The sequence below is a fragment of the Sphingobium salicis subsp. salicis genome, assembly GCF_049472635.1.
GTDB lineage: Bacteria > Pseudomonadota > Alphaproteobacteria > Sphingomonadales > Sphingomonadaceae > Sphingobium > Sphingobium yanoikuyae_A.
Map to the genome: position 1 here is coordinate 4,396,944 of NZ_JAYRCS010000001.1, position 114,423 is coordinate 4,511,366.

Genomic DNA, 114,423 nt, shown 5'->3' on the forward strand with positions numbered 1-114,423 from the left:
AGCGTTCCGCCGCGCGCGCCTGGCGCCGCAAATTGCCGGCACGGCTGTCCATGTCGGCCAATATCTCGTCCAGCCGGGCCAGATTGCCCTCGGCCGCGCGCAATTTCTGCTCGGCATCCTTGCGCCGGACATGCAGGCCGGCGATCCCCGCCGCCTCTTCCAGCATGGCGCGCCGTTCCTGTGGCCGGGCGGCGATGACGGCGGCGATCCGTCCCTGGCTGACTAGCGCCGGGCTGTGCGCGCCGGTGGCGGCATCGGCGAAGATCAGCGCCACATCCTTGGCGCGCACATCCTTGCCATTGGCGCGATAGGCGCTGCCCGCGCCGCGCTCGATCCGGCGCGTGACCTCCAGCTCGCCATCGGCGCCGACATCGACCGCGCTGAACAGCTCGCCCTGTTCCTGGACGGTCAGCAGCGACACTTCGGCAAAGTCGCGCTGCGGCCGGCTGGTGGTGCCGGCGAAGATCACATCCTCCATGCCGCCGCCGCGCATCGACTTGGCGCTGGATTCGCCCATCACCCAGCGGATCGCTTCCAGCAGGTTGGACTTGCCGCAGCCATTGGGGCCGACGATGCCGGTCAGGCCCGGCTCGATGCGCAATTCGGTCGCATCGACGAAGCTCTTGAAGCCCGAAAGCTTGAGCCGCTTTATCTGCATGGGGAAACGCCGGGGCAGGGTGCCGCCCCGGTCTCCTTGGGCCTCAGGCCTTCAGATGTCGCCCCCCCTTGCGCCAATCAGATACCCGCTTCCTTGAGCTTGTTCTTCAGCACCGGCCAGGACGAGGCATTCTCGACCACCACGCCGTTCATCAGGAAGGTCGGCGTGCCGGAGATATTATATTGGGCATTGGCCGCTTCGACGCCCTTGGCCAGCTTCTCGGCAGTTGCCGTGTCGGCCAGGCACTGCTTGGCCTGATCCTCGGCAATGCCGCGCTGCTTGGCATAGTCGATGAGGCCCAGCGCGTTGGCCAGCTGGCCGAAACGCTGCGCCGGCGGCGCCGACACCATCGCCTGATAGGGGGCGTCGCCCAGGCCCTGCGCCTTTTCGAACATCGCGCTCTGGTTGGCGAAGAACTGTTCCGACAGCGGATAATAGATGTCCTTGCCGCCGCAACGGGCCAGCAGCGCCGTCGTGATGTCGATCGGGTCGCGGACATAGACGCGGAATTCGTAGCTGATCTTGCCGCTATCGACCATCGCCTTCAGTTCTTCCGACGATTCATGGGCGAAGTCGCGGCAGTGGCTGCAGGTGAAGGAGCCATATTCGACCAGCTTCAGCTTGGCATTGGGATTGCCCATCACGAAATTGCCCTCGGGCGTTTCGGCGACGGTTTCCGACCAGCTGGTGCCGGCGGGCGCGGCAACGGCGGCGATCGGTGCGGCGGAGGTTGCATTGCCCTCATCCTTCTTGCCGCAACCGGCAAGCGTCAGGGACAGGGCGATAAGGGCAAGGCCGGACAGGACTTTCACGACGGGCGACGCTCCGAATTATGGATAGTTGGGGACGGTTTAGATCAGCGGGCGGCTGCGGGCAATGCGGCCTTGAGCAACTCCCAGGTCGATCCCTGGACCAGTGTGCCGTTGACGACGAAGCCGGGCGTGCCGGTGATCTTGACCTTGTTCCACGCCTCGTCGGTCATCGCCAGGATCGCCTTTTCCGAAGCCGGGTCGGCGATGCAGGCGTCGAGCTGCGCATTGGTGAAGCCGCGCTTGTTCATCAGCGCATACAGGCCGGTCTTCTGGCCGATGTCGCGCAGCGCCGCCTTCTGCTCGGTCGGCTTGGCCGCGCCCTTGTCGTACGCCATGATCTGCTCCATCCAGGCATCCTGGTTGGCGAACAGCGCCTCATGATTGCCCATGAAGCGCTTGGCGCCGCCGCAACGGGCCAGCAGCGCGGCGGTAAGGTCATATTTGTCGCGCACCGCGTTGCGCACCTCGGCGCTGACCTTGCCACCCTTCACATAATCGGCCTTCAGCGATGCACTCGCATCATTCACGAAATGGGCGCAGTGGCTGCAGGTATAGCTCACATATTCGACCAGCTTGGTCGGCGCGGCCGGGTTGCCCATGACATGGCCGCCGATCGGCGAACGCACCACCTGCGCGACCCAGTTGGGCGCGGCGGCGACGGCGATGGCGGGAACGGCGATCAGGGCAAGCAGGGAAAGGCGGAACTTGGTCATGGGGCAGTCCTAAGGCATCGCCCCGGACGGGGCGGGTTGCATCAACCGATCTTGGGCAGGCCATTCGAATTCGCAAGCCCCTGTGCCAGCGATTCGAGGACTTTGCGCAATTCCGGATCACCGATGTCGCGCAGGGAATCCCCCAGCTCGACCGGAATGGGTTTGAGGTTGCGGGGCGGCGGGCGCCGCTCGACCGGCGCGGGGCCGACCATGCCCTGCTTCATCGCCACCTTGGCGACGGCGGCATAGCCGAAGAAACGGTTCACCCGCTCGATGATGTCGGGCAGCGCATGCTGGATCATCGGCGCATGGCCGCTCATCACGGTGAGTTGCAGCGTGCCGCCCGATTTCTGGCCGACCGGGAAGCGGATCGACTCGGGCGCGGTGATCGCGGCATAGTCGGCACCGACGATATCGTTCCAGCGGGTGACGATGCTCGACTGGACGAAACCGAACTTGCGAAAGGCGGTACGGCCAATCTCCGGCATCAGGTCGGCGATCGCGCGCGGCGCACCCACGCGGGGGCGCTCGGCCGGCGGCGCGGCGCGGCTCGTCTTTTTCGCGGTCGGGGGGCGTTCCGTCATGGCGCGCTACATGGCATAGGGCCGCCATGCGCGTCGAGATGTCGGGTTCAAAAATCGCACGGGATCTGTTGGCCCATTATGACGTCCATGCCCGGCGCCTGCCCTGGCGCGCGCCGCCGGGCGCCAATGCGGCCGATCCCTATCATGTCTGGCTGTCCGAAGTGATGCTGCAACAGACCACGGTCGCGGCGGTCGGGCCTTATTTCGAGAAATTCACGGTCCGCTGGCCGACGGTGGAGGATCTGGCCGCCAGCGCCGACGCCGACCTGATGGCCGCCTGGGCGGGGCTGGGCTATTATGCCCGCGCCCGCAACCTGCTGGCCTGCGCCCGCGCCGTGGTGGCCGATCATGGCGGCCGCTTCCCCGACACCGAAGAGGCATTGCGCGCCCTGCCGGGCCTGGGCGCCTATACAGCCGCCGCCGTCGCCGCGATCGCCTTCGGGCGGCGCGCCGTCGTGGTCGATGCCAATGTCGAGCGGGTGGTCGCCCGTTTGTTCGCGATTGCGACGCCGCTGCCCGCGGCCCGGCCGGACATCCGCGCCGCGGCCGACAGCATCACGCCGGACCTGCGCGCCGGCGATTTTGCCCAGGCGATGATGGACCTGGGCGCCACCATCTGCACGGCGCGCAACCCCGCCTGCGGCATTTGCCCGCTGCGTCAGGATTGCGCGGCGGTGCGCACTGCCGATCCCGCCGCCTTCCCGGTCAAGGCGCCGAAAAAGGCCAAGCCCCATCGCCTGGGCCATGCCTGGTGGATCGAACGCAGCGACGGTCATGTCTGGCTGGTGCGACGCCCGGACAAGGGATTGCTGGGCGGCATGCGCGCGCTGCCCAGTTCCGACTGGAATGCGGCGCCCGACGCCACGCCGCCCTTCGCCGCGCCGTGGCAGACCATCGATCCGCCGGTCGCCCATGTCTTCACCCATTTCTCGCTGGCGCTCAGCGTCCACACTACCCATGTGGGGCTGGACCATGTGCCGGCGGGCGCGGGCGAATGGTGGCCGCGCGCCGGGATCGGCGAGGCGGGGCTGCCCACCCTGTTTGCGCGGGCGGCCGATGCGGCGATGAAGGAGATGACGGACGATGCACGGAACTGACCCCCAAGCGCACGGCCTGCCCGGTTTCGTCGGCGGCACGCTCGACCGGGTCGATCATATCCGCAGCAACCCCGCACTCCATGCGCAGGTCTTTGCCTCGCCCAATGCCCGGTTGCTGATCCTCGAAGGTCTCGAACCGGTGACGGACGATCATGGCCTGGCCCTGGCGCCGCTTGGCCCCGACGCCCGGATCGAGGAACATGTATTGCTGGGTGTCGATCTGCAGGACCGGCCGATCTTCGCCCATCTGGTCGAGACGCTGGAGCAAGGCCCCAATGCGACGCCGCGGTCGCGCGGCCTCGCCGATCTCGTCTCCGCGTCCGATGTCGCGCTCTACGGCACTGCGCGCAGCCTCGTCTTCTGGCATGCCCGGCATCGCTTCTGTTCGGTCTGCGGTGCGCCGACCCATGCGCACAAGGCCGGCTGGGCACGCCGCTGCGAAGCCTGCGGCTCCGAACATTTTCCGCGCGTCGATCCGGTTTCGATCATGCTCGCCGAACATCAGGGCCGTGTTCTGCTCGGCCGCCAGCATAGCTGGCCGCCCGGCCGCTATTCCGCGCTCGCCGGCTTCATCGAGCCGGGCGAGACGGTCGAGGAAGCGGTCGCGCGCGAACTGAAGGAGGAAGCGGGCATTACCGTTCACTCCGTCCGCTATGTGATGAGCCAGCCCTGGCCCTTTCCGTCCTCGCTGATGATCGCCTGCGTCGCCCAGTGCGACGATCCCGCGCTGATCCTGGACGAGACCGAGATCGAACATGCCTTCTGGTGCGATGCCGATGGCGTCGCCGCCGCGCTGGCGGGCGATCCCGACGCGCCCTTCCTCGCGCCGCCGCGCATGGCGGTTGCCTGGCACCTGCTCGACCATTGGCTGCGCGGCGCGGTTGCCCCGTCCGACGCAAGGGCGTAAGGCGCGGGCTTCCTCTTCACTACAGGATCGACCTCCCCTTATGCTCAGCCTCGAAGAAGCCCAGTCGCGCGCGCAGGATCTGGTGACGGCGGCGCGCAAGGCGGGGGCAGACGCGGCCGACGCCATCTATGCCTGCAATGCCTCGACCACGGTGGCGGTGCGGCTTGGGGCGCTGGAGGATGTCGAACGGTCCGAGGGTGAGGAGATCGGCCTGCGCGTCTTCATCGGCCAGCGCTCGGCCAGCATTTCCGCGTCGGACATGAACCCGGCGACGCTCGCCACCCTGATCGATCGCAGCATCGCCATGGCGCGCGAGGCTCCGGAAGATCCCTATGCCGGCCTGGCGCCGGAGGATCGCCTGCTCAGGAAGCGCGCGCCGTCGCTCGACCTGGTCGACGAGGAAGAGCCCGAACCCGCCGCGCTGCGCGAACGCGCGCTGATCGCGGAAGAAGCGGCGCGCAGCATCCCCGGCATCACCAACAGCGAAGGCGGCGGCGCCGCCAGCGGCCGCAGCCAGGTCGCGCTCGCCACCAGCCATGGCTTTGCCGGCGCCTATGCCGCGACCAATCATTCGACCTGGGTCAGCGTGCTCGCGGGCAGCGGCGCCGACATGCAGCGCGACCATGCCAGCCATGCCAGCCGCCATCTCAAGGATCTGGACGATGCCGAAGCGGTCGGCCTGCGCGCCGGCCAGCGCGCGGTCGCCCGGCTCAATCCCGGCAAGGTTGACAGCGGCGTCATGCCGGTCATCTTCGATCCGCGCATCGGCTCCAGCCTGGTCGGTCATCTGATCGGCGGCATGGTCGGCCCGGCGATCGCTCGCCGCTCCAGCTTCCTGCTGGACTCGCTGGGCGAAACATTGTTCGACAGCAAGATCACGATCATCGACGATCCGCTGCTGCTGCGCGGCCTGCGCTCGCGCCCGTTCGACGGCGAAGGGCTGCCGGTCGAGCGCCGCGCGCTGATCGAGGATGGCGTGCTGACCGGCTGGCTGATGGACAGCGCCTCGGCCCGCCAGCTTGGCCTGGAACCCACCGGCCATGCCAGCCGGGGCGGCGCCGGTGCGCCGGGCGCGGGTATCACCAATGTCCATATGGAAGCGGGCAGCCTGTCGGTCGGCGAACTGATGGCCGATGTGAAGCGCGGCATCTATGTCACCGAACTGATCGGCATGGGCGTCAATGGCGTCACCGGTGACTATAGCCGCGGCGCCGCCGGCTTCCTGATCGAAAATGGCGCGGTCGGCCCGGCCGTGTCGGAAATCACCATCGCCGGCAATCTGAAGGACATGTTCCGCACCTTGGTGCCGGCCAATGACCTGATGTTCCGCTATGCCATGAACGTGCCGACCCTGCGCGTCGACGGGATGACCGTTGCCGGCGGCTGAGCCTCTGTTGCCGGCCGTCGTCGCGGCGGTCACCGATGCGGCCGATCGCGCGCTGGCGCTATGGGCAGATGGCGAAACGCGCGTGCGCCAGTGGGAAAAGGTGCCCGGCCATCCCGTCTGCGAGGCGGACCTGGAAATCGACGTCATGCTGCGCGAACGGCTGGCGGCGATCGATCCGCAGGCCGGCTGGCTGTCGGAAGAAACGGCCGATACCGTGCATCGGCTCGGCGTATCGCGCGTCTGGGTGGTCGATCCGATCGACGGCACCCGCGACTATCTGCGCGGCAGGCCCGGCTGGGCCGTCTCGGTCGCCCTGGTCGAGGATGGGGCGGTCAGGCTCGGCATTTTGGCGGCACCCGCGCGCAAGGAATTGTGGATTGCGCAGGCAGGGCAGGGGGCGACCCGCAATGGCGTGCCGCTCCATGCCGGCAATCGCACCATGCTGCCCGGCGCCCGCGTGCCCGCCGATCAGTTGCCGCGCGCGGACCGCGATCTCGTCACCGTGGACAAGCCCAACAGCATCGCGCTGCGCATGGCGATGGTCGCTGCCGACGAGGCCGATCTGGTCGCCACCGTGCGCTGGGGCAATGAATGGGACGTCGCTGCCTCCGCCCTGATCGCGCAGGAGGCCGGCGCCATCGTCACCGATGCGCTGGGCGATCCGCTCGCCTTCAACCGGCCCCAGCCGGTCGCCTTCGGCCTGCTCTGCGCGGCGCCGGGCATCCATGCCGCCGCCGCTGCCCGCCTCGCGCCGCGCGCGAAGGAGATATTGGGCAAGGCCTGATCAGCCGGCGCAGGCCTTCACCGTCTTCTCCGGCAGAACGTCGTGCAGCTTGGCCCGCACCACATCGGCCCAGATGCGGTAACCGGCCGGATTCATATGCACCTTGTCGGGCTGATAATTGTCGCCCAGCTTGCCGTCCTTCAGCAGCGGCGTGGTGATGTCGGCATAATGGACGTCCTGCATGTGCGGGATCAGCCGCCGGGTCGCATCATTATAGATTTGCTGCTGCGGAAAGATCGCCCAGCGCCCCGGACTGGGCTTCATCGACAATATGATGACCGGCACGTCGCCCAGCATGTCGCTGCGCAACTCCAGGAAGCGCGCCAGATCGTGGAAGATCGGCCGCAACTGTCGCCCGCCTGCCAGGTCATTCTCGCCGGCATAGAGGATGATCGCCGCCGGTTTGGGCGTTCCCGGCTCGATATTGGCGAAGCGCGGCACTATCTCGTTGAAGGTGGCGCTGTTGATGCCGCGATTATGCGCGATCCAGGGCGCCATGTCCTGTTCCAGGCTGGTCCACCGCTTGATCAACGAACTGCCAACGAACCACAGGGCGCACGGCCCCTCGCGACCCTGCCCATCCGGCAGGGTCTGGCTGGCGTCGCGATAATGGGTGAAGGCGAACCAGCCTCCGACGATCACGCAAAAAATCGACAGGGCCAGCAACCGCTTGCCCAATGGGGAATCCAGTCTCTGCAAGATGATGGCGACCCTCCTGCTAATGGCCGAAGTCTAAACGATATTTTCCTTAAGAAAAGATGGCTGCGACAGAATGATGCCATTGCGGATTTTAAGAGCTTGGCAATATTGTGACGCTATCGTTTCGATGGCAAATTTTGCGAGCATATCGTGACCAAGAACCCGTCGATCGACCTGCTGAAAGGCTTGCTGATCCTGCTCGTCATGGGCGGGCATGCGATGGAAGTAACGCATCAGCAGCATGTCCTGCTGAGGATCGGCTCGGGTTTCCGCATGCCGTTGATGATCGGCATTTCCGGCTATCTGCTCAACGTCACTCGTACCCGCTCCATGCCGACGGGCGAGATGTTCAGCCGCTATGGCCGACGCATGCTGCTGCCCTGGGCCGTGGCGATGATCGTCTACTGGCTCGCCAGCGGCGGCCTGCTTTCCTGGCAGACGCCGCTCGACCTGTTGCTGCGTCCGCCTTTCCATCTCTGGTATGTGCCGGCGCTGTTCCTTTTGATCCTGGTGACCCGGCTGCTGCCGCTTTCGCCGCTCTTGCTGCTGGCGATCGGCGCGCCCGTCAGCCTGGCCACCATGTATAGTTTCGGCCTCGACCATGGCGCGGTCGGTGGCAGCCTGTTGTCGCCCGACAGCCGCTTCCTGCGCTATCCGGTCTATTTCTTCTTCGGCATGCTGATGGCCGAACGGGGCATGCCCAAACGCTATCTATGGCCCGTGCTGCTGGTCGGGGCGCTGGGGCTGTTCTGGTGGTCGGATCTTTATGGCACCGGCAATGCGCTCGCCTTCGTGCCCGCCCGCTTGCTGATGTGCCTGGCGCTGATCGCGCTGCTGCCCAGCATCTCGGCGGTGCGCCTGCATTTCGGCCCGATCAACCGGATCGGGCGCGAAAGCCTGTTCTTCTATCTCTGGCATCCGCTGGTGATGGGGCTGGTGGCGATGCTCGACCCGCATGGCGCCGTCATTCTCGCTGGAGCAGTGCTGCTGCTCTACATCGCCAGCGCGCTTGCGGGGCAGGGGCGATTGCCGCCCCTGTTGCTGGGCGCGGTGCCGCATCGCAGGCCGGCCCCGGTCGCCATGCCACCGGAACCGGCAACGGTCACGGTTTAGATCTTGCCATATTTCGCTTCGAAGCCGGCAATGTCGCCAGCAGCGAGATATTTGGCCTGGTCGATCCACTGGTCGCGCACCGGCCGCCCCTTGAAATTGCCCAGCTTCGCGTCGATCGCGGTGATGTCGCTGTCGCTCCAGCCGGCGATCTGGGCATAACGGGTCACGCCCAGCTCGGTCAGCAGCGCGCCCAGCTTGGGGCCAACGCCCTTCAGCTTCAGCAGGTCGTCGGCGCCATCGTTTGGTGCCGCGACGGCAGGCGATGCCGGGATCGGTGCAGGGGCCGGTTCGACCACAGGGGCGGGCGCCGGCGCTTTCTCGACCACCGGCTCGACCACTACCGGCTCGACCGCGACGGGCGCGGCAACCGGCACCGGGTCGGGCGCGGCCACCAGCGGCGCGATCACGGGCTCGGCAATCGGTTCGGCGGCCACGGGCGGCGCCACCGGGGCGGGGTCTTCCACCGCAGCCGACTTGCCCTTGCCCGACAGCAGGAACACCAGGCCGATCACGACCAGCAGCGCGATCAGCAGCCACAGGCCATAGTCCATGAAGAATTCCTGCATCGCCCTTTGCCTCCCGGAATGGATATGTCGCCCTATTTAAGGACGCTTGGCGGCGCGGGACAAGAGGGACATGTCCCGATCCCGCGCCGGTTTGGCCCTTATTGCGCCTCGCGGGCAACCTCGCGCCAGCCAATGTCGCGGCGGCAGAATCCGGTCGGGAAGTCGATCGCGTCGACCGCGGCATAGGCGGCGGCCTGCGCCGCGCCCACCGTATCGCCGGTCGCGGTGACGTTCAGCACGCGCCCGCCATTGGCGACGATCGCACCATCCTTTTCTGCCGTGCCGGCATGGAAGACGCGGGCGCCCTGTGCTTCGGCTGCTTCGATGCCGTTGATCGCGCCGCCCTTCTCCGGCGTGCCGGGATAGCCATTGGCCGCCATCACGATGGTCAGCGCGGTGCGATCCGCCAGCGCGACCGGCCCTTGCTCGGCCAGCCGGCCTTCGGCCACCGCCAGCAGCAGCTCGACCAAGTCGCCGTCGAAGCGCATCATCAGCACCTGGCATTCGGGGTCGCCGAACCGGGCATTATATTCGATCAGCTTGGGGCCTTCCTCGGTCAGCATCAGCCCGGCATAGAGCACGCCCGAATAGGGCATGCCTTCTGCGGCCAGCGTCTCGACCGTCGGCTTGATGATCCGCTCGATCACCTGCGCTTCCAGTTCGGGGGTCAGCACGCGGGCCGGGCTGTAGGCGCCCATGCCGCCGGTATTGGGGCCGGTGTCGCCATCGCCGACGCGCTTGTGGTCCTGCGCCGAACCGAAGGGCAGGATCGCGCTGCCGTCGGTCAGGGCGAAGAAGCTGGCTTCCTCGCCCGTCATGAACTCTTCCAGCACCACTTCCTCGCCGGCCTTGCCGAATGCGCCGGAGAACATGGTGTCGAGCGCGTCCAGCGCTTCCTGCCGCGTTTCGGCGATGATCACGCCCTTGCCCGCGGCCAGGCCATCGGCCTTGATCACCACCGGCAGGGTGAAATCGTCGAGCGCGGCGATCGCGCCATCCTTGCTGGTGACGCGCTGATAGCCGGCGGTCGGGATGTTGGCGCGCTGGCACAGATCCTTGGTGAAGCCCTTGGAGCCTTCCAGCTGCGCCGGCTTCTTGTCGGGGCCGAACACGGCGACGCCCATGGTGCGCAGATTATCGGCCAGGCCGTCGACCAGCGGGGCTTCCGGCCCGATCACCACCAGCGCGATCGAATGGCGGGTGCAGAAATCCAGCACCGCGCGATGATCCGTCGCGTCGAGGTCGACCAGCGTGGCATGCTGGGCTATGCCGGGGTTGCCAGGCGCCGCATAGAGCGTCGAGAGGCGTGGCGATTGTGCCAGCTTCCACGCCAGCGCATGTTCGCGGCCGCCGCCGCCAAGCAGAAGGATGTTCATCTCGGCCATGTCCCCGGAATTTGATGCCTATGACAGTTCGGGCCGCCTGTTAGCCGAGGAAAGGGCGGGGGACAACGCGCCGCCGCTCAGTGTCAGCGAATTGTCGGGCCTGTTGAAGCGCACGGTGGAGGATCGCTTCGGCCATGTCCGCCTGCGCGGCGAGATTTCCGGCTTCAAGCGCGCGGCCTCGGGCCATCTCTATCTGGCGCTCAAGGACGACAATGCCGTGCTCGACGGGGTGATGTGGAAGGGCGGGGCGCAGCGGCTCGCCTTCCAGCCGCAGGACGGGGTCGAGGTGATCGCCACCGGCAAGCTCACCACCTATCCCGGCCGGTCCAAATATCAGATCGTGATCGACCGGATGGAGCTGGCGGGCGAGGGCGCGCTGATGGCGCTGCTCGAAAAGCTCAAGGCGAAGCTCGCGGCCGAAGGGCTGTTCAATCGCGATCGCAAGCGCCGCCTGCCCTTCCTGCCGCGCACCATCGGCGTCGTCACCTCGCCTACCGGCGCGGTGATCCGCGACATTCTCCATCGCCTGGCGGATCGCTGCCCGACCCAGGTGCTGCTCTGGCCGGTGCTGGTCCAGGGGCAGGGCGCAGCCGAACAGATCGCCCGCGCCGTGCGCGGCTTTTCCGCCATGGACGGCAGCGGCCCGCTGCCCCGGCCCGATCTCGTCATCGTCGCGCGCGGCGGCGGCTCGATCGAGGATCTGTGGAGCTTCAACGAGGAAATCGTCGTCCGGGCTGTCGCCGAATGCTCGATCCCGACCATTTCGGCGGTCGGGCATGAAACCGACACGACCTTGTGCGACTATGCCGCAGACATGCGTGCGCCCACACCGACCGCTGCCGCCGAAATGGCCGTGCCGGTCCGCGCCGAACTGCTGGCGATGCTGGGCGAAATGGGCCTGCGCTCCAGCCGGGCGGTGCGGCGCGGGGCGATGCAGGCGCGCGAACGGCTGGAGATGCAGGCGCGGCTGATGCCGACGCCCGACACTCTGCTCGCGCCGCAGCGGCAGCGGCTAGACCTTCTGTCCGACGGTCTCAACAGCGGCCTGCGCCACCGGCTGGCCGACGCCCGCGCCCATCTGGGTCAGGTCAGTGGCGCGCTGCGCCCGGCCTTGCTGCGCCAATATGTCAGCCGCGCGGCCGAGCGGGTCGACCGGTTGCGGCTGCGTCCCGATTATCTGACCCGCGTCTATCGCGACCGCGCCATCGCCTTCGATCGCCTCTCGCGCCTCTTCACCTCGGTCAATCCCGACCTGCCGTTGCAGCGCGGCTTTGCGCGGGTGATGGCGGGCGACCGGCTGGTCCGTTCGGTGGTCGATGCGCAGGCCGCAGGCCAGGTCAGCCTGCACTTCGCAGATGGCGCCGTGGCCGCCGCGATCGACGCCGCGCCCCTTGAGGCCGCGCCCGCGCCCGCTATATCCGCCCCATCCCGTCCCGCGCGCAAGCCGCGCGACACCGTCGAAGGTGGCCAGCAGGACCTCTTCTCCTGATGCGCCGCAGAAAGGCCTGATTCATGCTGATGTCCAACCGCGACCGCCCGGCCCGGCTGCATTATATGCCCTACAGCTTTCGCGTGCTGCAGGCCGGCGACCATGTGCTGTGCGCCGTGTCCGGCCAGCGCATCCCGCTGGAGGATCTGCGCTACTGGTCGATCGCCCGGCAGGAGCCCTATGCCAGCGCCGCCTTGTCGGTCGAGGCGGAACTGAAGGCGCGCCCGGCCGGATGATACGTCGGTTCGCCGCTTTGCTGGCCCTCACCGCGCTGCCGCTTGCCCCGTCGATGCTGCGCGCGGCGCCGGCCAGTGTTGCCACGGCCGATTTCATCCTGTCCGGCCCGGCAATCCAGGGCGGCACTTTGCTCGGCACTGCGCCGGCCGGCACGGTCGCGCTCCATTTCGGCGACCAGCTGGTGCCCGTCGATGCCGATGGCCGCTTCCTGATCGCCTTCGATCGCGACGCGCCGCCACCGGCGAAGCTCAGCGCACGCCTGTCGGACGGCCGGGTCATCGATCGCGCGCTGACCGTCGCGCCGCGCGAATGGCGGCTGGAACGGATCAACGCGCCGCTGCGTCCGACAAAGAGCAGCGAGGCCTTCCTCGCCCTGCGCAAGCCCGAACTGGAGCAGATTGCCGCCGCACGCGACACGGTGACGGACGCGCAGGGCTGGCGTCAGCGCTTCATCTGGCCGCGCCTCGGCCGGATTTCCGGCCTGTTCGGGTCGCAGCGCATCTATCAGGGGCAGCCCGGCGCCTATCATGGCGGCGTCGATGTCGCCGGCGCGACCGGCGAACCGGTGGTGGCGCCGGCCGACGGGGTGGTGATCCTGGCCGCCGATCATCCCTTCACGCTGGAGGGCAATCTGCTGATGATCGACCATGGCCATGGCCTCAACAGCGCCTTCCTGCATCTGTCGCGGATCGATGTGAAGCCCGGCGACCATGTGGCACAGGGGCAACGCATCGGCGCGATCGGCGCCACAGGCCGTGCGACCGGCCCCCACCTCCACTGGGGCATGAAATGGAACGACGCGCGCATCGACCCGCTGTTGCTCGCCGGGCCGATGCCGCAGGCGCGATAGGGATCAGCCGACCCGTTTCGCCCGCACCGCCCGGCCGGCAATCTTGATCATGAAGCTGCCCATGCTGGCGCGCTTGATCTCGATCGTCATGCCGGGCTTGGGATCGCGATAGGTAACCGCCTCGGTAGTCATCCATTCCGCGCCGTCTTCCAGCGTGATCAGCCATTTGCCGTTGCCGACATTCTTGGCCGTCGCGATCGTCGCTTCGATCTGCGTCATGGCATCGGCCTCGGCACCCTCCTTCTTCTCGTCTTCGTTGCCGCCGCCCAGGAACGGCAATTTGGGGAAGGAAAAGCCGAACAGCGTGCGCCGGGTCTTGTTGAGTTCGGTCTTGTCCAGCACCACCACCTCATCGCGCTGGGCGGCGCTGTCCATGGCACCGACCTGCCGATCATAACAGGCCAGGCGGGCCTGATCTTCGGTGATTGCACGACATTTCAGAAGGTCGGTAAATATTTCAGCGCGCGGCTGCTGACGCTCTGCCGCAACCGTGCCAGTTGCGGCCAGACACAGCGGTAGTGCCACAATCATCGCATGATGGGCCTTCATATGCTTGATTCTCCGTCGATCTGCAGCCAATGGGCGCCACCATGCACCCCGCGAGTCTGTCGTCAATAGAGGGTGGCAGCCTCCGCAATATCCCGCCATTGGTCACAAACTGACAGAGCATCGCTCGCAATTGCAGCATTGCGTCGCCTTCTGTTGCGACCTTGAAATTATCTTGCTTTGCGACCGTAAAATTCCACATGTTTCGTCTTGTTGCATTTTTGATACAGGCCCGTTCAAAAGCAGCAAGGCGCGATTTCCCGCGCTTTACAGCGGCTTTCCCACCGCGCAGGTTCCCGCAATCCATACGGGGGGATCGCTGTCGGGCACCATATCCCCTTGTAGGTGCATATGAAGGCAGGTGACTGCCCAACTCCAGAGCAAGGGACTGGAAACGTGAAGACATTTTCGAAGAGGGCACTGCTGCGTGCCAGCGCCGCTCCGGCGATTCTCGGTGCGTCGCTGATCGCGACTGCCGCGTTCGCGCAGGAAGCGCCGCAGGGCGCCGAAGCTGAAGCCACCGACACCATCGTCGTTACCGGCTCGCTCATCAAGAACCCGAACCTGGAACGCTCGACTCCGGTCACCGCGACCACGTCGGACCAGATCGAACTGAAGCAGAACAACACCGCCGAAGAAATTCTGCGCGAAATTCCGGGCGTCGTCCCCAGCATCGGTTCGGCCGTCAACAACGGCAACGGCGGTGCGTCGCTGGTCGACCTTCGCGGCCTCGGCTCGTTCCGTAACATCGTTCTGATCGACGGTTCGCGTCTGGCTCCCTCGGGCCTCGCTGGCCAGTTCGACCTTAACAACATTCCGCTCGCTCTCGTCGAGCGCGTCGAAGTGCTGACCGGTGGTGCATCGACCACCTACGGCGCCGACGCCATCTCGGGCGTGGTGAACTTCATCACCAAGTCGGACTTCTCGGGTCTCGAAGCCAATGTTTCGAACCAGCTGACCGAACAGGGCGACGGCAACTATTTCCGTGCCGACGTGACCCTGGGCGCCAACTTCGACGACGGCCGCGGCAACGTGGTCTTCTCGGTCGGCTATCAGCAGGCTGACCCGGTCTATCAGGGCGACCGTTCCTTCTCGCAGGTTTCGATCGATTCCTTCACCGGTGCAAATGGCGGTTCGGGCACCTCGACCCCGTCACGCTTCACCAACGTGAACGTGACCGGCGCCGACTCGATCACCACGGGTTGCGGCGCCGCCGATCAGGTCGCCTGTAACGCTGTTCAGGGCAACCGTCAGGTGACGGCGGCCGGCGGTGCGTTCCGCCCGACCTCGGCGTTCGACGCCTATAACTTCAACCCCTACAACATCTTCCAGACGCCCTTTAAGCGCTTCAACATGTACGGCGCTGGCCGTTATGAAGTCAGCGATGCGGTCGAAGTCTACGCCCGTGGCGTCTTCTCGAAGAACACCGTCAGCACGATCATCGCGCCGTCGGGTGCCTTCGGCATTTCGGTCGCTGTTCCGCTCAGCAACCCCTATCTGACGGCTGCTCAGCGTAACGCTTTCTGCGCTTTCGACACCAACCCCGGCGTCGGCTACACGGCCCGTTTCACTCAGGCTCAGTGTGACGCAGCCGCTGTTGCGACCGATCCGAACGATCCCAACTATCGTACCGTCACGACGACCCTGTCGCGTCGTGCGACCGAACTGGGGCCGCGTGTCTCCGACTTCACCACCACCTTCTTCGACTACAAGGTCGGCGCGCGTGGCGGCATCACCGACTCGATCAGCTGGGATCTGTCGGGCTCCTATGGTGAGAGCGAGCAGATCCAGACCCAGCAGGGCTACTGGCTGACCTCGCGCGTGCGTCAGGCGCTGCTGGCGACCAACACCGCCACCTGCCTGACCGACACCAATGGTTGCGTCCCGCTCAACGTGTTCGGCGCCGACGGCTCGATCACCGATGCGATGAACAACTATCTGACTGCCAACAGCCAGGTCGCGACCAAGACCTCGCTGGCGCAGGTCAAGGGCGTGGTCAGCGGCGACTTCGGCGTCGCTGTGCCGTTCGCGGCCGACGCCGTGGCCTTCGCGGTCGGTGGCGAATATCGCAAGTACACCGCCTCGCGCGAATCCGATCTGCTGTCGCAGTCGGGTGACCTGGGCGGCGCCGGTGGTGCGGCTCCCAACGTGGACGGCGGCTATGACGTCTACGAAGCCTATGGCGAACTCATCCTGCCGCTGGTTCAGGACAAGCCCTTCTTTGAAGACCTGACCGCCGAAGCGGGCATCCGCTATTCGGACTACAGCGTTCAGGGCGGTGCTGGCTACAACACCACCACCTGGAAGGCCGGTCTGAACTGGACCCCGATCAACGGTCTGAAGCTGCGCGGTAACTATTCGCATGCCGTTCGTGCCCCGAACATTTCGGAGCTCTTCTCGCCGCTGAACACCGTCCTGACCAACCTTGCTTCCGATCCCTGCGCCGGCGCTGCGCCGACCCAGAATGCCAATCTGGCCGCGATCTGCGTCGCTCAGGGTGCTCTGGCCTCGCAGCTTGGTTCGATCATCAACGATCCGGCTGGCCAGGTGAACACCACCACCGGTGGCAACCTCGCCCTGGGTCCGGAAAAGTCGAACAGCTATACCCTGGGTCTGGTGCTGCAGCCTTCGGCCCTCCCGGGTCTGGCGATCACCGTCGACTATTATAACATCAAGATCACGGGTGCGATCACCACGCCGACCCCGGACGATGTTATCAATGCTTGCTTCGACAACATCACTGCCGCCAGCGCTTCGAGCTCGGCTTGCACGGTCATCCGTCGCGATCCGTCGACCGGTGGTCTTTATGGTGAAGCTGCCGTCGTTGGCGGTCTGTACCAGCCGCTGTCGAACCTGGGTAAGCTCAAGACCGACGGTATCGATGTCTCGATCAACTATTCGAAGGACATCGGTTTCGCCAAGTGGTCGATGAATGCCAACGGCAACTGGACCAACAGCTCGAAGTTCCAGGCGACGCCGACTTCGGTCAACCGCGACTGCGTCGGCCTCTACTCGGTCAACTGCGGTTACAGCGGTTCGATCCAGCCGGAATTCCAGTGGTCGGTTCGTAACACCCTGTCCTTCGGCATGGCCGATGTTTCGCTGCTGTGGCGCTACATCGACGGTGTGAAGTATGAGGATGGCGATGCGTTCGTTGGCGAACTCAACGGTAAGCAGGTCGATTTCAACCGTATCCCGGCTGAACATTATTTCGATCTGACCGGCCGTTTCCACGCCTCGGACGAAATCACCTTCACGCTGACCGTGCAGAACCTGTTCGACAACAAGCCGACCGTGGTTGGCAACTCGATCGGTTCGACCAGCTTCAACAGCGGCAACGTCTATCCGTCGACCTACGACCCGCTGGGCCGTCGCTACGCTGTTTCGGCCAAGTTCCGCTTCTAATCGAAGCGCAACGCCGAATGAAAAAAGGAGGGCCGGCTGCAAAGCCGGCCCTTTTTTCATGCCGTCCTCAGCGCCTGCGCCGGACATGCGATGCCGCGCCACTGCGTGCAGCGCTCGGTCTTCCGTCGATTGGCTATTGTCCTGCCCGCGGGCGGGATAGGCGCCTCAGCCCAAAAGCGAGCGGGGCAGGTCCATGGCGATGCCATTGTTGCGGGCGATCAGGCCGGCCCATTCGCCGACCTTCTCTACCTCCTCGGCATGCAGCGTTTTGCCATCCTGGGCGGCGCGTTCGCGCTGGCCCTGGCCGAAATTGGCGCCGGTCTTGGAATCCCGGCCGAATATCGGCCCGGCAACGATGGCGGCAATGTCCGCGTCGCTCAGCGCGATATCGAAATGGCGGGCCAGAACGGTCAGGCTCTCGGCCGGATGCGCGATCAATGTTTCACTGTTCAGGGTCAGGACGCGTTCGCCCAATTGCCCGGTCAGCGCCTGGAACTGGGCCTGCTGTGCCAGCCAGCCCAGCGCCGCAATCTGGATATCGGTCAGCCCCAGATAATCGGACGGGGCGATACCCAGATTGACCATGCCCTCGCGCAGCAGCTTGCCGAACAGGTCGCGCACCCACAACCGGCCCCACATGCCCTTGCGGGCGATCGACGCCAGATAGGCATCCAGCGGCGCATGGAGCAGCAGTGCGCGGGCCGTGGGGCGCAGCGCCATGATGCCTGGAATCAACGGATTGATCAGGTTGGACGGCTTCACCACCACCGCTTCGCCGGCTGTGAAGGGGCGGGCGAGCAGTCGCAGGCCATGATCCAGCGCGCGGGCAGCCTCCGGTCCCTTCGCGCCGCGATGGCGCCAGCCGACAATGTCGTTCAGCAGCACGGGTTCCTTGAGGCCCATGGCGACGCCGGGACGGTCGAAGGCGGCGGCCAGCAGGGTCGAACAGCAATAGGCCGAATGGAAGATGAAATGCACCGGCGCGGGCGGCGGTGCGGCGCTCACGGCTTCCTCGCGTCGGACCACGATCGGCTCGACGCCCTGAGCGATATATTCGTCTGTCAGGAACGGCACATCGGCGTGGCGCGCGCGCGATACCTGTAGAAACTGAAAGGCATCATGGCCCGGATCATAGCGGTGGGCCAGCCAGCGGGCATCCGCCATTAACATGGTCAGGGGCTGGGTCGAGGAAGCGCTCATTGACCCAGCCTTCGCACGGCATGGGGGCGGGGAGCAAGGCCGCAGGCAGCCGTCTTGTTTGGGCCGTCGCATATGATAGCAGGATGGGATGAACCAGCAGATCGGACGATTTTTGCAACAGGCGGCCGAAGCCCGCCGCACCGGCCACCATGACGAGGTGCGGGCTGTGCTTGCGCATGTTCTTGCGCTCCAGCCCGGCGAGCCTCAGGCGCTCAACATGCTGGGCATGATGGCACTGGAAGTCGGCGATTTTGGTGCTGCCCGCAGCCATTTTCTGGGCGCCACCCAGAGTGATGGCAGTGAACCCGCCCTGTGGATGAATGTGGCAGCCGCACAGCGAGGACTGGGCGATGTCGAGGGTGAGAGGGCCGCTCTGCAACGCGCGATCGACATCGATCAGCGTAATTTCATGGCGCAGATGCGCCTGGCCCAATTGCAGCAGCGTCTGGGCGAAGTCCAGGCTGCCGCCGATAGCTGGAGCAAGGTGCTGGCGATGTCGTCCGGCATGGGCGATTTGCCGCCGCAACTGGTCGACACGTTGGCCGAAGCGCGTGGCTTCGTCACCAATCATCAGGCGCGGTTGGCAAGCTTCGTGGAAGATGGTGTCGCGCCGCTGCTGGCGGATGCGGATGTGCGGAGCCAGCGCCGCTTCCAGGCGTGTCTCGATCATGAATTCGGGCGGCGTCCGCTCTACCAGAACCAGTGTTCCGGGCTCCATTACCCCTTCCTGCCGGCCGATGAATATTTCGAGCCCGACCATTTCCCCTGGATGGCGGAACTGGAAGCGAAGACCGACGTCATCCGGGCCGAATTTCTGGGCCTGATCGAACAGCAGGGCGGCAATGTGCGTCCCTATGTTCGTCAGGATCCGGGCACGCCCGAAAATAAATGGACGGCGCTCGATGGCTCGCTCGATTGGGGTGCGGCTTTCCTATGGGAATATGGCGTGCGCAACGAAGCCGTCTGCGATGCCTGTCCCCAGACCGTCGCGGCGCTGGAAGCATTGCCGCGGGCCGACATCCCCGGCCGAGCGCCATCCGCCTTTTTCTCGCTGCTCAAGCCTCGCAGCCGTATTCCGGCCCACACTGGGGTTACCAATACGCGGGCGATCATCCATTTGCCGCTCATTGTTCCGCCGGGTTGTTTCTTCCGCGTCGGCGGTGAAACCCGTGCCTGGCAGGAAGGACAGGCCTTTGCCTTTGACGACACGATCGAACATGAAGCCTGGAATGACAGCGATCATCTTCGCGTCGTCCTGATCTTCGACGTGTGGAATCCGCATTTGTCACTTGCCGAGCAGCAGCTCTTGAAGCAATTCTATGCCACAGCTGATGCCAGCAGGGCGCAGGATGCTCTGGAGGCCGGGGTTTAAGATATTGGACGCGACGGCCATTGCGCCGGATCGCCTGTCATCTGGGAGATTTAAGATGCGTATCGTCAAAGCCTTGGTCGTGACCGGCCTGTTCGCGATGGCCTATCCCGCCCTCGCTGAAGACAAGCCCAAGCTCGACCGCAATGATCCTAATGCAACGCGCTGCCGCAGCTTCCCGATAACGGGTTCGCTGGTGAAGAAGGAGCGCGTCTGCAAGACGAACGCAGAATGGCGCGCCATCAGTGAACAGCAGAATCGCGATGCCGATGATCTGATTACGCGCAGCCGCGCCGGCATGAATCCGAACGGTTGAATCTGCGCGTCGCCCATATGGGCGATAGGAACAATATGTACCGAATTGACGGGGGCGGGCGCTATGGGCGCGCGCCCCCGTTTTCATGTGCGCAGTCATTTTATCTGGTCACGCATGCGCGTGATTTGATCTTTTTCGACCCAGTCCATGTGCGAAATTTTAACGATCGATTCCTGTAATATAATTACGCAAGCGTGCGAAGGGCGTGTCTTCTCTCGCCAGTCCTGTTGCGCAAAAATACCGATAATTGCGCGCTTTTCGACCGTCGGTGACGGACAGATTCAGAGGAATATGATTTAGTTTCAACACCGTAATGGTGTTGCTGTAATGTTGCACATTTGTAAAAATCGTAACGTTTCGTAACGCAACCGGGTTTACAGCCGGTTCCATGAGGCGCACCCATGCCCCGCCTTGTGGTTCCGCAGGGTCGCACTGGTCACAGCAGGCAGACCAATCTGCCGCTCCAGATAAGGGACTGGAAATTTGAAGAACGCATCGATTGCCGCATTCTTGCGGGCCGGAGTCGCGCCCGTCATTCTCGCTACCGCGCTGTTCCAGGCGCCCCTCCATGCTCAGGATGCCGCCCCCCAGGCCGATGACGGCGCGAACGATACGATCGTCGTGACCGGCTCGCTGCTGCGCCGCATCGACAAGGAAACCATTTCGCCGATCACCACCGTTTCGTCGGAAGATCTGGCGATCCGCGGCATCACCACGGTGCAGCAGGGCATCCAGAATCTGTCGGCCAATAACGGCCCGGCACTGACCAACGGCTTCTCGGCCAATGGCGCCTTTGCCGGTGGTGCGTCGGCGGTCTCGCTGCGCGGCCTGTCGACCTCTTCGACGCTGGTGCTGTTCGACGGCCTGCGTGCTGCTTATTATCCGCTGGCCGATGACGGCACGCGCAACTTCGTCGACCTCAACACCATCCCCGACGCCATCGTCGATCGGGTCGAAGTGGTGAAGGACGGCGCGTCCGCCACCTATGGCGCCGACGCGGTGGCCGGCGTGGTCAACATCATCACCAAGCGCGAAGTGAAGGGGCTGCACCTTCAGGCCGAAGCCGGCGTCGCTGAAAAGGGCTATGGCGCCAACCAGCGCCTGTCGGCGACCTATGGCTATGGCGACCTCGCCGAACAGGGCTTCAACGCCTATGTCAGCGCCCATTATCTCAAGAGCGCTGCGGTCTATAACAAGGATCTGGGCTATCCCTACAACAGCGACGACCTGTCCGGCATCTGCCATGACGGCGTCTGCGGTCCCAACAACATGGCCAATGGCGTCGATCCCAGCATCGGCTTCACCGGCCTGTCGACCGCGACCAATGTCTTCATGGCCCGTCCGTATGATGCTGCCACTGGCGCGGGCACTGGCCGCTACGAGCTGCTCAATGCCGCAGCCGGCTGCGGCAGCCTCAATCCCTACACGCTGACCGACGACGAATATGCGGCCAACAAGACCGCACCGCATACCGTCTGCCAGCAGGACATCACCCACGATTACAGCCAGGTTCTGCCGGAACAGCAGCGCTGGGGCATTTCGGGTCGCTTCACCAAGATCGTCGGCGACAGCGGTGAAGCCTATCTCGAACTCAACTATGAGAACAGCAAGTCCTCCTATACCGGCCTTGCCTCGATCATCCGCGCCAATGCGCCGGCCGGCATCGACTATTCGGCCTATTCGACCTCGACCGGCGCCGGCCTGCTGCGTCTGCCCGTCTATGTCTGCGCCCGCAGCACCGCCAGCTGTGATGCCAGCAACGGCACGCTGAACCCGAACAACCCCTATGCCGCCCAAGGCCAGGAAGCCGCCATCATCGGCCGCCTGCCGACCAGCACCGAATATAATGAATCGGTCAGCCAGGTCTTCCGCGCTGCCGCCGGCATCAAGGGCGATTTCGGCGACGACTGGCATTATCAGGTCGACGGCACCGCCATGGTCTCGAAGCTCAAGACCACGGCCAAGGGCTATGTCTATATCCAGCATCTGCTCGATGTGATCGCGGACGGTTCGTATAATTTCATGAACCCGTCGGCGACCTCGCAGGAGACGCTCGACTATCTGACCCCGACCCAGATCAACCACAGCAAGACCCAGCTTTATCAGGGCCAGGCCAGCATTTCGAAGGAAGTGTTCGACCTGCCGGGTGGTCCGCTGCAGGTCGCGGTTGGCGTCGCCGCCCGCTATGAATCGCTCAACAATCCCAGCGGCAACCCCGACTATGACGGTCAGACCGAGCGCTATTTCCGCCTGAACGCCTTCGGCGCCAAGGGCCATCGCGACGTCGAATCCGCCTATTTCGAACTGAGCGCACCGATCGTCGAGCAGCTTGAACTGACGGCGGCGGGACGCTATGATCGCTATTCGACCGGGCAGGAGAATTTCTCGCCCAAGTTCGGCGCGAAGTTCAAGCCGATCCGCGAACTGATGTTCCGTGGCACCTTCTCGAAGGGCTTCCGTATCCCCAGCTTCGCGGAAATGGGCGCTCTGCCGACCACCGGCTATGTCACCCAGTCGATCGGTTCGATGCCGCAGGAATTCATCGACCAGCATCTGAACTCGGCCGGCACCGGTCCCAACACCTATCTGACCAACTATTCGATCGGTCAGACGACGGTGGGCAACCCGAACCTGAAGGCGGAAAAGTCGCGCAACATCACCCTTGGTGCGACCTTCCAGCCGCTCAACAATGTGTCGTTCAGCGTCGACTATTATAATATCAAGAAGACCGGCGCGATCACCTCGGTGAACTTCTCGAACGCGATCGCCAACTATTACGCCACCGGGGAAACCTCCTATGATGGCGTGACGGTGATCCCGGACGAAGTCGATCAGGAACATACCGGTTCGCAGCGCCGCATCGCCTTCGTGCAGGGCAGCTTCATCAATGCCAACACGATCAAGACGTCGGGTATCGATTTCAACGCGATGGGCAAGTTCCGCCTGAGCGACAACATCACCTTCTCGACCTCGATCGATGCGACCTATGTCATCAAGCTGAACACCGAATATCCCGACGGGACGGTTGAACATTATGTCGACACGCTCGGCAACTTCAACCTGACGGCCGGTTCGGGCACGCAGCAGTGGCGTGGCAGCTGGCAGAATACGCTGGACTTCGGTAAGGCTTCGCTCAGCGCGACCGCCTATTACACCGATGGCTATAATTATTCGGCCGAGGATCAGGGCGGCGTTGCCGGCGACTGCAGCCTGGTGCCGACCAACTATGATGGTGAAGCCTATCAGGGCTGCCGCGTGAAGTCGTTCATCAGCGTCGACATGACGGGCACGATCAAGGTCAATGACCAGTTCGAGCTTTATGCCAACGTCATGAACGTCTTCAACAACAAGCCGCCGATCGATGCGACCACCTATGGCGCCTATCTCTACAACCCGGTGGTTGGAGAGTCTGCGATCCTGGGCCGCTCCTTCCGCATCGGCGCGAAGGCCAGCTTCTGACGATATAATATAAAAGGGCGGCCCTCCCTTGCGGGGCCGCCCTCCTTTCAGGACCAACTGGCGCGCGGCGCGCCCGACTTAGCCGACACTGGGTCTCAGTGCGCCGTCGCCGTCTTCACCCCATCGCCGACCGGAACCAGCCGGTCACCGACGTCCGGGCTACGCCAGCGGAAGGCGCGACATAGCTGACGCTGTGCAATTGCGGCACGCGGAACAGGTCGAGCCTGTTGAAGGCCGGAACCCGGCCGGAAAAGCCGCCATCGGCACCATGGAACATCAGCAAGCCGCCCCATTCGGTCCGCCATCCTTCGGTCAGGCCAAAGACATAGGCGGCATGCCGATTCTTCCCCGCGACCCCATCATCATGGCCGGTCAGGAAATCGCCGCTGACATAGCGGGTCGCCTGCCCGTCGGCGAAGCCGATCGCCTCGCTGCCGGTGATCGCCCGGACCAGCGCCAGCACCTCCGGCCCAGCCATGAAGTGGACGAAGGCGTCGAGCAGATGCGGCGACTGCCGGCGCGCCTGCTCTTCGTCGGGCACGCGGATACTGCCATAGCGGAACTGGAAGCCATGGCGTGCCGCCTCATGCACCGCCTGGTTCAGGGCGCCCCATTGCTGCGGCGTCATGGATTGCGCCGTCGGGCGATCGATCTCGAACAGTTTCTCGTCCGAATTGAGGACGATCCGCCAATCCTCGCGCGCATCCAGATGCGTTGCCAGCGCGCGGGCCGCCGCATCGGTCAGGAAGGGACCGATGCGGACATGCCCGTCGCGCTGATAGTCGGATCGCAGCTGGTCGATGTCGATGCCATCGGCCAACCGGAAATCCGCAACCATTGTCGTCATGCGACACTGAGCTTCAGTGCGCCGTCGCCATCTTCCACCGTCACCGTCGATCCGTCCGGCACTTCGCCGCGCAGGATCAGGTCGGCCAGCGGATCCTGCAGATAACGCTGCACCGCCCGCTTCAATGGCCGCGCGCCATAGACCGGATCATAGCCGACCCGGCCCAGCCAGGCGCGCGCGCCGTCGGTCAGGTTGAGCGTCACCTTGCGGTCCTTCAGCAGCTTCTGCACCCGCGCCACCTGGATATCGACGATCGGCGCCATATGGCCGGCCCCCAAACGGTGGAACAGGATGATCTCGTCCAGACGGTTGAGGAATTCGGGGCGGAAATGGCTGCGCACCATCTCCATCACCTGGTCCTCGACCTTCTCGACCGGCTCGTCGTCGGGCTGGGCGGCGATATATTGGCTGCCCAGGTTCGACGTCAGCACGATGATCGTGTTGGTGAAGTCGACGGTGCGGCCCTGGCCATCGGTCAGGCGGCCATCGTCCAGCACCTGCAGCAGTATGTTGAACACGTCGCCATGCGCCTTCTCGACCTCGTCGAACAGCACGACCTGATAGGGCCGGCGCCGCACCGCTTCGGTCAGCACGCCGCCTTCCTCATAGCCGACATAGCCCGGAGGCGCGCCGATCAGCCGGGCGACCGAGTGCTTCTCCATGAACTCGCTCATGTCGATGCGCACCATCGCGCTCTCGTCGTCGAACAGGAAACCGGCCAGCGCCTTGGTCAGCTCGGTCTTGCCGACGCCCGTGGGGCCAAGGAACAGGAAGCTGCCCAGCGGCCGGTTCGGATCCTGCAAACCCGCCCGGCTGCGGCGCACGGCGGTCGCCACCGCGCGCACGGCATCGGCCTGGCCGATCACCCGCTTGCCCAGTTCCGCTTCCATCGCCAGCAGCTTCTCGCGCTCGCCTTCCATCATCCGGTCGATCGGAATGCCGGTCCAGCGCGACACGACGCTGGCAATATCCTCGGCCGTCACTTCCTCGCGCAGCATCGCGCCCTTGGATGCGCCCTGGGCTTCGGCCAGCTGCTTTTCCAGTTGCGGGATGGTGCCATATTGCAGCTCGCCGGCCTTGCCATAGTCGCCGCCGCGCTGCGCCTGCTCCAGCTGGAGGCGCGCCGCGTCGAGCTGCTCCTTGAGCTTGGCTTCGCTGGCGATCTTGTCCTTCTCCGCCTGCCAGCGCGCCGTCAGCTCGGCCGACTGCTGCTCCAGATTGGCAAGGTCGGTCTCCAGATTGGCCAGCCGGTCCTTCGACGCTTGGTCGCTTTCCTTCTTCAGCGCCTCGCGCTCGATCTGCAGCTGCATGATCCGCCGGTCGAGATTCTCGATCTCCTCGGGCTTGCTCTCCACCTCCATGCGGATGCGGCTCGCCGCCTCGTCCATCAGGTCGATCGCCTTGTCGGGCAGGAAACGGTCGGTGATATAGCGGTTGGACAGGGTCGCCGCCGCCACGATCGCGCCGTCGGCGATGCGCACGCCATGATGCGCCTCATATTTGTCCTTGATGCCGCGCAGGATCGAGATCGTGTCCTCGACCGTCGGCTCGCCGACGAACACCGGCTGGAACCGCCGCTGCAACGCCGGGTCCTTCTCGACATATTTGCGATATTCGTCGAGCGTGGTCGCGCCGATGCAATGCAGCTCGCCGCGGGCCAGCGCCGGCTTCAGCAGATTGCCGGCATCCATCGCCCCTTCGGATTTGCCCGCGCCGATCAGCGTGTGCATCTCGTCGATGAACAGGATGATCTGCCCGTCCGCGCCCTTCACCTCGTCGAGCACGCCCTTGAGGCGCTCCTCGAACTCGCCGCGATATTTGGCGCCGGCGATCAGGCTGCCCATGTCGAGCGCCATCAGCGTGCGGTCCTTCAGCGTATCGGGCACGTCGCCATGGGCGATGCGCAGCGCCAGCCCTTCGGCGATCGCGGTCTTGCCGACGCCCGGCTCGCCGATCAGCACCGGGTTGTTCTTGGTCCGGCGCGCCAGGATCTGGATGGTGCGGCGGATTTCCTCGTCGCGGCCGATCACCGGATCGAGCTTGCCGGCCTTGGCCGCCTCGGTGAGGTCGCGGGCGAATTTCTTGAGCGCATCATAACGGTCTTCCGCGCCCGCCGTGTCGGCGGTGCGGCCGCCGCGCAGCTGGTTGATCGCGCCGTTCAGCGCCTCGGCACGCACGCCGGCGGTCGCCAACGCCTTGCCCGCCGTCGTGGTCGTCGCCAGCGTCAGCGCCAGCAGCAGCCGTTCGACGGTGACGAAGCTGTCGCCCGCCTTCTGCGCCACCTGCTCGGCGGAATCGAGCACGCGCACGGCATCATTGTCGAGGCCCGGCGTCTGCTGCGCGCCGCTGCCCGATACGGCCGGCACCTTGGCCAGCGCGGCATCGGTCTCGCGCAGCGCGGTCGCGGCATCGCCGCCCGCCGCCTTGATGAGGCCCGATGCCATGCCCTGCTCATCTTCCAGCAGCGCCTTCAACAGATGTTCGGGGCTGATCCGCTGGTGGTTCATGCGGATCGCAACGGTCTGCGCCGACTGGAGGAAACCCTTGGCGCGGTCGGTAAATTTTTCGAGGTTCATTAGCATCCCCTTCAAGGCATTGCTGGCGATGTAATGTTGCAAAAATGACACACAAGGGGCGCGGGCAAAAAATCCGCGCCCCTTGCATATTTTACTTACTGCTTGGGCGCCTTGGCCGCCTCCGGTGCGAACAGGTCGCCGAAGAAGTCCGCCTTGTACCATTGCGGCGGGGTGTCGCTATCGGTCATAACCCGTGCAATGCGATAATTCGCCTCGGCAAAGCGGGCGCCCGCGTCCCAGTCGATCTTCTGGCTCATGTCGTCGCCGGGATGGTGATAATTGCCGCTCAGAAATTCGCCCCAGGCCTTCTCGCCGCCATTGGCATAGCCGGTCGCCAGGAAGACCGCGGGCACGCCCTGCTTCACGAACATATAATGGTCCGACCGCACGAAGATGGTTTCCTGCGGCATCGGGTCGGCGGCCAGCTTGATCCCCATCGGCGCAACCGCCTTGGCGACGATCGGCCCCAGCGTCGAATGGTCGGCGCCGAACGCGATCACATCGGTGAAGGGATAGAGCAGCAGTGGCATGTCGAGATCGACATTGCCGACGATCTGCTTGCCCGGCACGGTGGGATGGCGGGCATAATAGTCCGCGCCCAGCAGGCCCTTCTCCTCGCCGGTGGAGGCCAGGAAGACGATCGACCGGCGCGGCTTGTTGGGCGACTGGGCCATGGCACGCGCCACTTCCAGCATGGTCGCGATGCCGGCGCCATTGTCCAGCGCGCCATTGTTGATGCGGTCGGTGTCGGGCTTGTCGCCGGGCTTTGCCGGGCTGATGCCGATATGGTCGAGATGCGCCGACAGGACGACATATTCTTGCCTAAGCTTGGGGTCGCTGCCGGGCAGGATGGCGACGACATTGGGGCTGGTCACCCGCTCGCTGACGCTTTCGACTTGGATCTGGGCAGTCGACTTGAGCGCAAAGCCCTTGGGCTTGCCGCCGGCCTTGTCGGCTTGCTTGCGGATCGCCGCGATGCTGGTCGGTGCGCCGGCGAACACGGCCTGCGCCGCGGCATCGTCCAGGCTGGCGCCGACCCGGATGCCGGGGGCGGCGTCGAACGGCACGCCCTCGGGCGAGACCCAGGTGAAGTCGGGCTCGTCGGCGAACTGGACCATGCGGTTCCAGGGGCGGGCCTTCATCGACTGGAGGGTGCCGATCGAGAGCATGCCGATCGCGCCATGCGCCTCGGCGATCTTGCCCTTGGTGGCGGACAGGTGCGCGCCTTCCTCGCTCGGCAGCCCCTTGGGATAGCCGCGCAGGGTGACGACGATCTTCCCCTTCACGTCCAGCCCGGCATAGTCGTTCAGGCCGAGCCGCGCATTCTCCAGGCCATAGCCCACGAACACCAGCGGCGCCGACACGTCCAGCTTGGGCTCGGCCGCGTTCATGCCGATCAGCACGTCGCCGGCATGGGTGAAGCTTTTGGCGCCGGCCGGACCGGTGACGGTCAGCGTGCCCGGCGTCTTGGCGCGCTCGGTCTTCTGGAAGCCGATGCGCTGCAGCCAGCTTCCATTGTCGCCGGCGGGCTTGAGGCCGAGGCCATCGAACTGGCTGGCGACATAGCGGGCAGCGATTTCATGCCCTTCGCTACCGGTGTCGCGCCCCTTCAGCAGGTCGTCGGCCAGGAATTCGACATGGGCGCGCACCGCTGCGGCCGAGAAGGTCGGCGCATCGGCTGCGGCCGGCGTTGCTGTTTGAGCGGGCAGGGTGGCGGGCAGCACAAGGGCGGCGGTGGCGGCCAGCAGGGCCAGGCGTTTCATGGGATCGGGGACTTTCCGTCTCTATGGATGATGGCGTGCAGACTTGCCGCTGCGCCCCGTCGCTGTCCAGCCTCCGCTTGTCGATATCATGCGTATTGCGCCGCTATCACGCCCCGCTATGCTGCGCGCCATCGCGGCGGGGTCCGTCCCGGCCGTATCGACTGCCCTCCTGTCCTAGAGGTCTTCATGATCCTTACCCGCATGTCCCGCCGGCTTCCCCTGATGCTCGGCCTGTCCGCGCTTGCGTTCGCGCCGCTTGGCTCCGCCGCGCAGGCCGCCCCGGCCACCGCCGCCGCCGCGCCCGCGCCGCTCTCCAGCCTCGTTTCGGCGGTGGACATCCCCTATCAGGAATTTCGCCTGCCCAACGGTCTGCGGGTCATCGTCCATACCGATCGCAAGGCGCCGATCGTCGCCGTGTCGGTCTGGTATCATGTCGGCTCGCGCTTCGAGCCCGCCGGCAAGACCGGCTTTGCCCATCTGTTCGAACATCTGATGTTCTACGGGTCTGAAAATGCCGACGGTCCCTTCTTCGGCCGTCTGGAAGATATCGGCGCCACCGACTGGAACGGCACGACCTGGTTCGACCGCACCAATTATTTCGAAACGGTGCCGACCGGCGCGCTCGATCGCGCACTGTTCCTGGAATCCGACCGCATGGGCCATCTGCTCGGCGCCGTGACCCAGACCAAGCTCGATGCCCAGCGCGGGGTCGTCCAGAATGAAAAGCGCATGGGCGAGAATGAGCCCTATGGCCTGGTCGAATATGCCCAGCTCGCCGGCATGCTGCCCGAAGGCCATCCCTATCGCCACTCCACCATCGGCTCGATGGCGGATCTGAACGCGGCCAGCCTTGCCGACGTCCAGAGCTGGTTCAAGACTCATTATGGCCCCAACAATGCCACGCTGGTGCTGGCCGGCGACATCGACGTGCCGACCGCCAGGGCGAAGGTCGAAAAATGGTTCGGCAACATCGCGTCGGGCCCGGCCCCGCAGGATGTCGACGCGACCGTGCCGACGCTCGACAAGGATGTGGAAAAGGTGATGCACGACAATGTCGCTGCCACCCGCCTTTACCGCAACTGGATCGTCCCCGGCGTCAATTCCCCCGACCTGCAGCAGCTTGACCTTGCCCTCTCGGTGTTCGGTGGCCTCGGCTCCTCGCGCCTCGACAATATTCTGGTGCGCGACGAGAAGGTGGCGGTCGCGGTCAAGGCCAGCATCCAGCCGTTCGAGAAGTTGTCGATGGTCGAGATCACCGTCGACGTGAAGCCGGGTCAGGATCCGGTCGCCGTGGGCAAGCGGCTCGATGCGCTGCTCGCCGACTATCTCGCCAAGGGGCCCAGCGCGGACGAGGTGCTGCGCGCCGCGACCCAGCAGCTCTCCGGCACGATCGGTGGTCTCGAAAAGGTTGGCGGCTTCTCCGGCAAGGCGGTGACCCTGGCCGAAGGCGCGGTCTATTCCAATGATCCCGGCAAATATAAGAAGGATCTCGCCATCTATGCCGCCGCGACGCCCGCCAGCGTCTCGGCCGCCGCGCGCAAATGGCTGGGCCGCCCGGTCTTCCGCCTGACCGTGTCGCCGGGCGAACGCTCGGCCGAGGATAATGCGCTCGCCGGCAATGCGCCGACGGGCAGCGCCACCATGCATCCCGCCCATTTCCGCGATCCCAATGGCCCGGCGCCCAAGGCCGGCACGCCGCCGCCGCCGACCAAGGTTGCCGAGCCGCCGATCGAGCCGGTCAAGGATCTGGTCTTCCCGCCGGTCGAGCGCGCGAAGCTGTCCAACGGCATGTCCGTCGTCTTCTCGCGCCGCGCCACCGTGCCGGTGGTGAAGGTCTCGGTCGCCTTCGACGCGGGCAATGCCGCCGACAACCGGCAGAAGCTCGGCACCGCCGCGCTCACCACCGCCCTGCTCGACGAAGGCACCACCAGCCGCAACTCGGTGCAGATTTCCGAGGAGCAGGAACGTCTGGGCGCCGGCATCAGCGCGGCCAACAGCATGGATGCCACCAATGTCGGCCTCTATGCGCTCAAGCCCAATCTCGACGCCTCGCTCGGCCTGCTCGCAGACATCATCCGCAATCCCGCCTTCGATCCCAAGGAAGTGGAACGGCTGCGCAGCCAGATGCTGACCCGCATCGCCGCGGAAAAGACCCAGCCCATGGCCATCGCCCAGCGCATGCTGCCGCCGATGCTCTATGGCCAGGCCCATCCCTATGGCATTCCCTTCACCGGTTCGGGCACCGAAAGCGGCGTCAAGGCGGTGACGCGCGCCGATCTGGTCGCCTTCCATGACACATGGATGCGCCCGGACAATGCGACCATCTTCGCCACCGGCGACACGACGCTGGCCGAACTGCTGCCGCTGCTCGAAAAGCGCTTCGGCGACTGGAAGGCGCCGGCCATGGCCAAGGGCGCCAAGCTGTTCCGCATGGACCGCATGATGCGCCCGTCGCGCATCGTCCTCATCGACAAGCCGCAAAGCCCGCAGTCGATGATCCTCGCCGGCCAGCTCACCAACAAATCGGGCACCGACAATCCGGTCACCCTCATCACTGCGAACGAGGTGCTGGGCGGCAGCACCACCTCGCGCCTGACCATGGACCTGCGTGAGGCGAAGGGCTGGGCCTATGGCGCGGGCACCGGCATGCCCGGCGTCAAGGAAACCATCCCGCTGCTGGTCTATGCCCCGGTCCAGACCGACAAGACCGGCGAATCGATCATCGCCGCGCGCCAGGACATCAAGGATTTCCTGACCAGCAAGGGCACGACCCAGGCGGAGCGCGACCAGACCATCAACGGCCAGATCCTGTCGCTGCCCGGCAGCTTCGAAACCTCGTCCGACCTGCTCTCGGCGATGATGCGCAACAATCTGCTCGGCCGGCCTGACGACTATTACGCCACCCTGCCGGCGACCTATCGCGCCATCACCGCGGCGCAGATGGATCAGGCCGCGCGCGAGGCGATCAACCCCGATCGGCTGATCTGGGTCGTGGTCGGCGATGCGAAATTGGTGAAGCCCCAGCTTGACGCGGTCGGCCTGCCGGTGGAAATGGGCACATTGGCTGATTGACGCTAACGTAAAGGAGAAGTGAGATGGCTGCAGTGGATGGTGCCTATGATTGCGTGGCTAAGACCCCGCTGGGCGAACAGACCGGCGTGTTCACCGTGATCAGCACGGGTGACCGTTTCAACGGCACCTTTGCCGGCATGATGGGCTCGCTCGACGTCAAGGATGGCGTGGTCGCCGGCAACAAGCTCACATGGAAGATGGAAATGACCATCCCCATGCCGATGACGCTGGAATGCGAAGCCGAAATCACCGGCGAGAGCCTGACCGGCACGATGCAGCTCGGCGCCTTTGGTGCCGCACCCTTCACCGGCACGCGTCGCGCATAATCCCTATCGGCTGCGGCCCGGTTCATGCCGGGCCGCAACCGACATTACCAAAAATTCATGGCCGACCCGTTGCACTATAAAATTAGTTAGCTATCTAAGCATCTGTGAATCGGACCGACCTTCAGCGCGCCCTGGCGCATAATATGCCGCAGATTGCGCGCCTCTGGCGCCAGCTTGCCGATTCCACCCTGGCCGAATTTGGCGTCTCCAATTCCGCCGGCTGGTGCCTGCTCTATCTCGACCGGCTGGGCGCCGACGTGCGCCAGATCGAACTGGCCGATGTGCTGGGCATCACCCAGCCTTCGCTGGTCCGCACCCTCGACCATCTTCAGGCCGCCGCCCTGATCGAGCGCACCCCCAATCCGGAGGATCGCCGGTCCAACTGCCTGTCGCTCACCACCTCCGGCCGCGACCTTGTCGGCCGCATCGAAACGCGGCTCAGCAACATGCGCAACGACCTGCTCGATGGTGTGCCAGAGGCGGATATCGAGACCGCCGTCAATCTGTTAGAACTGCTGCGACGCCGTATCGGGGAGCGCCGGGGCCAGTCATGAAAAAGGCCGCTTTGTCAGCCTGGAGCGAGCGCCTTGGCGTTCCCGCCGCGCTATTCTCGCTCAAATGTTTCCTGGCGGCGATGCTGGCCCTTTATGTGGCGCTCAGCATTGGCCTGGAACGCCCCTATTGGGCCTTCCTTACCTCCTATATCGTCGCCCAGCCGCTCGCCGGCGCGGTGATTTCCAAGGCGATCTTCCGCGCCATCGGCACCATCGTCGGCGCCGCCTTCTCGGTCGCGATCGTCCCGCCTCTGGTCAATTCGCCCGAACTCCTGACCCTCGCCATGGCCGCCTGGCTGGCGCTCTGCGTCTTCGTCTCGCTGCTCGATCGCACGCCGCGCTCCTACATGTTCGTGCTGGCCGGCTACAGCGCCTGCCTGATCGTCTTCCCCGACGTCGACTCGCCCCAGACCATCTTCACCGTCGCCACCCTGCGCGTGCAGGAAATCTGGATTGGCATCGCTTGCGGCAGCATCGTCCATGGCGTCGTTCTGCCCGGCTCGATCACCGGCAACCTCTTCGCCCGTGTCGAAGCCATGCTGCGCGATGCCGAACGCTGGTCGCGCGATGCGATCGCGACCGATCCGGTGCCCGGCCTCGACGCCGAACGCCGCCGGCTGGCGCAGGACGTCACCGAACTGCACCAGATGTCGATCCATCTGCCCTTCGACATCAGCCGCCTCGCGCCGCGCGTCCGCACCGTGCGCGCGATGCAGGACCAGCTCTCGCTGCTGCTGCCGCTCGGCGCCGCGGTCGAGGATCGGCTGGCGATGCTGAAACAGGCCAATGGCGGCATCGTCCCGGCCCAGGTCGAACAGTTGATCGCCGATGCGCGCGACTGGCTCGATCATCCCGGCACCGACAGCGCCACCCGTGCCGCCGGTGCCCAGGCGCTGATCGACCGCTGCGCCGCGCTGGAACCGGCGGCTGACAGCGATATGGACTGGGCCGGCATGATGCGGCTCAGCCTCTATTCCCGCCTCGGCACGCTGATCGCGGTCCATCGCGACTGCCGCGACCTGTTCGACCAGATGCTGACCCACAGCCGCAGCCCGGTGACGCCGCGCGTCGCCGAACTGCTGGAGGGACGCCGCAATCGCGAACTGCATCGCGATTATGCCGGCGCCGCGCGCGGCGCCTTCGCCGCCTTCATGACGGTGACGATCGGCTGCGCCTTGTGGATCGGCAGCGGCTGGCATGATGGCGGCAGCGCGGTGATGCTGGCCGGCGTCTTCCTTGCGCTCTTCTCGGCGTCGGACAATCCGCTCGCCCCGCTCAAGGGCTTCATGATCGGCACGATCATCGCCACCTTCCTCGGCGCTCTCTATGGCTATGCCATCATGCCCCGGCTCGACGGCTTCGCCATGCTCGCCCTGGCCTATGCGCCGCCGCTACTGGTGCTGGGCGCAATGATGGCCTCGCCGCGCTGGATGGGGATTGCGCTGCCGACGCTGCTTGGCCTCGGCAGTCCGGTGCTGCTCTCCAGTGCCTATGTCAGCGCCTTCGCCTCCTATGTGAATGGCTCGGTGGCGCAGCTTGTCGGCATCTGGTTCGCCATCATTATGGCCGGCCTGCTGCAATCGGCCGGGGTGGAGCGCGCCGTGCGCCGCACCGTGCGCGCCGGCTGGGCGGATATCGCCACTCGCGCCAACCTCATGACCCAGCCCGACGTGCGCGGCTGGATCAACCGCATGCTCGATCGCATCGCGCTGCTCGCCCCGCGCCTTGCCGCCATTCGCACGGACAGCGGCAAGCCGCTCTATGACGCGCTGCGCGACCTGCGCACCGGTGTCGCCATCGGCGAGCTTCGCCAGCTCCGCGTCGATCTCCCCTTCGAGGAAGGCGCCCCGCTCGGCCGGGTGCTGGGCGGCGTGGCCGACCATTATCGCCGGCTCGATCCCGATGCGCCGGCTGCGGCCGATCCCGCCCTGCTCGATGACATCGACAGCGCCATCGGCGACCTTGCCGCCAATCCCGCGCCCTCGGTCCGCCGTGATGCGATCCTGGCGCTGGTCAGCCTGCGCCGTAATCTCTTTGCCGACAGCGCCGGCTATCGCATGCCCCCCATGACCCCCCTGACCGGAGTTCCCGCATGACCGGCGAATTGTCCATCGACGGGGTCTTCTTCCCCACGCTGCTGGCGCTGGCGCTGGCCGCGCTCATCCTCACCTATGGCCTCACCCGCCTGATCGCGGCGTTCGGCCTCTATCGCTTTCTTGCCTATCGGGCACTCGTCGACCTCAGCCTGTTCGTGCTGACGCTCGGGGGCCTGTCCATTCTCGTTCCGATGCTGGGAATCCGCCTATGAACCGCCTGACCGGGACGCTGATCCGCAGCGCCGCCACCATCATCATCGTCATCCTCGCCGTCATCGTCGCGGTGTGGATGTGGAACCATTATGAGCGCAGCCCCTGGACCCGCGACGGCCGCGTGCGCGCCGACGTGGTGCGCGTGACCCCCGATATTGGCGGCCTCGTCACCTCGGTCGCGGTGCGCGACAACCAGCAGGTGAAGGCGGGCGACCTGCTCTTCGTCATCGACACGCCGCGCTATGCGCTGGCGCTGGAACAGGCGGAGGCGCAGATCGCCAGCGCCCAGGCCACGCTCGGCCAGGCCCGGCGGGAGGCGACCCGCGATCTGGCGCTGGGCGATCTCGTCGCCAAGGAAAGCCATGAACAGAATGTCGCCCGCGTCGCCACGGCGCAGGCCGCGCTGGCCGAGGCGCGGAGTGCGCGCGATGCCGCCGCCTTGAACCTCAAGCGCACCCAGGTCCGTGCCTCGGTCAACGGCGTCGTCACCAATCTCGATCTGCATCCCGGCGACTATCTGGGCGCCGGCACCCAGGCGATGGCGTTGATCGACAGCGACAGCCTGCGGGTCGAGGGCTATTTCGAGGAAACCAAGCTGCCTCTGGTCTGCATCGGCGCGCCCGTCACCGTCCGCCTGATGGGCGAGAAGCAGGATCTGCACGGCAAGGTCGAAAGCATCGCCTATGGCATCAATGACTCGACCCGCAGTGACTCCGGCAACCTCCTGCCCACGGTGGAGCCGACCTTCTCCTGGGTCCGCCTCGCCCAGCGCATCCCGGTCCGGGTGAAGCTCACCAATGTCCCGGCCAATATCACGCTGATCTCCGGCCGCACCGCCACGGTCACGGTCGAACCGGCGAAGAAGGATGCCAAGCCGGGAAGCTGCCGCCATGCGTAAGGGCTTTGCTGCATCCTTGATGGCACTGGCGCTCAGCGCCTGCGCCACCGCCGGGCCGGACTATCATCCGCCCGAACATTCGGCCGCGACCGCGCCGGGCGCGCAGGGTAATTTCCAGTCGGCGCAGGGTGCGGGCTTCAGCAATGCCGACCTGCCCGACCATTGGTGGAAACTCTATAATGATCCCCGGCTCGACGCGCTGATTGCCGAGGCGCTGACCGCCAATACCGACCTGCGCGTCGCCGATGCCAATCTCACCGCGGCGCAGGCCGTGCTGCGCGAGACCGAGGCGGGGCGCCAGATCAGCACCACGATCAGCGGCGGCGAAACGCTGGCGCGTCCCTCGGGCGTGACCCAGCATCTGCCCGGCTCGGTCAGCTATGATTTCGGCCTCAGCGCCTCCTATCCGCTCGACCTCAACGGCCGCATCCGCCGCGCGATCGAATCGAGCGGTGCCAATGTCGAGGCGGTGACCGCCGCGCGCGACTATGTCCGCGTCAGCGTCGCCGCCGCCACGGCCAAGGCCTATGCCCAGGTCTGCGCCGCCAATTATGCGCTCGGCGTCAATCGCCGGGTCGTCTCGCTCCAGCGCGATACGCTCAACGCCACCCAGCGCCTGTTCAAGGGTGGTCGCGGCACCGCCTTCGACGTCAGCCGCGCCCAGGCGGCGGTGGACCAGAGCGAGGCGACGCTGCCCGTTTATGAAGCGCAGCGCCAGAGCGGCCTCTATCTGCTCGCCACCCTGCTCGGCCGTCCGCCGGCCGATTACCCCAGGGATGTGGAAGGCTGCGCCACCCTGCCGTCGCTCGGTGCGCCGCTGCCGGTGGGTGATGGCACCGCACTGATCCGCCGCCGCCCGGATATCCGCCAGGCCGAACGCATGATCGCGTCCGATACCGCGACTTTGGGCGTTGCCATGGCCGATCTCTATCCGCAGGTCAGCATCGGTGGCTCGGTCGGCCTGTCCGGCCCGCTCAAGGATTTCGGCTCCGGCTCCGCCTTCGGCTTCAGCCTCGGCCCGCTCATCAGCTGGACCTTCCCCAACCGTCCGGTGGTCCGCGCTCGCATTGCCCAGGCCGATGCCCAGGTGCAGGCCGATCTTGCCAGCTTCGACGGCAGCGTGCTGGAAGCGCTGCGCCAGACCGAAACCGCGCTCGAAACCTATCGCCGCGATGCGGAAAAGGCCGCGGCGCTCGATCGCGCGCGCGACAGCGCCAATGTCTCGGCGGGGCAGGCGAACAAGCTGTTCCGCTTTGGCCGCAGCGATTTCCTCGACCTGCTCGATACCCAGCGCAGTCTCGCCAGCGCCGAATCCTCGGCCGCGGCCGCCCGCGTCCAGCTGGTGCAGGACCAGATCGCCATCTTCCTGGCGCTGGGCGGCGGCTGGACCTCAGACGATGCGGTCGACCAGAGCGCGGGGAACCCGCAGCAATGATCCGTGGCGCGCGCCGGCCGGCATGGTCAGGCGCGCGCTGACGTCGGTCCACGTCACCATGTCGCGGGTCATCGCCGCGCCCCAGCGCCCCTCCTTGTAGACGTCATAATAGCAGAGCAGCGCATCGCCGACCTGCGCGCTCATCGGCCCTTCGACCCAGCCGGGCGAGAAGGGCGGTGACAGGGGGCCGAACGGCCCGGTCGGGCTGTCCGCCTTCGCCACCTGCAGCCATTTGTGCGGCGGCTGCACCGTCTCGTCCTTGACGATCAGATAGAGGCCGCCGCCCGGAGCCTGCGCGAATGTCCCGTCGATCACGCTGAAGCCGGGATCATAAAGCGGCGCGGGGGCGCTGAACGTCTCGAAATCACTGGTGCTGACCGACCAGAGCCGATGATTATAGCCCGATTCCGACGTCCCCGCCGTCTCGGTGAAACGGCCCTCCACCGTGCTCGACCAGAAGAGGATATGGCGCCCGGTCGCCGGATCGCGCACCGCCTCGGGCGCCCAGCAATTGCGGGTGCCGGGCACGTCCTGCATGACCGGGATGGCGCGCTGCGGCGACCAGTGGACCAGATCGCGGCTGGTCGCATGGCCGATCGTCACCCCTTCCCAGGCGGTGGTCCACAGCAGATGATAGACGCCCTTGTCCGCGAACAGATAGGGGTCGCGCATCAGCTTCTTCTCGCCCACCTGCGGCACCAGCAGGCTGCGCCCGCCCGCCAGCGTGCGAAAGGCAAAGCCATCCTCGCTCACCGCCAGTTTGAGGCCGTCGGCCTCGCCCTTGCCGGTGGTGAAATAGGCGAAGACCAGCATATCATCGGCGCGCGCCGCCGACCGGGTGGCGCACCCTGCCAGCGCCAGCGCGCCCAGCCCCAATGTAAAGTCGCGCCGTCTCATCAGCGATAATCCTTGGCCATTTGCGGGTAGAGGTCGAGCAGCTCATTGGCGACATAGTCGCCGCCATGGCCCATTGGCCCGGTGGGTTCGGGTTTCGGCACGGCCGGCTGCTGCGAGGCCAGCCCACCCGGCGCTTCCGCCCCATTCAGCCCCTGGCTGATCAGATCGGGCTTGGCGCCTTCGCCGGCATTATGCCCGTCCTGGTCGAAAATCGCCTCCTGGTGCCGGATCGGCTCCCAGATGAATGTGCCCCAGCCATGCTTGCCGGGCAGGGCGTGGACCAGATCGTTGATATAGCGCTTGCGGCTCGAATATTCGGCGACCAGCAGCCCCTTGTCGGGATAGCGCTTCACATATTCGCTGAAGGTCGTGGCCCAGTCGCCCTGCGCCCGCTGCTGGTAGCAGGAAAAGCCGACCACATCGAAATCCACCTGCCGCGCGATCAGCGCATCGGTCCATTCGCGTACGATCGGCCAGTGCCGGCCCAGATGATTATGCACCTGGATCGCGACCCCCGGCTCGGCCCGGCGCGCGCCGGCGATCCCCGCGCGCAGCAGCGCGGCAAAACCGTCGAACCCGCCAACCTCGCCGACTTTGGCATGATTGGCGTCGGTCACCGGATTGCCGGTCGACGTCGACAGTTTCACCCGGCCATAGGGCCACAACATGCCGAAGGTCGTTTCATTGCCGATCACCGCCATGTCGACCGGCGCGCCGCCCGCGCGCATCGCCACCAGCGTGTCATGGGTATGCGCCTCGACCGCCCTGGCCAGCGCCGGCAGGTCATAACCGGCCCAGGCCGCCGGCACCGCCTGATGCTCCGGGTCGGCCCAGGTGTCGCTATAATGGAAGCTCAGCACCAGCCCCATGCCGGCGTCGCGCACGCGCTTGCCCAGCTTCACCGTCTGGGCCAGGCCGGCCCAGCCCTTGTCCGGTTCCCGCCTGGAATAGCCCTTGGTCGGATCGACGAAGATGCGCAGCCGGATCGCGTTGAACCCGGCATCGCGCAGGATCAGGATCGGGTCTTTCTGTACCCCGTCCACGAAATAGCGCGCACCGGCCGCCTCATCCTCGGGCACCCAGCTAATGTCGGCGCCGATCAGATAGGGGCCGGGCCGCGCGCCATTCTTGCTCACCTTGGCCAGCGCCGGCCGGGCCAGCAGGGGCAGGGTGGCAAGGCCGAATGTGCCGCGACGCGTGAAACGGGTCATGCCTTCACCTCCATGCGATATTCCGGGACGATGCGCAGCACTTCCAGCGTCGCGACCTGTTCCCCCGCCGGCAGCTTCGCCCGCGCCATATCGTCCAGATAGATGGGCGCATCGGCGCGCAGCGGCATCACCGTCAGCGTCCAGGGGCGCCCCAGCCGCGCGGCAAAGCGCTTGAGGCCGATCCGCCAGACCCGTCCGTCCCAATAGGCATCGTCCAGCATGTCGGGGCCATCGAACAGCCGGCCGATATCGCCACGCCAGTCGATCTCCAGAAAAGCGTCGTCGCCCTCCGCCAACACATCCTTGGGAATGGTGAAAGTGAACGCGGCCGCTGCCTTGTGCGCCTCGGGCAAAGGCTGCATCGCCGCCTTGGCCGGCCCGCCAATCTCGATCGGCGGCGCCGTGCCGGCCTCGCGCGTCTGGGTGAAGGGCAGGGGCGCGATAGCTGTCGCCTTCGCCGTCATCATCGCCGCCTTGCCGGGCAATATCTGCCAGGCGAACCGCGCCTCGCCACGCTGGCGCAGTTCCAGCCCGTCCGGCCCGAACAGCACATCCGCCGCGCTCAGCACCACGCGCCGCTCGCCACCAATCTCGCCGACCCAGATGCGCTTTGCCGCCTCCCGGTCGATCAGCAGCAGCCGCACCGATCGCCCGTCCGCGCCCGTCACCCGCACCGGCCGCGTCGCGGATGGCGGCACCTGGACGATCACCCGTCCGCCTTCGCTCCGCGCTGGCGCATCGACCTTCGTTCCAGCCGGGAAGGCCAGCTCCACGGGGCCGGGCAGGCAGGCCGCCATCACATGGATCGGCCCGTCCCTGTCGGCAATGCGCGTCACCGGCTGCGCCGTCGCCCAGTCGAGCCGCACCCCGTCCAGATCCATGCCGATCGGCCAGAAGAAATTGTCACCCGGCGCGATCGTCACCGGCCGGCTCGGCAGGCGAACCGGGCCGCCGGCCAATGTCACATCGAACTGCGTGCCGGGATGCGCCGCCGTGCCATATTGGCGGACATGATTGTTGACGAACAGGAAGCCGGTGTCGCCCTTCGCCCGCACCGCCCAGCGCAGTGTCTTCAGGTCATCCTTGTCTGCCGGCAGCACGGCCGGCGCATGCACCGTCATCGGCGCCAGCGTCTCGCCATATTCGGCCAGGAAATAATGGAGCGGGCGCAGCGCCGCGCTCACCGGATTGACCTCGCCATATTGGCCGATCGGCGCCTGGAAATCATAGGCGATCGCCGGGCAGTCATTATAGCCGCCCGACCGCTGCGTCTCCTCCAGCATGCGCCCGTTCGCCATCGGGTTGGCGCCGCCATGAAACATATAATAGCCTAGCAGATTGACGCCCGACCCGACCTGCGTCGTCACCGCCGCCGCCACGTCGGCCGGCTGCAACAGCGGCCGCCGCCGATACATGACCGGCACGCCGCCGCCATATTCCGCGCCCAGGAAGGGCGTATCTGCCATGTCGCTGTCGGCATCGCCGCGCCGCCCGCCGCGCGTCTGTGCGCCCAGGTCGCCGCTCACCCGGCTGTCGAAGCGGAACAGGTAATTTTCCTTGGGCGGCAGTTTCACCGTCTTCGCCGACCAGGGCTCGTCGGGATAGCCGCCATGCACCGGCACCACCTCGCCCTTGGGATAGACCGTCTGGTCCCATCCGGTCACGGTATAGAGCGGCACGTCGAAGCCGATCCGCAGCGCCAGCGCCTTCAGCGCCGCGATATGCTCCCGGCCCTGGCCGGGGCCGCCCAGATTATATTCATTCTCGACCTGCATGCCGACGATCGGCCCGCCATCCTTCCACATCAGCCCGTTGAGCTGATCGTGCAGCCCGCGCCAGAAGCGCTCGACCTGCGCCATATAGGCCGGGTCGTTGCTGCGCGCGCGGGTGCTGCCGGCGATCCAGTCGGGAATGCCGCCGAAGCGCGCCTCGGCATGGCCCCAGGGGCCGGGCCGCAGGAAGAAGAGCAGGCCATGTTTCTGGCAGAGCCGCACGAAGCGCCCGATATCCCGATCGCCGGTCCAGTCGAGCATGCCGGGCGCCAGTTCGACATGGTTCCAGAGAACATAGGAGGCGACGATGCCGACACCGGCCGCCTTCATCTTCAGCAATTCCTCTTCCCAATATTCGCTCGGGAAGCGGGTGAAGTGAAACTCGCCCATCACCGGCAGCCAGGGCCGGTCGTCGCGGGTCAGATAGAGATTGGTGATGCCGATCCGGCCCTGCGGCCCGGCGCCGGTGCCCATATGGAGATGCCCGGACTTGAGCGGCAGGCCCGGCTTGCGCGCGTCGAGGCTGTTGGCCGTCTGGGCAAGGACATCGGTGGGAAGGGCAAGACCCAGGCCGGCAAGGCCCGTGGCAGTCAGCGCCGTGCGCCGGTCGATATCGGGCATCCGTCCTCCTGTGGTGAAACGGGAGGCTGAGCCCTCCTCTTTGGTCAAGGTTGTCCTGCGCCCACCCGCTGGCAGGCGCAGGACGGGATATCAGCGGGCCAGCCAGCCGCCATCGACGGCGAGGACATGGCCATGGATATAATTGGCCGCCGACGAGGCCAGGAACACGGCCGCCCCGCCAATGTCGCTGGCTTCGCCCCAGCGGCCGGCCGGGATGCGTTCCTGGATCTGGCGGTTGCGGGTCTCGTCGGCTTGCAGCGCGGCGGTGTTGTTGGTCGCGATATAGCCCGGCGCGATCGCGTTGACGTTGACGCCCTTGGCCGCCCATTCGTTCGCCAGCAGCTTGGTGAGGCCGGCGACACCGCTCTTGGACGCGGTATAGCTCGGCACCCGGATGCCGCCCTGGAAGGACAGCAGCGAGGCGATGTTGACGATCTTGCCGCTGCCCTGTGCCAGCATGTGCCGCCCGGCCGCCTGGGCGAGGAAGAAGGTGGACTTCAAATTGGTGTCGATCACCGCGTCCCAGTCTTCCTCGGTGAAGTCGACGCTGTCGGCGCGGCGGATGATGCCGGCATTGTTGATCAATATGTCGAGCCCGCCCAGCTTGGCGATCGTCTCGTCGACGACGCGCTGCACCGGTTCGATGCTGGAAAGATCTGCCGAGACGATCTCCGCCTTGCGGCCGAGCGCCCGGACCTTCTCGACGGTCTCTTCCGCCGGGGTGCGGCCGACCGCCGCAATGTCGGCGCCGGCCGCCGCGAGCGACAGCGCGATCGCCTGGCCGATGCCGGTATTGGCGCCGGTGACGATGGCGACCTTGCCGGTCAGATCGAAGATAGTGCTCATGTCAGGACTCCCTGGCCCCTCCCGCTCGCGCGGAAGGGGCGAAAAACCGTCAGGCCAGCTGGCAGATGTCCAGCACGTTCATGTCGGTATAGTCCTGATTCTCGCCGGCCATCGCCCAGATGAAGGCATAGGCCTTGGTGCCCGAGCCCATATGGATCGACCAGGGCGGCGAGATCACCGCTTCCTCATTGGCCATGATGATGTGACGCATCGCGTCGCCCTCACCCATATAATGGAAGACGCGGTCGGCATCGCCATCCAGCTCGAAATAGAAATAAATCTCGCTGCGGCGCTCATGGATGTGCGGCGGCATGGTATTCCACACCGAACCGGGCTTGAGGACGGTCAGGCCCATGACCAGCTGCGCGCTGTCGCAGATGCCGGGGATGACGAGCTGGAAGATGGTGCGTTCGTTGGATTCCTCCAAGCTGCCGCGCTCCAGCGCATTGGCGTCGGCGATGCCGAGCTTGCGGGTGGTGAACGCCTTGTGCGCCGGGCAGGAGGCGAGATAGAAACGCGCGCCGGCGCCGGCGAACTCCACGTCCTTGGCGCCCATCGTCACATAGAGGCAATCCTTGTTGCCCAGCGTGAAGACTTCGCCGTCGACGGTCACGGTGCCTTCCACGCCCGAGACATTGACGATCGCCAGTTCGCGCCGCTCCAGGAAGGGATGGCCCGCCGCCGAGGCCGGCTCGGTCTGCGCCGGCAGCTTCACCGGCGCATCGGCCACCGCCACGCCGCCGATCACGAAGCGTTCGGCATGGGTATAGTTGAGCACGCATTCGCCGTCACGGAACAGCCCGCCGATCAGATAGCGATCCCGCAGCTCCTCGTTCGACACGCACTCCATCATGTCGGGGTGGGTCGCATAATAGGTCTTGTCGAACATCGGGAATCTCCATCTAAACTTTGGCGAAGCTTATAACGGCGCAGGCGGCGAATGTAAGTCTGTTTTCCCGGAATGTGGACTATTGTTCCGACATATGAGGAAAGTCGCCGCGTAGCAGGATGACATGCAGGAAGCGGGGGCCATGGGCGCCGCGCACATAGGTGCCCTCGATATCGGTCGTGCCCGACACGCCGGTGATCCAGTAATGGGCGCGCGGCTGCGGCCCGGCCAGCGGCGCTTCCTCCAGCCAAGGGGCGATGTCCGCCACGCGCAGCAGCACCAGATGGTGCAGCGTCAGGAAATTGGGCAGCATCGGCGCCTGCGGGCTGGTCTCGAATATCAGCGACCCGGTCTCGGCAATGCCCTTGCGCGCAATCGCCAGCGTCGCCGCCTCATCGGGTGCGGCATCCTGATGCAGGGCAAAGCCGCTCCAGTCGCAGCCCGACAGGCGCGGGTCGGGCGGCAGGCACAGCGCGCGCACCTCGCCCTGCGCGTCCAGATAGCGCGCGACCGCAGCGGGCAGGTCGGATATCGTTTCGATGACGTCATGGCTGGCGCTAACGCTGGGCAGGGCCAGCCGCGCCAGAAACTCCGCCTCGATATGGGCGACATCGACCGCCGGCCGCTCCGGCGTGCCGAGCAGCGCCGCAGCCTCCGCCGCTATGTCAACTTTGCTGTCATCTTTCAGGCGACCAAGGATGGCCTCGCGCGCATTCATCGGCCGTTTTCCTTGCGATATTGATCCATGAAGGTCTGCGCCGCGGGCTTGGGCATGTCGCGATAGCGGGTCCAGCCGCCCGCCAGCGGCAGCCTGCTGATCCAGCCCTTGCTGCCCAGCAGCCGCATCGCCCGCACCGCCATGCTGGTGCCCATCCGATAGAGGCGTGGCCGGGTCGCGACCCAGGCCCATAGGCCCAGCCCCGCGCGCAGCGATTGCGGCTCCAGCCCCTCGCGCCAGCTCTTTTCGCGCCAGCCGCGCAGCAGCGTCGGCAGCGGGATGCGCACCGGGCACACTTCCTGGCACTTGCCGTTCATGGTGCAGGCATTGGGCAGGTCGCGGCTCTGCTTCAGCCCGTCCAGCACCGGGGTCAGCACCGCGCCCATCGGCCCCGGATAGGTGCCGCCATAGGCATGGCCGCCAATCTGCCGGAACACGACGCAATGGTTCATGCAGGCGCCGCAGCGGATGCAGCGCAGCATCTCGGCCAGCCCCTCCTCGCGCATCCGGGTGCGGCCATTATCGACCAGCACGATATGCATCTCTTCCGGCCCGTCCCGGTCGCCGGGGCGCTTGGGGCCGGTATAGAAGGTCGTATATTGGGTCAGCGCCGCGCCGGTCGCCGATCGCGCCAGCATCCGCAGCATATGCACGGCATGCGGCATGCTCGGCACGATCTTCTCGATCCCGGCGGTCACGATATGGACGCGCGGCGGGACCAGCGACAGCTCGGCATTGCCCTCATTGGTGACGGTGCAGATCGCGCCCGTGTCGGCGATCAGGAAATTGGCGCCGGAAATGCCGACATCCGCGCCCAGCATCTGGGTGCGCAGCTCGCGCCGCGCGCTTTCCGCCATGGCGGCGATCGTCTCTTCCTCATGCGGGGTGCGATGCTTCGCCTTGAACAGGGCGGACACCTGTTCGCGGGTCTTGTGCATCGCCGGCCAGATGATGTGCGAGGGCCGCTCGTCGGCCAGCTGGATGATATGTTCGGCAAGGTCGGTCTCGACCCGGCCGATGCCCGCTTCGGCCAGCGCATGGGGCAGGCCGATCTCCTCGCCCAGCATCGATTTGGACCGGGCGACGCTCTTGGCCTTCGCCGCCTTGCACAGGGCGATGACGATGTCGCAGGCCTCGTCGGCGGTGCGTGCCCAATGGACCTTCGCCCCGGCCGCGGTGGCGTTCGCCTCGAACTGCTCCAGATAATGACCCAGATGGGCGACCACATGGTCCTTGATCGCCGCCGCGCGGGTGCGCGCTGCCTGGAAATCGGGAAAGGCGTCGACCGCGACCGCGCGCTTGGCCTCGGCCGTGCCTGCCGTTCGTTCGACCGCGACCTTCAGGATGCGGTCGGCCAGCGCCGTATCGGCGCGCGCCTTGAAACTGGTCGCTTCGGCCGGTGCGCCGCTCATGCCTCTTCCCCGATCGCCGGGCCATCGCCCATGCCGGCGATCAGCTCGATCGCGTGGAAGGCGCGGACCTTGCTGCCCTTGCGGTTGAGCTTGCCCGCCATGTTCATCAGGCAGCCCAGGTCGCCGGCCAGCAGCAGGTCGGCACCGGTCGCCTCGATCGCGTCCGCCTTCTCGCCGACGATCGCGTTGGAAATGGCCGGATATTTGACGCAGAAGGTGCCGCCAAAGCCGCAACAGGTTTCCTCGCCCGCCAGCGGCGTCAGTTCCAGCCCGGCGATGGGCTTCAGCAACCGGCGCGGCTGCGCCTTGACGCCCAGCTCGCGCAGCCCCGAGCAGCTGTCATGATAGGTCGCCTTGGCCGTGACCTCCACGCCCTCGGGCTTCCACCCGCATTGCTCGTCCAGATAGGCCATGATCTCCCATGTCTTGCCCGCCACTGCCTGCGCGCGCGGCAGCCATGCGGGATCATGCTCGAACAGCTCGGGATAATGGCAACGGATCGTGCCGCCGCACGACCCCGACGGCACCACCACCGCCTCATAGGGTTCCAGCGCGACGATGGTCTGCTTGGCCAGCGCGATCGCATGCTCGGTGTCGCCGCTGTTGAGCGCCGGCTGACCGCAACAGGTCTGGCCTTCGGGCACGACCACGTCGCAGCCCGCCGCCTCCAGCGCGCGGATCGCGGCAAAGCCGATGCGCGGGCGCATCATGTCGACCAGGCAGGTGACGAACAGGGCAACCTTGCGCTGGGTCACACGCCATGCCTCTTGGCAAAGGCCAGGAACAGGTCTGGCCAGGGCGCGGCCGACTGGGCCTGCGCCGTAATGCCGAAGCCATGGCCGCCATTTTCGAACAGATGGCATTCGGTCGGAATCTTCTGCGCCCGCAGTGCCGCCAGCATGGCGATGCTGTTGTCGACCGGCACCGCCGGATCGTCGATCGCATGGGCCAGGAATATCGGCGGCGTCTGCGCGCTCACATCCTGGTCCAGCGAATAGGCGCGCATCCGCTCGGGCGACGGATTCTCGCCCAGCAATTGCGTGCGCGATCCCTTGTGGACGAACGGCCCCTCCATCTGGATCACCGGATACATATAGGCGGCGACGGCGGCCTTGATCGGCTCGCGATCGGCGGCATCGACCGGCTTGTAGCTTTCCACCGGCGCCCGGCTGGTCAGCCAGGCGGCCAGATGCCCGCCGGCCGAAAAGCCGATCACGCCGACCCGATTGGCGTCGAACTTCTCCTTCGCCGCCAGGCTGCGCACCAGCCGCAGTGCGCGCTGCGCATCCTGCAGCGGTGCTTCGGCCCCGGCGGCCCAGCCATCGGCGGGCAGGCGATAGAGCAGCACGAAGCAGACATAGCCTGCCTCGGCAAAGCGGCGCGCGATCGAATAGCCCTCATGGCCGATCGCAACCCGGCTGTAACCGCCGCCGGGGATCAGCATGATCGCCGCGCCATTGGGTTTTGCCGGTCGCAACAGGGTCAGGGTCGGGGTGACGATATGGGCGAACACGCCATCGTCCGGCCCGCTGTCGGGCCGGCGCAGCGTCTCCACTTCCTTCACCGTCACATGCTCGCTGCCCGGCGCCTTGCCCGGCCAGATCGGAAAGCGGACGAACCCCTGGGGCAGCGGAAAGCTCTGCGCCAGCGCCTCGCTCATCGGCGCAAGCGCGGCGGCAACGGCGGCGCCGGTCAACAGGCCGCGACGGTCAAGCATGGTCATTGGCATTCGGTCCTTCCCAGCGGCGTGGTCCGATCGAGCGCCGGCCGGCTCGCCAGCACCTTGGCCGAAATCGGCAGGTTCAGCGCCTTGAGGCCGCCGGCGACCAGATCGGCGACATTGCGCGCGCCCAGTTCGCTGAAATGGGTATCGTCGTCGATCCCCTTGGGGAAGCCGGGCATCTTGTCCTCCGCCTTGTAGTGGAGGAAATAGGCTTTCGCCTTGTCCGGCCCGGCCCGGTCGACCCAGGCACGCGACAGCGCTTCCAGATCGATGATCGGCACATGCGCGCTCGCGGCCAGTTCGCGCATCACCGCGGAATATTCGGCGAAGTCGGCCTTCGCCTTGCCGTCGGCGCCAAAGCTGCGCCGCGTCACCGGCGTCACCAGAACCGGCGTGCCGCCGGCCCCGCGCACGTCCCAGATGAAGCGCAGCAGATTGTTGCGATAGTCGGTCTGCGCCGGCGCCCAGCGCTGCGGCTTGGCGCGATAGGCGTCATTATGGCCGAACTGGATCAGCACCGTGTCGCCGGGCATCAGCTCGCTCATCAATTTGGTCCAGCGCCCTTCCTCGATGAAGGAGCGGGTCGACCGCCCGCCCATCGCATGGTTGGACACCCGCACCTCGGGCGACAGGCCGCAGCCCAGCATCATGCCCCAGCCGGTCTGGGGATAATTGCCCTTCTTGTAATTGGCCGCGGTCGAATCGCTGGCGATCAGGATCGTGTCGCCCGGCTGCGTCGCCAGCGCCGGCAAGGGCATGGCCAGCAGGGCGAGGGCGGCGGCGGCTTTGGTGGCGATCCTCATCGGCGATGTCCTGTTTCCTGAATACCGTCATCCCCGCTTTCGCGGGAATGACGGCGCTCAATATCTTATTGCAGGTTCACATACATGCCGCCGTCGACCAGCAGCGCCGCGCCGGTGACATAGGCGGCCATGTCCGACGCCAGGAAGACGATCGGCCCGGCAAGGTCTTCGGGCGCCCCCAGGCGGCCGAGCGGCGTGCGCTTTTCCATATATTCGCGCTTCTCGACATCGGCCAGGTCATCCTTGTTGATCTCGGTCAGGATGGTGCCGGGCAGCACGCTGTTGCAGCGGATGCCATATTTGCCGAGCGCAATCGCCGTGGACTGCATCAGCGAATGCACGCCGGCCTTGGTCGGGGTGTAGTGGGTCTGAAACTCGCCGCCGACCAGCGCGGAGATGGAGGAGACGGCGACGATCGATCCGCCATGGCCCTGCTTCACCATCTGCTGCGCGGCCGCCTGCACCATGAAATAGGCGCCGTGCAGATTGACCTTGAAGGTGCGCTCCACCACGTCGACCGGCATGTCGAGGAAGCCATGGAACGGGCAGATGCCGGCATTGCTGACCATCACATCGACCTTGCCGAACGCCTCGACCGCCTTGGCGACGAAGTCCTGCGCGGTCTGCGGATCGGCGACATCGCCCTTCACCGCGATCGCGCGCTGGCCCAGCGCCTCGATCTCGGCGACGCAGCTGGCGGCCGGGCCGTCGCTATGGGCATAGTTGATGACGACGTCGGCGCCATGCTGGGCGGCGCCGATGGCGGCCGCCCGGCCGATGCCGGTCGATGCGCCGGTGACGAGGACGGTCTTGCCTTCAAGCAGCTTCATGCGAGCATTTCCTTGGATTAGCGCCGCACCGGGCGGCGGGGGGATTTGACGCCGGGGGTCCAGCCCAGGTCGGCGCTGACCTTCTGCGCGGCGGCACGGACCTCGTCGCTCAGCGATGCCATGCGCTCATCGTCCATATATTGGGCGGCGCTCGACAGGCTGATGGCGGCGACGATCGCGCCCGACGCATCGCGGATCGGCGCGGCAACGCAGCGTATCTGGTCTTCATTCTCTTCCAGGTCGAACGCGCGCCCGGCCGCGACATAGCCGCGCATCCGCTCCAGCCATTGCGCCGGGTCGGCATCATGGGTGCCGTTCTCCCGCTCGCTTTCCAGCAGCCGGGTCCAGCCCGCCTCCGGATCGTCCAGCATCAGCGCCTTGCCAAGGCCCGTCGAGGTCAGCGGATGGCGATCGCCGATCCGGCTCGAAATCTCGACCCGGCGGCGGCCGGGAATCTTGTCCAGATAGAGCGCCTGATCGCCATCCAGCCGGCCCAGATGCACCACATCCTCGCTCGCGGCGGCCAGCGCTTCCAGATGGGGGCGGGCAATCTGCACAACGTCGGCCTGGCTCTGCGCCAGGAAGCCGAGCTGCAGCAGCTTGGGGCCAAGCTGATAGCCCTCGCGCGGCAGGAAGGTCAGGAAACCGCGCTCGACCAGCGCATTGGCCAGGCGATGGGTGGTGGAGCGCGTCAGGCCCATGCGCTCGGACAGGTCGGCGAGCTTCACCGGCCCGTCGATCACCTGGTCGAGCAGGTCCAGCCCGCGCTGAAGGGTCTGCGACCCCTGCGTCTTCGACTTTTCCTCTCGCGGACCCGATTCCGGGTTTGACGTATTTTGTCTCATCTACTAACACTCTATCCCACAAAATGAGAAAAACAAGGGTGTAGGAGAGGCTGGACGCGATTCTTCCCCTCAATTGCCCCACGTTGTGCGCATTTTGTCCATATGGTGGAAGTGTTATTGCCCATCCCCTTGCGATGGGTCTGGCCCAAGGGAGTTTCAGCGTGCCCATCGTGACGTTGCCGAAGATCAAGCATGTCCGCGCCTTCACCGTGCGCGGCGGCGGTGCCGATTATCATGACCAGGGCGAAGGCCACTGGATCGACGATCACATCGCGACGCCGATGTCGAAATATCCCGAATATCGCCAGTCGCGGCAGAGCTTCGGCATCAATGTGCTCGGCACTTTGGTGGTGGAAATCGAGGCCGAAGACGGGACCATCGGTTTCGCCGTGACGACCGGTGGCGAGCCCGCCGCCTATATCGTCGAAAAGCATCTCGCCCGTTTCCTCGAAGGCCGGTCGCCGACCGACTATGAGAAGATCTGGGACCAGATGTATTTCTCGACCCAATATTATGGCCGCAAGGGCCTGGTCATCAACGCCATCTCCGGCGTCGACCTCGCGCTCTGGGATCTGCTCGGCAAGCTGCGCCAGGAACCGGTCTATCATCTGCTCGGCGGCGCGGTCCGCGACGAACTGCAATTCTACGCCACCGGCGCGCGCCCGGACAAGGCGAAGGAATTCGGCTTCATCGGCGGCAAGATGGCGCTGCACCATGGCCCGGCCGAAGGTATCGAGGGCCTCAAGAAGAATATCGCCGAACTGGCCGACATGCGTTCGAAGGTCGGCGATGATTTCTGGCTGATGTGGGACTGCTGGATGGCGCTCGACGTCGACTATGCCACCCGCCTCGCCATCGCCGCGCATGAGCTGGGTCTCAAGTGGATCGAGGAAGCGATCAGCCCGGACGATTATTGGGGCTACCAGCAGCTCAAGCGCAACGTGCCCAAGGGCATGCTGGTCACCACCGGCGAGCATGAAGCGACCCGCTGGGGCTTCCGCATGCTGATGGAAATGGATTGCTGCGACATCATCCAGCCCGATGTCGGCTGGTGCGGCGGCGTGACCGAACTGCTCAAGATCAGCGCGCTGGCCGACGCCCATGGCAAGATGGTCGTGCCGCATGGCTCGTCGGTCTACAGCTATCATTTCGTCATCACCCGCCACAACTCGCCCTTCGCCGAGTTCCTGATGATGCATCCGGGGCCGACGGAAGTGGTGCCGATGTTCCACCCGCAATTGCTGGGTGAACCGGTGCCGGAAAATGGCCGCATGAAGGTGAGCGCGCTCGACAAGCCGGGCTTCGGCGTTGACCTGAACCCCGACATCGCGATGCACCGCCCCTATACCCACTGATCGCCTGAACAGAGAAAGACTGATCCCATGAAATTTGTTCGTTTCGGCCAGCGTGGCCAGGAAAAGCCCGGCGTGATCGATGCCGAAGGCAAGATTCGTGACCTCTCCGGCGTCGTCGCCGACCTGACGATCGAGAGCCTCGCCGCCGCCAAGGGCGTCGACCTGGACTCGCTCCCCGTCGTCGATGGCGACCCGCGCTATGGCGTGCCGGTCAAGGGCATCGGCAAGATCGTCGCCATCGGCCTCAACTATGAGGACCATGCGATCGAATCCAACCTGCCGATCCCGACCGAGCCGATGATGTTCATGAAGGCGCTGTCGTCGCTCAACGGCCCCAATGACGAAGTGATGCTGCCCAAGGGCGCGACCCATGGCGACTGGGAAGTCGAACTGGGCGTCGTCATCGGCGAAACCTGCCGCTTCGTGTCGGAAGAAGATGCGCTGTCGAAGGTTGCGGGCTATGTCCTCGTCAACGACGTGTCGGAACGCTTCAACCAGAAGCAGCGCGGCACCCAATGGAGCAAGGGCAAGGGCCATGACACCTTCTGCCCGGTCGGCCCCTGGCTGGTGACTGCCGACGAAATCGGCAACCCGCAGGATCTCGACATGTATCTCGACGTCAATGGCGATCGGATGCAGACCGGCAATACGAAGACGATGATCTTCAACGTCGCCCAGCTCATCTCCTATGTCAGCGAATATATCACCCTCTACCCCGGTGACCTGATGATCACCGGCACCCCTCCGGGCGTGGGCGAGGGCAAGAAGCCTGAGGCCGTCTACCTCAAGGCCGGCGACGTCATGGAACTGGGCATCGCCAAGCTCGGCAGCCAGAAGCAGAATGTCGTGGAATGGCGCCACCTGGGCGACGAGGTGCTCGGATGAGCGTCTTTTCCGGACGCTATGAAGGTCGCTGCGCCATCGTCACCGGTGGCGCCTCGGGCCTGGGCAAGCTGGTTGCCAAGCGCATCGTCGAAGAAGGCGGCAAGGTGGTCCTGTGGGATCTGAATGCCGACGCCCTCGCCGCTGCTAGCCAAGAAGTCGGCGCGACCCATGTGGTTGCGCTCGACGTCTCCGATCAGGCCGCCGTCGCCGCCGCCGCCAAGGCCAGCGCGGATGCGCTGGGCAAGATCGACGTCCTCGTCTGCTCGGCCGGCATCACCGGCGCGACCGCCACGGTGTGGGACTATCCGGTCGACAGCTGGCAGCGAGTGATCGACATCAACCTCAATGGCCTCTTCTACTGCAACCGCGAAGTCGTGCCCTTCATGCTCGAAAACGGCTATGGCCGGATCGTCAACCTCGCCTCGGTCGCAGGCAAGGAAGGCAATCCCAACGCCAGCGCCTATTCGGCCAGCAAGGCGGGCGTGATTGGTCTCACCAAGAGCATCGGCAAGGAACTGGCCGGCAAGGGCGTGATCGCCAATGCCCTGACGCCGGCCACCTTCGAAAGCCCGATCCTGGAACAGCTGCCGCAGAGCCAGGTCGACTATATGCGCTCGAAGATCCCGATGGGCCGGCTTGGCCTGGTCGAGGAATCGGCCGCCATGGTCTGCTTCATGGCCAGCGAGGAATGCAGCTTCACCACGGCGTCGACCTTCGACACCTCGGGCGGCCGCACCACCTTCTGATCCAAGCCTATCCGCGGCGCGACCGGCCATTCAAGAGCACGGCGCGCCGCGATTTACGCCAGTCTCCCCCGTTCGCCCTGAGCCTGTCGAAGGGCAGGCTGAGCGAAGTCGAAGCCTTCGCCACGCTCGGCCCGAACGGAAAAGAGGCTGTTGAACTGTTCATGGGAGAGGACGCATGATCCCCTTTGTCGATGCCCATATCCATCTGTGGGATCTCAATCATATCCGCTACGACTGGCTGAGCCCGCCCTTTTCGGACGATGGCCCCAACGGTAGCGTCGAGCCGATCGCCCGCAATTATGGCGTCGCCCAATATCGCGAAGACCTCGCCCGCTGGAACGTCATCGGCGCGGTCCATGTCGATGCCGGCGCCGCGGCGGAAAGCGCGCTGCGCGAGACCCAGTGGCTCGACACGCTCGCCGCCGTCGATGGCCTCCCCACCGGCTTCGTCGCCTTCGGCGCCCTCAACGACCCGGATGTCGATGCGCTGCTGGCCGCCCAGGCCGCCCATCCCCGCGTCAAGGGCATCCGCCATATCGTCAACTGGCATGCCGATCCCCAGCGCACCTATGGCCCGGTCGACCTCACCGTCGATCCGCAATGGCAGGCGGGCTATGGCCTGCTCGCCAAGCATGGCCTTTCCTTCGACCTGCAATGCTATCCGGGACAGATGCCGGGCCTCGTCCCGCTGATCGAGCGTCACCCGGACATCCCGGTCATCATCAACCATATGGGCATGCCGGTGCTGACCGATCCGGATGGCCTCAACGACTGGCGCCGGGGCATGAAGGCGCTCGCCGCGCTGCCCCATGTCGCGGTCAAGCTGTCGGGCATGGGCTTCATCCGCCGCGACTGGACCATGGCGGGCATCGCGCCGCTGGTGCATGAGGCGATCGACATGTTCGGCGTCGATCGTTGCGCCTTTGCCAGCGACACGCCGACCGACAAGCTGTTCGGCCCGATCGACCGCTACATGGAATCCTATCACGCCATCGTGTCGGATTTCCCCGAAGCCGATCGCCGCGCGATGTTCGCCGGCAACGCCAATCGCCTCTATCGTCTGGGACTTGCCCTATGACCCCCAATCCCCTGCTCGGCGTCCTCTTCCACTGGCTCGGCGGCTTTGCCTCGGCCAGCTTCTATGTCCCCTTCCGTGGCGTGAAGCGCTGGAACTGGGAGATTTTCTGGCTCACCGGCGGCATCTTCTCCTGGGTGATCGCGCCCTGGTTCTTCGCCTCGGTCCAGACCAATGACCTGATGGGCGTGATGGCCCAGGTGCCCTCGTCCGTGGTTGGCTGGTGCATCTTCTTTGGTTTTCTCTGGGGCTTTGGCGGCCTCACCTATGGCCTTACCATGCGCTATCTCGGCCTCTCGCTCGGCATGGCGGTGGTGCTGGGCCTCTGCACCGTCTTCGGCACGCTGATCCCGCCGATCTTCGACGGGACGTTCATGACCGAAATTGCCGGAACCCTGCACGGCCAGATCGTCCTGCTGGGCCTGGCCGTCACCGTGCTCGGCATCGTCGTCGTCGCCCGTGCCGGCGCCCGCAAGGATGCGGCGCTTTCGGCTGATCAGAAGGCCGCCGTCGTCGCCGAGTTCGATTTCAAGAAGGGCATCGCCGTCGCCATCTTCTCCGGCATCATGTCCTCCTGCTTCGCCTTCGGCCTTGCCGCCGGTGAGCCGGTCAAGGCGCTCTCGGCCGCCGCCGGCACCGGCCCGCTCTGGACCGGCCTGCCCGCTCTCTGCCTCGTCATGTTCGGCGGCCTCATCACCAACGCGCTCTGGTGCGGCTGGCTGATCGCCAGGAACAAGTCGGCGGGCCAGTGGGCCGGCGCACCAGACGCCAGCGGCCAGCGCCCGAAGCTGCTGCCCAATTTCCTGCTCTGCGCGGTGGCAGGCACGGCCTGGTATTTCCAGTTCTTCTTCTACACCATGGGTGAAAGCCAGATGGGCCGCTTCGGCTTCTCCAGCTGGACGCTGCACATGGCCTCGATCATCATCTTCGGCACCTGCTGGGGCTTTGCCTTCCGCGAATGGAAGGACGCCGCGCCGGCGGTCCGCCGCATGGTGTGGAGCGGGGTCGGCCTGCTGATCCTCGCCACCCTCATCATCGGCTATGGCAACAGGCTGGCCAGCTGATGCGCCGCTGGCTCGCCGCTCTGTTGCTGACGCTCGCCGCCCCGGTGGCGGCGGCCGATGCGCCGCTGCTGACATCGCATCTGCGCATCCATGACCCCTTCGTCGTGGCGGAACCGGCGAGCAAGACCTACTGGCTCTTCTCGAAGAATGACCCGGCCGTCACCGGTGATCCGCGCATCGGCATCATGGCCTATGCCAGCAGCGATCTCGCCCATTGGCAGACACCCAAACTGGTCTTCGCCCTGCCGAAGGACAGCTGGGCCGATGACGGCGGCTGGGCGCCGGAGGTGCATCGCTGGAAGGGGCGCTATTATCTCTTCGCCACCTTCCACAATGACAAGGCGGCAATCCCGGCCAGCGGCAAGCGCCCCAATTATCGCCGCGCCACCTTGCTGGCGGTGTCGGACCGGATCGATGGTCCTTACCAACTTATCCACAAGGGTGAGCCGGTCACTACGCCCAATGCCATGACGCTCGACGGCAGCCTCTATATCGACCCGGCCGGCAAGCCCTGGATGGTCTATGCCCATGAATGGCTGCAGATGGGCGTCGGCACGATGGAGGCGCTACCGCTCAAGGACGATCTCTCGCCCGCCGGCAAGCCGCAATTGCTGTTTCGCGCCAATGACGCCGACTGGGTGATCGGCCAGAAACAGCCCGAAGGGGACATGGGCTATGTCACCGACGGCCCCGAACTCTATCACACCAAGACCGGCACCCTGCTGATGCTCTGGTCCAGCTGGGGGAAGGGCGGTTATGTCCAGGCGCAGGCCCGCTCCAAATCCGGCACGATCGCCGGCCCGTGGGAACAGCTTGGGCCGCTCATCATGCAGGACAGCGGCCATGGCATGCTGTTCCACAGCTTCGATGGCAAGCTGATGCTGGTCCTCCACCGCCCGTTCAAGCGGGCGATCGCCAAATTCTACGAAATGCGCGACGCCGGCGATCGGCTGGAGGTCGTGCGCGAGGCCGTGGAACTGGATGGCGAAGCCTATCCCACCCATGGCTGCCCGATGGGAGTGTCCGATGCTCGCTGCTGATCTGGTCTGGCCGCTGCGCGATGCGCCAAGCGGCGCCTTCGCCCTGGAAGACGCCAATGCCGCGCCCGAACAGGCGATCGTCACTGCCGTCGATCGCCCGGTGCTGCTCGGCTATGCGCCTGAAAACCCCAATGGCCGCGCCATGCTCATCCTGGGTGGCGGCGGCTATGTCGCGCTGATGGCCGGACGGGAAGGGGTTCAGGTCGCGCGCTGGCTGACATCGCTCGGCTATCATGCGTTCGTCCTCATCCACCGCTTCCCCCATGCCGGCACCGGTCCCTCCGCGCCGCTCGACGATGCGCTCGCCGCGATGCGGATGATCCGTGCCTCCGATCTGGCGCCTGACGGCGTCGGCGTCGTCGGTCTTTCCTCGGGCGGCCATCTCGCCGCCTGCCTCGCCGCGCACTATCCGGCGGACTGGGGCGATGTCGCGCCGCAGCGGCCCGATGTCCTGGTCATCGGCTATGCGCCCATCTCCACCAATGCCAAAGGGCGCACCATCGTCGCCGACAAGCCGCCGCTGCCGCCGGTGGAAAAGCAGGCGCTCTACGACGTGCTTCAGCCGGACGCGCAACTATTGGCCGGCCCGCCGCCGGCCTTCATCGTCTATGCCGGCAATGATCCGGTAGTGCCGGTCGAAAACGCCCATCGCCTGGGTCGCGCCTGGCAGGATGCGGGTGGCAACGCGGAGCTGCACATCTTTGCCGACGCCCCCCATGGCTTCGCGCTCGACACGCCGGATCAGCCCGTATCGCTATGGCCGCGCCTGTGCGAAGCCTGGCTCAGGCAGGTCGGCTTCCTGTAAACTTCGCTGTCACCTTCCGGCAATTCTAATGCCGTGAGGGCACGGCATCCGACTGGCGCCGAATCAACTGATAATCCAGCTTCACCCGGCCCAGCGCCTCTTCGCCGGCGCCATCGTCCTGGCTGCTGAAATGGGCGCCCAGCAGGCCGATCGCCTCGCGCGCCATGTCGCGGATCGGCTGGCGGATCGTCGTCAGCGCCGGCCAGATCGCGCTCGCCAGCGGCGTGTCGTCGAAACCGCAGATGGTGATGTCGCCCGGCACGTTGATCCGCCGCTGATGCGCCACCGTGATCGCCGCCGCCGCCATATCGTCATTGCAGGCAAAGATGGCGCTCGGCGGCGTGTCGAGGCTCAGCAACTGCTCGGCCGCGTCCAGCCCCGATCGATAGGAAAAGTCGCCCGGCACGATCCAGCGCTCGTCCAGCCTTATCCCCCGGTCGGCCAGGCAGTCGCGAAAACCCTGCAGGCGCCGGGCGCTGGCGCGGTGGCGGATATTGCCGGAGATGAAGCCGATCTGCCGATGGCCAAGGTCGATGAGGTGCCGGGTCAGGTCATAGGCGGCATGGCGGTCGTCGGTCCCCACCGCCAGCATGCCGGGCACATCCCCATCGGGCGCGATGCCGACCACGGCGATGTCGCGCGCCTGCAATGCCTCGACCAGTTCGGCCCAGTCGCACAGCGGCGGCGGCAGGATGACGCCGGCGACATGCGCCTTCGACACCTGGTCGACGATCTCCTTGGCAAAGGCGCCGGGCGCGCATTGCTCGACGACCAGATGCAGATGGCGCTGCGGCGCTTCGCCCAGCGCGCCGAGCAGCAGCTCGCCCAGATAGGCCGATGTCGTCGAATTGCTGTGCAGCAACGCCACCCGCCGGTCGGCGCTGCCCACCAGCGCGCGCGCCGACGCATTGGGCACATAGCCCAGATCCTTGACCGCCTGCTCGACCGCCTGTTGCGACTTGGCGCTGACCAGCGCCTTGCCGTTGATCGCGCGCGACGCGGTCATCATCGACACGCCGGCACGGGCGGCGACCTCGCGGATCGTGGGCGGCTTCTTCTTCGCGGCTTTCTGCATCACCTGACGTCCTAGCCGGTTTTCCCGACAAGGAAAATCGCGGCGATCAGGGCTTTAGTCGTATATGCGCCGGCGCATCGCGATCGACGCTGACGATCCCGTCCTTCTCGGTCAGTTCGGCGATCTGCAGCACCGACCGCCGTTTCCAGTCGGGATTGGCCTTGGCTTCATCCTCGCCCTCCTGATGGACGAAATAGATGATATAGGCGCGGTCGCCCGACACGATGATATCGGGATGCTGGCCCTTGGCCCGGTCGGTCGGCGCCTTGCCCGGCGTCGCCAATATATAGTCCGGCTGGCGCGTCCAGTGCGTCCCGTCGTCGGAGCGCATCACCAGCAGCCCCTTCCACGCGTCGGAGATCAGCCAATATTTCCCCTTCCAGCGAAACGCCTTGGGCCCTTCGCCCGGCGTGTCGGTCAGCCGGTCCTTGACGCTCCAGTGAATGAGGTCGCTGCTGTCGGCGGTGCGGATCGCCTTATTCATCCGCTCGTCATTGAAGAACAGCCGATAGCCGCCGCCCGGTAACGCCAATACGCTGGCATCGATCACTCGGTCGGAGCCGAGGTCGAGCCGCTCACCACAGGTCCAGCTCTTGAGGTCCGGGCTGGTCAGATGGACGATGAAGCGCGGCGCATTCCAGTCGCGATAGACGCCCGGCACCACCGTCAGCCACATATGCCACTGGCCTTCCAGCCACTGCACTTCGGGCGCCCACAGCGTCTCGCCGGTGCAACTGGTCGGGATCGTCGCGGTGCCGCTGTAGCGCCACTTCGCGCCATCCTTCGACCGCGCCGTGCCGATCGCCGTGCCATGGACCCAGCGGACATCCTTGGCGTCCTCCATGGGCAGGTCGGCGCGGCGATTGGTGTAGAACATCACCCATTCGCCGCTCTTGCGATCATAGACGGTCGACGCATCGGCCGCGCCATCATGTACCGGATCGCGCAGCAGCGGCTTGGGCGCCACCGGCCCGCTCGCGGCGGCGGCCATCAACAGCAGCGACGCGATCATTTGAACAGCCTCAGGTCGAATGCATCGGCCATGACGCGGAAGCCTTCGTCATTGGGGTGCAGCGCGTCGCCGACATCATAGGGTTTGGCCATGCGCGACGGATCGGCCGGATCGGCCACCGCCCTGGCCAGATCGACGAAGCCGTCGGCCTCCTTGGTTGTGCGGATCCAGTCATTGACGGCGATACGCACCGCATCGCCCTCCGCGCTCCAATAGCCCGCGCCCTTATAGGGCAGGATGGTTGCCAAAATGACCTTGATATTGCGGTCATGCGCTCGCGCGATCATCTGGCGATAGGCGCCGATGACGGTCTGCGGCGTCAGCATTGGGCGCTTGTCGCGCGCCGCCCCGCCCAGGTCATTCACCCCTTCCAGGATGACGACATGGGTGACGCCCGGCACCGCCAGCACATCGCTGTCGAACCGGGCCAGTGCATTATAGCCATCCGCCTCGCTCAGCAGCCGGTTGGCGCTGATCCCGGCATTGGCGACGCCGACGCTCTTGCGACCCGCCTTCTGCAGCCGCTCGGCCAGCAGGTCGGGCCAGCGCCGGTTGCTGTCGGGGGTGGCGCGCACGCCGTCGGTGATGGAATCGCCCAGCGTCACGATCGCCGTGCCGCGCTTGGCATTGTCGACCTCGACCGCGGAAATCACCACGCGCGGCCCGATGACGGTCGGGCTGGTCAGCGTCTGCGCACCGGTCTGGTCGCCCGGCGCGGTCCAGGTCGTCGCCGCCGAATAGCTGTGGACGGTCGCATCCGCCGCGCCCTGCGGCAAATGGATGGAAATGCTGATCCGGGTCAGCGGCTTGACCGCCAGGTCGATCGGATCGCTCAGCAATGGCGCGCGCGCGGGAATGGTCGCACCCTGCGCCTGGTTGAAGGTCACGACATGGTCGCTGCCCGGCACGATCGCGCCATTCTCGCCGGCCAGCGCGACATGCACGCTGCCCACCAGCAGCGGATTGACCGACATTTCGTTCGACAGGCGGATGCGGATGCGCTGCCCGCCGCTCGACAGGCGCACCACCTGGCGGACGGTGCGGTCGTTGAGGTCGGGATGCTTTTCGGGCGGGGCACGGTTGATCAAAGGCGCCGCCATCCAGCTGCGCGACCAATATTGGGCCTGCGCCGGCGTCGCGGCGACCATCGCCAGCAGCGCCGCACCCAACAGCATCCTCTTCGCCATGCCTCTCCCTTTCTTATTGCGCGACCGGGTTGCGGCCCCACAGCTGGTCATAGCGCCAGCCCGACAGATCCTCGACCACTTCCGCCGCGACCGGCGATGTCGGCGTGCGCGCGCCGCTGCGCAGATGCTCGATCTCGCGCATCAATATGTCGTGCGTCGCCGGGCTCAGGCGGAATTTGGTCGACACCCAGATGCCCAGCCCCAGGCAGCCGACCGTGCCGACGCCCAGCAGTAGCGCCATGGTCAGGATCGCGCCATGGCTCTGTTCCGCTGCGCCCGACACGAAGCCGCCGGCCTGCATGATGAAGCCCACGCCCGCGACGGCGGCCGCCTGCGTCGCCTTGCGCACGAAGGTCATGACCCCGGCAAAGCTGCCCTCGCGACGCTGGCCGGTCACGATCTCGTCGACATCGGCCATGTAATTATAGGTCGCCCAGGGAATATAGTTGAGCGCGCCGCGGCCCAGGCCGCACAGAATGATCGGTAGCCAGATCCACGGGCTGGTCGCCGGCACGCCCGCAAACCACAGGCTGATCAGCGTCAGGCAGCCGACCGCGAAGTCGGCGGCGGCGACCTGATAGGCCTTGGCCGGGGACGCCCGCAGCGCCAGGTTGATGGCGATGATCACGGCCACGAACTGGACGATATACATGGTGCCCAGCAGGCCCGATGCGATCGCCGTCGATCCGGCCAGCGCGAAGATCACGAAGAAGGTGAAGGCCGCATTGAAGATGTCCTGGCTGATATAGCCACCCAGATACATGCCCAGATGCAGGCGGAAGGCGCGGATGCGCATGGTGGAAAACAGGTTGCGGTAGAGCGCCTTCAACGCCTGTCCCGGCCCGCCCGCGCCGACCGGATGCTGGCCGATCGCCTCGGCCGATCCGGGCAGGTGCCGTTCCCAGCTGAACAGATAGAGCAGCCCCGCCGTCACCATGAACAGGGCGGCAAAGATGATGCCCATGTAGAAGAAGGTGTCGGCGCTGTCGCGGCCCAGCGCGTTGATCAGCCACAGCGGCAGGAAGCCGGCCAGGATTGCCGATGCCTGGCCGAATAGGATGCGCGACCCGGCGAACTTCGCCTTGGTGCGATAGTCGGTCGACATTTCCGCCGCCAGCGTCTCGAACGGAATGATCTCCATCGCATAGACCAGCTCGAACAGCACATAGCTGACCAGATAATACCAGAAGCCCTGACCCGGCAGCCACATCAATGCAAAGCTTGGCAGCAGCGGGATCGCGGCCAGGATGAAGAAGCGGCGGCGGCCGAACTTGCGGCCCAGCCAGGTGCCGCCGAAATGGTCGGAAATATAACCGATCATCGGCGAGGCGAAGGCGTCCAGGATGCGCGCGACGGCAAAGATGGTCGCCGCCTGCCCGGCGCTAAGGCCACAGAATTGCGTGTAGAAGATCAGCACCCAGCCGGAAATGACCGCCATCGATCCCGCGCCCAGCACGTCGTTGGAGCCATAGGCGAGGTAATTTTGCAGGCGGACGGGACGCGCGGTGGATGGGGCAGTCTCGGGCAATTCAGGTCCTCCGCCTAGGGCAATGATCGGCGCTTGGGCTCTTGTTCTGACGCGCGCGGGCATATGAGATATATGCCACATAGTGAACGGCTATCACACGATATGAGACTAATGCAAGCCGCGATCGGCCTTTTCTGCGGTCGCCGGCACGAAGCGGACTGCCTCGATCAGCACGCCGGGATCGGCACGTTCCAGCGTTACGACATGGCTCCCGCCGCTCAATCGTTGCGTTAACGTCATGGTCGCCCGATTGTCCAGCACCCCCATCGCCCAGTCGCGACTGCCGGTCTCGCGCCGACTCTCCAGCGCCTGCGTCACGCCATCGATGCCGACGGTCAGGCGCAGCGCATCGCCATCCTTGTCGGCATAGGTCGGCAGGATATCCACAAGCGCGGTCCATTCGCCCGGTGGCAGGTCGATCGTCGCGCGGCTCCCCCCGGCCTTGGTGCCCGGCGCCAGCATCGCGCCATGACGACCCAACCCCTCCACGCGCGTCCATCCGGCGAATCGGTCCGGCGTCAGCAGCGGCAGGGCAGGGGCGGCTGGCTGCGCCTTCGCCGGCCCGGCCGGCGGCGCCAGCGCATCGACCGGCGGCAGGATCACCGGCGTCTGGCGATAGCTGCGCCATTGCCCGTCTGCCGGCTCAACCGCCATGATTCCGCGCCATTTTCCGCCCGCCAGTTCGCGGTTATAATAGGTCGTCAGCCTGTCAATTTCGCTGTCCGCTTCATGCGCGATCCTCCCGCGCCGCGTCGCCTCGGCCAGGTCGCTGTCGCGCAGCCGGTCATGCGCCTCGGCGGAAAAGAAACGCCGGTTGGCCGCCGCCGATGCCCGCACCGGATAGGCCAGCAATTCGTAGAAGGCGTCCCGCCGCTCGACCGGGATCGCCGGTTCCACTTTCGTCAGCGCCGTCTCCATCGCCGCAAACGCCGCCAGCCGTTGATCCGCCTCGCCAATGCTCAGCGGGCTTTGCCGATACTTATCCACAGGCAGATTCCACTGCAGATGCTCGGGCCGCCGGGTGAAATTCAGCCGATGATAATCGCGCAAAATCCCCGCGATGGCGGGTGCCTGCGCGGCATCGACATTCTCCGCCGCCCAGTCTTCCACAAACTTATCCACAGGCTTTGCCCGCACCTTATCCACAGCCCAGGCGAGGCTCAGAAAATAGTCGGTGGCCAGCTCCGCCGGCTTCAAATCGCCGACATTGGCGACCCAGACCTGCCGTGCGCCCGCATCCCAGGCGCGGCCCATTTCCTCCCGGATCAGCGCGGGCGGGGTTGTGGATAACCATAGGTAAGAGAGCGGCGCACCCAGATAGGAGAGATGATAATAGACGCCCGACCCGCCCTTGCGCGCCCGCTCGGCGGCATCGGGGAAGTGGCGGATATAGCCGAAATTATCGTCCGGCCACATCAGCGTCACATCGTCGGGCACCTTGAGGCCCGCGCGATAGACGTCCAGCACTTCCTTATAGGGCGTGAAGACCTGCGGCGCTTCGGCCGCACCGGCCCTGGCCAGCATCGCCCGCTGGTCGGCAAAGATGCGCTCCAGCGTGGCGCGCCGTTCCTCGACCGTCTTGGGCCCCACCATGCCACTGTCATGGATGCCGCGCATCCCCAGTGTCCAGATGCTCTCATAGCGGGCGTTGCTGCGCACCCGCGCATCCCAATAGCGCCGCACCCCGTCGGGGTTTTTGAGATAATCGAAATCCTCGGCCGGGGCGGTCCATTCGCCGACATTGTTGCGCAGCATCGGCTCGGCATGGCTCGACCCCATGATGATGGCATAGCGATCGGCCAGCGCCGCATTGGCCGGGTCGGCATTGAAGGGTGTCGTCATCTTGTGCATCGCCGGCCACAGCAGATTGGCCTTCAGCCGCAGCAGCAGCTCGAAAACCTGTGCATAAGTCTTCGGGCCCAACGGCTTCTCGCCGGGCGCGTGGGTGCCCGCCGCCCAGGGCACCAGCCCCCAATCTTCGTCATTCAAGAATATGCCGCGATATTTGACCGAAGGCGGTCCGAACTGCCGGGCATCCCTGGCGACATAGAGCGCATCGCGATGCAGCGGCGTCACATCCGCCCACCAGTGCCAGGGCGACACGCCGATCGCGCGCGACAGTTCATAGGCGCCATAGGCGGTGCCACGCCGGTCGCTGCCGATGATCAGCAGCGCGCGGGCCACGCCGGGCGCCGGCCGCTCGACCGGCAGGATCAGGAAGCTCTCCCACGCGCCCTTCAGCTTCGCGACATCGATCCGCTTGTCCGCCACCAGCTGGTCGATCGCTTCACTGTGGCCCAGCGTGCCGATCCACACCTGCGCCGCGCCGCCCTCGGCCGCGCCAGTGACCCGGCCAATATCCTGCTTCAGGTCATCGGCGGCGATCCGCACCACGGCGTCGTCGGCCGGATCGGAGACGATCCGCGCCGCCTGTCCCTGCGCCACCAGCGGGAAATCCCCCCGCTGCGCCACCGACCGCACCCAGTCCGCCGCCTGCGCCGGCGTCGCGCCAAGCAGCAGCAGCGCCAGCCACCAGCGCATCAGAAACGCACCATGTCGACCGTGTCGATCCGCCGGTCCGGCAAATCGCGGATCGCGCTGCTGCGAAAGCCGGTCACATGCTCCAGCCGGAAGGCGCCCGCGCCGCCCGGCATCTTCAGATAAGACCCGTCAAACCCCTCGACATGTTTCAGCCAGAAGGCGGGCCGCGCATCCGCCGTCCGTGTCCGCACATCGACATGGCTCAGATCCACGTTGCGGGCGTTGCGGATGAAGAAGCCGCTTGCCGGCAACGGCCCGAACCGGTCGGGATCGGGATAATCCTCTTCCTTCGCCGGTGGATCGATCGCTGCCATCGCCGCGTCGCCACCGCCCGGCTGGTCGATGAAGATATTGCTGATCTGGACGTCCTCGACCGGATGGCCGGCCACGCCCGCGATGATCGACGGCAGCATCGACCCGCTCTGGCAGGTCACATTGTCGATCAGCACCCGCCGCATCGATCCCACCGCCGCGCCGGCCGGCCCGCGCATCCGCCGGCCGAGCCGCAGGAAGAGGGCCGGGCTGTGACAGCCGCGCATGGCGATGTTGCTGATCGTCACATCCTCCATCACCGCGCCGTCCACCGTTTCCAGCGCCAGCCCCCAGCATTGGTCGCACACGCAATTGCTGATCGTGATATTCTTGAACCCGCCATTGCTTTCGGTGCCGCACTTGATCCGGCCCAGCAGCCAGGTGTCGCGATTGCGCGCCAGCGGCCGGAACGTCCCGTCCAGCAGCGTGCCGACGACATAGGAGCCACTGACATGGCAATTGGTGATGGTCACATTCTCGGTCGCACGGGGATAGCCCAGCGCATAGCTGGACTTGGGCACGATCGCGTCGTCATAGGGGGTGTTGAGCGTGCAGTTGCTGACCCGCACATTGCGGCAGCAGTCGATGTCGAACCCGTCGCGGTTGGTGTCGACGGTGAGGTTGTCGATCAGCAGATTGTCGACCCCGGTAGCCAGCAGCGCGAAATGCCCGCCCTCCAGGATCGAAAAATCGCGCAACGCGACATTGCGGCAGTTCTTGAGCGCGATCGCCTTGTTGCCGACGCCGGGCAGTTCGGCGGCCGGCCGATCCTTGTCGGGATGGCCCCTGCTCAGCCCCTTGCCCCAGATCAGCCCGTCGCCGCAGATCGCGATATCATGCAGCCCCTCGCCATGGATCAGGCTGTTGCGCCAGTGATTATGGCCATAATCCTGATAGGGCGCGATCGCTGGATCCTGCGGCTCGGCCGCATCATAGCCGCCATTGGGAAGGCCCGTCAGCGGCACCGATGCGGCCAGCAGGGTGGCACCCCGGTCCAGCCACAGGGTGATGTTGCTCTTCAGGTGAATGGTATAGCTGGCATAGCGGCCGGGCGGCACATAGACGGTCCCGCCGCCGCGCTCTGCGGCAAAGGCGATCGCCCGGTCGATCGCGGGGCTGTCGATATGGCTACCATCGCCCTTCGCGCCGAAATCGCGAACATTCACTATGCCCTGCGGCAGGGCGCGGCCGAAAGCGGGCAGTGCCGCCAGCATGGATATGCCGGCGGCACCTTTCAGCAGGAAACGGCGATCGAACGGTCCTTCCATTTACCCCTCGATCCCCGTTTCCCGTGACTCAGATATAGGTGCGCAGGAACTCGCCGAGTGCGCACATGGCCAGGCTCTGGCCATAGGGCATGGAGGTGAGCGCGATGTCCTTGTAGAACTGCATCGTGTCGCCCATCGCCGTGCCGAAGCTCACCTGCTGCAGCTCGCCGGTCTCGTCGATATTGGCGAGCACGCCGCGCACCGCCTTGATGCCGACTGCTTCATAATGGCGGGGCAGATAGCCCTTCCGCACGGCCTTCAGGATGCCATAGGCAAAGCCGGCGGTGGCCGATGCTTCCAGATAGCTGGTGGGATCGACGATCAGCGTGTGCCACAGGCCGGTCTCGGCGTCCTGCGTCTCGGCCAGGGTCTTCACCTGGGCGGCCAGCGTGTCGATCAGGAAGGTGCGGAAGAAATCGCCTTCCTTCAGGTCCAGGATCTCGATGATCTCGGGGATGGCGATCGTCACCCAGCAATTGCCGCGCGCCCATAGCGCTTCGGCGAAATTGTGGCGACCGTTGAAGTCCCAGCCGTGGAACCACAGGCCGGTCTTCGTATCATAGAGATATTTGATATGGACCAGGAACTGGCGCTTGGCTTCCTCGACATAGGCCGGGCGATCCAGCAGCAGGCCGATCTTGGCCAGCGGCAGCACCGACATCATCAGCGTGTCGTCCCACATCTCGCCGGGATTCACGTCATTATAGACGATGTGCTGGAACCCGCCTTCTTCGGTCTTGGGCAGGCCGTCGGCCGCCATCAGCCATTCGGCCCAGACGTCCAGATAGGGGATGTAGCGCGGGTCGGGCTCATATTCATACAGATAGGCCAGCGTGATGAACGGGGCCATCGTGTTGATATTCTTGGTCGGCGTGCCTTCGGCAAAGCGATCCTCGAACCACTGCTTGATGATGCCCAGCGCCTTCTGGTCGCCGGTCTGCTCGAAATAGCGCCACATGCCGAACAGGCCGACGCCATGGGTCCATTCCCATCCGGCCCAGCCCTTGGTGTCGATGATGCGGCCATCTTCCAGATGGAGCAGGAATTCGCCTGTCTCGTCCTTGATATTGACGAGATTGTCCATCAGCCGGTCGATGGATTCGACGACCTGCTGGCGCGGTACATCATGGGTGAGAGCGGCCACTTACTTGGTCTCCTTGAGGTCTGAAGGTGCGTTTGGCGCGGTCACCATCTGCACCGGCAGACCGCCTTTCACATTGCGTAGGGTGACGAGGCGCACGGTTTCGAGCGCATCGCCCGGCTGACCGTCGGATGTGACGGCCAGCGCGACATGGTTCTGGCCCCTGTGGTTCAGGATGCCTTCGGGAATGGGGAAGGTCCGCTGCGGCCCGACATGGGCGATGAACTGCCCCATGTTCCAGCCGTTGACGAAGACCAGCACACGGTAACGGACCGGCGAACGCGGCTTGCTGGCGTCGCCGAAGCTCAGGCCAATGGTCGCGTCCTGCCCCTTGGGGACGTTGAGGGCAAAGCTGGTGCGATACCAGCTCGTCCCGGCCGTCGCCTGGGTCGCGGGCACGCCGGCCTTGGCCCATCCGGCATCGTTGAAGCCGGGCAGATGCCAGCCCATCCGCTCGCCATAAAGGCCGCCATTGTTCGCGGGACCACGGGCGACATCGGGCAGATCCTCGCCGCCCTGCTTGCCCTGGATCTTCCAGTTGATCGGCACGGCGAAGCTGCGCCCGCTCGGGCCGCCTTCCAGCGATGCGGACACCAGGCCGCGCGCTTCCTTGTGGAAATCGTCGCTGTCCAGATCCCAATTATGACCATTGTTGCGGACCATGACGGAGAGGACATGCTCGCCCGCCGCCTGCGCCTCCGCCGGCAGGGTGAAGCGTGCCGTGCCGGTGGTGATCGGCCGGGGCAGGCCGCCGGGCGTTTCGCCTTCGCCCAGGAACTTGCCGTCGACCCAGGCCTGCACCAGCCCCGAACCGCCCGCGCCATAATAAAGCGACAGCGCCTTGGCATCGGGCGACCCGGTGAAGCGACCGCGATACCAGACATCGCCATCATGGAAGCCATAGGCGTCCATCAGCATATTGGGCTGGCCATCGGGCTTGGCGGTGGTGCTGGCATAGGATCGGTTGTCGATCGTCTGCCAACTGCTGTCGTCGAAACCGGGCTGCGCTTCGGGCGAACCCTGCGCCATGCGCCAGTCGTTGAGCGCCGGCAGCGCGACATCGGCCGGGCCGGCAAGCGGCTGGACGGCGGCGATACTGCCGATGGCTGTCGCCTTCGTCGTCACCTTCGCGCCGTTCCAGCTGACCGAGCGGACCGCCTTGGGCGCCCAGATTTCGAGCAGGCTGGCTGCACTCGTGTCACCGGTCAGCGCCAGCGAACCGCCCTTGGCAAGGCCGCTGCGCACCAGCGCCGGCCCGCGCACCAGCATGTCCTTCTCGCGCCAGTAGCGCGCGCCCTCGGCCTCGTCGGCCAGGATCAGGGTCAGTGGCGGACGCCCGCCGCCCTCGATCCGCACCACGGCGCGGCCCTGATGGCTGTAATCCAGCTTCAGGTCGCCCTTGGCCGCATCGAACGCGCTGCTCGCCTGGCCTTCCAGCACCGTCACCTTGGGCGCGGAAGCGTAGCGCAGCACCGTCTCGCCCGCCTCGCCGGCGCGGCCATAGAGCAGGATCAGGTCGTTGCCGTCGATCTGCTGCGCCGACTGGAGTTCGGAACTGGAATAGACCAGCCGCTGCCCGCCCAGCGTGACGCCGGCGACCAGCCATTTGGCGTCAAAGCCATTAAGCTGCATCGGCACGGTATAGCGGCCATCGGGCAGGTCGGCGGTGAAGCTGAAACTGTCGCTGGTCTGCCCGTTGGACGGCTTGTGCGTCACCATCAGGAAGCGCGCGTCCGTTTCCGGGCTCTTGTTGTGATAGACCTGGATATTGGGCGAGCTGATCTCCGGCGTCCCGGCCGGGATCATGCCGGCCATGTCGGGGACGGAGGCGATCAGGCCGCCCAGCTGCTTCATCTCCAGCGCCTTTTCGCGCACCTCGCGCGGCTCGGAAATGGCGGAGCCATAGTCATAGCTGCTGAACACCACCGGCGCGGGCAGCCAGCCCCAGCTGGTGCCGCCATAGCCCATGTAGAAGCTCTGGATGCCGATGCCATTGGCCAGGTTCGTGCCATAGAAGACGCGCTGGAACCGCTTGCCACGCTGGATCGCGTTGCACTCATAGCCGCCGTTCGATCCCCAATAGTCGAACCAGCCGCCACCGAATTCGGCCAGGAATCCAGGCGTGTCGGGCGAGGCGGACGCACCGCCCTTGGCCCCGCCGGGACCATAATAGCCCCAGTCGGGCGCGGCCGACCCGCGCGTCGGCTTGCCGTCCACGGTACAGGTGCCGCCGGGATAGCCATCGAACGCATACATGTCGTTCGGGCCATGGACGACCTTCTCGACCTTGCTGCTTTCGGGCGCCCAATAGCCGTTGCGACCCTGGTCGTTGTGGAACAGCGGCACGGTGATGCCGTCGGCCCGTGCCTTGGCATAGAGATGATCCATGTAGCGCCGCTGGGCCGGCGTGGTCATCGCCAGCTCATTCTCGATCTGGTGCAGGATCACGCCATATTTGCGGCTCGGGTCATTGTTGATCTGGTGCTTGGCGATGATCGCGTTGACCTTGGTCAGCCATTCGTCGGCCGCCGCCATATAATCGGGATCGTCGGTACGGGCGCGGGCGCGTTGGTTGACCAGCCAACCGGGAAAGCCGCCGCGCGACAGTTCCGCATTCACATAGGGGCCGGCGCGGGTGATGACGTAGAGGCCTTCCTCCTCCGCTTGTGTCAGCAGCCGATCGATGTCGCGAATGCCGCTGAAATCATACACGCCCTTTTTCGGGCTGTGGAAACCCCAGTCGAAATAGACGGCGACGCTGTTGAAGCCGCTCGCCTTCATCTTCTGGAGGATGTCGCGCCACAGATCGGGCGAGGGCAGGCGGAAATGGTGGAATTCCGACGACCAGATCACCATCCGCTTGCCGTCGATCATCAGCGATCGTGCGTCATAGGAGACGCGGCCGAACGTCTTGACCGGCGCGGAGAGATTGGCGGTCGGCTTGGCCTGCTGCGCGAGCGCAGGCGTGGCCAGCATGGTGCCAAGGGCGAGGGCGGCGATGAAGCTACGCATGGATGTCAGCCTGTCCCTGCACTCAATCCATGTGGAACAGCAGCGACAGCGGCCATTCCTTGGGCTGGTTGCTCGGCTGCACCTCCATCAGCGGCGCCATATAGTCCCACCAGCGCTTCATCACCGGATGGTCGGGCAGGCTGTCTCGGCGATTGTCCTCGCGCAGCTTCAGCACCGCGAACAGGCTCAGCGTCTCTTCGTCCAGGAAGATCGAATAATCATGGATGCCCGACTCGGTCAGCAGCGCCGACAGCTCGGGCCAGATATCGTCATGGCGCTTGCGATATTCCGCGACCACGCCGGGCTTGAGCTGCATCTTGAAGGCGTGGACGGACATCGGCTCTCCCCTGCGAACCATATTATGGAACTCGAAACCGATATTTGGGTAACATCGTCCCACATGTTCGTCAAATGCTAAGAATGGGTGGGACGATGTCCGTTTCAGCGCGCCAGGATCGGGCTGTTGCGGATCGTCAGGCCCGCCACATCGTCGAACAGCGCCGGTGGCCGCGCGTCGGGCGTCGCCGTCTCGGCCGTAAAGCGCTGAATCGTCAGTCGCTCGGCATGGCGCGCCCATAGCGCCCAACTGGGCAGCACGCCGAACATGCTGGGTTCGGGATAGGCGTCGGCCAGTTCGGCGGGCCTGCGCGCCGCATCCTGCGCGGTGCCGCCACCCTGATAGACCAGATGTACGTCGCGCAGCGTCACGTCGCGCACCGGATGGCCCGGCAGGCCGGCAATGCTCGCGGCAAATCTATGGTCGATCCCGCGCGCATCCACCTCGCTGATCTCCACGCCGGTGATCGCGCCGATGCCGGTGCCGTCCGGCCCGCGCCGCCGGTCGCCGATACGCAGGAAGATCGGCGCGGTCGTCACCTCGCGCATGGTCAGCCGCTGCGCGACGATATTCTCCATGACCCCGCCGTCGACCGTCTCCAGCGCCAGCCCGCGGCAGCGGGTGAAGCGGCAATCCTCGATCCGGATATTGCGATATCCGCCATTGCTCTCGGTGCCGAGCTTGATCCGGCCGGTGACCCGATCCTGGTCGGGCGCGATCTGCTGCGTGCTACGCTTCGTGCCGTCCAGCATCGATCCCATGTCATAGCCGGACACGTCGCAGTCGCGGATCAGGATATTTTCCGACGCGATCGCGCTGCCCAGCGCATAGCTGCTCTTGACGACGATGCCGTCGTCATTGGGCGAATTGACCCGGCAGCGTTCCACCACCACGTCGCGCACGCAGTCGAGGTCGATACCGTCGCGTTCGGTGTCGATCGCCAGATTGTCGATGCGCAATTGCTGCGTGCCGGTCGCGATGATCGCAAAATGCCCGCCCTTCAGGATCGAAAAGCCGCTCAAATGAATGTCGCGGCCGTTCTTCAGCGCGATCGCCTTGTTGCCAAGGCCGTTCATCTTCGCGGCATCGGGTTCCAGTTCGGCAATCTGCGCGTCGCTCATCCCGCGCATCGACAGCGGCCGTTCGCCCGCCTGCTTCTTCCAGCGCGCGCCCGGTCCGTCGCGGGTCAGGCCCAGGCCATGGATCATGCCGGGGCCAAGAATCGCAACCTCGACCAGATCCTCGCCCCAGATCAGGCTGTTGTGCCAATGGCTATGGCCGAAATCCTGATAAAGCTGGTCGATCCCTGTCTCGGGCAGGTCATAGCGTCCGGCATGGCGCGCGGGATCGGCCGCCTCGATCACCGCGCCTTCGCCGATGACCAGGGTGACATGGCTCTTCAGCCGAATCGAGAAGCAGAGATAGCGGCCCCGCGGCAGCAGCACGGTGCCGCCACCTGCCTGCGATGCGGCCAGGATCGCCGCATTGATCGCATCGCTGTCGATCGCGATGCCGTCGCCCCGCGCGCCATGGTCGCGCACGTCAAACCGTCGCGCCGCATGACCGGCAAAGGGGAAAGCGGCGCCGGGTGCCAGCAGCGCGCCGGCGGCCAGACCCAGGCTGATTTCGCGCCGGCTCATCATCAGCATGCCTCAGTTACCCGCCGGACGCACATCGCTATGCGCCCGGCTCGGCACGATCGCCACCTGCGCGGCGCTCGGCGGTTGGGCCGGCATAAAGGGTGCCGCGACGATATGGGGCGCCAGTTCGGGAATCTGTGCCCTGATCCGCTCGGCCACCGCGCTCGCCAGCAGCCAAGCGCCATAATTATCATGATGGGTCTTGTCCTTGCCGCCATCATTGAAGGCGGTGGGCGCGATCTGCGGCCCCAGCGCTTCGTAGATGGCACGGCTGTCGGCATTGAGGTCGATCAGCGGCACCTGTTCCTCGGCCGCCAGCTTGCGCACCGCATCGGCATAGCTGCCCAGCGTATCCTTGATGCGGCCGCTCTCGTCGAAATTGCGCCGTTCGGGGGACGTCACCAGCGCCGCATGGGCGCCGCGGCGCCGCACCTCGGCGATATAGGCGCGCAGATAGGCGGGGTAGGTGGTGGCCGCATCGGCATAGGTTTGCGGCCATTCCTGCTTCTGGTCATTATGGCCGAACTGGATGAACAGCCAGTCACCCGGCTTCACCGCCGACAGCAGCTTGTCGAAGCGCAGGTCGGTGAGGAAGGATTTGAGCGTCGCACCCGACTTGGCATGGTTGGCGACCGCGATACTGCCGTCCAGCATTACGGGCAGCATCTGGCCCCAACTCGCCGCCGGCTCGGCCGCCTGATCGGTGACGGTCGAATCGCCGGCGAGGAAGATGGTCGGTGCGCTCACCGGCTCGATCGTCACCGAAGCGATCTGCGGCTTGCCCAGAAATTCCAGCGTCAGCCGGTCGTCCCACGTATATTCGCGCGCATCGCCCGCAGTGATCCGCACGGCCGTTCCGCCCGGTGCATTGGCGGGCGGCGGCGGCAGGGCAGGGCTGCGGACATTGACCAGGAACCGCCGCTCGACGAACTGCCCCTTCTTGGTCGCGACATTGCGCAGCATCAGCCGCCGCGCCTCCGCCTTGACCGTGGTGTCGCCGGCTGTCTTGCGGTTGCCCAGCGTCAGCGTCACCCGATAGGTGCCGTCGGGCACGGCCACCGAAAACAGGAAATCGCCGTCCGTGCTGCCCGGCTCCATGCCATGGCCGCCGGCCTGATAGGGCGTCTGCCGTGTGGCACTGCCAGACGACAGGTCGAACGACTGCGGCGCCGCGATGGAGGATCCTGCCATCAGGATTAGGGCAAGGCTGGTGCTGAGCGGCATGACGCAAACATCCTGAGCGAGACAAATAGGGGAGCGCGCCAAGACGCGCTCCCCCAAGAAAACCGCCCGTGCAGAGGCGGAAGCAGGAATCCGGTCGCGATCACGATGGGATCGGTCTCATAAATTGATAGCATGATCCATATATAGGGAAAAAATTCCGGTCAATCCCTCCCTGCATCCAATGCGATCAGCGTCATGGTGATCCACAGTGTGGAACTTGCGATCATATTATGATTTTTATGGAAATGTCGTGAAATATAATATAGTGTGACACAAAATTTCACATAGTGGGAATGCTGGCGAGGGCCGGCACATTGGGGAGGAAGTCATGATCGAGCATTACAGCCGTATTGCGTCCGCGCGCCGTTCGTCGGTGATCGCGCTGGCCGTCGCCATGATGGCGGGCGCGCCGGCCTTTGCGCAGGACCAGGCGCCGCAGGCACAGCCCGACCAGGAAAATGCCGACATCGTCGTCACCGGCTTCCGCGCCTCGCTCAACAGCGCGCTCAGCATGAAGCGGCAGGAAGCCGCCGCGATCGACTCGATCGTCGCCGAAGATATCGGCAAGTTCCCCGACTCCAACCTTGCCGAATCGATGCAGCGCGTGCCGGGCATCGCGCTCCAGCGCGGCGACGGCGGCGAAGGCCGCAACATCTCGGTCCGCGGCCTTGGCCCGGCCTTCACCCGCACCCGCATCAACGGCATGGAAGGCACGTCGCAGACCGGTTCGTCGGACATTTACGGCGCCGGCAACAATGGCCGCAGCTTCGACTTCAACGTCTTCCCGACCGAAATCTTCTCGGCCCTGTCGGTGCGCAAGACGCCCTCGGCCGATGTCGAGGAAGGTTCGCTCGGGGCGACGGTCGATCTGAGCGCGCCCAAGCCGATGGAGCAGAAGGAGGATTTCGTCCTCTCGATGACCGCGCGCGGCGTCTATAACGAACTGTCGAAGGAGGTCGATCCGCGTGCCTCGCTGCTGGTATCGAAGAAGTTCGGCGACAGCGGCTTCGGCATCCTCGGCTCGGTCGCCTATCAGAAGCGCCATATCCGCGAAGTCGGCTATTCGGCGGTGGACATCCTGTCGGCCAATACCAATGGCGGTTTCTGCTCGCCGGTCGGCTTCGCGCCGCAGAACCCGGCCGACAATGCTGCCAAGGGCGCCGATGCGCTCAATTGCTCGACCGGCAATCCGCGCACCAGCACCAGCGCCGCCTATCAGGCCATCTATGATCTGCGTCGCGACGACCTGCCCAATACGCCGGGCAGCGGGGCCTTCCTGCCGCGCATTCCGCGCTACCTCAATTCGGAACAGAATCAGGAACGGATCGGCGGGTCGCTGACCCTGCAGTTCAACCCCGACGACGATACCGACATCTCGCTCGACATGCTCTATTCACGGTTCGAGGTGACCCGGCGCGACAATTATATCGCCGCCATATCCTTCGCCCGCTCGGCCGCCAATAACGGTCAGCCGATGACCTCCGTGCGCGATATCGAGTTCGACGAAAATGGCTCGCTGCTCCAAGGCGTGTTCGATGGCGTCGATGTCCGTTCCGAAGGACTGGTCGACCATTTTGTCTCGACCTTCAAGCAGGCCAACCTTAACTTCCGCCGTCGCCTCAACGACAGTCTGGAACTGACCGGGATCGTCGGCTTCAACCGCTCCATCTGGGATGGCAAGAAGCGTCTGCAGACCTTCATGGACGCGATCGACACCGATGGTTTCTCGATCGACTACAGCAAGGGCGGCACCACCCCGACCTTGGGCTTCGGCATCGACGTCAATGACCCCGCCAGCTTCAACTATGCGCCGGGCCGCGCCGACGGCACCGTGCTGGGCGGCTTCAGCTATCAGGGCAAGCCGTCGAAGAACACCACTGACAATATGACCGCCGACATCAACCTCAAATGGACGGTCAGCGACGCCTTCTCGATCAAGGGCGGCGCGCAATATCGACGCAGCAATTTCCTCTCGACCTTCCTAAGGCCGTATAATGCCGATACCGTGGTGCGGGCGCTGCCGGCCGGCACGACGCTGGCCGATATCACCACCACCATCACCGGCGTCGACAAGCTGTGGGGCCATGGCGCCCCGTCCAGCTGGGCGGCGATCGATCCCGACAAATGGGCCGACACCTTCGGCTTTGACGATGTCCGTTACTGCGGCGTCGAATGTGGCGGCGGCCGCAGCCGCGTGCGCGAAGAGGTCATGAGCAGCTATCTCATGGCCAATTTCGACCTCAGCGATGCGATCGGCTTCGGCATTCGCGGTGACGTCGGCGTGCGCTACGTCAAGACCGACATGCTGTCGTCGGGTTATATCGCCGTGGCTCAGGCCAGCTCGCCGACGGGTCTGACCGGCCAGTTCGCGGCCGCCAGCAACAGCTATGACGATTGGCTGCCCTCGGCGAACATCGTCGTCGAACCGGTCGAGAATGTCCTGGTCCGCTTCTCTGGTGCTAAGGTCATGGCCCGTCCGGAACTCGGCCTGCTGACCCCGACCAGCGGCGTCAATCCGGTCACCCGCGTCGGTAATGTCAACAACCCGTTCCTCGACCCGATCCGCGCCAACACCTTCGACGTCGCGGTCGAATGGTATTTCCGCCCCGGCTCGCTGCTCTCGGCCGCCTTCTTCTACAAGGACATCAAGAGCTTCATCCAGAATGTGAACAGCCAGATCCCGTTCAACCAGCTCGGCCTTCCCAACGCCCTGCTGGAAAACAGCAACACCTTGCCGGATGAGCTGTTCACCGTGTCGCAGCCGTTCAACACGCCGGGCGGCAAGCTCAAGGGCATCGAGCTCAATGCCCAGATCCCCTTCACCTTCCTCGACGGCTTCTTCAGCAATTTCGGCGTGCTGGCCAACTACACCCATGTCACGTCGAAGATCGACTATATCCTCGCCAGCGTGAACGGCGTGCCGACCGTGACGACCACGGCGGACCTGGTCGGCCTGTCGCCGAACACCGCGTCGGGCACGCTCTATTATGAGGATGACAAATTCTCGATCCGCACCACCGGCAACTTCCGCGACAAGTTCATCCGCGGCATTCCGGCCTCGCCGGGCAGCGACCTTCAGGGCAATGCCAAGACCTTCTACATGGATGCGTCGGCCAGCTACAATGTCACCGATCGCCTGAAGATCATCGTAGAGGCGCAGAATCTGACCGACGAGCAGAACCGCCTCTATATCGACAGCCAGCGTCAGGACACGCTGTTCGAAACCCGCATCGGTCGCACCTTCACCTTCGGCGTGACCTACCGGATGTAATTTCCCAGTCCTCCCCAACCTCAAAGGGCGCGGTTACCATTGGTAACTGCGCCCATTTTCTTATCCGGGAGGTCAGGAAACTCAGCGCTGGCCGCTGAAGCCCACCGCGGCGCTGATCTGTTCGGCCGACTTCATCACCTGCTCGGCCAGCGCCGGGCGGACATCGTCGGTCAGATAATGGGCCGCGCTCGCGATCGAGATGGCGACGCAGATCTGCCCCTTGGCATCGCGCACCGGCACCGCGATCGACCGCACGCCATCGCCCAGTTCGCTGTCGTGCAGCACCTCGCCGCGCGCCTTGTGGATGCGCATTTCTGCAATATAGGCGTCGATCTGCTTGCGGCTGGCCTCGCCGCCCTTGGCCTCGACATAGAGCCGTTCCCAGGTCGCTTCATCCTCGTCCAGCAGCAGCGCCTTGCCCAGGCCGGTCTCGGCGACCGGACGACGATCGCCCGGCGCGGTCGCGACGCGCAGCCGCTGGTTGCCGGTCACCCGGTCCAGATGGCGCGACCAGTCGCCCTCGCGCTTGCCCACGAACACGCAGAAGCCGGTCTTTTCCGACAGCAATTCCATGAACGGGCGGGCGACGCGGACATAGTCGATCTGCTCGGTCGCCAGCACGCCCAGCTGCAACAGCTTGGGGCCGAGCGCGAAGCCGTTGCGCGTCACCGCCAGATAGTCGCGCGATTTCAGCGCCTGCACCAGCCGGTGCGCGGTGGTCTTGCTCATGCCCAGCTTGCGGGCCAGATCGGCAGCGCGGATCGGCCCGTCGATCACCTCGTCCATGATATCGAGCGCGCGCATCAGCGTCTGCGTGCCCTTAACGCCCTGTTCCTGCTTCTCTTCGCCATCTTGCATATGTTTTTTCGCTTCCTGTTTTCGTCCCATATATAGGGTCGTCCCACATATCGGAAACGAATTTCGCAATGATGGAGCGAAGATCGCGGCCGGCCCAAAAAGATAAGGGCCCGCCGATCGAAATCGGCGGGCCCATAGCCGTCAGTCGCGACCCGACGGGGATCAATATTGGACGGTAACGGTCACTGCGCGGCGGTTCTGCGCCCAGCTTGCCTCGTCCGAACCCAGAGCTGCCGGCCGTTCCTTGCCATAGCTCACGGTGTTGATGCGGCTGGGCGAAATGCCCAGCGATGCGAGATAATTTTTGGCAGCATTGGCGCGACGGTCGCCCAGCGCGATATTGTAATCGCGGGTGCCGCGTTCGTCGGCATGGCCTTCGATGGTGATGCGGACATTGGGGTTCTGCTGCAGCCAGGCGGCCTGGCTCTGCAGCGTCGCCTGATCCTCGGCATCGACATCATATTGGTCGAGGCCAAAGAAGATGCGGTCGGACGAAACCGACGCGACGAAATCTTCCTGGCTGCCCTTGACCGGGCCGGTCTGGCCGACCGGACCGCCCGTCTGGGTCGTGTCGCTGCCACCCGGCGCCGGCGGCAGTTCGGCCGGCGGCTTCTTCGAACAGGCGGCGAGGGCCAGGACGGCGGTTGCCATGAGCAGGGGCCGGGTGATCTTCATCGGGGTCTCCTAAGGATATCGCCAAGCTGCCACCCGGACGGGCAACAGCATGGTTGGTAAAAATCGTTACGCTGTCAAGACGATAGGGTTCCCTATCGCGTCGAAAAGCTGTGGAAAACTTATGGCAGCAACGGACCCCAGGCCGGGTCGGACCCGCTGAGGGGCGTCGGGATGCGCCGTTCGTTCACGCCGGTCAGGTCGACCTGCCACACCTGGCTGCTGCCTTGGCGGCCCGGCGTGGTGCGGAAGAATTGCAGCACGCGGCCATTGGGCGACCAGGTCGGCTGCTCGTCCTGCCAGCCATTGGTCAGGATGCGCTCATTGTCGCCGCTCGGCGTCATCACTGCGATCTTGAAATCGCCCGACAGCTTGGTGAAGGCGATCAGGTCGCCGCGCGGGCTCCATTCGGGCGTGGCATAGCGGCCGCCGCCATGGCTGATGCGGCGCTGGTTCGACCCGTCGGCATTCATCACATAGATTTGCTGTCCGCCCGACCGGTCGCTTTCGAACACGATCTGGCGGCCGTCGGGCGAATAGGAACCACCGACATCGATGCCCGGCGAATTGGTTAGCCGCACCGGCGCGCCGCCCTGGGCGGACACGCGATAGATGTCGGTATTGCCCGACACCGCCATCGAGAACAGGATGTTGCGGCCATCGGGCGACCAGCGCGGCGCGAAGGTCGTATTGTTGCTTTCGGTCACCAGCCGCTGCTGCCCGGTGCCGATGTCATAGACATAGATGCGCACCCGGCTGCCCAGATAGCTCACATAGACGATCGACTTGTAATCGGGCGAGAAGCGCGGGGTGAGGGCGATCGACTGGCCATTGGTGATGAAGCGGTGGTTGGCGCCGTCGGAATCCATGATGGCGAGGCGCTTGACGCGGTTATCCTTCGGGCCGCTCTCGGCGATATAGGCGATGCGGCTGTCGAAGAAGGGGCTCTCGCCCGACAGGCGGGCATAGATGGCGTCGGCGCATTTATGCGCGGCCCGGCGCCAGTCGCGCGGCGCGACGACATAGCCCTGGCGCGTCAGTTCCTGCTTCAGCGCCACGTCATAAAGGTAACAGCCCACGGTAATGTCGGCCTCGCCGCCGGTGGTGCGGACAAAACCCTGCACCAGCGCCTGGTAGGCACCCCATTTGTCATAGACGGGATTGGTCACTTCCGGGAAAGCGAGCGCCGGCATGCCGGCCGGACCGGACGGATCGAACAGGCCCGATCCCTTGAGGTCGGTGGCGATCACCTCGGCGATCTTGCGGCCCAGTTCATTGGCGGTGCCGGCCGGGGTCGCCACATCCTGCTGCGCCGGCAGCGCGGGCACCGCGATCTTCAAATTGCTGTCGATATCGCCGGTCACGTCGACCGACAGCTGCGCCAGCGCGGGCATGGTGGTGAAGGCGAGCAGGGCGGCGGTCGCCGCGGCCAGGCGGCGGAGCAGGGTCGTCGTCATCGGGTCAGCCTCGCGTCAAAGCGGAGTGGCCGCAGCCATTTCCATTGTTCATAATATTCGGGCGGCAAGTTGCGGAAGGGCGAAGCGAGCTTCACTGCCTGGATCGCGCGCTCCGCGTGCAGCTTGGCCTGGGGCCGGTTGCTGGCGGTGACGCCCAGTTGGTCGATCACTTCGGGCGTGCCGATCACCGCGCCATTCTTGTCCAGCCGCACTTCCAGCAGGGTCACCAGCTGGTCGGCGTCCGCGCCTGACGGCGGGCGCCAGTTGGGCTTGAGCTGCCGGCGGATTTCGGCGTCCAGCGCGGCCTTCTGCTGCGGTCCCATGGCGGCGGCCTGCGGCGCGGCGGCGGGTTTGCGCGGCGCGTCGGCGCTGGTGTCGATGCCTTTGAGGAAATCATTGCCCAGCAGCGATCCCTTGGGCTTGGCCGCGGCCTTGCCCGATCCCGATGCTGCGGCCGGCTTGGCGGCCTTGGGTGCGGGCTTGGCGCTGGCCTTGGCCGGCGCGGCGGCCGCTGCCTTGGGCTTCTCCGGTGCCGGCTTCGCCCTGGGCTTTTCCGCCGGCTTTTCGGGTGCCGGCTTGGGCTTGGGCGCAGCCTTGGGCGTTTCCTTCTTCGGCGGCGTTGGCTTGGGCTTGGGCGGCGCGGGTTTCGCGACTTCCTTGGGCGGGACCGGCTTTGGTTTGGGCGGCGCCGGGGTCGGCTCGGGCACGGGGGCCGGCTCGGGCTGGGCGGCCGGCGCGGCATCCTCGGTCGGGCCCTTTTCAGGCGCGACGCTGGGTGGTGGCGGCTCGGTCGAGATGCGCGGCGCGGTCGATTGCAGCGCCACTTCGTCCACCAGGCTGACATCCATCGGCGGGCTGTTCAGCTTCAGCGGATTGGGCGTCGCCAGGAACCCGGCCGACAGCAGGCCGAACAGCAGGACATGTCCTGCCGTCGCAACGCCAAGGCCGATTTTTTCCGCGCGTTCCATCGGTTTGACCTATGGCCCCTATTCTGAACCTGCGCTGACATCGTCGGCGCCGTCCTGCCCGCCGGTGCTCACCAGCGCCACCTTGTTGAGGCCGGCCCGGTTGAGCTCGCCCATCACCCGCATCACCCGGCCATAATCCAGCGCCGTGTCCGCCCGCAGGAAGATCTGCGGCGCGTCAGGCTTGCCGGCATTGGCCGACACGATCTCGGCCAGCCGGTCGGGCAGGTCGGCGTCGCTGACCACATCCTCGTCGACATAGATGGCGCCGTCGCGATCGATCGACACCACCGTCGGCTTGGCATCCTGGTCCAGCCCCTTGGCGCGTGTCTCGGGCAGGTTGACCGGCACGCCGGTCACCAGCAGCGGCGCGGTCACCATGAAGATGATCAGCAGCACCAGCATGACGTCGACCAGCGGCGTCACGTTGATGTCCGCCATTGGCGCGCGATTGCGCCCGCGCCGACCGGACGGAGGACCGGACATCGCCATCAGCGTTGGGCCTCAAGTTCGCGGCTCAGCGTCGCGTAAAAGCCGTCGGCAAAGCGGTTGAGCCGCGATTCCATCCGGTTGATGCCATGGCTGAACCGGTTGTAGGCGATCACCGCCGGGATGGCGGCGAACAGGCCGATCGCGGTCGCGAACAGGGCCTCGGCAATGCCCGGCGCCACGACGGCAAGCGAGCTGTTCTGCGCGGCGGCGATCGAGGTGAAGGCGCGCATGATGCCCCAGACGGTGCCGAACAGGCCGACGAACGGCGCGACCGAACCGACCGTCGCCAGGATGTTCAGCCGGTCCGACAGGCGGTCGACCTCGGCCGCGATCGTGCTCGACATGCTGGTCGCCAGCCGGTCGCGCGTGCCGTCGCGGTCGATCACCTTCTGCGCGGTGGAGCGGCGCCATTCGGTGACGCCGGCGGCCATCACCTTGGCGGCCGGGAACTCGGCCTTGCCGCGGGCTTCATAGAAACGGTCGATATCGTCCGCCTTCCAGAAATCCGCCTCGAACGCGCGGCTCTGCTTGCTCGCCTTGCGCAGGGTGAAGCTGAAGCCGATGATGATCGCCCAGGTCCAGATGCTGGCCAGCAACAGGCCCAGCATCACCCCCTTCACGACGATGTCGGCCTGCAGGAACAGGGCGAGCGGCGAAATGGTGGCGGCGTCGGCTGCGGCGCCAACGGCGGCGCCGACGTCAGGCATGGACAGGTTCATGGGTGGATGTCTTCCCCTCGCATCAAACGGCTGAAAATCTCGATCCAGGGGCGCGGCTGGCGCTGCGGTCGTCCCTGGGGTGTCAGATAGGCGACGGTGATGACGCCGTCGGTCAATATGTCCTCGCCGCGCATGACTCTTTGCTGAATGACGCAGCTGGCGGCCCGCACCTCCATCACCTGGCTGACGACCATCAGGTCATCGTCCAGCCGGGCGGGGCGGCGATAGGCGAGTTTCAGGTCGGTGACGGCATAGACGCCTTCGCCGCCTTCATGATTGGCGCGCTGGTCGATGCCGGCGATGCGCAGCATGTCGGACCGGGCGCGCTCCATATAGCGCAGATAATTGGCGTGATAGACCAGCCCCGACAGGTCCGTATCCTCGAAATAGATGCGCAGCGGGAAATGATGCACGGCGGCGATGAACCGTCCGGATGCGGGCGCTGGCAGGGGATCGGCAAGGGGCATGGGCGGCTATTAAGCATGGCGTGCGGTTCGCGCAAAGGCGGAAAATAGCGCGGGCGAACCATCCATCCGTCGCGATGGCCCGTTCGCCGCCCGCGAAGGGGCTTGGCGCACGGCCTTACTTGTCGGTAGGGGTGACTGGAACGAACATTTGGTGAGGAGAATGGGACATGACCGACATAAAGACCGTGGGCGTGATCGGCGCCGGCCAGATGGGGGCGGGCATTGCCCAGGTCGCCGCCCAGGCCGGCTATGACGTGATCCTGTCTGACATCGACCTGCCCCGCGCCGAAAAGGGCAAGACCGGCATCGCCAAGCTGCTGGCCCGCGCGGTCGAGAAGGAAAAGATCAGCCAGGTCGACGCCGATGCCGCACTTGGCCGCATCACCCCGGTCGGTGAGATCGCGCCGCTCGCCGGCGCCCAACTGGTGATCGAGGCTGCAACCGAACGGGAAGAGGTCAAGCGCACCATCTTCACCAATGTCGGCCAGATCCTGGCGCCCGACGCCATCCTCGCCACCAACACCTCGTCCATCCCGATCACCCGCCTCGCCCAGGCCGCGCCTGATGCCAGCCGCTTCGTCGGCGTCCATTTCTTCAATCCGGTGCCGGTGATGGTGCTGGTTGAGGTCATTCGTGGTCTTGCCACGTCACCCGAGACGGTCGCCGCGGTCGAGGGTTTCGCCGCGAAGATCGGCAAGACCACGGTCCATGCCTTTGACGCGCCCGGCTTCGTCGTGAACCGCATCCTGCTGCCGATGCTGAACGAGGCGGTGTTCGTCCTTGGCGAAGGCGTCGGCAGCGTCACCGACATCGATCAGGGCTGCAAGCTTGGCCTCAACCATCCGATGGGGCCGCTGACCCTGCTCGATTTCGTCGGCCTCGACACCGCGCTCGAAATCCTCAACGTCTTCCTCACCACCACCGGCGATCCCAAATATCGTCCGGCGCCGCTGCTGGTCAAATATGTCGAGGCCGGCTGGTATGGCCGCAAGACCGGCAGGGGCTTCTATGATTATTCGGGGCCGGAACCCGTCCCGACCCGCTAAATCTTCCCGGTAGGGCGGCCCCGTGCCGCCCTATCCCGCGCTCAGCCCATGTTTCTTCATGCAATGGCGCAACTGGTCATAGGTCAGGCCCAGCCCCTTGGCGGTCGCCCGCTGATTATAGCGGAACCGCTCCAGCGCCGCCCGCACGATCGCTGCCTCATGCGCGTCGACCGCCGATTTGAGATCGGTGACATCGCCATGGCCGTTCATCACCGATGCGGTCACCGGTGCCGGTGCCGCATTTTCCGCTGACGGCGCGGCGGCTCCCGGCATCAACGGGCGCGGTTTCCAGGGCGAGGCGAACGGGTCGAACACGATCGCGGAGATCGGCCGCCCCGGCTCGGGCCAGCGATAGACCGCCCGTTCCACCACATTGCGCAGTTCGCGCACATTGCCCGGCCAGCCATAGCCTTCCAGTTCGGCCGCGCAGGCGGCGGAAAAACCGGGCCATTGCGGCCAGTTGAGTTCTGCCGCCATGCGCCGGCCGAAATGGTCGGCCAATACCGTTATGTCGCCCTCGCGCGCGCGCAGCGGCGGCAGGGTGATGACCTCGAAGCTCAGCCGGTCCAGCAGGTCGGGGCGGAAGCGCCCGGCATCGGCAGCGGCGGGCAGATCCTCGTTGGTCGCCGCGACGATGCGGACATCGACCATCACCGGTCGCGACGATCCGATCCGCGTCACCTCGCCATATTCGATCACGCGCAGAAGCCGTTCCTGCGCCGCCATCGACAATGTGCCCAGCTCGTCCAGGAACAAGGTGCCGCCATCGGCCTCCTCGAACCGGCCCGGCCGCGCCTTGGTCGCGCCGGTGAAGGCGCCCTGCTCATGGCCGAACAGTTCCGCCTCGATCAGCGTCTCGGGCAGGGCGGCACAGTTCATCACGATCAGCGGCTCGCCCCAGCGCGGCGACAGGTGATGCAGGCGCTCGGCGATCAGCTCCTTGCCGGTGCCGCGTTCGCCGATCACCAGCACCGGGCGGTTGAGTTCGGCGGCGCGCCCGGCCAGCTCGACAGCGTCGAGAAAGGCCAGCGACTGGCCGACAAACTGGGTATTTTTCTCCATGCGCCAAAATATGGGGAAATTTCCCAACTTTCAGCAAGAGAAATCTTTGCATAGCCGTGCCAAATCCTGAAAAAATGGCTGTTTTCTGCGCTTTTCGAAAATTGGCACGGCCTCTGCAATGTTGGGAACGAAGCCGCTGCACAGACAGGCGGCACCTTTAGAAGGCCAGGTTCAAGGAGTGTTGAAGATGGAAAAGAACAGCAACAGCGTTCGCGAAATCGGTCAGCTGATGTCGGTCGCCATTGCCGCCGTCCTGTTCGGATCGACCATGATCCTTTCGGCGGTCGGCCCGGCCCGCGCCAGCGAAGCCCCGGTCCTCGCGACCCAGGATACCCCCGCGACCCTGCGCTATCTGGCGTAAGGCCGCACGACCCAGGCCGGGGCGGAAATGCCCCCTCTCGTCCGCCCCGGCCCCCTTGAAGAGAAGACCAGGAGCACCGTTAAAATGGGTATTTTCTCCCGCACCCGAGACATCATCGCCGCCAATGTCACCGACCTGCTCGACAAGGCGGAAGACCCGGCGAAGATGATCCGCATGATCATCCTCGAAATGGAGGAGACGCTGGTCGAGGTGCGCGCGTCCGCCGCCCGCACGATCGCCGATCAGAAGGAAATGCGTCGCCACATCGGCAAGCTGCAGGCGCTGCAGGATGGCTGGACCGAAAAGGCCCAGCTCGCCCTCAGCAAGGATCGCGAGGATCTTGCCAAGGCTGCTCTGGTCGAACGCCAGAAGGCCGCCGACATGGCCGAGCATCTCTCCCACGAGATCGAGGTGCTGGACGAGGCGCTGAAGGCGTCGGAAGAGGATATCGCCAAGCTGCAGGGCAAGCTGCGCGAGGCGCGTGCCCGCCAGAACAGCCTGGTCAGCCGCATGGAAAGCGCGCAGAACCGCCTGCGGGTGCGCGAAGCCTATGCCGGCGAGAAGGTCAACGAAGCCTTTGCCCGCTTCGACATGCTCGAACGCCGCGTCGATATGGCCGAAGGCCGCGCCGATGCCATGGGTCTGGGCGCGCAGCCCAAGACGCTGGAAGAGGAAATCGCGGAGCTGAAGTCGGCCGACAAGGTCGATGCCGATCTCGCCGCGCTCAAGGCCAGCATGAACAAGGGAGTCTGATCCGATGGAAGACGTACTGGTCCCCATCGCCGTGGTCGGCATGCTGTTCATCGGCATGCCCTGGCTGATCTTCCACTATGTCACCAAGTGGAAGCAGGCGCCCAAGATCACCGACGAGGATGAGCGGCTGCTGGATGAACTCCACCTGCTCGCCCGCCGTCTCGAAGACAGGCTGCAGACGGTCGAACGGATCGTCGCAGCCGACAATCCCGACTTCCGCCCGCAACGTCCGGCACAGGACGATAATTACGATTTCGACCGGAGGAACTGACATGAGCGCCCGCCGCACCAAATTCTATCTCGACAAGCAGAATGGCAAGTGGATGGGCGTGTGCTCCGGCATCGCCGACTATACCGGGATCGACGTGGTCTGGGTCCGGGTCGGCGCAGTGCTGGTGACCCTGATGGGCGCCTTCCCCTGGACGCTGATCGCCTATTTCGCCGCCGCCTATTTCGCCGATGCCAAGCCCCAGGGCCTTTATTCGGATCGGGACGACGAGAAATTCTGGCAGGGCGTGCGCACCAACCCGGCGCGCTCCACCCGCGATGTCCGCTCCAAGTTCCGCGACATCGACCGCCGCCTCGCCGACATCGAGGTCTATTATACCAGCCGCAACACGCGCCTCGCCGACGAGATCGACAGCCTGCGCTGAAGCATAGCCAGGACCGGGCAGCAATAACGGGGAGTTAAGGCCATGAATTTCGCAGGACCGACCTTCGTTCTGGCCATCATCGCCATGTCGACGCTGGGCTGGATGTTCACCACCTGGGTCCGTGCCCGCCATGGTTATCCGGTTGAAAATGAATGGACGGGCACCGTTCATCGAACAGATCCCGACGCCGGTCGAAAAATCGACCTTCTTTCAAGTGAAAACGAAAAGCTGACTGGCCGCATCAGCCGCCTCGAAGAACGCATCGCAGTCCTCGAACGGATCGCCACCGATCCCGCCGCCCGGACCGCGCGCGATATCGACGCGCTGCGCTGACGCTGACCAGGCAAGGGGAGTAAAGATCATGGTTCCAGTTGAAGTTCTTGCGCCTGCTGCGGTCATCGTCGGATCGCTGGGTGTCGCGGGTTGGGTTTTTACCACCTGGCTTCGCATCCGGCACGGCTACCCGCTGGAAAATAGCTGGGGCAAGGCGGTCTATCCGCAGAAGAATGAGGAAATGGTCGAGCGCATCAAGCTGATCAGCCAGGAAAATGCCCAGCTGCGCGCCGAAATCGGCTCGATGAAGGACCGGCTCGCCGTGGTCGAGCGGATCGTCACCGACGAAAGCCATCAGCTCAATCGCGAAATCGAGCGGCTGCGCGGCCCGGCGAACTGATCGCCCCGCACGCCCAAGGGAGGACAGATATGGATCCGTTTCAAATGGTCGTCGCCATCGTCGGGATTACCGCCGTCGCCAGCGTCGTCCGCGCCAAATATGGTGTCGTGCGCCGCCACAAGGGTGAGGAATTCATCCAGCGCGGTCCCGATCCGGAGGCTGAACGTCTCCGCGCCGAAGTGAAGGCGCTCAAGGACCGGGTCGCCGTGCTGGAACGGCTCGCCACCGACAGTTCGACCGCGCTGGAGCGCGAATTCGAGAAGCTCAAGGACCGCGACTGATCGCGGCAAAGGACACAGGGAGGACATCATGCAGGATCCCTTCTTCTACCTCACCATGGCCACCGCCGGCCTCGCCGGCCTCACCATCGTCGCCTTCGCGTCGCTGCGCGGCTGGAACGGCTGGCTCGACCTCAAGCGGGCGGAACTGAGCCGCCGCAGCGAGGAAGCCGCGCCGCCCTCGGCCGCCGCCCGGATCGAGGTCGCCGACCTCAAGGAACGCATCCGCAAGCTCGAAGCCATCGCCGCCGGCGTTGATCTCTGATCCGCCGGCGGGGAAAAGCGGCTTTCCCGCACCGCTTTTCCCCCTATATGGGCGGCATGACCGATCAACCCGCCCCGATGCCCGTTCTCGCCGACCTCCAGGAAGAGTATGAATTTCTCGACGCCGATGATCGCTATCGCCTGTTGATCGATCTCGGCCGGGGGCTGGAGGATATGCCCGACGCGCTCAAGACCGATATGACGCTGGTGCGGGGCTGTTCGGCGGCGGTCTGGGTCTATCCCACGGTGCTCGACGATGGCCGGCTCCATTTCCTCGCCGACAGCAATGCCGCCATCACCAAGGGGATCATCGCGCTGGTGCTGCTGACCGTGCAGGATCGTGCTCCGGCCGAGATCGGTGCAACCGATATCGAAGGCGCGCTGGCGCCCTTCGACCTCAAGAACCAGCTCAGCTCCAACCGCACCCAGGGCATTCCCAACATGATCGCCCTGATCCGCGAGACCGCTGCCCGCTACGCCTGACGGAAACTCCCGCGCATCCCCGCGTTCTTGCCTGACAAGGAGAATGCGACAATGCGCCATATCATGCCCCTCGCCATGCTCGGCCTGCTGGCCGCCTGTTCGGGCGGGGACAAGAAGGAACCGACCCAGCGCGACCAGATCGGCCAGGTCTGGAAATATGAAACCGCCGGCGCCAGCCAGAAGGTCGCCTATATCGGCAGCGCTAACAGCGTGCAGACCATGACCGCCGCCGACACCTTCTCGGTGCTGATGGTCCAGCCCATGTCCAACGGCGAAAAGACGGTGAGGGTGAAGCTGGTCGGCGCGCCCTTCCAGTGCGACCTGTCCGATTGCGCGGTCGATGCCACCACCGACGATGGCAAGGCCCATCGCTGGAAGGGCCGCATGACCGAGGCGAAGGACGGGATCGAGATCATGCCTTCGCAAAATGCCTATGAGGCGATTGCCAAGGCCAAGAGCGTGAAGGTCGACCTCGCCGTCGGCCCCAAGGATCAGCGCTTCCCGTTCGAATTCAATGTCGCCGGGCTAGACCTCAAGAAGGGCGCCTGACGCGCGACTGGCGAGCGCGACGCTGCGCTCGCCATGATCGCCTGCCTTATTCCTGCAGCGATACGCCGGGGCTGCGCGGGTCGGCGGCGCCGATCCAGTGGCCGTCGGCGGTCCGCTCGGCGGCATTGGCCTTGAGGCCCAGGCGCGAGATGGTGACGTGGTGGCCCAGTTTCTCCAGTGGCGCCTTCATCGCTTCCAGCGACGTGCCCTGTTCCAGCACCAGCCCCTCGCCATTGAAGAATTCCAGCCCCAGCGCGATCGAATCCTGCGCCGACAGGCCCCAGTCGAAATGGGCGATCAGCGCCTTGGCGACCTGCATGATGATGGTCTTGCCGCCGGCGGCACCAACGGTGAAGATCGGCATGCCCTTGGCGTCATAGACGATGGTCGGCGACATGGACGACAGCGGCCGCTTGCCCGGTTCCACCCGGTTGGCGACCGGCGCGCCATTCTTCTCGGGCGTGAAGCTGAAATCGGTCAGCTCATTGTTCAGCACCACGCCATTGGCGACCAGCTGGCTGCCGAAGAAGCTCTCGATCGTCGAAGTCCAGGCGGCGATGTCGCCATTGCGGTCCACCGCGACGAAATGGCTGGTGCCGCTTTCTGGCTGGGGCAGGGCGCTGGTGCGCGGCTGCGCCCCGGCGGGTAGGCCGGGCTTATAGGCAGTGAGTGCCTTGTTCAGCCGGATCTCGCCCGACCGCTGCTTCAAATAAGCGGGATCGATCAGCCCGGCGATCGGCACATGGACGAACTCGGGGTCGCCCAGCCAGGTGTCGCGATCGGCATAGGCGAGCTGCATCGCTTCGCCGATGACGTGCCAGGAGCGCGGATCATCCTTGCCCCACTGCGCGAGCGGGAAGCGCTCGACCATGCCCAGCACCTGCAGCACGGTGATGCCGCCGGCCGACGCCGGGCCCATGCCGCACACCGTATAGGCGCGATAATGGCCGCACACCGGCTTGCGGTCCTTGACCTGATAATTGGCCAGATCGTCGGTTGTCATCGGCACCGGGTTCCTGGGCGCAGTGGTGACCGCCTTGGCGATCGCCTGCGCATTCTCGCCCAGATAGAAGGCGTCCGGCCCTTCCGCCGCGATCCGCTTGAACAGGGCGGCGAGCGGCGGGTTCTTCAGCGTCGTGCCGACCGCCGGCAACTGCCCGTCGATCCAGTAATAGCTGCGGATCTCGGGGAAATCGGCCCAGATATTCTGCAACGCCTTCAGCGCCGTGGCGGTGCGCTCGCCCAACTGGAAGCCATCGTCGGCCAGCCGGATCGCGGGCTGGAACAGGTCGGCCCAGGGCAGCTTGCCCCATTTCTTGTGGGCTTCCCACGCCATGCGCAGATTGCCCGGCACGCCGACCGAATAGCCGCCCGGCCAGGCCTGGACGAAGGGCAGGGGCTTGCCGTCCGCGCCCATGAAGCGGTCGGGCCGGGCGGCGGCCGGCGCGGTCTCGCGCCCGTCGATCGATTCCAGCACGCCGCTGGCGCCATCATGATGCATCAGGAAGCCGCCGCCGCCGATGCCGCTATTATGCGGCTCGACCACGTTCAGCGCCAGCATCATCGCGATCGCCGCATCGGTGGCGCTGCCGCCCTTGCGCAATATTTCCTGCCCCGCCGCGGCCGCGCGCGGATCGGCGGCGGACACGGTGGCATTCAACGCCACCGGCTCGCGCGCCAGGGCGGTTACGGGCGCCAGGGCAAGGGGGGCAATCAGGGCGAAGGGGGCCAGCAGGCCGGTCAGGCGGGAGGTCATGGCCGGCACCCTAAAGCTCGCATTTCGTTTCGCAACCCGTCTTGTTTCGATCATGTCCGGGAAGGACGGATCAGGCGTCGATCCCCACCACGTCGCCGATATGCCGCACCCCATCGCGCGCCATCAGCGCCTTCAGGCCATCATTGATCCGCCTGGCGAGATAGGGGCCTTCATAGACCAGCGCGCTATAGACCTGCACCAGCGAGGCGCCGGCGCGGATGCGGGCATAGGCCTGCTCCGCATTGGCGATGCCACCCACGCCGATCAGCGGCAGCCGGTTGCCCAGCAGCCGGCGGAAGTCACGCAGCTTGCCCATCGACAGATCGGTCAGCGGCGCGCCCGACAGGCCGCCGGTCTCGCTCGCATGGGGCGATTGCAGCGCCGGGCGGGTGATGGTGGTGTTCGACACGATCAGCGCGTCGATCCGATGGTCGATGCAGGCGGCGGCAATATCCTCGATATCGGCCGGCTCCAGGTCCGGCGCCACCTTCAGGAAGATCGGCGAGCCACCTTCGGGCCGCGCCGCCATCACCGCGCCCAGCAGGTCATCCAGCGCCGCCCGGCCCTGCAGCGCGCGCAGCCCCGGCGTGTTGGGCGAGGAGATGTTGACGGTCAGATAATCGGCCAGCGGCGCCATGCAGGTAACGCCGGTGGCATAATCGGCATTGGCGCGCCCGGCCGCCGTCGCTTCCTTGTTCGCGCCGATATTGATGCCGATCACCGGTCCATCCCCCACCGGCCGGCGATAGCGGGCGATGCGGTCGGCGGCAGCGCCCTGGCCGCCATTGTTGAAGCCGAAGCGATTGATAACGGCCCTGTCCTCGACCAGCCGGAACAGGCGCGGCTGGGGATTGCCCGGCTGTGCCAGCGGGGTCAGCGTGCCCAGTTCGGCAAAACCGAAGCCCAGCCCATGCATCTTGTGCGCGACCCGGCCATCCTTGTCATAGCCTGCCGCCAGGCCCACCGGATTGGGAAAGGCGATGCCCGCCACCGTCTGTGCCAGCATCGGGTCGGCCTTCAGCGGGGCCGGGGTCGGCATCATCCGCAGCAGCGCGATCGACAGATTATGGGCGCGCTCGGCATCGAGCGCGAAGAAGAGCGGACGGATCAGGCGATAGGACATGGCCGCGCTATGCCAGCGGTGCCTGCGCAGGTCGAGTCGTGTTGCGTTATTGCAACAACATATTCCCTTGCGTCATTTCATGACAGAAAACGTCATGAATGCGATCCTTTTCGGTCGTCAGATGTCCGATCTGTCCAATAATCTTCCACCGATTCGGGCTTAAAGCCGTCTTGCGACCCGAAGGCTCTAGGCCATTTTGGCTGATGAGACCTTTTCCTGACCCGGCAGTGAAAGCTGCCGGGTCATTTTTTTGTTGCAACGCTGTGGCGAAAAATCGTCATGGTGACGTCATGGCTCTTGCACGGTCGCTGGCCGCGCTCATAATGCCGCCACTGGGGTGAAACTATGGGGCCGCAACATTGGGATCTGCCGCTGAGTGCGGCGCGGGGGGTGGTGCCGGATAATCGCGGGCCATTGTCCTATTCGGTGGATGCCGAACAGGGCCCGGTCCGCTTGCGCTATTTCACCCCGCCGGAAAAGGTCCGGCCCTATTTCGGCTCGCTCTACATATTTTCCGTGGCCGCCGACCATTATGCCGACGTCACCCGCGCCGATGTCGCGCAGTTGCGGCTGATGCTGCGGGGCGATGGGCGCTATCATTTCCAGGATGGATCGGTGCAGCGGCCCCCCGCCGTCGGCCTGATCGGCCCCACGCAGGGCGCGACCCGCTTCGAACTGGATGCCCCGACCCGGCTGCTGGGCGTGTCGCTGCTGCCGGCCGGCTGGCTGGCGCTGCATGGCGGCGACGCCGACAAGCTGGCTGATGGCCTGTGCGATCTGGCGGCGGAGCGGGATGACGGCTTTCTCGACCTGCTCGCCCAGTTGCAGCGCATGGAGGATGGCGACGCCATGGCCGCGCTCACCTGGTCCTTCCTTGCCGAACGGATCAAGCCGTTGCCCGAAGCGACCTGGGCGATCCTGCGGGCGATCGACAGCTGGCTGATCGGCGAAGGCTCGCCCCGGATCGAGGTGCTGAGCGAGATGACCGAATTGTCGCCGCGCCAGCTCGCCCGCATCACCAACAAACTTTATGGCGCCCCGCCCAAGCTGCTCGCCCGCAAATATCGCGCCCTGCGCTGCAGCGCGCGGATCGCGCTCGACCATGAAAGCTGGCAGGCGCTGTGCGACGATGGCAGCTTCTACGACCAGTCGCATTTCATTCGCGAGATCAAGCATTTCATCGGCATGACCCCGCACCAGCTCCAGACCGAGCCGACCGCCGTGGTCCAGCTGACCCTGCTCCGCCGCACGCTGGGCGGCGACGTCGCGGTGCTCAACCGGCTGAGCTGATCGCCCCTTCGATCCAAGCAAAAATGCCTTGATTCCGGGGGCGAGTGGGACCACATGCCCAATCGGATTGATTCGATCCGATTTGAGAATGGTTCGCAACACGCATGAAATTATCGAGCTTTGCCGATTATGCCGTCGTGCTGATGTCTGCCGCCGCCCGCCACTGCGGTGCGGTCAAGATGAACGCGACCACGCTCAGCGCCGAAACCGGCATCCCGCTGCCCACCGCGCAGAAGCTGGTGAGCCGGCTGTCGGCGGCGGGTCTGCTCGAATCGAGCCGGGGCACCGGTGGCGGCGTGCGCCTGTCGCGCCCGCCCGCGACGATCACCCTGGCGGACGTGGTGGAGGCGGTCGAAGGCCCCATCGCCATGACCGCATGCAGCGAACAGGGGGCGCATGACTGCAATCTGGAACAGGATTGCCGCATCCGTCCGCACATGAATCTGGCGAACAACGCGATCCGCGAAGCGCTCGCGAACGTGACCATCGCCAGCCTGACACGAGAAATGGCATGACTGAAGAAGTGAGCACCGTCCGTAATCAGGAAGCGCTGGAGGCCGCCGAGCGCGCCTCCACCTATGAACATGGCTGGTCGTCGGCCATCGAGCAGGATTTCGCGCCCAAGGGCCTGAACGAGGATACGGTCCGCTTCATCTCGGCCAAGAAGAATGAGCCGCAATGGCTGCTCGACTGGCGCCTGAAGGCCTTCGCCATGTGGCAGAAGATGGAAGCGCCGGATTGGGCCAAGCTCAACGTCCCGCCGATCGACTATCAGGACGCCTATTATTACGCCGAGCCCAAGAAGAAGGTGGAGCTGGATTCGCTGGATCAGGTCGATCCCGAAATCCTCGCCACCTATCAGAAGCTGGGCATCCCCATCGCCGAGCAGGAAATGCTCGCCGGCGTGAAGGGCAGCCGCAAGATCGCGGTCGATGCCGTATTCGACTCGGTTTCGGTCGCCACCACCTTCCGCAAGGAGCTGGAGGAAGCGGGCGTCATCTTCCGCTCGATCAGCGAAGCGGTGCGCGAATTCCCCGACCTCGTAAAGAAGTGGTTGGGCAAGGTCGTGCCGATGCACGACAACTACTTTGCCACCCTCAACTGCGCGGTCTTCTCCGACGGCACCTTCGTCTACATTCCCAAGGGCGTTCGCTGCCCGATGGAACTGTCGACCTATTTCCGCATCAATGCGGAAAATACCGGCCAGTTTGAGCGCACGCTGATCGTCGCGGACGATGGCGCCTATGTCTCCTATCTGGAAGGCTGCACCGCACCGATGCGCGATGAAAATCAGCTTCACGCCGCCGTCGTGGAACTGGTCGCGCTCGACGATGCCGAGATCAAATATTCGACCGTCCAGAACTGGTATCCCGGTGACGAGAATGGCAAGGGCGGCATCTATAATTTCGTGACCAAGCGCGCGCTCTGCCAGGGCCGCAACTCCAAGGTGTCGTGGACCCAGGTTGAAACCGGCTCCGCCATCACCTGGAAATATCCGTCCTGCGTGCTGAACGGCGAAAACAGCGTCGGCGAATTCTACTCCGTCGCACTCACCAACAATCTGCAGCAGGCCGACACCGGCACCAAGATGATCCACAATGGCAAGGGCAGCCGCTCGACTATCGTGTCGAAGGGCATCTCGGCGGGCCGGTCCAACAACACCTACCGCGGCCTCGTCCGCGTGAGCCCAAGCGCCGAAGGCGTGCGCAACTTCACCCAGTGCGACAGCCTGCTGCTGGGCGACCAGTGCGGCGCGCATACGGTGCCCTATATCGAGGTGCGCAATCCCTCGGCCCAGATCGAGCATGAGGCGACGACGAGCAAGATCAGCGACGACCAGCTCTTCTACGCGATGCAGCGCGGCCTGGACCAGGAAAGCGCGGTCAGCCTGATCGTCAACGGCTTCGCCAAGGAAGTGCTGCAACAGCTGCCGATGGAGTTCGCGGTGGAAGCACAAAAGCTGCTGGGTATCAGCCTGGAAGGCAGCGTGGGCTAATTTTGCCTGCGCCTTCCCGTCATGCCGGACTTGATCCGGCATCCCGCTTTTCTTGAGCGGGACGGAAAGGCAGCGGGACCCCGGATCAAGTCCGGGCTGACGATAGAACAGAAATTTGAAGGACGAGAATTTTGAGCGACGAAGACGATATCCAGGATGCCCTCGCCGATTTCGCGGAGGATGTCGGCAATGGCCAGGCATGGACCGCCGCGATCCGCATCCTGACCGAGGATTATGAGCTGGAAGAGGGCGAACTGCAGAAGCGTGCCGCCAAGGATTTCGGCGACCTCGACGCCTATCAGGCCGAATGCCGCGATGCGCTGGAAAAGGGCGATGTCGCGATGACCGAGAAGCTGCGGAGCGACAAGGCCTTCCACAAGGCGAAGGCGCCCAACCTCGCCCGCATGGGCCCGGTCAGCGAATTCGTCGTCGCGCTGCTGGAAAAGGGCGCGCCGGAACCGGACGCCGACTGGTGGCCCTATATGCCGATCAAGCGCCATATCGACACGCTCTTCCCCGCGCCGGGCGACGTGCGCGACATGGCCTTCTGGACCGCGCGGACGCTCCAGCGCGCGCACAAGGACTAAAGACAAGATGCTGACGATCGACAATCTCACCAACGAAATCGACGGCAAGGCGATCCTCAAGGGCCTGTCGCTCCAGATCAATGCGGGCGAAATCCATGCGATCATGGGGCCGAACGGCGCCGGCAAGTCGACCCTTGCCTACACGCTGGGCGGCCGTCCGAACTATGACGTGACCGGCGGCACCGCGACCTTCGAAGGTGCTGACCTGTTCGAGATGGACCCGCATGAGCGCGCCGCTGCCGGCCTGTTCCTCGGCTTCCAATATCCGGTCGAGATTCCCGGCGTCTCCAACCTGCAGTTCCTGCGCGAAAGCCTCAATTCGCAGCGCCGCGCGCGCGGCGAGAAGGAACTGAACGGTGGCGAGTTCATCAAGCTGGCCAAGGAAAAGGCCGGGCTGCTCGGCCTCGACATGGAGATGCTCAAGCGTCCGGTGAATGTCGGCTTTTCCGGCGGCGAAAAGAAGCGCGCCGAAATGGTGCAGATGGGCATCCTCGATCCCAAGCTCGCGATCCTCGACGAAACCGACTCGGGCCTCGACATCGACGCGCTCAAGACCGTCGGCGCGGGCATCAACGCGATCATGCGCAAGCCTGACAAGGCGGTGCTGCTGATCACCCATTATCAGCGCCTGCTCGACTATGTGAAGCCGGACTTCGTCCACGTCCTGGCCGTCGGCCGGATCGCCAAGTCGGGCGGCCCCGAACTGGCGCTGCAGCTGGAAAGCGAAGGCTATTCAGAAGTGCTTGGGGCCGAGGTGACCGCGGCGTGACCCTGCTTGCTCTCCCCACGCGCAAGGATGAAGCCTGGCGTTACAGCGATCTTGACGCACTCGCCGCTGCCTGGCCGGTGCCGGCCGCGACCCGGATCACGGTGGCGGAGGGCGAAAGCGCGCATGACCATCTGCTGCAGGACGCGGCCGATGGCACGACCGCGGTGCATGACTATGTCATTGATATCGCTGACGGTGCCCGGTTCGATTTCCATCTGCTCAACATTGGCGGCAAGCTTGGACGTGTCACTTTCGCTGTCACGCTCGGCAAGGGCAGCCATTTCGAACTGAACGGCGCGATCATCGGCGGTGGCGAGCAGACGCTGGAGATCATCACCAGCGTCACCCATGCCCAGCCCGACGCGACCAGCGGCCAGACCGTCCGCTCGATCCTGGGTAGCCATGCCACCGGCAATTATCTGGGCAGCATCAATGTCGCCCGCGATGCCCAGCGCACCGACGCCTTCCAGTCGATCAAGGCGATGCTGCTCGACCGCACCGCCACGGCGAACGCCAAGCCGGAACTGGAAATCTATGCCGACGACGTGAAATGCGCCCATGGCGCGACCGTCGGCGAGCTGGACAAGCAGGCGCTCTTCTACATGGCCTCGCGCGGCATGGACCCGGCAACCGCCAAGACCTTGCTGTTGAAAGCCTTCGTCGCGGGCGTGTTCGACGATGTCGCGCAGGACGATCTGCGCGAGCGGTTCGAGGCGGCGGCGCTCGCCAAGCTGGGGACGCTGGTATGACCGATCTCGCCCAAGGCCTGCGCCTGCGGGACGATTTCCCCGGTGTCGGCGACTGGCATTATCTCGACAGCGCCGCCACCGCGCAGAAGCCGACCGCCGTGATCGACGCGATCGCCCGTGCCTATGGCCCGGACTATGCCACCGTGCATCGCGGCGTCTATGAACGCTCGGCCAATATGACGCTCGCCTATGAGGCCGCCCGGCGCAAGGTCGCCGGCTTCATCGGCGCCGCGTCGGACAGCGAGATCGTCTATGTCCGCGGTGCGACCGAGGGCATCAACCTGGTTGCCCAGTGCTGGGCCGGTACGCAGCTCAAGGCGGACGACCGCATCCTGCTGTCCACGCTTGAACATCACAGCAATATCGTCCCCTGGCAGATCGTCGCCGAAAAGGTCGGCGCCCAGATCGACGTGGTGCCGCTGACGCAGGATGGCCGGATCGATCTCGACGCGATGCGCGCGATGATCACGCCGCAGCACCGCATGGTCGCGCTTGCCCATGTGTCGAATGTGCTCGGCAGCGTGCTCGATTGCCGCCGCGCGGCCGACATCGCCCATATGGTCGGCGCCAAGATATTGATCGACGGTTGCCAGGCGGTCCCCCGCCTCGCTGTCGATGTGCAGGCGCTCGACTGCGATTTCTACGTCTTCTCCGCGCACAAGCTCTACGGCCCGACCGGCATCGGCGTGCTGTGGGGCCGCAAGGAACTGCTGGACGCCATGCCCCCCTATCAGGGCGGTGGGTCGATGATCGACAAGGTGACGTTCGAAAAGACCACCTATGCCCCCGCGCCGACCCGGTTCGAGGCGGGGACGCCGCATATCGTCGGCGTCGTCGGCCTGTCGGCGGCGATCGACTATGTGCAGGGCATCGGCCTTGACACCATCCACGCCCATGAATGCGCCATGGTGGCCAAGGCCCGCACCGCGATCAGCCAGATCAACAGCGTGCGCGTGTTCGGCCCCGAAGATTCGGCCGGCATCCTTTCTTTCGAGGTGGAGGGGGTGCATCCGCACGATGTCGGCACCATATTGGACGAAACGGGTGTCGCGATCCGCGCCGGCCATCATTGCGCTCAGCCGCTGATGCGGCATCTGGGCGTCGAGGCGACCGCACGGGCCAGTTTCGGCATCTACAGCGACGACAGCGACGTGGATGCGCTGGTCAAGGGCATCGAACGGGTAAGGAAGATCTTCGGATGACCGAGGAAAAGAAGTTCATGGTGGAAGAAGTCGACGCGGTGGAAACCCCGCCCAAGGCGCGCGTGGAAGAGGCGGAGGCCGCTCCGCGCCAGCGCGACTATCTTGACGGTTTCCTGGCGCAGAAGCCCAGCGAAGTCGCGGCCGGTGAGCCGGGCGGCGATCTTTATGACGGCATCATCGATGCGCTGAAGGAAATCTTCGACCCCGAAATCCCGGTCAACATCTATGATCTCGGCCTCATCTACGGGGTCGACGTCACCAGCGATGGCCATGTCGTCGTCACCATGACGCTGACCACGCCGCACTGCCCGGTCGCCGAATCCATGCCTGGCGAAGTCGAACTGCGCGTCGGCGCGGTGCCCGGCGTCGGCGATGTCGAGGTGAACCTGGTCTGGGATCCGCCATGGGATCCGGGCAAGATGTCGGACGAAGCCAAGCTCGAACTGGGAATGCTCTGATGACCGAGACGACCACCAAGACTCGTGCCCGCCCCGCGGCCGTCATGCTGACGCCCAGCGCCGAAGGCCGCATCGCCGAACTGATGGCGCAGGCACCGGAAGGCGCGATCGGGGTCAAGCTCTCGACCCCCAAGCGCGGCTGCTCGGGCCTTGCCTATTCGGTCGACTATGTGACGGAAGAGGCCAAGTTTGACGAGAAGATCGAGACCCCCGGCGGTATCCTCTATATCGACGGCGCCTCGGTCCTCTATCTCATCGGTTCGACCATGAACTGGGTTGAGGATGATTTCACCGCCGGCTTCGTCTTCGCCAATCCCAATGCCAAGGGCAGCTGCGGCTGCGGCGAGAGCTTCACGGTCTGATACCAGTTCAGGGGAGGGCGCCGATGCTGCACATGCTGATCCTCGGCATGGGCTATAGCGCCTCCCGCCTCGCCGCCCGACTGCGGGCCGAGGGTTGGCAAGTCACCGGCGTCCGCCGCAGCGCCGATGCCCAGGCGATCGCCTTCGATGATGAACCGGCCGTCCGCGCCGCCATCGCCGGCGCCACCCATATCCTTTCCTCCGTCCCGCCCGAGGGCGAGGAGGATCCCGTCCTTACCCGCTATGGCGCCGCGATCGCCGCCGCGCCGGCGCTCTGGGTCGGCTATCTCTCCTCGACCGGCGTCTATGGCGATGCGGCCGGCGCCTGGGTCGATGAGGCGAGCCCTGTGGGGCAGGGGCGCCGCACCGCCCGCGCCCGCGCCGATCTCGCCTGGGGCGCCTTGCGGCCCGATGTCCGTCGCTTCCGCCTGCCCGGCATCTATGGTCCCGGCCGCTCGGCGCTCGATCGCGTCCGGGCCGGCAAGGCGCATCGCATCGCCCTGCCCGGACAGATATTCAGCCGGGTCCATGTCGACGATATCGTCGGCGGCATCATCGCCGCCTTCGACGGCCCGCCCGGCGCCTATAATCTGGCCGACGACCGGCCCTGCGCCCAGAATGATGTGATCGCGACCGCCTGCGAACTGCTGGGCCAGCCGCTGCCGCCGCTGCTGTCGCTGGAACAGGCCGACCTCTCGCCCCAGGCGCTGGCCTTCTATGCCGAAAACCGCCGCGTCGCCAATGGCCGGGCGCGTCGGCTGCTTGATTGGAAACCTCTTTACCCCACCCATGTCGAAGGTCTAAGGGCCTTCTCTGATTGGGGCCTTTTGGGTCAAGCTGCTTCCTCGATTACGTGATCGTTCCCATGGATCACTCGCTTCTCTCCGCGGTCGGCGCAAGGCCGCCGCATAATGGGGTCATGGAGAGCAAGGCGTCTCAATCTGTTTCGCGACCTTCAGCTGGGCTGAGGTTCCGGACTCTAAGCGAGATCGTCTTGCCCTTCGTCCCCATGGGAACGACGCTACCCGTCTTCTCAGACGGGATCTTGTTCGGGCCTCCTCATGCGATCTGGCCTGCTGGAACCTTCCCCCAGCGAAACTCAGTCTGATCGCTCCACATGCGATGCAAAATCACCGCGAGCTTGCGGGCGACAGCGACGCGGGCCTTTGCCATCCCCCGCCGCTTGGCAATGCCCATGCCCCAGGCTTTGAGCGCCGACCATTTCTTGCATCGGGTCAGTAACGTATGGGCCGCCTCGTAAAGCAATGTGCGCGCGAGTTCGTCTCCGCACCGGCTGACGCGTCCCTGCACATCTGTTTCACCCGATTGATATCGCCTTGGAGTCAGGCCCAGATGGGCGCCGACATCGCGAGATCGTCGGAAGCGTTCAGGTCGATCCACGGTCGCGCGAAAGGCGAGCGCCGTCAGCGGCCCCACGCCAGGCACAGACATCAACTGCCGGCAGATGGGTTCAACTCGAACGGTCTCAAGAACACGGCGTGTCAGCCGTTCAAGTTGGCAGTGCATGGCGGCGACGATGGCCAGCAAGGGTTCTGTAATATCCGCCAGCGAAGGGTCGGTTTCAGCGAGTTCGCGCACCCGCGTGGCGAACAGCTTGCGGCCTGGAGCTCCAACTTTGAGCCCACTTTCGCGTAGTACGGCGCGCACCGCATTCTCCATGTCCCGCACTTTACAGAGCACCGTCCGGCGCGCCACAAGTAATGAGCGCGACATCCGTGACGGGGCACTCTTGACGTGAACCTGCCGATACCAGCCCGTTCGGATGATTTGCGCTAATCCCCGCGCGTCATTGCGGTCAGTCTTGTTCGGCATTGCTCCCATGGCCGCTTTTGCCTGTCGTGTTTCAATGCACAACACCGGCAAGCCGGACCGAGCCATACCCTGGTGAAGCCACGCCGATTGCGAACAGGCCTCCAGTCCGATCCGCACCATCGGCAAAGCAACCCCGTTGAACGCCGATATCAAGCTTTCAGGATCGCTGGGCGCGCGTAGCTCGCGTACGATCGCGCCCGTCTCATCGACAATACAGATGGCCGTCTCTTCCAACGAAACATCCAATCCGGCATAGTAGTTCACGGTTGCTTCTCCTCATGGTTGTGGCCGCTCGATACGGACCACGTTCTACCATTTGCGAGGAGCAGCCACCTCTCCGACTCGGTGGCGAGCCCCAATCACCCCATCTGTCTTGTGGAAGAAAATCAGCCTTGCTGATCGGTTCGTCGCATGGTTTACGCCCCGTTAACCAGCGTGCGCCGAAAGCGGGATTACCGCATCAACAAGGGTGTGTCATGACCAGCATCGACAAGACTGTTTCCACGCTCGGTGACCGCATCAACGCCATGTCCGTGCCCGATCGCGCGGCCCCCGCGCCGGAATCGCTCAGCAGCCTGATCGCCCGCCTCAACATGGCCAAGCTGCGCTACCAGCCCGGCGGCGTCAGGCTCTAGAATCATAGAATAGAGCCTGATTCACGCCATCGGTGAAAGCGCGAAGCGCTTCCACCTCAGGCGATCAGGCTCAAGTTTTCGCCCGCAGCGCGATCACCATGCCGGCGATCGCCAGCAGCGCGCCCGGCACGGCCAGCCCGCTCCAGCGATAGCCCTCCACCACCGTGGAGATCAGCATCGCGATTACCGGGATCAGTACGCTGGTATAGGCGGCCCGACCCGCGCCCATGCGCTGGATCAGCCCGAAATAGAGCGGGAAGGTGACGACCGATCCCGCCAGCGCCAGCCATCCTATGCCCAGCAGATAGCCGATCCGCGGCTCGATCACCGGCGGCCCGGTGGTGATCCAGGCAAAGGCGGCGTCGATTCCCGCGCCGATCAGCATTGCCCAGCCCAGCACTGCGATCATCGGCAGCCGGCGGGCGATGTCCATGCCCTGCATCACGTTGGCGGTCGATGCGCTCATCAGACCGGCACAGGCAAAGGCCGCGCCCAGCACCACCTTGTCCGGGTCGATCCCGGCAAAGCGATATTCATGCACCAGCATCATGGCGATGCCCGCCGTCGCGATCACCGATCCGCCGATGAAGGCGCGGCTGACCGGCTGGCGATGGAAGATCCAGGCCAGGATGCTGTTGGGGATCAGCAGCATCGCATAGACCACCGCCACCACGCCCGACGTCAGATAGACTTCGGCGCGATAGACGAAGTTGAAATTGAGCACGAACTGCGCCGTGCCCAGCAGCGCGGCAAAGACCAGGCCGGCCCGCCCGATATTGAGCGACACGCCGCGCATCCGCGCGAACGCGGCCATCGCCACACCCGCCAGCAGGAAGCGATAGCAGACCGACCAGCTTGCGGGCACGCTGCCCAACTGGTCGCGGATCACGATCCAGGTCGAACTCCAGATCAGGGTGACGAGTATGAAGGGCAGGGCGATGCCGCCCCGCTCCATCCCGCCCCGCTCCATCCCGCCCCGCTCCATCCCGCCCCGCTCCATCCCGCGCTGCGCCCTGTCGTCAGGCGTCATGATGCCCCAATGCCCGGATCGCGTGGGCCAGCGGCGCGACGCTCTGCGCATCCTGCGACCAGTTGGTCACCAGCCGCGCCGCGCCCTCGCCCCAGTCATAGAAATCGAAGCCCTGCGCGCGCAGCGTCGCCGCTTCCGCCGGGGTCAGCCAGATGAACAGCTCATTGGCTTCCACTGGATGCATCAGCCGTCCGGCCGCGGCCTGCGCCAGCGCCTGCGCCGCGCCATTGGCGGCGCGGGCATTGTCCAGCCACAGTCCGTCCTCGACCATCGCCAATATCTGCGCGGCCAGATAGCGCCCCTTGGAAAAGAGATGGCCCGCCCGCTTGCGCCAGCGCGCCGCTTCCGCAGCCCGCGCCTCACGCTCGGGACCGAAGAAGATCAGCGCCTCGCCCACCATGCCGCCATTCTTGACGCAGCCGAAGGAGAGGATGTCGATCCCCGCGCGCCAGGTGACGTCGGCGGGCGCGCAGCCCAGATGCGCCACCGCATTGGCGAAGCGCGCGCCGTCCATGTGGAAGCCCAGCCCATGGGCCTTGGCGATCTCGCCCAGCGCCGCGACTTCGTTCGGCGTATAGACCATGCCATATTCGGTCGCATTGGTGATGCTGATCGCCCGCGCCGGCACCTGATGCACGTCGGGGCGGATCGCCTTGAGCCTTGCCGTCACGACATCGGGCAACAGCTTGGCGCCGACGCCCGGCAGCGCCATCAGGCTGGCGCCATGGGTGTAGAAGCCCGGCGCGCCGCATTCGTCGACGACGATATGCGCTTCCTCATGGCAGATCACCCCGCCATAGGGCGGGCACAGGCAGGCGAGCGCGATGCTGTTCGCCGCCGTGCCGGTGGCGATCCATTGCGCCTTCACCGGCGTTTCGAACAGGTCGGAAAAGGCGCCGTCCAGCCGCGCGCTCCACGCGTCGCCGTCATAGCCATGGTCGGCATGGTCTGCGCCGGCGATGGCGGCCATCACCTGGGGGCAGATCGGGGTGGCATTGTCCGAAAAGAAGTGCATGGCGCATGCGATACAGGGCGCGCGCTGGGACGGGAAGAGGCCAGCGACGGCGCCTTGGCTCTTTATTCCAAAATTGGTCAGTATATATGACCAATTGTTTCGCGGGGCCGGATGTGACATAGGCGCCCCCGTCCAACGCATAAGGAGACTCACCATGGACGTCGAACAGAAGTCGCGCTTTACCGTTACCCCCAGCAGCAAGGCTGTGGCGGCGGACGCGCGCGCGGTACTTCTGGAGGATCCGGGCTTCGGCCGGCTCTTCACCGACCATATGGTCACCATCCGCTATACCGAGGGGCAGGGCTGGCACAGCCACAGCGTCGGTCCGCGCGAGCCGTTCCAGCTCGATCCCGCCTGCGCCGTGCTCCATTATGCCCAGGAAATCTTCGAAGGGATGAAGGCCTATCGCCTGGCCGACGGCAGCGTCGCCATGTTCCGGCCGGAGGAAAATGCCCGCCGCTTCGCCGAGTCCGCCGAACGCATGGCGATGCCGGCGATCCCGGAAGACATGTTCCTCGAAGCGGTCGAGCAGCTGGTGAAGATCGACGCGGACTGGATCCCGTCGGGTGAGGGCAGCCTCTATCTGCGCCCCTTCCTGTTCGCCAGCGAAGCCTTCCTGGGTGTGCGCCCGTCGAACGAATATATTTTCTGCGTCATCGCCTCGCCCGCCGGCGCCTATTTCAAGGGCGGCAAGAAGGCCGTGACCCTGTGGGTGTCGGAACATTATACCCGCGCCGCGCGCGGCGGCACCGGTGCGGCCAAGTGTGGCGGCAATTATGCCGCGTCGCTGGTCGCGCAGAAGGAAGCGATCAAACATGGTTGCGACCAGGTCGTCTTCCTCGACGCCGCCGAGAACAAGTGGGTCGAGGAACTGGGCGGCATGAATGTCTTCTTCGTCATGGATGACGGCTCGATCGTCACCCCGCCGCTGACCGGCACCATCCTGCCCGGCATCACCCGCAACTCGATCATCAGCCTCGCCCGCGCCAAGGGGCATGAGGTGCGCGAGGAGCCCTACAGCTTCGCCCAGTGGCGCGCCGACGCCGCCAGCGGCAAGCTGCGCGAGGCATTCGCCTGCGGCACCGCTGCGGTCGTCACGGCGATTGGCACGGTCAAGAGCACCGACGGCGATTTCACCGTCGGCAATGGCGATGGCGGCCTGGTCACCGAAAGCCTGCGCGCCGAACTGACCGGCATCCAGCGCGGCAGCGTGGCCGATCCGGCCGGCTGGGTCCGCACGCTCTGATTTAGAGCCGGTGCCGATGCGCCGTAGGCGCAAAAAGACTCTGAGACAATTTGTCGCCCCCGCTTTCAGCCCGAAAGCGGGGGCGATGCTTTTCAAAGCGCTCTCAAGCGCCTAGACAGATGCCCATGCAACGCTTCGACGTCGTCATTCTTGGCGGGGGCCTGGTTGGCCTCACCCTGGGCATCGCTCTTTCGCGCCATGGCGTGCAATGCGCCGTGATCGATCCGGCCGACCCCGTGCAGGCCACGGCCGCCGGCTTCGACGGCCGCGTTTCGGCGATCAGCTCGACCAGCTTCGCCATGCTCCAGGCGATCGGCGTTGGCGCCCATCTGGAGGGCAAGGGCTGCCCTATCGACCGTATCTGGGTCAGCGACGGGCTGGAGCCGGGCGCGCTCGACTTCGTGCCGGACGAGGATGATGGCGTGATGGGGACGATGTTCCCCAATCGCGACCTGCGCGTCGCGCTGGCGCAGACCGCAGCCGAGGTCGAAAATCTCACCATCTTCCAGCCCGATCGCGCCGTCCATGTCGATCGCAATGCCGATGGCGTCACCCTGACACTGCAGAACGGCGCGACGATCCACGGCGCGCTGCTGGTCGCGGCGGAAGGGCGCAACAGCCCCACGCGCGAGGCGGCGGGCATCAACACCACCCGATGGCAATATAAGCACACCGCCATGGTCACCGCGATCGACCATGAGGTGCCGCACGCCAACACTGCCTATGAAATCTTCTATGTCGGCGGCCCGCTCGCGCTGCTGCCGATGCTGCCGGGCACCCGATCCGCCGTGGTGTGGACCGTGCCCACCGATCAGGCGCCGGCGATGCTCAAGCTATCGGAACGCGCCTGGCTCGCCGAAATGCAGAAGCGCATCGGCGGCTTCCTGGGCGAGATCAGCCTGGCCGGCCCGCGCTCCTCCTATCCGCTCGGCTTCCACCATGCCGCGCGCATCACCGACACCCGCCTCGCGCTGGTCGGCGACAGCGCCCATGCCATCCACCCGATCGCCGGGCAGGGCCTCAATCTCGGTTTCCGCGACGTGGCGGCGCTGGTCGAGGTGCTGGTGGAAGGGATGCGCCTCGGCCTCGATCCGGGCGATGCGCAACTGCTCGCCCGCTATCAGCGCTGGCGCGGCCTCGACACGATGATGACGAGCGTCGCGATGGATGGCCTGGTTCGCCTGTTCGACATTCCCGGCAAGCTGCCCTCGCTGGTCCGCCGCGCCGGCCTTGCCGCCGTGCAGCGCACCAGCCTGCTCAAGAACCGCTTCATGGCCGAAGCCCGCGGCCAGTCCGGCGCCCTCCCGCGCCTGCTCGCCGGCGAGATGGTTTAGGGGCTAATGTTCGTCACCCCAGCGAAGGCTGGGGTCTAGGGCGATCACGCGCTGGAAGGCACAAGATCCCAGCCTTCGCTGGGATGACGGAATGGCAGGCTGGCGGGACTCTGCTTCTACGGATCACAGCATCCGCCGCAGCACCCCGTCCTTCAGCACGAAATGATGGCGCAGCGCCGCCAGGATGTGGACGATGATGAGCGCACTCCACAGCCAGGGGATCAGCTCATGCGCCTCGTGCGATATGCCGACGATCGCATCGCCTTTGGCCACGCCGAATTTCGGCACGTCGAACAGGAAGAGCCAGTTCAGGGGCCGCTCGCCCGCCGACGACATGATCCAGCCGGACAGCGGCACGATCAGCATGAAGGCGTAGAAGGCGATATGGGTGAGGTTGGCGGCCAGCTTCTCCCAGCCCGGCATCGCGGCCGGCAGCGCTGGCGGCTTGTGCCCAAGCCGCCAGCCGATGCGCAGGATGGTCAGCGCCAGCACAGTGAGGCCGATCGACTTGTGGACCGGCATCACCTTCCATTCCTTGGGCAGGCTGTCATGGGCAAAGCCCAGCCACAGATTGACCAGGATCAGGATCGCGATGATCCAGTGCAACAGGCGGGCGACGGACGTGTAACGGGCCATGGGCTGCTCCTTTTACGGAAGTCTCGCCTGGGCCCTGCGCGCGCTACCCCGCCCGCACGGCCCAGCTATGTCGAAAGGATACGCACGGTGGCGATAAGGTCCTTATCCGGCGTGTCTTTTATCCCTGACGATTGGCGACCAGATTATCCACAACCGACGGATCGGCAAGTGTACTAACGTCCCCCAGCGCCTGCGCTGACACTTCGCCCTCGGCGATCTTGCGCAGGATGCGGCGCATGATCTTGCCCGAACGCGTCTTGGGCAGGCCGGGCGCGAACTGGATCGCGTCGGGCGTGGCGATCGGGCCGATCTCGGTCCGCACCCATTTCACCAGATCCTTGCGCAAATCGTCGCTCGGCTCCTCATTCGCGTTCAGCGTCACATAGGCATAGATGCCCTGGCCCTTGATGTCGTGCGGGAAGCCGACCACCGCGGCCTCGGCGACGCTTTCATGCAGCACCAGCGCGCTCTCGACCTCGGCCGTGCCCATGCGATGGCCCGACACGTTGATGACATCGTCGACCCGGCCGGTGATCCAGTAATAGCCGTCGGCGTCGCGCCGCGCGCCGTCGCCGGTGGTATATTTGCCGGGGAAGGTGGTGAAATAGGTCTGGAAGAAGCGGTCATGGTCGCCCCACACCGTGCGCATCTGGCCCGGCCAGCTGCCCGCGATCACCAGATTGCCCTCGGTCGCGCCCTCCTGCACCGCGCCGTCGCCATCCAATATCTGGGGAATGACACCGGGCATCGGCAGGGTCGCGCTGCCGGGCTTCAGGTCGGTGGCGCCAGGCATCGGCGCGATCATCGCGCCGCCGGTCTCGGTCTGCCACCAGGTGTCGATGATCGGACAGCGGCCTTCGCCGATCACGCCATGATACCAGCGCCAGGCTTCCGGATTGATCGGCTCGCCGACCGTGCCCAGCACGCGCAGCGAGGCGCGGCTGGTCGAATGGACATAATCATCGCCCTCCTTCATCAGCGCGCGCAGTGCCGTGGGGGCGGTGAAGATGGTGTGGACCTGATGCTTGTCGACCACTTCCCAGATGCGCGCCGGGGTCGGCCAGTTGGGCACGCCCTCATACATCAGGGTCGTCGCGCCGTTCGCCAGCGGACCGTAGACGATATAGCTGTGGCCCGTGACCCAGCCGATGTCGGCGGCGCACCACCAGATGTCGCCGGGCCGATAGTCGAAGCACAGTTCATGGGTCAGGCTGGCCCACAGCAGATAGCCGCCGCTCGTATGCAGCACGCCCTTGGGCTTGCCGGTCGAGCCTGAGGTGTAGAGGATGAACAGCGGGTCTTCCGCATTCATCGGTTCGGGCGGGCAGTCGGCCGATACCTGCGCCGCTGCCTCATGCAGCCAGATGTCGCGCCCCTCCTGCATCTGCACCGCGCCACCGGTCGCCTGCACGACGATCACCTTGTTGACGCAGGGCGCCTCGGCCAGCGCTGCATCGACATTGGCCTTGAGCGGCACGGTCTTGCCCGCGCGGCGCCCTTCGTCGGCGGTGATGACGATGGTCGAATCGCAATCGACCAGACGCCCTGCCAGCGCCTCGGGCGAAAAGCCGCCGAACACGACGCTGTGGATCGCGCCGATCCGCGCGCAGGCGAGCAGGGCAAAGGCCGCCTCGGGGATCATCGGCATATAGACGGTGATCCGGTCGCCCTTTCGCGCGCCCACGTCCTTCAGCACATTGGCAAGGCGGCAGACTTCCTCATGCACCTGCTTGTAGGTGTAGCGGCGCACGTCGGCGTCGGGACTGTCGGGTTCCCAGATGATGGCGACCTGGTCGCCCCGCTCGGCCAGATGCCGGTCGATGCAGTTGGCGCTGACGTTCAGTTCACCGTCGGCGAACCATTTGACGCCGAAATCCGCCTCGTGGAAGCTGCTTTCGTCCGCCTTGGTCGGCGGCGTGATCCAGTCCAGCCGCTGCGCCCGCTTCAGCCAATAGGCGTCGGCGTCCTCGATCGAGCGTGCATAATCGGCCGCGCGGCCTTCCCGGTCCAACAGGGCCTGGGCGGCCCATTGGGAGGGAACCGGGAAGAAATCGTCAGACATCCAGCTATCCTTTCCTGTGCGCTAAATTCCATGCGCTTGCAGCAGGTTGTAGGAGGCGCGCAGCACGACTTAAAGGGGCGATGCGCGTTTCGCCGCGTTTCTGTGTTTTTGCGCCTTTCCCGGCGCGCGGCCCCGGCCTAACAGAAGATCATATGTGGCAACTTTTCCAATTCCCGCTCTGTCCCTTCTCCCGCAAGGTTCGTCTGCTGCTTGGCGAGAAAGGCATCGGCTATGATCTGGTGCGCGAATCTCCCTGGGAAATGCGCGACGAGTTTCTGGATCTCAATCCGGCCGGCACCACCCCGGTGGTCGTCGATCAGGAAAAGGGCGTCACGCTGATCGACAGCCAGGCGATCTGCGAATATTTCGAGGAAACGGTCGAAAAATTCCCGCTCATCTCCGGCACGGCCGCAGGTCGGGCGGAAGTGCGGCGCCTGACCGCCTTCTTCGACCAGAATTTCTATGGCGATGTCGTCGGCCCGCTGCTGCATGAGCGGATGAAGAAGCGGCTGATCGAGCGCGTCTCGCCCGACGCCCGCGTCCTGCGCGAAGCGATGCGCCGGGCCAACGTCCATATGGACTATATGGATTATCTGCTCGACCATCGCAGCTGGATGGCCGGCGGCACGCTCAGCCTCGCCGATATCGCGGCGGCAGCGCATCTGTCGGTGGCGGATTATCTGGGCGGCATCGACTGGGCCGGGCATGAGCCGGTCAAGCGCTGGTATGCCGGCTTCAAATCACGCCCCTCCTTCCGCCCGCTCCTGTCCGAACGGATGGAAGTCATCACCCCGCCGACCCATTATGAAAAGCCGGATTTCTAAAGGGCACGGGCACGACGCGGTTTAGTCTGCCTCGGCCGCCAGATAGACCCGGTTGCGGCCATGTTCCTTGGCCAGGTAGAGCGCCCGATCGGCGGCCTTCAGCGCCGCGCGCGGGTCGTCATAGGCCAGGACATTGGCGACGCCGGCGGAAAAGCTCACCCGCTCCATCCGCTCGCCATTGGTGCGGTTGACCAAGCTGCGATTGGCCAGATCCTCGCGCACCGCGTCGACCGCCTCGCAGGTCTCGGCCGCCGTCTTGCCGCGAAACAGCATGACGAACTCCTCGCCGCCATGACGGGCGACATGGCAGCGGTCATCGGACGCCTTGGCCAGCAGCCCGGCGACGAATTTCAGCACCCGGTCGCCGGTCTCATGGCCATGGGTGTCGTTGACCAGCTTGAAATGATCGATGTCGCAGAAGGCGACCGACAATTGCTCGTCGCCTTCCTTCGCCAGCTTCAACTCCTCGCGCAGCACGCCCTCGAAGGCACGGCGATTGGGCAGGCCGGTCAGATGGTCATGCTCGGCGGCGCGACGGGCTGTCTCCAGGCTCGATTTCAGCGCCTGGGTCTGCTTCTGGTTCTCGCGCAGCTGGGTTTCGACCTGGCGGGTCTTTTCCACCATCGACCGGGTCAGGCTGACCAGCCGGGCCAGGATCGGCTCATTGTCGGCACCGGCGGCCAGGCCCTTGGCCTGTTCCTGCAATGCCGCGCCATAATCCTTGGCCGAATTGCGGGATTCGGTCATCAGCCCGGTGAATTCGTCCAGATTTTCCTCGACCTTGTCGAGCATGGAGGCGAGCGCATCGGGCGTCACCTCGTCCGCGCGCTGGCTGGCGGCCAGCGATTCCATCCAGGCGTTGCTGATCTTGCCGCGCTCCATCAGCACTGCCTGCACCGCCTTTTCCACGCCGATGCTGGCGCCGGTCAGATAGTCGAGCGCCACGCCGAAATTAAGCGGCGTCAGGTCCAGATCATGGGCGAACAGAAATTCGCCGATCTCCTCATAGAGGCGACGACGGCGATTAATCTCGCGACTGGCGGCACTGCCGGCGCGCGCGCGCGGCTCACTTTCCACCTGCGGTTCGTCCGGCTTGCCGGACAGGCCACGGGCCCAGCGGGAAAGGCGGTCGGTCAGCCCATGGTGCGAGCCGGTGGTGGATGTGGATGCCCCAGTCATGCCGCTTATAACGGAGGCGCCCGATCAAGGTTAAGGGGGCGCTCGGTAAAAGTGGCAGGGATTTCAATCCATGCCGCTTTTTCTACGTGGATTCAGATATTTGCCGCCACCAGCCAATCGCGGAAGATGCGCACCGACCGGGTCTGCAACGCGCGCGGGCGACAGACGAAATAATAGCGATAGGGGCTGTCGCAGCGGATATTGGGGAACAGCCGGATCAGCCGGGGGTCGCCCGACTGTTCGAAATGGCTGGCATGCATGACCGCCACGCCCAGTCCCTGGGCGGCGGCTTCCAGCATCAGCTGACCGGAATCATAATTGTCGATCGCCAGCGGCTGCAGGTCGGGAATGCCCGCCACGTCCTTCCACGCGTCGAAGGAAAGGGCCATGTCGCGATGCAGCAGGATCGTCTGTTGCGCCAGTTCGCTGGGTGACGCCAGCGCATTGGGGCCTTCCACCATTTCGCGCCGGCCGATCAGATAGACCTGCTCATGGTCCAGCTCATAGGCATAGAGCGCCGGGTCGATATCCTTGCTGGCCAGCACGATCGCCGCATCCAGCCCTTCGCCCAGCCGCGCCACGGCATGGGGCGTCGTTTCGATGTCGATATGCAGCTGCGGGTGCTGCTGGCGCAGCCGGCCCAGATGCGGGAAAAGGCGCTGCGTCGCGAACAGCGGCATCACCGCCAGGCGCAGGCGCAGCTGGTTGCCGCCGCTCTGGATATTCTCCAGCGCCTGGCTGAGCGAATCCAGCGCCGGGGCGATGTCGTCCAGCAGCCGCTGGCCTTCGGAATTGATCTCCAGCGCCTGATGCTTGCGGTCGAACAGCGGGCGTCCGATGAACCGCTCCAGCGCCTGGACGCGACGGCTGAGTGCCGGCGTCGACAGGGCGAGTTCCTCGGCAGCCGCCTTGACCGAGCCAAGACGGGCAACCTGAACAAAGGCCTCCAGGGCCGTAAGAGGCGGCAATCTGCGCATAATCGTCAAATTCTATAAGCCGGTCCGCTGCGTCGCATCATCTGTCATTATCGAACGGCGCGCTTCCCCGGTTCAAGCATCCTGACCTGCAATGAGCAGGAAAACGCGGCAAATGGCAAGATGCAAAAATTGCAACCACCCGATTCTTTTCGCACTTGCAAAATTACCTGCTGCAGCGCACATAGGAAAGGCCTTTCAGGCATCCTCTCCTATAAACTTTCCGGGCTAGCGCTTGCGCTGGCCCTTTTTTTGTTCCGGGCATAACGAAGCACGGCCCCTTTCCCTCACCCCCGGCGTTACCTATCTTCGTTTCGCAACCAAAAGGACGGGGATGACCATGGCCGATCAGGACAGCAGCGGACGCAGGATTCAGGTCGCCAATGCGCGGCCGGAGGATGCCGGGCGCGGTTTGGCGCGGCTTCCGCTGACGGTAATGGCCGAATTGCAACTGGCCGAAGGCGATGTTGTCGAGATTGTCGGCAAGCGATCGACTCCGGCACGGGTGGTGCGCCCCTATAAGGAAGATGAAGGTCTGGACGTGCTGCGGCTGGATGGTTTGCAGCGCGCCAATGCCGGCGTCGGCTCGGGCGACTTCGTCCAGCTGCGCAGGATCGATCCGCGTCCGGCCCAGCGCGTCGTGTTCGCGCCTGCACAAAATAATCTCCGTCTCCAGGGTAATCCCGATGCGCTGAAGCGGGTTTTCTTTCAACGCCCCCTTGTCGCGGGCGATGTCGTCGCCACCGCCGGCCAGCAACAGGTGCCGCCCGGCGACATGCCACCCCATCTGCGCCAGATGCTGGCGGCGCCCGCTTATGCGCTCCAGGAAATCCGCCTGATCGTGGTGTCGACCGTGCCCAAGGGCATCGTCCATATCGATGCCGAGACCGAGGTGGAGCTGCGCGCCGAATATGAGGAACCGCGCGAATCCCGTCGCGCCGATGTCACCTATGATGATGTCGGCGGCATGGCGGAAACGATCGACCAACTGCGCGAGATGGTCGAACTGCCGCTGCGCTACCCCGAATTGTTCGAGCGACTGGGCGTCGATCCGCCCAAGGGGGTGATGCTCCATGGCCCGCCGGGCACCGGCAAGACCCGGCTGGCCCGCGCCGTCGCCAATGAATCGGAAGCCGAATTCTTCCTCATCAACGGGCCCGAGATCATGGGTTCGGCCTATGGCGAGTCGGAAAAGAAGCTGCGCGACATTTTCGAGGAAGCGGCCAAGGCGGCACCCTCCATCCTCTTCATCGACGAGATCGACTCGATCGCGCCCAAGCGCGGCCAGGTCACCGGCGAGACGGAAAAGCGCCTCGTCGCCCAGCTTCTCACCCTGATGGACGGGCTGGAGCCGCGCACCAATCTGGTCGTCATCGCCGCCACCAACCGGCCCGAGGCGATCGACGAGGCGCTGCGCCGTCCCGGCCGGTTCGACCGCGAAATCGTCGTCGGCGTCCCCGACGAACGCGGCCGGCGCGAGATATTGGGCATCCACACCCGCGGCATGCCGCTGGGCGACCGGGTCGACCTCGCCGAACTGGCGCGCATGACCTATGGCTTTGTCGGTGCCGATCTCGCCGCGCTGACCCGCGAGGCCGCGATCGAGACGGTGCGCCGGCTGATGCCGCGCCTCAATCTGGAGGAAGGCACGATCCCGCCCGACGTGCTGGAGGATCTGTCCGTCACGCGCGAGGATTTCCTCTCGGCGATCAAGCGGGTCCAGCCCTCGGCCATGCGTGAGGTGATGGTGCAGGCGCCCAATATCGGCTGGGCCGACATTGGCGGGCTCGACGATGCGCAGATGCGGCTCAAGGAAGGGGTCGAACTGCCGCTCAAGGATCCCGACGCCTTCCGGCGCCTGGGCATCCGCCCGGCCAAGGGCTTCCTCCTCTATGGTCCGCCGGGCACCGGCAAGACCTTGCTGGCCAAGGCGGTCGCGCGTGAGGCGCAGGCCAATTTCATCGCCACCAAATCGAGCGACCTCCTGTCCAAATGGTATGGCGAGAGCGAGCAGCAAATTGCCCGCCTGTTCGCCCGCGCGCGACAGGTGGCGCCGACCGTCATCTTCATCGACGAACTGGACAGCCTGGTCCCCGCCCGTGGCGGCGGCCTGGGCGAGCCGGCGGTGACGGAGCGGGTGGTCAACACCATCCTCGCCGAAATGGACGGGCTGGAGGAATTGCAGTCGGTGGTCGTCATCGGCGCCACCAACCGGCCCACCCTGGTCGATCCGGCGCTGCTGCGCCCCGGCCGCTTCGACGAACTCATCTATGTGCCGGTGCCCGACCAGGCCGGGCGCAAGCGCATCCTGGCGATCCATACCAAGAAGATGCCGCTGGCGTCCGACGTCGATCTGGATCAGCTGGCGGCCCGGACGGAACGGTTCACCGGCGCGGACCTGGAGGATCTGTCCCGTCGGGCCGGCCTCATCGCGCTGCGCCAGTCGCTGCAGGTCGAAGCAGTCACCATGGCCCATTTCGAGGCGGCGCTGGAAGAAACCCGCGCCTCTGTGACGCCGGAAATGGAGCGGGAATATGAGCAGATTCAGGCGACGCTGAAGCAGAGCGCGATGCAGGTCGATCCGATCGGCTTCATCGCGCCCGGCATGCTGCGCGCCCGCGAACGCTGATGGACTTGGGATAGAACGCGCGGCCGACGGTGGGTGAACCCATCGCCTGGCCGCGCGTTCTATCCCGTGGCGCGCAAAGCCGCTTGCCAGCGGACATCAATTTTGCGAGGCCGATTCTGTTAGTCAGTCAGGCGGATTTTGATGGCCTCCCTACCGTTCAAAGACAAGAAGACCAGGATTTCGACGCGCGGTGGCAGCCGCTCCTTCCGCAGCCAGTGGGCCATGTTCTTCCGCCAGTTCATGAAGCATCCCGGCATGATCGGTTCGGTCATCCCCTCCTCGTCGCAACTGGTCGCGCGCTCGCTGGACGGCGTCGACTGGGCGCGGACCCGCCTGTTCGTCGAATATGGTCCGGGTGTCGGCACCTTCACCCAGGCCATTCTCGATCGCATGCATCCCGACGCGATCCTGCTGGCGATCGACCTCAATCTCGATTTCGTCGCCTATCTGGAGGATGCGATCGACGATCCGCGCCTGCGCGTCGTCCATGGCTCGGCCGCCGACGTGCGCCGCTTCGTCAAGGAGGCGGGCTATCAGAAGG

106 protein-coding genes (2 of these 106 running past the window's edge) are annotated in these 114,423 nt (G+C 65.3%); 54 read left to right on the plus strand and 52 right to left on the minus strand.

Annotated elements, in window-relative coordinates; all coding sequences use genetic code 11:
- From smc to VHN57_RS21265, 4 genes are all read right to left on the minus strand, one after another.
- On the minus strand, positions 1-658 hold the 5' portion of the coding sequence (gene smc, locus VHN57_RS21250; protein WP_423285288.1) for a chromosome segregation protein SMC. The gene continues 2,786 nt to the left of window position 1, outside the view; the window shows 658 of its 3,444 coding nt (coding positions 1-658); it begins with the start codon at positions 656-658; the stop codon falls past the left edge of the window.
- Positions 659-735: 77 nt separating this feature from the next.
- Positions 736-1,470, minus strand: a complete 735-nt coding sequence (locus VHN57_RS21255) for a thioredoxin domain-containing protein (protein ID WP_010337523.1) — start codon at positions 1,468-1,470, stop codon at positions 736-738.
- Between the two features lie 44 nt (positions 1,471-1,514).
- The gene (locus VHN57_RS21260; protein ID WP_004209297.1) at positions 1,515-2,183 is read right to left on the minus strand and encodes a thioredoxin domain-containing protein; all 669 of its coding nucleotides are present in this window, start codon (positions 2,181-2,183) and stop codon (positions 1,515-1,517) included.
- A 41-nt stretch (positions 2,184-2,224) separates the two neighbouring features.
- On the minus strand, positions 2,225-2,767 hold the full coding sequence (locus tag VHN57_RS21265) for a DUF721 domain-containing protein (protein ID WP_069338756.1): 543 nt from the start codon (positions 2,765-2,767) through the stop codon (positions 2,225-2,227).
- A 26-nt stretch (positions 2,768-2,793) separates the two neighbouring features.
- On the opposite strand from VHN57_RS21265, the gene VHN57_RS21270 reads away from it, so the two are divergent.
- From VHN57_RS21270 to VHN57_RS21285, 4 genes are read left to right on the plus strand one after another with little or no spacing between them, the layout of a single operon-like run.
- The gene (locus tag VHN57_RS21270; protein WP_284112795.1) at positions 2,794-3,864 is read left to right on the plus strand and encodes an A/G-specific adenine glycosylase; all 1,071 of its coding nucleotides are present in this window, start codon (positions 2,794-2,796) and stop codon (positions 3,862-3,864) included.
- Positions 3,851-4,771, plus strand: coding sequence for an NAD(+) diphosphatase (gene nudC, locus VHN57_RS21275; RefSeq protein WP_284112793.1), 921 nt, complete (start codon positions 3,851-3,853; stop codon positions 4,769-4,771). The genes VHN57_RS21270 and nudC overlap by 14 nt, the downstream gene beginning before the upstream one ends.
- A gap of 40 nt (positions 4,772-4,811) precedes the next feature.
- The gene (locus tag VHN57_RS21280) at positions 4,812-6,158 is read left to right on the plus strand and encodes a TldD/PmbA family protein (protein ID WP_423285292.1); all 1,347 of its coding nucleotides are present in this window, start codon (positions 4,812-4,814) and stop codon (positions 6,156-6,158) included.
- Positions 6,145-6,942, plus strand: a complete 798-nt coding sequence (locus VHN57_RS21285) for a 3'(2'),5'-bisphosphate nucleotidase CysQ (protein ID WP_026109305.1) — start codon at positions 6,145-6,147, stop codon at positions 6,940-6,942. Before VHN57_RS21280 ends, VHN57_RS21285 begins: the two co-directional genes overlap by 14 nt.
- Here VHN57_RS21285 and VHN57_RS21290 read toward each other — a convergent pair whose 3' ends face one another.
- Positions 6,943-7,641 carry a GDSL-type esterase/lipase family protein gene (locus tag VHN57_RS21290; protein ID WP_423285294.1) on the minus strand — a complete coding sequence of 233 codons (699 nt, stop codon included), beginning with the start codon at positions 7,639-7,641 and terminating at the stop codon, positions 6,943-6,945. It abuts the gene before it with no gap.
- Positions 7,642-7,791: 150 nt separating this feature from the next.
- Here VHN57_RS21290 and VHN57_RS21295 point away from each other — a divergent pair, with 150 nt between their 5' ends.
- The gene (locus VHN57_RS21295; protein WP_423285296.1) at positions 7,792-8,754 is read left to right on the plus strand and encodes an acyltransferase family protein; all 963 of its coding nucleotides are present in this window, start codon (positions 7,792-7,794) and stop codon (positions 8,752-8,754) included.
- Here VHN57_RS21295 and VHN57_RS21300 read toward each other — a convergent pair.
- A complete protein-coding gene (locus tag VHN57_RS21300; protein ID WP_069338763.1) occupies positions 8,751-9,320 on the minus strand; it encodes a hypothetical protein in 570 nt (189 codons plus the stop codon). The two genes, VHN57_RS21295 and VHN57_RS21300, sit on opposite strands and share 4 nt — an antisense overlap.
- A 98-nt stretch (positions 9,321-9,418) precedes the next feature.
- Positions 9,419-10,696, minus strand: a complete 1,278-nt coding sequence (purD, locus tag VHN57_RS21305) for a phosphoribosylamine--glycine ligase (RefSeq protein WP_423285299.1) — start codon at positions 10,694-10,696, stop codon at positions 9,419-9,421.
- A 7-nt stretch (positions 10,697-10,703) separates the two neighbouring features.
- Between purD and xseA the strand changes: the two genes are divergently transcribed.
- Genes xseA through VHN57_RS21320 form a run of 3 tightly spaced genes read left to right on the plus strand, consistent with a single transcriptional unit; the run spans position 10,704 to position 13,281 of the window.
- On the plus strand, positions 10,704-12,194 hold the full coding sequence (gene xseA / locus VHN57_RS21310; RefSeq protein ID WP_284112788.1) for an exodeoxyribonuclease VII large subunit: 1,491 nt from the start codon (positions 10,704-10,706) through the stop codon (positions 12,192-12,194).
- 23 nt (positions 12,195-12,217) lie between these two features.
- On the plus strand, positions 12,218-12,430 hold the full coding sequence (locus tag VHN57_RS21315) for a DUF2093 domain-containing protein (protein WP_037508030.1): 213 nt from the start codon (positions 12,218-12,220) through the stop codon (positions 12,428-12,430).
- The gene (locus VHN57_RS21320; protein ID WP_423285302.1) at positions 12,427-13,281 is read left to right on the plus strand and encodes a M23 family metallopeptidase; all 855 of its coding nucleotides are present in this window, start codon (positions 12,427-12,429) and stop codon (positions 13,279-13,281) included. Before VHN57_RS21315 ends, VHN57_RS21320 begins: the two co-directional genes overlap by 4 nt.
- 3 nt (positions 13,282-13,284) lie before the next feature.
- On the opposite strand, the gene VHN57_RS21325 is transcribed toward VHN57_RS21320, so the two are convergent.
- Positions 13,285-13,830, minus strand: a complete 546-nt coding sequence (locus tag VHN57_RS21325; protein WP_284112787.1) for a hypothetical protein — start codon at positions 13,828-13,830, stop codon at positions 13,285-13,287.
- Between the two features lie 393 nt (positions 13,831-14,223).
- Between VHN57_RS21325 and VHN57_RS21330 the strand changes: the two genes are divergently transcribed.
- Positions 14,224-17,232, plus strand: a complete 3,009-nt coding sequence (locus tag VHN57_RS21330; RefSeq protein ID WP_069338767.1) for a TonB-dependent receptor domain-containing protein — start codon at positions 14,224-14,226, stop codon at positions 17,230-17,232.
- A gap of 165 nt (positions 17,233-17,397) precedes the next feature.
- Here the strand turns inward: VHN57_RS21330 and VHN57_RS21335 are convergent, their stop codons facing one another.
- Positions 17,398-18,432, minus strand: coding sequence for a hypothetical protein (locus tag VHN57_RS21335; RefSeq protein WP_284112786.1), 1,035 nt, complete (start codon positions 18,430-18,432; stop codon positions 17,398-17,400).
- Between the two features lie 88 nt (positions 18,433-18,520).
- Here VHN57_RS21335 and VHN57_RS21340 point away from each other — a divergent pair, with 88 nt between their 5' ends.
- The 3 genes from VHN57_RS21340 (at position 18,521) to VHN57_RS21350 (ending at position 23,576) form a co-directional block, all read left to right on the plus strand.
- The gene (locus VHN57_RS21340) at positions 18,521-19,804 is read left to right on the plus strand and encodes an aspartyl/asparaginyl beta-hydroxylase domain-containing protein (protein ID WP_069338769.1); all 1,284 of its coding nucleotides are present in this window, start codon (positions 18,521-18,523) and stop codon (positions 19,802-19,804) included.
- Positions 19,805-19,859: 55 nt separating this feature from the next.
- Complete coding sequence (locus VHN57_RS21345) at positions 19,860-20,117, plus strand: hypothetical protein (protein ID WP_234792514.1); 258 nt, start codon at positions 19,860-19,862, stop codon at positions 20,115-20,117.
- Between the two features lie 483 nt (positions 20,118-20,600).
- Entirely contained in the window at positions 20,601-23,576 is a 2,976-nt protein-coding gene (locus tag VHN57_RS21350; RefSeq protein WP_423285306.1) for a TonB-dependent receptor plug domain-containing protein, read from the plus strand.
- Between the two features lie 115 nt (positions 23,577-23,691).
- On the opposite strand, the gene VHN57_RS21355 is transcribed toward VHN57_RS21350, so the two are convergent.
- The 3 genes from VHN57_RS21355 to VHN57_RS21365 form a co-directional block, all read right to left on the minus strand.
- Positions 23,692-24,423, minus strand: a complete 732-nt coding sequence (locus VHN57_RS21355) for a 2OG-Fe(II) oxygenase (RefSeq protein ID WP_423285308.1) — start codon at positions 24,421-24,423, stop codon at positions 23,692-23,694.
- Positions 24,420-26,999, minus strand: a complete 2,580-nt coding sequence (clpB, locus tag VHN57_RS21360) for an ATP-dependent chaperone ClpB (RefSeq protein WP_423285310.1) — start codon at positions 26,997-26,999, stop codon at positions 24,420-24,422. The genes VHN57_RS21355 and clpB overlap by 4 nt, the downstream gene beginning before the upstream one ends.
- A gap of 95 nt (positions 27,000-27,094) precedes the next feature.
- Positions 27,095-28,762, minus strand: a complete 1,668-nt coding sequence (locus VHN57_RS21365; RefSeq protein ID WP_423285312.1) for a M28 family metallopeptidase — start codon at positions 28,760-28,762, stop codon at positions 27,095-27,097.
- 186 nt (positions 28,763-28,948) lie between these two features.
- Between VHN57_RS21365 and VHN57_RS21370 the strand changes: the two genes are divergently transcribed.
- From VHN57_RS21370 to VHN57_RS21400, 7 genes are all read left to right on the plus strand, one after another.
- Complete coding sequence (locus VHN57_RS21370) at positions 28,949-31,834, plus strand: M16 family metallopeptidase (protein WP_423285314.1); 2,886 nt, start codon at positions 28,949-28,951, stop codon at positions 31,832-31,834.
- 23 nt (positions 31,835-31,857) lie between these two features.
- Positions 31,858-32,160 carry a hypothetical protein gene (locus VHN57_RS21375; protein ID WP_004209325.1) on the plus strand — a complete coding sequence of 101 codons (303 nt, stop codon included), beginning with the start codon at positions 31,858-31,860 and terminating at the stop codon, positions 32,158-32,160.
- 143 nt (positions 32,161-32,303) lie between these two features.
- Entirely contained in the window at positions 32,304-32,714 is a 411-nt protein-coding gene (locus VHN57_RS21380; RefSeq protein ID WP_251007672.1) for a MarR family winged helix-turn-helix transcriptional regulator, read from the plus strand.
- On the plus strand, positions 32,711-34,810 hold the full coding sequence (locus VHN57_RS21385) for an FUSC family protein (RefSeq protein WP_423285317.1): 2,100 nt from the start codon (positions 32,711-32,713) through the stop codon (positions 34,808-34,810). Before VHN57_RS21380 ends, VHN57_RS21385 begins: the two co-directional genes overlap by 4 nt.
- The gene (locus tag VHN57_RS21390; RefSeq protein ID WP_004209328.1) at positions 34,807-35,022 is read left to right on the plus strand and encodes a DUF1656 domain-containing protein; all 216 of its coding nucleotides are present in this window, start codon (positions 34,807-34,809) and stop codon (positions 35,020-35,022) included. The genes VHN57_RS21385 and VHN57_RS21390 overlap by 4 nt, the downstream gene beginning before the upstream one ends.
- The gene (locus VHN57_RS21395) at positions 35,019-35,921 is read left to right on the plus strand and encodes an efflux RND transporter periplasmic adaptor subunit (RefSeq protein WP_010337503.1); all 903 of its coding nucleotides are present in this window, start codon (positions 35,019-35,021) and stop codon (positions 35,919-35,921) included. Before VHN57_RS21390 ends, VHN57_RS21395 begins: the two co-directional genes overlap by 4 nt.
- Entirely contained in the window at positions 35,914-37,356 is a 1,443-nt protein-coding gene (locus tag VHN57_RS21400; RefSeq protein WP_423285319.1) for an efflux transporter outer membrane subunit, read from the plus strand. Before VHN57_RS21395 ends, VHN57_RS21400 begins: the two co-directional genes overlap by 8 nt.
- Here VHN57_RS21400 and VHN57_RS21405 read toward each other — a convergent pair.
- The 12 genes from VHN57_RS21405 to VHN57_RS21460 all read right to left on the minus strand — a co-directional run bounded on the left by VHN57_RS21405 (position 37,312) and on the right by VHN57_RS21460 (position 49,923).
- Entirely contained in the window at positions 37,312-38,253 is a 942-nt protein-coding gene (locus tag VHN57_RS21405) for a glycoside hydrolase family 43 protein (protein ID WP_125998831.1), read from the minus strand. The two genes, VHN57_RS21400 and VHN57_RS21405, sit on opposite strands and share 45 nt — an antisense overlap.
- Positions 38,253-39,464: a glycosyl hydrolase 53 family protein gene (locus VHN57_RS21410; RefSeq protein ID WP_423285321.1), complete on the minus strand. Its 1,212-nt coding sequence runs from the start codon at positions 39,462-39,464 to the stop codon at positions 38,253-38,255. The genes VHN57_RS21405 and VHN57_RS21410 overlap by 1 nt, the downstream gene beginning before the upstream one ends.
- A complete protein-coding gene (locus VHN57_RS21415; RefSeq protein ID WP_423285323.1) occupies positions 39,461-41,857 on the minus strand; it encodes a beta-galactosidase in 2,397 nt (798 codons plus the stop codon). Before VHN57_RS21415 ends, VHN57_RS21410 begins: the two co-directional genes overlap by 4 nt.
- Before the next feature lie 90 nt (positions 41,858-41,947).
- Entirely contained in the window at positions 41,948-42,703 is a 756-nt protein-coding gene (gene kduD, locus VHN57_RS21420) for a 2-dehydro-3-deoxy-D-gluconate 5-dehydrogenase KduD (RefSeq protein WP_423285325.1), read from the minus strand.
- 49 nt (positions 42,704-42,752) lie between these two features.
- On the minus strand, positions 42,753-43,592 hold the full coding sequence (kduI, locus tag VHN57_RS21425; protein ID WP_423285327.1) for a 5-dehydro-4-deoxy-D-glucuronate isomerase: 840 nt from the start codon (positions 43,590-43,592) through the stop codon (positions 42,753-42,755).
- Positions 43,593-43,671: 79 nt separating this feature from the next.
- On the minus strand, positions 43,672-44,310 hold the full coding sequence (locus VHN57_RS21430) for a LutC/YkgG family protein (protein ID WP_423285329.1): 639 nt from the start codon (positions 44,308-44,310) through the stop codon (positions 43,672-43,674).
- A complete protein-coding gene (locus VHN57_RS21435) occupies positions 44,307-45,722 on the minus strand; it encodes a lactate utilization protein B (protein ID WP_423285331.1) in 1,416 nt (471 codons plus the stop codon). The genes VHN57_RS21430 and VHN57_RS21435 overlap by 4 nt, the downstream gene beginning before the upstream one ends.
- Positions 45,719-46,477 (minus strand): (Fe-S)-binding protein, encoded by a 759-nt coding sequence (locus VHN57_RS21440; RefSeq protein ID WP_423285333.1) that lies wholly within the window; start codon positions 46,475-46,477, stop codon positions 45,719-45,721. Before VHN57_RS21440 ends, VHN57_RS21435 begins: the two co-directional genes overlap by 4 nt.
- On the minus strand, positions 46,474-47,445 hold the full coding sequence (locus VHN57_RS21445) for an alpha/beta hydrolase (protein ID WP_423285335.1): 972 nt from the start codon (positions 47,443-47,445) through the stop codon (positions 46,474-46,476). Before VHN57_RS21445 ends, VHN57_RS21440 begins: the two co-directional genes overlap by 4 nt.
- Entirely contained in the window at positions 47,442-48,248 is an 807-nt protein-coding gene (locus VHN57_RS21450) for a rhamnogalacturonan acetylesterase (protein WP_423285337.1), read from the minus strand. Before VHN57_RS21450 ends, VHN57_RS21445 begins: the two co-directional genes overlap by 4 nt.
- A gap of 65 nt (positions 48,249-48,313) precedes the next feature.
- Positions 48,314-49,078: an SDR family NAD(P)-dependent oxidoreductase gene (locus VHN57_RS21455; protein ID WP_004209342.1), complete on the minus strand. Its 765-nt coding sequence runs from the start codon at positions 49,076-49,078 to the stop codon at positions 48,314-48,316.
- Positions 49,079-49,095: 17 nt separating this feature from the next.
- Positions 49,096-49,923: an IclR family transcriptional regulator gene (locus VHN57_RS21460; protein ID WP_284112769.1), complete on the minus strand. Its 828-nt coding sequence runs from the start codon at positions 49,921-49,923 to the stop codon at positions 49,096-49,098.
- A gap of 134 nt (positions 49,924-50,057) precedes the next feature.
- Between VHN57_RS21460 and rhmD the strand changes: the two genes are divergently transcribed.
- The 7 genes from rhmD to VHN57_RS21495 all read left to right on the plus strand — a co-directional run bounded on the left by rhmD (position 50,058) and on the right by VHN57_RS21495 (position 56,893).
- A complete protein-coding gene (rhmD, locus tag VHN57_RS21465; protein WP_374550196.1) occupies positions 50,058-51,278 on the plus strand; it encodes an L-rhamnonate dehydratase in 1,221 nt (406 codons plus the stop codon).
- A gap of 27 nt (positions 51,279-51,305) precedes the next feature.
- The gene (locus VHN57_RS21470; RefSeq protein ID WP_423285340.1) at positions 51,306-52,163 is read left to right on the plus strand and encodes a fumarylacetoacetate hydrolase family protein; all 858 of its coding nucleotides are present in this window, start codon (positions 51,306-51,308) and stop codon (positions 52,161-52,163) included.
- Entirely contained in the window at positions 52,160-52,909 is a 750-nt protein-coding gene (locus tag VHN57_RS21475; protein WP_097385001.1) for an SDR family NAD(P)-dependent oxidoreductase, read from the plus strand. The genes VHN57_RS21470 and VHN57_RS21475 overlap by 4 nt, the downstream gene beginning before the upstream one ends.
- Positions 52,910-53,084: 175 nt before the next feature.
- A complete protein-coding gene (locus VHN57_RS21480) occupies positions 53,085-53,987 on the plus strand; it encodes an amidohydrolase family protein (RefSeq protein ID WP_423285343.1) in 903 nt (300 codons plus the stop codon).
- Positions 53,984-55,048 (plus strand): L-rhamnose/proton symporter RhaT, encoded by a 1,065-nt coding sequence (gene rhaT / locus VHN57_RS21485; RefSeq protein WP_423285345.1) that lies wholly within the window; start codon positions 53,984-53,986, stop codon positions 55,046-55,048. Before VHN57_RS21480 ends, rhaT begins: the two co-directional genes overlap by 4 nt.
- Positions 55,048-56,088, plus strand: a complete 1,041-nt coding sequence (locus VHN57_RS21490; protein WP_423285347.1) for a glycoside hydrolase family 43 protein — start codon at positions 55,048-55,050, stop codon at positions 56,086-56,088. Before rhaT ends, VHN57_RS21490 begins: the two co-directional genes overlap by 1 nt.
- Positions 56,075-56,893, plus strand: a complete 819-nt coding sequence (locus VHN57_RS21495) for an alpha/beta hydrolase (protein WP_423285349.1) — start codon at positions 56,075-56,077, stop codon at positions 56,891-56,893. Before VHN57_RS21490 ends, VHN57_RS21495 begins: the two co-directional genes overlap by 14 nt.
- Before the next feature lie 25 nt (positions 56,894-56,918).
- On the opposite strand, the gene VHN57_RS21500 is transcribed toward VHN57_RS21495, so the two are convergent.
- The 11 genes from VHN57_RS21500 to VHN57_RS21550 all read right to left on the minus strand — a co-directional run bounded on the left by VHN57_RS21500 (position 56,919) and on the right by VHN57_RS21550 (position 73,170).
- Positions 56,919-57,968, minus strand: a complete 1,050-nt coding sequence (locus VHN57_RS21500) for a LacI family DNA-binding transcriptional regulator (RefSeq protein ID WP_004209352.1) — start codon at positions 57,966-57,968, stop codon at positions 56,919-56,921.
- A gap of 46 nt (positions 57,969-58,014) precedes the next feature.
- Positions 58,015-58,980, minus strand: coding sequence for a glycoside hydrolase family protein (locus VHN57_RS21505; RefSeq protein ID WP_125987959.1), 966 nt, complete (start codon positions 58,978-58,980; stop codon positions 58,015-58,017).
- Positions 58,977-60,167 carry an SGNH/GDSL hydrolase family protein gene (locus VHN57_RS21510; protein ID WP_069338796.1) on the minus strand — a complete coding sequence of 397 codons (1,191 nt, stop codon included), beginning with the start codon at positions 60,165-60,167 and terminating at the stop codon, positions 58,977-58,979. Before VHN57_RS21510 ends, VHN57_RS21505 begins: the two co-directional genes overlap by 4 nt.
- A gap of 13 nt (positions 60,168-60,180) precedes the next feature.
- A complete protein-coding gene (locus VHN57_RS21515; protein WP_423285352.1) occupies positions 60,181-61,695 on the minus strand; it encodes an MFS transporter in 1,515 nt (504 codons plus the stop codon).
- 108 nt (positions 61,696-61,803) lie between these two features.
- Complete coding sequence (locus VHN57_RS21520; protein WP_423285354.1) at positions 61,804-64,236, minus strand: glycosyl hydrolase 115 family protein; 2,433 nt, start codon at positions 64,234-64,236, stop codon at positions 61,804-61,806.
- Entirely contained in the window at positions 64,236-65,816 is a 1,581-nt protein-coding gene (locus VHN57_RS21525; protein WP_423285356.1) for a rhamnogalacturonidase, read from the minus strand. The genes VHN57_RS21520 and VHN57_RS21525 overlap by 1 nt, the downstream gene beginning before the upstream one ends.
- A gap of 28 nt (positions 65,817-65,844) precedes the next feature.
- A complete protein-coding gene (gene bglB / locus VHN57_RS21530) occupies positions 65,845-66,960 on the minus strand; it encodes a beta-galactosidase BglB (RefSeq protein ID WP_017500975.1) in 1,116 nt (371 codons plus the stop codon).
- Positions 66,961-69,969 (minus strand): glycoside hydrolase family 35 protein, encoded by a 3,009-nt coding sequence (locus VHN57_RS21535; protein ID WP_423285358.1) that lies wholly within the window; start codon positions 69,967-69,969, stop codon positions 66,961-66,963.
- Between the two features lie 22 nt (positions 69,970-69,991).
- A complete protein-coding gene (locus VHN57_RS21540) occupies positions 69,992-70,306 on the minus strand; it encodes an L-rhamnose mutarotase (protein WP_423285360.1) in 315 nt (104 codons plus the stop codon).
- A 104-nt stretch (positions 70,307-70,410) separates the two neighbouring features.
- Positions 70,411-71,946 carry a rhamnogalacturonidase gene (locus VHN57_RS21545; RefSeq protein WP_423286084.1) on the minus strand — a complete coding sequence of 512 codons (1,536 nt, stop codon included), beginning with the start codon at positions 71,944-71,946 and terminating at the stop codon, positions 70,411-70,413.
- A gap of 12 nt (positions 71,947-71,958) precedes the next feature.
- Positions 71,959-73,170 (minus strand): rhamnogalacturonan acetylesterase, encoded by a 1,212-nt coding sequence (locus VHN57_RS21550; RefSeq protein WP_423285362.1) that lies wholly within the window; start codon positions 73,168-73,170, stop codon positions 71,959-71,961.
- Positions 73,171-73,498: 328 nt separating this feature from the next.
- Between VHN57_RS21550 and VHN57_RS21555 the strand changes: the two genes are divergently transcribed.
- A complete protein-coding gene (locus tag VHN57_RS21555; protein ID WP_423285364.1) occupies positions 73,499-76,441 on the plus strand; it encodes a TonB-dependent receptor in 2,943 nt (980 codons plus the stop codon).
- Positions 76,442-76,522: 81 nt separating this feature from the next.
- Here VHN57_RS21555 and VHN57_RS21560 read toward each other — a convergent pair whose 3' ends face one another.
- The 7 genes from VHN57_RS21560 to VHN57_RS21590 all read right to left on the minus strand — a co-directional run bounded on the left by VHN57_RS21560 (position 76,523) and on the right by VHN57_RS21590 (position 82,071).
- Positions 76,523-77,299 carry an IclR family transcriptional regulator gene (locus VHN57_RS21560; protein WP_125987977.1) on the minus strand — a complete coding sequence of 259 codons (777 nt, stop codon included), beginning with the start codon at positions 77,297-77,299 and terminating at the stop codon, positions 76,523-76,525.
- 162 nt (positions 77,300-77,461) lie between these two features.
- Positions 77,462-77,974, minus strand: coding sequence for a peptidoglycan-associated lipoprotein Pal (pal, locus tag VHN57_RS21565; protein ID WP_004209366.1), 513 nt, complete (start codon positions 77,972-77,974; stop codon positions 77,462-77,464).
- 119 nt (positions 77,975-78,093) lie between these two features.
- A complete protein-coding gene (tolB, locus tag VHN57_RS21570) occupies positions 78,094-79,428 on the minus strand; it encodes a Tol-Pal system beta propeller repeat protein TolB (protein WP_004209367.1) in 1,335 nt (444 codons plus the stop codon).
- The gene (locus tag VHN57_RS21575; RefSeq protein ID WP_004209368.1) at positions 79,425-80,396 is read right to left on the minus strand and encodes an energy transducer TonB; all 972 of its coding nucleotides are present in this window, start codon (positions 80,394-80,396) and stop codon (positions 79,425-79,427) included. The genes tolB and VHN57_RS21575 overlap by 4 nt, the downstream gene beginning before the upstream one ends.
- 18 nt (positions 80,397-80,414) lie before the next feature.
- Positions 80,415-80,885: a protein TolR gene (tolR, locus tag VHN57_RS21580; protein WP_004209369.1), complete on the minus strand. Its 471-nt coding sequence runs from the start codon at positions 80,883-80,885 to the stop codon at positions 80,415-80,417.
- Positions 80,885-81,604 (minus strand): protein TolQ, encoded by a 720-nt coding sequence (gene tolQ / locus VHN57_RS21585; RefSeq protein ID WP_004209370.1) that lies wholly within the window; start codon positions 81,602-81,604, stop codon positions 80,885-80,887. Before tolQ ends, tolR begins: the two co-directional genes overlap by 1 nt.
- On the minus strand, positions 81,601-82,071 hold the full coding sequence (locus VHN57_RS21590; RefSeq protein ID WP_004209371.1) for a YbgC/FadM family acyl-CoA thioesterase: 471 nt from the start codon (positions 82,069-82,071) through the stop codon (positions 81,601-81,603). The genes tolQ and VHN57_RS21590 overlap by 4 nt, the downstream gene beginning before the upstream one ends.
- 167 nt (positions 82,072-82,238) lie before the next feature.
- Here VHN57_RS21590 and VHN57_RS21595 point away from each other — a divergent pair, with 167 nt between their 5' ends.
- Entirely contained in the window at positions 82,239-83,117 is an 879-nt protein-coding gene (locus tag VHN57_RS21595; RefSeq protein WP_423285368.1) for a 3-hydroxybutyryl-CoA dehydrogenase, read from the plus strand.
- 30 nt (positions 83,118-83,147) lie between these two features.
- Here VHN57_RS21595 and pspF read toward each other — a convergent pair whose 3' ends face one another.
- On the minus strand, positions 83,148-84,179 hold the full coding sequence (gene pspF / locus VHN57_RS21600; RefSeq protein WP_423285370.1) for a phage shock protein operon transcriptional activator: 1,032 nt from the start codon (positions 84,177-84,179) through the stop codon (positions 83,148-83,150).
- 187 nt (positions 84,180-84,366) lie between these two features.
- On the opposite strand from pspF, the gene VHN57_RS21605 reads away from it, so the two are divergent.
- The 10 genes from VHN57_RS21605 (at position 84,367) to VHN57_RS21650 (ending at position 88,193) form a co-directional block, all read left to right on the plus strand.
- A complete protein-coding gene (locus tag VHN57_RS21605) occupies positions 84,367-84,540 on the plus strand; it encodes a hypothetical protein (RefSeq protein ID WP_007708701.1) in 174 nt (57 codons plus the stop codon).
- An 84-nt stretch (positions 84,541-84,624) separates the two neighbouring features.
- Complete coding sequence (pspA, locus tag VHN57_RS21610; protein WP_161734168.1) at positions 84,625-85,293, plus strand: phage shock protein PspA; 669 nt, start codon at positions 84,625-84,627, stop codon at positions 85,291-85,293.
- Positions 85,294-85,297: 4 nt separating this feature from the next.
- Positions 85,298-85,564, plus strand: coding sequence for an envelope stress response membrane protein PspB (gene pspB, locus VHN57_RS21615; RefSeq protein ID WP_017500988.1), 267 nt, complete (start codon positions 85,298-85,300; stop codon positions 85,562-85,564).
- A gap of 1 nt (position 85,565) precedes the next feature.
- Positions 85,566-85,946: an envelope stress response membrane protein PspC gene (gene pspC, locus VHN57_RS21620; RefSeq protein WP_004209378.1), complete on the plus strand. Its 381-nt coding sequence runs from the start codon at positions 85,566-85,568 to the stop codon at positions 85,944-85,946.
- A gap of 42 nt (positions 85,947-85,988) precedes the next feature.
- Positions 85,989-86,279 (plus strand): hypothetical protein, encoded by a 291-nt coding sequence (locus VHN57_RS21625; RefSeq protein WP_004209379.1) that lies wholly within the window; start codon positions 85,989-85,991, stop codon positions 86,277-86,279.
- Positions 86,280-86,307: 28 nt separating this feature from the next.
- Positions 86,308-86,619, plus strand: coding sequence for a hypothetical protein (locus tag VHN57_RS21630; protein WP_017500990.1), 312 nt, complete (start codon positions 86,308-86,310; stop codon positions 86,617-86,619).
- 29 nt (positions 86,620-86,648) lie between these two features.
- Positions 86,649-86,900, plus strand: a complete 252-nt coding sequence (locus tag VHN57_RS21635; RefSeq protein WP_037519415.1) for a hypothetical protein — start codon at positions 86,649-86,651, stop codon at positions 86,898-86,900.
- A gap of 28 nt (positions 86,901-86,928) precedes the next feature.
- Positions 86,929-87,162 carry a hypothetical protein gene (locus VHN57_RS21640; protein WP_423285375.1) on the plus strand — a complete coding sequence of 78 codons (234 nt, stop codon included), beginning with the start codon at positions 86,929-86,931 and terminating at the stop codon, positions 87,160-87,162.
- Between the two features lie 47 nt (positions 87,163-87,209).
- Entirely contained in the window at positions 87,210-87,644 is a 435-nt protein-coding gene (locus VHN57_RS21645; RefSeq protein ID WP_099230634.1) for a SufE family protein, read from the plus strand.
- Between the two features lie 51 nt (positions 87,645-87,695).
- Positions 87,696-88,193, plus strand: a complete 498-nt coding sequence (locus VHN57_RS21650) for a hypothetical protein (RefSeq protein ID WP_423285377.1) — start codon at positions 87,696-87,698, stop codon at positions 88,191-88,193.
- A 46-nt stretch (positions 88,194-88,239) separates the two neighbouring features.
- On the opposite strand, the gene ggt is transcribed toward VHN57_RS21650, so the two are convergent.
- Positions 88,240-89,949 carry a gamma-glutamyltransferase gene (gene ggt, locus VHN57_RS21655; protein WP_423285379.1) on the minus strand — a complete coding sequence of 570 codons (1,710 nt, stop codon included), beginning with the start codon at positions 89,947-89,949 and terminating at the stop codon, positions 88,240-88,242.
- 70 nt (positions 89,950-90,019) lie between these two features.
- A complete protein-coding gene (locus VHN57_RS21660; RefSeq protein ID WP_423285381.1) occupies positions 90,020-91,072 on the minus strand; it encodes a quinone-dependent dihydroorotate dehydrogenase in 1,053 nt (350 codons plus the stop codon).
- A gap of 345 nt (positions 91,073-91,417) precedes the next feature.
- Between VHN57_RS21660 and VHN57_RS21665 the strand changes: the two genes are divergently transcribed.
- The 10 genes from VHN57_RS21665 (at position 91,418) to VHN57_RS21710 (ending at position 99,342) form a co-directional block, all read left to right on the plus strand.
- A complete protein-coding gene (locus tag VHN57_RS21665) occupies positions 91,418-92,362 on the plus strand; it encodes a helix-turn-helix domain-containing protein (RefSeq protein ID WP_010339232.1) in 945 nt (314 codons plus the stop codon).
- 104 nt (positions 92,363-92,466) lie between these two features.
- Positions 92,467-92,877 (plus strand): RrF2 family transcriptional regulator, encoded by a 411-nt coding sequence (locus VHN57_RS21670; protein ID WP_069338812.1) that lies wholly within the window; start codon positions 92,467-92,469, stop codon positions 92,875-92,877.
- Positions 92,874-94,358, plus strand: a complete 1,485-nt coding sequence (gene sufB / locus VHN57_RS21675; protein ID WP_010339231.1) for a Fe-S cluster assembly protein SufB — start codon at positions 92,874-92,876, stop codon at positions 94,356-94,358. Before VHN57_RS21670 ends, sufB begins: the two co-directional genes overlap by 4 nt.
- 131 nt (positions 94,359-94,489) lie before the next feature.
- Positions 94,490-94,945 carry a hypothetical protein gene (locus VHN57_RS21680; protein ID WP_423285384.1) on the plus strand — a complete coding sequence of 152 codons (456 nt, stop codon included), beginning with the start codon at positions 94,490-94,492 and terminating at the stop codon, positions 94,943-94,945.
- 7 nt (positions 94,946-94,952) lie between these two features.
- Entirely contained in the window at positions 94,953-95,714 is a 762-nt protein-coding gene (sufC, locus tag VHN57_RS21685) for a Fe-S cluster assembly ATPase SufC (protein WP_423285386.1), read from the plus strand.
- Positions 95,711-96,463: a SufD family Fe-S cluster assembly protein gene (locus VHN57_RS21690; RefSeq protein ID WP_278984485.1), complete on the plus strand. Its 753-nt coding sequence runs from the start codon at positions 95,711-95,713 to the stop codon at positions 96,461-96,463. Before sufC ends, VHN57_RS21690 begins: the two co-directional genes overlap by 4 nt.
- Positions 96,460-97,665, plus strand: coding sequence for an aminotransferase class V-fold PLP-dependent enzyme (locus tag VHN57_RS21695; protein ID WP_423285388.1), 1,206 nt, complete (start codon positions 96,460-96,462; stop codon positions 97,663-97,665). Before VHN57_RS21690 ends, VHN57_RS21695 begins: the two co-directional genes overlap by 4 nt.
- Positions 97,662-98,123, plus strand: a complete 462-nt coding sequence (locus VHN57_RS21700) for an SUF system Fe-S cluster assembly protein (RefSeq protein ID WP_423285390.1) — start codon at positions 97,662-97,664, stop codon at positions 98,121-98,123. Before VHN57_RS21695 ends, VHN57_RS21700 begins: the two co-directional genes overlap by 4 nt.
- Entirely contained in the window at positions 98,123-98,485 is a 363-nt protein-coding gene (locus tag VHN57_RS21705) for a HesB/IscA family protein (protein WP_423285392.1), read from the plus strand. The genes VHN57_RS21700 and VHN57_RS21705 overlap by 1 nt, the downstream gene beginning before the upstream one ends.
- 23 nt (positions 98,486-98,508) lie before the next feature.
- Positions 98,509-99,342, plus strand: coding sequence for a Rossmann-fold NAD(P)-binding domain-containing protein (locus VHN57_RS21710; RefSeq protein ID WP_423285394.1), 834 nt, complete (start codon positions 98,509-98,511; stop codon positions 99,340-99,342).
- A gap of 202 nt (positions 99,343-99,544) precedes the next feature.
- On the opposite strand, the gene VHN57_RS21715 is transcribed toward VHN57_RS21710, so the two are convergent.
- On the minus strand, positions 99,545-100,582 hold the full coding sequence (locus VHN57_RS21715) for an IS110 family RNA-guided transposase (protein WP_161730774.1): 1,038 nt from the start codon (positions 100,580-100,582) through the stop codon (positions 99,545-99,547).
- Between the two features lie 212 nt (positions 100,583-100,794).
- On the opposite strand from VHN57_RS21715, the gene VHN57_RS21720 reads away from it, so the two are divergent.
- Positions 100,795-100,953 (plus strand): hypothetical protein, encoded by a 159-nt coding sequence (locus VHN57_RS21720; protein WP_004209402.1) that lies wholly within the window; start codon positions 100,795-100,797, stop codon positions 100,951-100,953.
- Between the two features lie 70 nt (positions 100,954-101,023).
- On the opposite strand, the gene VHN57_RS21725 is transcribed toward VHN57_RS21720, so the two are convergent.
- Both VHN57_RS21725 and VHN57_RS21730 read right to left on the minus strand, forming a co-directional pair.
- The gene (locus tag VHN57_RS21725; RefSeq protein WP_423286086.1) at positions 101,024-101,908 is read right to left on the minus strand and encodes a DMT family transporter; all 885 of its coding nucleotides are present in this window, start codon (positions 101,906-101,908) and stop codon (positions 101,024-101,026) included.
- 64 nt (positions 101,909-101,972) lie between these two features.
- Positions 101,973-102,998: a threonine aldolase family protein gene (locus VHN57_RS21730; RefSeq protein ID WP_423285396.1), complete on the minus strand. Its 1,026-nt coding sequence runs from the start codon at positions 102,996-102,998 to the stop codon at positions 101,973-101,975.
- Positions 102,999-103,152: 154 nt separating this feature from the next.
- Between VHN57_RS21730 and VHN57_RS21735 the strand changes: the two genes are divergently transcribed.
- Together VHN57_RS21735 and VHN57_RS21740 are read left to right on the plus strand one after the other, a co-directional pair.
- Positions 103,153-104,244 (plus strand): branched-chain amino acid aminotransferase, encoded by a 1,092-nt coding sequence (locus tag VHN57_RS21735; RefSeq protein ID WP_004209406.1) that lies wholly within the window; start codon positions 103,153-103,155, stop codon positions 104,242-104,244.
- Positions 104,245-104,369: 125 nt separating this feature from the next.
- Positions 104,370-105,578 (plus strand): UbiH/UbiF/VisC/COQ6 family ubiquinone biosynthesis hydroxylase, encoded by a 1,209-nt coding sequence (locus VHN57_RS21740; protein ID WP_423286088.1) that lies wholly within the window; start codon positions 104,370-104,372, stop codon positions 105,576-105,578.
- Between the two features lie 123 nt (positions 105,579-105,701).
- Here VHN57_RS21740 and VHN57_RS21745 read toward each other — a convergent pair whose 3' ends face one another.
- Positions 105,702-106,214: a cytochrome b gene (locus VHN57_RS21745; RefSeq protein ID WP_423285398.1), complete on the minus strand. Its 513-nt coding sequence runs from the start codon at positions 106,212-106,214 to the stop codon at positions 105,702-105,704.
- 118 nt (positions 106,215-106,332) lie between these two features.
- Positions 106,333-108,276, minus strand: coding sequence for an acetate--CoA ligase (acs, locus tag VHN57_RS21750; protein ID WP_423285400.1), 1,944 nt, complete (start codon positions 108,274-108,276; stop codon positions 106,333-106,335).
- Positions 108,277-108,428: 152 nt separating this feature from the next.
- Between acs and VHN57_RS21755 the strand changes: the two genes are divergently transcribed.
- Positions 108,429-109,100, plus strand: coding sequence for a glutathione S-transferase family protein (locus VHN57_RS21755; protein ID WP_004209410.1), 672 nt, complete (start codon positions 108,429-108,431; stop codon positions 109,098-109,100).
- Positions 109,101-109,121: 21 nt separating this feature from the next.
- On the opposite strand, the gene VHN57_RS21760 is transcribed toward VHN57_RS21755, so the two are convergent.
- Positions 109,122-110,279 carry a GGDEF domain-containing protein gene (locus VHN57_RS21760; protein ID WP_125998058.1) on the minus strand — a complete coding sequence of 386 codons (1,158 nt, stop codon included), beginning with the start codon at positions 110,277-110,279 and terminating at the stop codon, positions 109,122-109,124.
- Positions 110,280-110,371: 92 nt separating this feature from the next.
- Entirely contained in the window at positions 110,372-111,256 is an 885-nt protein-coding gene (locus VHN57_RS21765; RefSeq protein WP_004209412.1) for a LysR substrate-binding domain-containing protein, read from the minus strand.
- Positions 111,257-111,593: 337 nt separating this feature from the next.
- Here VHN57_RS21765 and VHN57_RS21770 point away from each other — a divergent pair, with 337 nt between their 5' ends.
- Both VHN57_RS21770 and VHN57_RS21775 read left to right on the plus strand, forming a co-directional pair.
- Entirely contained in the window at positions 111,594-113,882 is a 2,289-nt protein-coding gene (locus tag VHN57_RS21770) for a CDC48 family AAA ATPase (protein WP_423286090.1), read from the plus strand.
- A 141-nt stretch (positions 113,883-114,023) separates the two neighbouring features.
- On the plus strand, positions 114,024-114,423 hold the 5' portion of the coding sequence (locus VHN57_RS21775; RefSeq protein WP_010335491.1) for a class I SAM-dependent methyltransferase. Its footprint extends 248 nt past the window's final position; 400 of the gene's 648 nt are visible here — the first part of the coding sequence; it begins with the start codon at positions 114,024-114,026; its stop codon lies off the right edge, out of view.

Bases quoted from the DNA above. Each gene is read 5' to 3' on its own strand.
- VHN57_RS21260 (WP_004209297.1), bottom strand. From the start codon at position 2,183: ATGACCAAGTTCCGCCTTTCCCTGCTTGCCCTGATCGCCGTTCCCGCC.
- VHN57_RS21265 (WP_069338756.1), bottom strand. From the start codon at position 2,767: ATGACGGAACGCCCCCCGACCGCGAAAAAGACGAGCCGCGCCGCGCCG.
- VHN57_RS21270 (WP_284112795.1), top strand. From the start codon at position 2,794: ATGCGCGTCGAGATGTCGGGTTCAAAAATCGCACGGGATCTGTTGGCC.
- nudC (WP_284112793.1), top strand. From the start codon at position 3,851: ATGCACGGAACTGACCCCCAAGCGCACGGCCTGCCCGGTTTCGTCGGC.
- VHN57_RS21280 (WP_423285292.1), top strand. From the start codon at position 4,812: ATGCTCAGCCTCGAAGAAGCCCAGTCGCGCGCGCAGGATCTGGTGACG.
- VHN57_RS21300 (WP_069338763.1), bottom strand. From the start codon at position 9,320: ATGCAGGAATTCTTCATGGACTATGGCCTGTGGCTGCTGATCGCGCTG.
- purD (WP_423285299.1), bottom strand. From the start codon at position 10,696: ATGAACATCCTTCTGCTTGGCGGCGGCGGCCGCGAACATGCGCTGGCG.
- xseA (WP_284112788.1), top strand. From the start codon at position 10,704: ATGTCCCCGGAATTTGATGCCTATGACAGTTCGGGCCGCCTGTTAGCC.
- VHN57_RS21315 (WP_037508030.1), top strand. From the start codon at position 12,218: ATGCTGATGTCCAACCGCGACCGCCCGGCCCGGCTGCATTATATGCCC.
- VHN57_RS21320 (WP_423285302.1), top strand. From the start codon at position 12,427: ATGATACGTCGGTTCGCCGCTTTGCTGGCCCTCACCGCGCTGCCGCTT.
- VHN57_RS21325 (WP_284112787.1), bottom strand. From the start codon at position 13,830: ATGAAGGCCCATCATGCGATGATTGTGGCACTACCGCTGTGTCTGGCC.
- VHN57_RS21335 (WP_284112786.1), bottom strand. From the start codon at position 18,432: ATGAGCGCTTCCTCGACCCAGCCCCTGACCATGTTAATGGCGGATGCC.
- VHN57_RS21340 (WP_069338769.1), top strand. From the start codon at position 18,521: ATGAACCAGCAGATCGGACGATTTTTGCAACAGGCGGCCGAAGCCCGC.
- VHN57_RS21345 (WP_234792514.1), top strand. From the start codon at position 19,860: ATGCGTATCGTCAAAGCCTTGGTCGTGACCGGCCTGTTCGCGATGGCC.
- VHN57_RS21355 (WP_423285308.1), bottom strand. From the start codon at position 24,423: ATGACGACAATGGTTGCGGATTTCCGGTTGGCCGATGGCATCGACATC.
- clpB (WP_423285310.1), bottom strand. From the start codon at position 26,999: ATGAACCTCGAAAAATTTACCGACCGCGCCAAGGGTTTCCTCCAGTCG.
- VHN57_RS21365 (WP_423285312.1), bottom strand. From the start codon at position 28,762: ATGAAACGCCTGGCCCTGCTGGCCGCCACCGCCGCCCTTGTGCTGCCC.
- VHN57_RS21370 (WP_423285314.1), top strand. From the start codon at position 28,949: ATGATCCTTACCCGCATGTCCCGCCGGCTTCCCCTGATGCTCGGCCTG.
- VHN57_RS21375 (WP_004209325.1), top strand. From the start codon at position 31,858: ATGGCTGCAGTGGATGGTGCCTATGATTGCGTGGCTAAGACCCCGCTG.
- VHN57_RS21380 (WP_251007672.1), top strand. From the start codon at position 32,304: ATGCCGCAGATTGCGCGCCTCTGGCGCCAGCTTGCCGATTCCACCCTG.
- VHN57_RS21385 (WP_423285317.1), top strand. From the start codon at position 32,711: ATGAAAAAGGCCGCTTTGTCAGCCTGGAGCGAGCGCCTTGGCGTTCCC.
- VHN57_RS21390 (WP_004209328.1), top strand. From the start codon at position 34,807: ATGACCGGCGAATTGTCCATCGACGGGGTCTTCTTCCCCACGCTGCTG.
- VHN57_RS21395 (WP_010337503.1), top strand. From the start codon at position 35,019: ATGAACCGCCTGACCGGGACGCTGATCCGCAGCGCCGCCACCATCATC.
- VHN57_RS21400 (WP_423285319.1), top strand. From the start codon at position 35,914: ATGCGTAAGGGCTTTGCTGCATCCTTGATGGCACTGGCGCTCAGCGCC.
- VHN57_RS21405 (WP_125998831.1), bottom strand. From the start codon at position 38,253: ATGAGACGGCGCGACTTTACATTGGGGCTGGGCGCGCTGGCGCTGGCA.
- VHN57_RS21410 (WP_423285321.1), bottom strand. From the start codon at position 39,464: ATGACCCGTTTCACGCGTCGCGGCACATTCGGCCTTGCCACCCTGCCC.
- VHN57_RS21415 (WP_423285323.1), bottom strand. From the start codon at position 41,857: ATGCCCGATATCGACCGGCGCACGGCGCTGACTGCCACGGGCCTTGCC.
- kduD (WP_423285325.1), bottom strand. From the start codon at position 42,703: ATGAGCACTATCTTCGATCTGACCGGCAAGGTCGCCATCGTCACCGGC.
- kduI (WP_423285327.1), bottom strand. From the start codon at position 43,592: ATGTTCGACAAGACCTATTATGCGACCCACCCCGACATGATGGAGTGC.
- VHN57_RS21430 (WP_423285329.1), bottom strand. From the start codon at position 44,310: ATGAATGCGCGCGAGGCCATCCTTGGTCGCCTGAAAGATGACAGCAAA.
- VHN57_RS21435 (WP_423285331.1), bottom strand. From the start codon at position 45,722: ATGAGCGGCGCACCGGCCGAAGCGACCAGTTTCAAGGCGCGCGCCGAT.
- VHN57_RS21445 (WP_423285335.1), bottom strand. From the start codon at position 47,445: ATGACCATGCTTGACCGTCGCGGCCTGTTGACCGGCGCCGCCGTTGCC.
- VHN57_RS21450 (WP_423285337.1), bottom strand. From the start codon at position 48,248: ATGAGGATCGCCACCAAAGCCGCCGCCGCCCTCGCCCTGCTGGCCATG.
- VHN57_RS21455 (WP_004209342.1), bottom strand. From the start codon at position 49,078: ATGAAGCTGCTTGAAGGCAAGACCGTCCTCGTCACCGGCGCATCGACC.
- VHN57_RS21460 (WP_284112769.1), bottom strand. From the start codon at position 49,923: ATGAGACAAAATACGTCAAACCCGGAATCGGGTCCGCGAGAGGAAAAG.
- rhmD (WP_374550196.1), top strand. From the start codon at position 50,058: ATGGGTCTGGCCCAAGGGAGTTTCAGCGTGCCCATCGTGACGTTGCCG.
- VHN57_RS21470 (WP_423285340.1), top strand. From the start codon at position 51,306: ATGAAATTTGTTCGTTTCGGCCAGCGTGGCCAGGAAAAGCCCGGCGTG.
- VHN57_RS21475 (WP_097385001.1), top strand. From the start codon at position 52,160: ATGAGCGTCTTTTCCGGACGCTATGAAGGTCGCTGCGCCATCGTCACC.
- VHN57_RS21480 (WP_423285343.1), top strand. From the start codon at position 53,085: ATGATCCCCTTTGTCGATGCCCATATCCATCTGTGGGATCTCAATCAT.
- rhaT (WP_423285345.1), top strand. From the start codon at position 53,984: ATGACCCCCAATCCCCTGCTCGGCGTCCTCTTCCACTGGCTCGGCGGC.
- VHN57_RS21490 (WP_423285347.1), top strand. From the start codon at position 55,048: ATGCGCCGCTGGCTCGCCGCTCTGTTGCTGACGCTCGCCGCCCCGGTG.
- VHN57_RS21495 (WP_423285349.1), top strand. From the start codon at position 56,075: ATGCTCGCTGCTGATCTGGTCTGGCCGCTGCGCGATGCGCCAAGCGGC.
- VHN57_RS21500 (WP_004209352.1), bottom strand. From the start codon at position 57,968: ATGCAGAAAGCCGCGAAGAAGAAGCCGCCCACGATCCGCGAGGTCGCC.
- VHN57_RS21505 (WP_125987959.1), bottom strand. From the start codon at position 58,980: ATGATCGCGTCGCTGCTGTTGATGGCCGCCGCCGCGAGCGGGCCGGTG.
- VHN57_RS21510 (WP_069338796.1), bottom strand. From the start codon at position 60,167: ATGGCGAAGAGGATGCTGTTGGGTGCGGCGCTGCTGGCGATGGTCGCC.
- VHN57_RS21520 (WP_423285354.1), bottom strand. From the start codon at position 64,236: ATGCGCTGGTGGCTGGCGCTGCTGCTGCTTGGCGCGACGCCGGCGCAG.
- VHN57_RS21525 (WP_423285356.1), bottom strand. From the start codon at position 65,816: ATGGAAGGACCGTTCGATCGCCGTTTCCTGCTGAAAGGTGCCGCCGGC.
- VHN57_RS21535 (WP_423285358.1), bottom strand. From the start codon at position 69,969: ATGCGTAGCTTCATCGCCGCCCTCGCCCTTGGCACCATGCTGGCCACG.
- VHN57_RS21540 (WP_423285360.1), bottom strand. From the start codon at position 70,306: ATGTCCGTCCACGCCTTCAAGATGCAGCTCAAGCCCGGCGTGGTCGCG.
- VHN57_RS21545 (WP_423286084.1), bottom strand. From the start codon at position 71,946: ATGAGCCGGCGCGAAATCAGCCTGGGTCTGGCCGCCGGCGCGCTGCTG.
- VHN57_RS21550 (WP_423285362.1), bottom strand. From the start codon at position 73,170: ATGCCGCTCAGCACCAGCCTTGCCCTAATCCTGATGGCAGGATCCTCC.
- VHN57_RS21555 (WP_423285364.1), top strand. From the start codon at position 73,499: ATGATCGAGCATTACAGCCGTATTGCGTCCGCGCGCCGTTCGTCGGTG.
- VHN57_RS21560 (WP_125987977.1), bottom strand. From the start codon at position 77,299: ATGCAAGATGGCGAAGAGAAGCAGGAACAGGGCGTTAAGGGCACGCAG.
- pal (WP_004209366.1), bottom strand. From the start codon at position 77,974: ATGAAGATCACCCGGCCCCTGCTCATGGCAACCGCCGTCCTGGCCCTC.
- tolB (WP_004209367.1), bottom strand. From the start codon at position 79,428: ATGACGACGACCCTGCTCCGCCGCCTGGCCGCGGCGACCGCCGCCCTG.
- VHN57_RS21575 (WP_004209368.1), bottom strand. From the start codon at position 80,396: ATGGAACGCGCGGAAAAAATCGGCCTTGGCGTTGCGACGGCAGGACAT.
- tolR (WP_004209369.1), bottom strand. From the start codon at position 80,885: ATGGCGATGTCCGGTCCTCCGTCCGGTCGGCGCGGGCGCAATCGCGCG.
- tolQ (WP_004209370.1), bottom strand. From the start codon at position 81,604: ATGAACCTGTCCATGCCTGACGTCGGCGCCGCCGTTGGCGCCGCAGCC.
- VHN57_RS21590 (WP_004209371.1), bottom strand. From the start codon at position 82,071: ATGCCCCTTGCCGATCCCCTGCCAGCGCCCGCATCCGGACGGTTCATC.
- VHN57_RS21595 (WP_423285368.1), top strand. From the start codon at position 82,239: ATGACCGACATAAAGACCGTGGGCGTGATCGGCGCCGGCCAGATGGGG.
- pspF (WP_423285370.1), bottom strand. From the start codon at position 84,179: ATGGAGAAAAATACCCAGTTTGTCGGCCAGTCGCTGGCCTTTCTCGAC.
- VHN57_RS21605 (WP_007708701.1), top strand. From the start codon at position 84,367: ATGGAAAAGAACAGCAACAGCGTTCGCGAAATCGGTCAGCTGATGTCG.
- pspA (WP_161734168.1), top strand. From the start codon at position 84,625: ATGGGTATTTTCTCCCGCACCCGAGACATCATCGCCGCCAATGTCACC.
- pspB (WP_017500988.1), top strand. From the start codon at position 85,298: ATGGAAGACGTACTGGTCCCCATCGCCGTGGTCGGCATGCTGTTCATC.
- pspC (WP_004209378.1), top strand. From the start codon at position 85,566: ATGAGCGCCCGCCGCACCAAATTCTATCTCGACAAGCAGAATGGCAAG.
- VHN57_RS21625 (WP_004209379.1), top strand. From the start codon at position 85,989: ATGAATTTCGCAGGACCGACCTTCGTTCTGGCCATCATCGCCATGTCG.
- VHN57_RS21630 (WP_017500990.1), top strand. From the start codon at position 86,308: ATGGTTCCAGTTGAAGTTCTTGCGCCTGCTGCGGTCATCGTCGGATCG.
- VHN57_RS21635 (WP_037519415.1), top strand. From the start codon at position 86,649: ATGGATCCGTTTCAAATGGTCGTCGCCATCGTCGGGATTACCGCCGTC.
- VHN57_RS21640 (WP_423285375.1), top strand. From the start codon at position 86,929: ATGCAGGATCCCTTCTTCTACCTCACCATGGCCACCGCCGGCCTCGCC.
- VHN57_RS21645 (WP_099230634.1), top strand. From the start codon at position 87,210: ATGGGCGGCATGACCGATCAACCCGCCCCGATGCCCGTTCTCGCCGAC.
- VHN57_RS21650 (WP_423285377.1), top strand. From the start codon at position 87,696: ATGCGCCATATCATGCCCCTCGCCATGCTCGGCCTGCTGGCCGCCTGT.
- ggt (WP_423285379.1), bottom strand. From the start codon at position 89,949: ATGACCTCCCGCCTGACCGGCCTGCTGGCCCCCTTCGCCCTGATTGCC.
- VHN57_RS21660 (WP_423285381.1), bottom strand. From the start codon at position 91,072: ATGTCCTATCGCCTGATCCGTCCGCTCTTCTTCGCGCTCGATGCCGAG.
- VHN57_RS21665 (WP_010339232.1), top strand. From the start codon at position 91,418: ATGGGGCCGCAACATTGGGATCTGCCGCTGAGTGCGGCGCGGGGGGTG.
- VHN57_RS21670 (WP_069338812.1), top strand. From the start codon at position 92,467: ATGAAATTATCGAGCTTTGCCGATTATGCCGTCGTGCTGATGTCTGCC.
- sufB (WP_010339231.1), top strand. From the start codon at position 92,874: ATGACTGAAGAAGTGAGCACCGTCCGTAATCAGGAAGCGCTGGAGGCC.
- sufC (WP_423285386.1), top strand. From the start codon at position 94,953: ATGCTGACGATCGACAATCTCACCAACGAAATCGACGGCAAGGCGATC.
- VHN57_RS21695 (WP_423285388.1), top strand. From the start codon at position 96,460: ATGACCGATCTCGCCCAAGGCCTGCGCCTGCGGGACGATTTCCCCGGT.
- VHN57_RS21700 (WP_423285390.1), top strand. From the start codon at position 97,662: ATGACCGAGGAAAAGAAGTTCATGGTGGAAGAAGTCGACGCGGTGGAA.
- VHN57_RS21705 (WP_423285392.1), top strand. From the start codon at position 98,123: ATGACCGAGACGACCACCAAGACTCGTGCCCGCCCCGCGGCCGTCATG.
- VHN57_RS21710 (WP_423285394.1), top strand. From the start codon at position 98,509: ATGCTGCACATGCTGATCCTCGGCATGGGCTATAGCGCCTCCCGCCTC.
- VHN57_RS21720 (WP_004209402.1), top strand. From the start codon at position 100,795: ATGACCAGCATCGACAAGACTGTTTCCACGCTCGGTGACCGCATCAAC.
- VHN57_RS21725 (WP_423286086.1), bottom strand. From the start codon at position 101,908: ATGGAGCGGGGCGGCATCGCCCTGCCCTTCATACTCGTCACCCTGATC.
- VHN57_RS21730 (WP_423285396.1), bottom strand. From the start codon at position 102,998: ATGCACTTCTTTTCGGACAATGCCACCCCGATCTGCCCCCAGGTGATG.
- VHN57_RS21735 (WP_004209406.1), top strand. From the start codon at position 103,153: ATGGACGTCGAACAGAAGTCGCGCTTTACCGTTACCCCCAGCAGCAAG.
- VHN57_RS21740 (WP_423286088.1), top strand. From the start codon at position 104,370: ATGCAACGCTTCGACGTCGTCATTCTTGGCGGGGGCCTGGTTGGCCTC.
- VHN57_RS21745 (WP_423285398.1), bottom strand. From the start codon at position 106,214: ATGGCCCGTTACACGTCCGTCGCCCGCCTGTTGCACTGGATCATCGCG.
- acs (WP_423285400.1), bottom strand. From the start codon at position 108,276: ATGTCTGACGATTTCTTCCCGGTTCCCTCCCAATGGGCCGCCCAGGCC.
- VHN57_RS21755 (WP_004209410.1), top strand. From the start codon at position 108,429: ATGTGGCAACTTTTCCAATTCCCGCTCTGTCCCTTCTCCCGCAAGGTT.
- VHN57_RS21760 (WP_125998058.1), bottom strand. From the start codon at position 110,279: ATGACTGGGGCATCCACATCCACCACCGGCTCGCACCATGGGCTGACC.
- VHN57_RS21765 (WP_004209412.1), bottom strand. From the start codon at position 111,256: ATGCGCAGATTGCCGCCTCTTACGGCCCTGGAGGCCTTTGTTCAGGTT.
- VHN57_RS21770 (WP_423286090.1), top strand. From the start codon at position 111,594: ATGGCCGATCAGGACAGCAGCGGACGCAGGATTCAGGTCGCCAATGCG.